118 protein-coding genes, 1 tRNA gene and 2 riboswitches (2 of these 121 only partly in view) are annotated in these 114,930 nt (G+C 44.9%); of the genes, 75 read left to right on the top strand and 44 right to left on the bottom strand.

The window, feature by feature from the left end; all coding sequences use genetic code 11:
• From G475_RS0123015 to G475_RS0123030, 4 genes are all read left to right on the top strand, one after another.
• Positions 1–376, top strand: partial view of a GntR family transcriptional regulator gene (locus G475_RS0123015; protein WP_026703262.1) — the 3' portion only. The gene continues 35 nt to the left of window position 1, outside the view; only the last 376 of its 411 coding nucleotides appear in the window; its start codon lies off the left edge, out of view; its stop codon occupies positions 374–376.
• A complete protein-coding gene (locus tag G475_RS0123020; protein ID WP_026703263.1) occupies positions 342–1,244 on the top strand; it encodes an ABC transporter ATP-binding protein in 903 nt (300 codons plus the stop codon). The genes G475_RS0123015 and G475_RS0123020 overlap by 35 nt, the downstream gene beginning before the upstream one ends.
• Positions 1,219–3,201 carry a sulfite exporter TauE/SafE family protein gene (locus G475_RS0123025; protein ID WP_026703264.1) on the top strand — a complete coding sequence of 661 codons (1,983 nt, stop codon included), beginning with the start codon at positions 1,219–1,221 and terminating at the stop codon, positions 3,199–3,201. The genes G475_RS0123020 and G475_RS0123025 overlap by 26 nt, the downstream gene beginning before the upstream one ends.
• Before the next feature lie 187 nt (positions 3,202–3,388).
• Complete coding sequence (locus tag G475_RS0123030) at positions 3,389–4,528, top strand: MFS transporter (protein ID WP_051302859.1); 1,140 nt, start codon at positions 3,389–3,391, stop codon at positions 4,526–4,528.
• 445 nt (positions 4,529–4,973) lie between these two features.
• On the opposite strand, the gene G475_RS0123040 is transcribed toward G475_RS0123030, so the two are convergent.
• A complete protein-coding gene (locus G475_RS0123040; protein ID WP_026703266.1) occupies positions 4,974–5,429 on the bottom strand; it encodes a hypothetical protein in 456 nt (151 codons plus the stop codon).
• Between the two features lie 48 nt (positions 5,430–5,477).
• Complete coding sequence (locus tag G475_RS0123045; RefSeq protein ID WP_026703267.1) at positions 5,478–6,083, bottom strand: RsiV family protein; 606 nt, start codon at positions 6,081–6,083, stop codon at positions 5,478–5,480.
• A 98-nt stretch (positions 6,084–6,181) separates the two neighbouring features.
• Here G475_RS0123045 and G475_RS0123050 point away from each other — a divergent pair, with 98 nt between their 5' ends.
• Positions 6,182–6,859: a CAP domain-containing protein gene (locus tag G475_RS0123050; protein WP_035712559.1), complete on the top strand. Its 678-nt coding sequence runs from the start codon at positions 6,182–6,184 to the stop codon at positions 6,857–6,859.
• Between the two features lie 37 nt (positions 6,860–6,896).
• On the opposite strand, the gene G475_RS0123055 is transcribed toward G475_RS0123050, so the two are convergent.
• Positions 6,897–7,619 (bottom strand): DUF421 domain-containing protein, encoded by a 723-nt coding sequence (locus tag G475_RS0123055; RefSeq protein WP_026703269.1) that lies wholly within the window; start codon positions 7,617–7,619, stop codon positions 6,897–6,899.
• A 179-nt stretch (positions 7,620–7,798) separates the two neighbouring features.
• Here G475_RS0123055 and G475_RS0123060 point away from each other — a divergent pair, with 179 nt between their 5' ends.
• The gene (locus G475_RS0123060) at positions 7,799–8,332 is read left to right on the top strand and encodes a hypothetical protein (protein ID WP_026703270.1); all 534 of its coding nucleotides are present in this window, start codon (positions 7,799–7,801) and stop codon (positions 8,330–8,332) included.
• Between the two features lie 67 nt (positions 8,333–8,399).
• On the opposite strand, the gene G475_RS0123065 is transcribed toward G475_RS0123060, so the two are convergent.
• Together G475_RS0123065 and G475_RS26155 are read right to left on the bottom strand one after the other, a co-directional pair.
• Positions 8,400–8,609 carry a hypothetical protein gene (locus G475_RS0123065; RefSeq protein WP_026703271.1) on the bottom strand — a complete coding sequence of 70 codons (210 nt, stop codon included), beginning with the start codon at positions 8,607–8,609 and terminating at the stop codon, positions 8,400–8,402.
• A gap of 142 nt (positions 8,610–8,751) precedes the next feature.
• Complete coding sequence (locus tag G475_RS26155; RefSeq protein WP_051302844.1) at positions 8,752–10,077, bottom strand: DUF2254 domain-containing protein; 1,326 nt, start codon at positions 10,075–10,077, stop codon at positions 8,752–8,754.
• 94 nt (positions 10,078–10,171) lie between these two features.
• Here G475_RS26155 and G475_RS0123075 point away from each other — a divergent pair, with 94 nt between their 5' ends.
• Positions 10,172–11,383, top strand: a complete 1,212-nt coding sequence (locus G475_RS0123075) for a DUF2515 domain-containing protein (protein WP_051302845.1) — start codon at positions 10,172–10,174, stop codon at positions 11,381–11,383.
• An 85-nt stretch (positions 11,384–11,468) separates the two neighbouring features.
• Here G475_RS0123075 and G475_RS0123080 read toward each other — a convergent pair whose 3' ends face one another.
• From G475_RS0123080 to metE, 4 genes are all read right to left on the bottom strand, one after another.
• The gene (locus tag G475_RS0123080) at positions 11,469–12,662 is read right to left on the bottom strand and encodes a CynX/NimT family MFS transporter (protein ID WP_051302860.1); all 1,194 of its coding nucleotides are present in this window, start codon (positions 12,660–12,662) and stop codon (positions 11,469–11,471) included.
• 91 nt (positions 12,663–12,753) lie between these two features.
• Entirely contained in the window at positions 12,754–13,791 is a 1,038-nt protein-coding gene (locus G475_RS0123085; RefSeq protein WP_026703274.1) for a ribonucleotide-diphosphate reductase subunit beta, read from the bottom strand.
• A 113-nt stretch (positions 13,792–13,904) separates the two neighbouring features.
• Entirely contained in the window at positions 13,905–16,205 is a 2,301-nt protein-coding gene (locus tag G475_RS0123090) for a ribonucleoside-diphosphate reductase subunit alpha (RefSeq protein WP_035712562.1), read from the bottom strand.
• Positions 16,206–16,214: 9 nt separating this feature from the next.
• Positions 16,215–18,494: a 5-methyltetrahydropteroyltriglutamate--homocysteine S-methyltransferase gene (gene metE, locus G475_RS0123095; RefSeq protein WP_026703276.1), complete on the bottom strand. Its 2,280-nt coding sequence runs from the start codon at positions 18,492–18,494 to the stop codon at positions 16,215–16,217.
• Positions 18,495–18,634: 140 nt separating this feature from the next.
• Positions 18,635–18,824: riboswitch (cobalamin riboswitch) on the bottom strand.
• Positions 18,825–18,938: 114 nt separating this feature from the next.
• On the opposite strand from metE, the gene G475_RS0123100 reads away from it, so the two are divergent.
• The 4 genes from G475_RS0123100 (at position 18,939) to G475_RS0123120 (ending at position 23,405) form a co-directional block, all read left to right on the top strand.
• Positions 18,939–19,520 (top strand): DNA-3-methyladenine glycosylase, encoded by a 582-nt coding sequence (locus tag G475_RS0123100; protein ID WP_035712568.1) that lies wholly within the window; start codon positions 18,939–18,941, stop codon positions 19,518–19,520.
• Between the two features lie 268 nt (positions 19,521–19,788).
• Positions 19,789–20,352 (top strand): alkyl hydroperoxide reductase subunit C, encoded by a 564-nt coding sequence (gene ahpC, locus G475_RS0123110; RefSeq protein ID WP_026703278.1) that lies wholly within the window; start codon positions 19,789–19,791, stop codon positions 20,350–20,352.
• Between the two features lie 122 nt (positions 20,353–20,474).
• Complete coding sequence (gene ahpF / locus G475_RS0123115) at positions 20,475–22,004, top strand: alkyl hydroperoxide reductase subunit F (protein ID WP_026703279.1); 1,530 nt, start codon at positions 20,475–20,477, stop codon at positions 22,002–22,004.
• 153 nt (positions 22,005–22,157) lie between these two features.
• On the top strand, positions 22,158–23,405 hold the full coding sequence (locus tag G475_RS0123120; protein ID WP_026703280.1) for a YeeE/YedE family protein: 1,248 nt from the start codon (positions 22,158–22,160) through the stop codon (positions 23,403–23,405).
• A gap of 352 nt (positions 23,406–23,757) precedes the next feature.
• Here the strand turns inward: G475_RS0123120 and G475_RS0123125 are convergent, their stop codons facing one another.
• On the bottom strand, positions 23,758–24,480 hold the full coding sequence (locus G475_RS0123125) for an NAD-dependent deacylase (RefSeq protein ID WP_026703281.1): 723 nt from the start codon (positions 24,478–24,480) through the stop codon (positions 23,758–23,760).
• A gap of 137 nt (positions 24,481–24,617) precedes the next feature.
• A tRNA-Leu gene (locus G475_RS0123130) sits at positions 24,618–24,706 on the bottom strand.
• A 273-nt stretch (positions 24,707–24,979) separates the two neighbouring features.
• On the opposite strand from G475_RS0123130, the gene G475_RS0123135 reads away from it, so the two are divergent.
• From G475_RS0123135 to G475_RS0123155, 5 genes are all read left to right on the top strand, one after another.
• Positions 24,980–26,350 (top strand): dipeptidase, encoded by a 1,371-nt coding sequence (locus G475_RS0123135; protein WP_026703282.1) that lies wholly within the window; start codon positions 24,980–24,982, stop codon positions 26,348–26,350.
• 110 nt (positions 26,351–26,460) lie between these two features.
• Positions 26,461–27,120 (top strand): two pore domain potassium channel family protein, encoded by a 660-nt coding sequence (locus tag G475_RS0123140; RefSeq protein ID WP_051302846.1) that lies wholly within the window; start codon positions 26,461–26,463, stop codon positions 27,118–27,120.
• A 49-nt stretch (positions 27,121–27,169) separates the two neighbouring features.
• Positions 27,170–27,397: a spore coat associated protein CotJA gene (locus G475_RS0123145; protein ID WP_026703284.1), complete on the top strand. Its 228-nt coding sequence runs from the start codon at positions 27,170–27,172 to the stop codon at positions 27,395–27,397.
• A complete protein-coding gene (locus G475_RS0123150; RefSeq protein WP_026703285.1) occupies positions 27,394–27,663 on the top strand; it encodes a spore coat protein CotJB in 270 nt (89 codons plus the stop codon). Before G475_RS0123145 ends, G475_RS0123150 begins: the two co-directional genes overlap by 4 nt.
• A gap of 15 nt (positions 27,664–27,678) precedes the next feature.
• Positions 27,679–28,248, top strand: a complete 570-nt coding sequence (locus G475_RS0123155; RefSeq protein WP_026703286.1) for a manganese catalase family protein — start codon at positions 27,679–27,681, stop codon at positions 28,246–28,248.
• 39 nt (positions 28,249–28,287) lie between these two features.
• On the opposite strand, the gene G475_RS0123160 is transcribed toward G475_RS0123155, so the two are convergent.
• Positions 28,288–29,442, bottom strand: coding sequence for a PQQ-dependent sugar dehydrogenase (locus G475_RS0123160; protein WP_233275837.1), 1,155 nt, complete (start codon positions 29,440–29,442; stop codon positions 28,288–28,290).
• A 128-nt stretch (positions 29,443–29,570) separates the two neighbouring features.
• On the opposite strand from G475_RS0123160, the gene recQ reads away from it, so the two are divergent.
• Both recQ and G475_RS27480 read left to right on the top strand, forming a co-directional pair.
• Positions 29,571–31,349 carry a DNA helicase RecQ gene (gene recQ / locus G475_RS0123165; protein ID WP_026703288.1) on the top strand — a complete coding sequence of 593 codons (1,779 nt, stop codon included), beginning with the start codon at positions 29,571–29,573 and terminating at the stop codon, positions 31,347–31,349.
• 110 nt (positions 31,350–31,459) lie between these two features.
• Positions 31,460–31,606, top strand: coding sequence for a hypothetical protein (locus G475_RS27480; RefSeq protein ID WP_156911874.1), 147 nt, complete (start codon positions 31,460–31,462; stop codon positions 31,604–31,606).
• Between the two features lie 197 nt (positions 31,607–31,803).
• Here G475_RS27480 and G475_RS0123180 read toward each other — a convergent pair whose 3' ends face one another.
• Positions 31,804–32,004, bottom strand: coding sequence for a cold-shock protein (locus tag G475_RS0123180; RefSeq protein ID WP_026703289.1), 201 nt, complete (start codon positions 32,002–32,004; stop codon positions 31,804–31,806).
• A gap of 464 nt (positions 32,005–32,468) precedes the next feature.
• Between G475_RS0123180 and G475_RS0123185 the strand changes: the two genes are divergently transcribed.
• A complete protein-coding gene (locus G475_RS0123185) occupies positions 32,469–32,879 on the top strand; it encodes an organic hydroperoxide resistance protein (protein WP_026703290.1) in 411 nt (136 codons plus the stop codon).
• Between the two features lie 193 nt (positions 32,880–33,072).
• On the opposite strand, the gene G475_RS0123190 is transcribed toward G475_RS0123185, so the two are convergent.
• From G475_RS0123190 to G475_RS0123215, 6 genes are all read right to left on the bottom strand, one after another.
• A complete protein-coding gene (locus tag G475_RS0123190; protein ID WP_026703291.1) occupies positions 33,073–34,263 on the bottom strand; it encodes a cation:proton antiporter in 1,191 nt (396 codons plus the stop codon).
• 150 nt (positions 34,264–34,413) lie between these two features.
• Positions 34,414–35,907, bottom strand: a complete 1,494-nt coding sequence (locus tag G475_RS0123195) for a tripartite tricarboxylate transporter permease (protein WP_026703292.1) — start codon at positions 35,905–35,907, stop codon at positions 34,414–34,416.
• Between the two features lie 15 nt (positions 35,908–35,922).
• Positions 35,923–36,381: a tripartite tricarboxylate transporter TctB family protein gene (locus tag G475_RS0123200; protein ID WP_026703293.1), complete on the bottom strand. Its 459-nt coding sequence runs from the start codon at positions 36,379–36,381 to the stop codon at positions 35,923–35,925.
• 84 nt (positions 36,382–36,465) lie between these two features.
• Entirely contained in the window at positions 36,466–37,497 is a 1,032-nt protein-coding gene (locus G475_RS0123205; protein ID WP_026703294.1) for a tripartite tricarboxylate transporter substrate binding protein, read from the bottom strand.
• A 253-nt stretch (positions 37,498–37,750) separates the two neighbouring features.
• Complete coding sequence (locus G475_RS0123210; protein ID WP_026703295.1) at positions 37,751–38,443, bottom strand: response regulator; 693 nt, start codon at positions 38,441–38,443, stop codon at positions 37,751–37,753.
• Between the two features lie 16 nt (positions 38,444–38,459).
• Entirely contained in the window at positions 38,460–40,034 is a 1,575-nt protein-coding gene (locus tag G475_RS0123215) for an ATP-binding protein (protein WP_026703296.1), read from the bottom strand.
• 145 nt (positions 40,035–40,179) lie between these two features.
• Here G475_RS0123215 and G475_RS0123220 point away from each other — a divergent pair, with 145 nt between their 5' ends.
• The gene (locus G475_RS0123220; RefSeq protein ID WP_026703297.1) at positions 40,180–42,351 is read left to right on the top strand and encodes a DNA topoisomerase III; all 2,172 of its coding nucleotides are present in this window, start codon (positions 40,180–40,182) and stop codon (positions 42,349–42,351) included.
• A 46-nt stretch (positions 42,352–42,397) separates the two neighbouring features.
• Here G475_RS0123220 and G475_RS0123225 read toward each other — a convergent pair whose 3' ends face one another.
• On the bottom strand, positions 42,398–42,619 hold the full coding sequence (locus G475_RS0123225) for a hypothetical protein (RefSeq protein WP_026703298.1): 222 nt from the start codon (positions 42,617–42,619) through the stop codon (positions 42,398–42,400).
• A 375-nt stretch (positions 42,620–42,994) separates the two neighbouring features.
• Between G475_RS0123225 and G475_RS26165 the strand changes: the two genes are divergently transcribed.
• From G475_RS26165 to G475_RS0123240, 3 genes are all read left to right on the top strand, one after another.
• Positions 42,995–44,401, top strand: coding sequence for a DEAD/DEAH box helicase (locus tag G475_RS26165; protein ID WP_051302847.1), 1,407 nt, complete (start codon positions 42,995–42,997; stop codon positions 44,399–44,401).
• Between the two features lie 116 nt (positions 44,402–44,517).
• On the top strand, positions 44,518–46,422 hold the full coding sequence (locus tag G475_RS0123235) for an ABC-F family ATP-binding cassette domain-containing protein (RefSeq protein WP_026703299.1): 1,905 nt from the start codon (positions 44,518–44,520) through the stop codon (positions 46,420–46,422).
• A gap of 78 nt (positions 46,423–46,500) precedes the next feature.
• The gene (locus G475_RS0123240; RefSeq protein WP_026703300.1) at positions 46,501–47,286 is read left to right on the top strand and encodes a TerC family protein; all 786 of its coding nucleotides are present in this window, start codon (positions 46,501–46,503) and stop codon (positions 47,284–47,286) included.
• A 54-nt stretch (positions 47,287–47,340) separates the two neighbouring features.
• On the opposite strand, the gene G475_RS0123245 is transcribed toward G475_RS0123240, so the two are convergent.
• Positions 47,341–47,982: a superoxide dismutase family protein gene (locus G475_RS0123245; protein WP_051302848.1), complete on the bottom strand. Its 642-nt coding sequence runs from the start codon at positions 47,980–47,982 to the stop codon at positions 47,341–47,343.
• Between the two features lie 152 nt (positions 47,983–48,134).
• On the opposite strand from G475_RS0123245, the gene G475_RS0123250 reads away from it, so the two are divergent.
• Both G475_RS0123250 and G475_RS0123255 read left to right on the top strand, forming a co-directional pair.
• On the top strand, positions 48,135–48,335 hold the full coding sequence (locus tag G475_RS0123250; RefSeq protein ID WP_026703302.1) for a hypothetical protein: 201 nt from the start codon (positions 48,135–48,137) through the stop codon (positions 48,333–48,335).
• A gap of 297 nt (positions 48,336–48,632) precedes the next feature.
• On the top strand, positions 48,633–49,193 hold the full coding sequence (locus G475_RS0123255) for a 3-dehydroquinate synthase II (RefSeq protein WP_084414254.1): 561 nt from the start codon (positions 48,633–48,635) through the stop codon (positions 49,191–49,193).
• Positions 49,194–49,255: 62 nt separating this feature from the next.
• On the opposite strand, the gene G475_RS0123260 is transcribed toward G475_RS0123255, so the two are convergent.
• Positions 49,256–49,684 (bottom strand): AhpC/TSA family protein, encoded by a 429-nt coding sequence (locus G475_RS0123260; RefSeq protein ID WP_026703304.1) that lies wholly within the window; start codon positions 49,682–49,684, stop codon positions 49,256–49,258.
• A 420-nt stretch (positions 49,685–50,104) separates the two neighbouring features.
• Between G475_RS0123260 and G475_RS0123270 the strand changes: the two genes are divergently transcribed.
• The 6 genes from G475_RS0123270 (at position 50,105) to G475_RS0123295 (ending at position 54,916) form a co-directional block, all read left to right on the top strand.
• Positions 50,105–51,967 carry a cation:proton antiporter gene (locus G475_RS0123270; RefSeq protein WP_026703305.1) on the top strand — a complete coding sequence of 621 codons (1,863 nt, stop codon included), beginning with the start codon at positions 50,105–50,107 and terminating at the stop codon, positions 51,965–51,967.
• Positions 51,968–52,122: 155 nt separating this feature from the next.
• A complete protein-coding gene (locus tag G475_RS0123275) occupies positions 52,123–52,473 on the top strand; it encodes a DUF2325 domain-containing protein (protein ID WP_026703306.1) in 351 nt (116 codons plus the stop codon).
• Positions 52,470–52,952 (top strand): hypothetical protein, encoded by a 483-nt coding sequence (locus G475_RS0123280; RefSeq protein ID WP_026703307.1) that lies wholly within the window; start codon positions 52,470–52,472, stop codon positions 52,950–52,952. Before G475_RS0123275 ends, G475_RS0123280 begins: the two co-directional genes overlap by 4 nt.
• Positions 52,953–53,164: 212 nt before the next feature.
• Positions 53,165–54,061 (top strand): diacylglycerol/lipid kinase family protein, encoded by an 897-nt coding sequence (locus tag G475_RS0123285; protein WP_035712575.1) that lies wholly within the window; start codon positions 53,165–53,167, stop codon positions 54,059–54,061.
• An 83-nt stretch (positions 54,062–54,144) separates the two neighbouring features.
• Positions 54,145–54,236, top strand: a riboswitch (cyclic di-GMP riboswitch).
• Positions 54,237–54,267: 31 nt separating this feature from the next.
• Positions 54,268–54,387 carry an anti-repressor SinI family protein gene (locus G475_RS27000; protein WP_233275838.1) on the top strand — a complete coding sequence of 40 codons (120 nt, stop codon included), beginning with the start codon at positions 54,268–54,270 and terminating at the stop codon, positions 54,385–54,387.
• A 202-nt stretch (positions 54,388–54,589) separates the two neighbouring features.
• Complete coding sequence (locus G475_RS0123295; protein ID WP_026703309.1) at positions 54,590–54,916, top strand: helix-turn-helix domain-containing protein; 327 nt, start codon at positions 54,590–54,592, stop codon at positions 54,914–54,916.
• A gap of 76 nt (positions 54,917–54,992) precedes the next feature.
• Here G475_RS0123295 and G475_RS27005 read toward each other — a convergent pair whose 3' ends face one another.
• Complete coding sequence (locus G475_RS27005; protein WP_084414249.1) at positions 54,993–55,130, bottom strand: anti-repressor SinI family protein; 138 nt, start codon at positions 55,128–55,130, stop codon at positions 54,993–54,995.
• Positions 55,120–55,491, bottom strand: a complete 372-nt coding sequence (locus tag G475_RS0123305) for a helix-turn-helix domain-containing protein (RefSeq protein ID WP_026703310.1) — start codon at positions 55,489–55,491, stop codon at positions 55,120–55,122. The genes G475_RS27005 and G475_RS0123305 overlap by 11 nt, the downstream gene beginning before the upstream one ends.
• Before the next feature lie 219 nt (positions 55,492–55,710).
• Here G475_RS0123305 and G475_RS0123310 point away from each other — a divergent pair, with 219 nt between their 5' ends.
• Positions 55,711–55,959 (top strand): hypothetical protein, encoded by a 249-nt coding sequence (locus G475_RS0123310; protein ID WP_026703311.1) that lies wholly within the window; start codon positions 55,711–55,713, stop codon positions 55,957–55,959.
• Between the two features lie 8 nt (positions 55,960–55,967).
• On the opposite strand, the gene G475_RS26170 is transcribed toward G475_RS0123310, so the two are convergent.
• Positions 55,968–56,876, bottom strand: coding sequence for a DMT family transporter (locus tag G475_RS26170; RefSeq protein WP_051302850.1), 909 nt, complete (start codon positions 56,874–56,876; stop codon positions 55,968–55,970).
• A 97-nt stretch (positions 56,877–56,973) separates the two neighbouring features.
• On the opposite strand from G475_RS26170, the gene G475_RS27485 reads away from it, so the two are divergent.
• The gene (locus tag G475_RS27485) at positions 56,974–57,135 is read left to right on the top strand and encodes a hypothetical protein (RefSeq protein WP_156911878.1); all 162 of its coding nucleotides are present in this window, start codon (positions 56,974–56,976) and stop codon (positions 57,133–57,135) included.
• 128 nt (positions 57,136–57,263) lie between these two features.
• Here the strand turns inward: G475_RS27485 and G475_RS0123325 are convergent, their stop codons facing one another.
• Positions 57,264–57,443, bottom strand: a complete 180-nt coding sequence (locus tag G475_RS0123325; protein WP_026703312.1) for an SE1832 family protein — start codon at positions 57,441–57,443, stop codon at positions 57,264–57,266.
• 210 nt (positions 57,444–57,653) lie between these two features.
• Here G475_RS0123325 and G475_RS0123330 point away from each other — a divergent pair, with 210 nt between their 5' ends.
• The 3 genes from G475_RS0123330 (at position 57,654) to G475_RS0123345 (ending at position 60,657) form a co-directional block, all read left to right on the top strand.
• Entirely contained in the window at positions 57,654–58,493 is an 840-nt protein-coding gene (locus G475_RS0123330; RefSeq protein ID WP_026703313.1) for an ABC transporter ATP-binding protein, read from the top strand.
• Positions 58,494–58,496: 3 nt separating this feature from the next.
• On the top strand, positions 58,497–59,285 hold the full coding sequence (locus tag G475_RS0123335; RefSeq protein ID WP_026703314.1) for a hypothetical protein: 789 nt from the start codon (positions 58,497–58,499) through the stop codon (positions 59,283–59,285).
• Positions 59,286–59,961: 676 nt separating this feature from the next.
• Positions 59,962–60,657, top strand: a complete 696-nt coding sequence (locus tag G475_RS0123345; protein ID WP_026703315.1) for an MBL fold metallo-hydrolase — start codon at positions 59,962–59,964, stop codon at positions 60,655–60,657.
• On the opposite strand, the gene G475_RS0123350 is transcribed toward G475_RS0123345, so the two are convergent.
• Together G475_RS0123350 and G475_RS0123355 are read right to left on the bottom strand one after the other, a co-directional pair.
• Positions 60,623–61,042 carry a DUF2157 domain-containing protein gene (locus tag G475_RS0123350; RefSeq protein WP_026703316.1) on the bottom strand — a complete coding sequence of 140 codons (420 nt, stop codon included), beginning with the start codon at positions 61,040–61,042 and terminating at the stop codon, positions 60,623–60,625. The genes G475_RS0123345 and G475_RS0123350 overlap by 35 nt on opposite strands.
• Positions 61,043–61,307: 265 nt before the next feature.
• Positions 61,308–62,825: an aldehyde dehydrogenase family protein gene (locus G475_RS0123355; protein ID WP_026703317.1), complete on the bottom strand. Its 1,518-nt coding sequence runs from the start codon at positions 62,823–62,825 to the stop codon at positions 61,308–61,310.
• A 160-nt stretch (positions 62,826–62,985) separates the two neighbouring features.
• Between G475_RS0123355 and mnmH the strand changes: the two genes are divergently transcribed.
• Positions 62,986–64,017: a tRNA 2-selenouridine(34) synthase MnmH gene (gene mnmH / locus G475_RS26175; RefSeq protein WP_051302851.1), complete on the top strand. Its 1,032-nt coding sequence runs from the start codon at positions 62,986–62,988 to the stop codon at positions 64,015–64,017.
• Between the two features lie 49 nt (positions 64,018–64,066).
• On the opposite strand, the gene G475_RS0123365 is transcribed toward mnmH, so the two are convergent.
• Complete coding sequence (locus tag G475_RS0123365; protein ID WP_035712576.1) at positions 64,067–64,984, bottom strand: peptidoglycan-binding protein; 918 nt, start codon at positions 64,982–64,984, stop codon at positions 64,067–64,069.
• 228 nt (positions 64,985–65,212) lie between these two features.
• Here G475_RS0123365 and G475_RS0123370 point away from each other — a divergent pair, with 228 nt between their 5' ends.
• The gene (locus G475_RS0123370) at positions 65,213–66,583 is read left to right on the top strand and encodes a hypothetical protein (RefSeq protein WP_026703319.1); all 1,371 of its coding nucleotides are present in this window, start codon (positions 65,213–65,215) and stop codon (positions 66,581–66,583) included.
• A gap of 150 nt (positions 66,584–66,733) precedes the next feature.
• Here the strand turns inward: G475_RS0123370 and ytvI are convergent, their stop codons facing one another.
• Positions 66,734–67,855, bottom strand: coding sequence for a sporulation integral membrane protein YtvI (gene ytvI, locus G475_RS0123375; RefSeq protein ID WP_026703320.1), 1,122 nt, complete (start codon positions 67,853–67,855; stop codon positions 66,734–66,736).
• Between the two features lie 183 nt (positions 67,856–68,038).
• Here ytvI and G475_RS0123380 point away from each other — a divergent pair, with 183 nt between their 5' ends.
• Both G475_RS0123380 and G475_RS0123385 read left to right on the top strand, forming a co-directional pair.
• The gene (locus G475_RS0123380; RefSeq protein ID WP_026703321.1) at positions 68,039–68,809 is read left to right on the top strand and encodes a 3-hydroxyacyl-CoA dehydrogenase; all 771 of its coding nucleotides are present in this window, start codon (positions 68,039–68,041) and stop codon (positions 68,807–68,809) included.
• A gap of 588 nt (positions 68,810–69,397) precedes the next feature.
• Positions 69,398–69,952, top strand: coding sequence for a cysteine hydrolase family protein (locus G475_RS0123385; protein WP_026703322.1), 555 nt, complete (start codon positions 69,398–69,400; stop codon positions 69,950–69,952).
• Here G475_RS0123385 and G475_RS0123390 read toward each other — a convergent pair.
• Positions 69,949–70,386, bottom strand: coding sequence for a DUF6884 domain-containing protein (locus G475_RS0123390; RefSeq protein WP_026703323.1), 438 nt, complete (start codon positions 70,384–70,386; stop codon positions 69,949–69,951). The two genes, G475_RS0123385 and G475_RS0123390, sit on opposite strands and share 4 nt — an antisense overlap.
• A 76-nt stretch (positions 70,387–70,462) precedes the next feature.
• On the opposite strand from G475_RS0123390, the gene manA reads away from it, so the two are divergent.
• Positions 70,463–71,422 (top strand): mannose-6-phosphate isomerase, class I, encoded by a 960-nt coding sequence (manA, locus tag G475_RS0123395; RefSeq protein WP_026703324.1) that lies wholly within the window; start codon positions 70,463–70,465, stop codon positions 71,420–71,422.
• Between the two features lie 6 nt (positions 71,423–71,428).
• On the opposite strand, the gene G475_RS0123400 is transcribed toward manA, so the two are convergent.
• The 6 genes from G475_RS0123400 to nikC form a co-directional block, all read right to left on the bottom strand.
• On the bottom strand, positions 71,429–72,364 hold the full coding sequence (locus tag G475_RS0123400; RefSeq protein ID WP_026703325.1) for a PD-(D/E)XK nuclease family protein: 936 nt from the start codon (positions 72,362–72,364) through the stop codon (positions 71,429–71,431).
• A 29-nt stretch (positions 72,365–72,393) separates the two neighbouring features.
• The gene (locus G475_RS26180; RefSeq protein ID WP_051302852.1) at positions 72,394–72,978 is read right to left on the bottom strand and encodes an EAL and HDOD domain-containing protein; all 585 of its coding nucleotides are present in this window, start codon (positions 72,976–72,978) and stop codon (positions 72,394–72,396) included.
• A gap of 127 nt (positions 72,979–73,105) precedes the next feature.
• Positions 73,106–74,116, bottom strand: a complete 1,011-nt coding sequence (locus G475_RS0123410; protein WP_026703326.1) for an ABC transporter ATP-binding protein — start codon at positions 74,114–74,116, stop codon at positions 73,106–73,108.
• Positions 74,088–75,122, bottom strand: a complete 1,035-nt coding sequence (locus G475_RS0123415) for an ABC transporter ATP-binding protein (protein WP_026703327.1) — start codon at positions 75,120–75,122, stop codon at positions 74,088–74,090. The genes G475_RS0123410 and G475_RS0123415 overlap by 29 nt, the downstream gene beginning before the upstream one ends.
• A 33-nt stretch (positions 75,123–75,155) precedes the next feature.
• The gene (locus tag G475_RS0123420; protein WP_026703328.1) at positions 75,156–76,076 is read right to left on the bottom strand and encodes an ABC transporter permease; all 921 of its coding nucleotides are present in this window, start codon (positions 76,074–76,076) and stop codon (positions 75,156–75,158) included.
• Positions 76,077–76,094: 18 nt separating this feature from the next.
• Positions 76,095–76,985 (bottom strand): nickel transporter permease, encoded by an 891-nt coding sequence (gene nikC, locus G475_RS0123425; protein ID WP_026703329.1) that lies wholly within the window; start codon positions 76,983–76,985, stop codon positions 76,095–76,097.
• A gap of 323 nt (positions 76,986–77,308) precedes the next feature.
• Between nikC and G475_RS0123430 the strand changes: the two genes are divergently transcribed.
• Entirely contained in the window at positions 77,309–78,946 is a 1,638-nt protein-coding gene (locus G475_RS0123430) for a glutathione ABC transporter substrate-binding protein (protein ID WP_026703330.1), read from the top strand.
• A 477-nt stretch (positions 78,947–79,423) separates the two neighbouring features.
• Positions 79,424–80,944: a BCCT family transporter gene (locus G475_RS0123435; protein ID WP_026703331.1), complete on the top strand. Its 1,521-nt coding sequence runs from the start codon at positions 79,424–79,426 to the stop codon at positions 80,942–80,944.
• Between the two features lie 656 nt (positions 80,945–81,600).
• Here G475_RS0123435 and mreBH read toward each other — a convergent pair.
• A complete protein-coding gene (gene mreBH, locus G475_RS0123445) occupies positions 81,601–82,608 on the bottom strand; it encodes a rod-share determining protein MreBH (protein WP_026703333.1) in 1,008 nt (335 codons plus the stop codon).
• A gap of 190 nt (positions 82,609–82,798) precedes the next feature.
• Complete coding sequence (locus G475_RS0123450; protein WP_026703334.1) at positions 82,799–83,794, bottom strand: lipoate--protein ligase; 996 nt, start codon at positions 83,792–83,794, stop codon at positions 82,799–82,801.
• Positions 83,795–84,058: 264 nt separating this feature from the next.
• Here G475_RS0123450 and G475_RS0123455 point away from each other — a divergent pair, with 264 nt between their 5' ends.
• The 15 genes from G475_RS0123455 to G475_RS0123530 all read left to right on the top strand — a co-directional run bounded on the left by G475_RS0123455 (position 84,059) and on the right by G475_RS0123530 (position 96,633).
• The gene (locus tag G475_RS0123455; RefSeq protein WP_051302853.1) at positions 84,059–84,766 is read left to right on the top strand and encodes a phosphoadenylyl-sulfate reductase; all 708 of its coding nucleotides are present in this window, start codon (positions 84,059–84,061) and stop codon (positions 84,764–84,766) included.
• A 27-nt stretch (positions 84,767–84,793) separates the two neighbouring features.
• Entirely contained in the window at positions 84,794–85,936 is a 1,143-nt protein-coding gene (gene sat, locus G475_RS0123460; protein WP_026703336.1) for a sulfate adenylyltransferase, read from the top strand.
• A 23-nt stretch (positions 85,937–85,959) separates the two neighbouring features.
• On the top strand, positions 85,960–86,565 hold the full coding sequence (gene cysC, locus G475_RS0123465) for an adenylyl-sulfate kinase (RefSeq protein ID WP_026703337.1): 606 nt from the start codon (positions 85,960–85,962) through the stop codon (positions 86,563–86,565).
• Positions 86,566–86,607: 42 nt separating this feature from the next.
• The gene (cobA, locus tag G475_RS0123470) at positions 86,608–88,050 is read left to right on the top strand and encodes a uroporphyrinogen-III C-methyltransferase (protein ID WP_026703338.1); all 1,443 of its coding nucleotides are present in this window, start codon (positions 86,608–86,610) and stop codon (positions 88,048–88,050) included.
• Between the two features lie 33 nt (positions 88,051–88,083).
• Positions 88,084–88,857 (top strand): sirohydrochlorin chelatase, encoded by a 774-nt coding sequence (locus tag G475_RS0123475; RefSeq protein WP_035712578.1) that lies wholly within the window; start codon positions 88,084–88,086, stop codon positions 88,855–88,857.
• Complete coding sequence (locus G475_RS0123480) at positions 88,850–89,311, top strand: precorrin-2 dehydrogenase/sirohydrochlorin ferrochelatase family protein (protein ID WP_026703340.1); 462 nt, start codon at positions 88,850–88,852, stop codon at positions 89,309–89,311. The genes G475_RS0123475 and G475_RS0123480 overlap by 8 nt, the downstream gene beginning before the upstream one ends.
• Before the next feature lie 75 nt (positions 89,312–89,386).
• On the top strand, positions 89,387–90,694 hold the full coding sequence (locus tag G475_RS0123485; RefSeq protein ID WP_026703341.1) for a Na+/H+ antiporter family protein: 1,308 nt from the start codon (positions 89,387–89,389) through the stop codon (positions 90,692–90,694).
• A 156-nt stretch (positions 90,695–90,850) separates the two neighbouring features.
• On the top strand, positions 90,851–92,146 hold the full coding sequence (locus G475_RS0123490; protein WP_026703342.1) for a lysine N(6)-hydroxylase/L-ornithine N(5)-oxygenase family protein: 1,296 nt from the start codon (positions 90,851–90,853) through the stop codon (positions 92,144–92,146).
• Positions 92,147–92,172: 26 nt separating this feature from the next.
• On the top strand, positions 92,173–92,562 hold the full coding sequence (locus G475_RS0123495) for a hypothetical protein (RefSeq protein ID WP_026703343.1): 390 nt from the start codon (positions 92,173–92,175) through the stop codon (positions 92,560–92,562).
• A 4-nt stretch (positions 92,563–92,566) separates the two neighbouring features.
• On the top strand, positions 92,567–93,172 hold the full coding sequence (gene rnhA / locus G475_RS0123500; protein ID WP_026703344.1) for a ribonuclease H: 606 nt from the start codon (positions 92,567–92,569) through the stop codon (positions 93,170–93,172).
• 80 nt (positions 93,173–93,252) lie between these two features.
• A complete protein-coding gene (locus tag G475_RS0123505) occupies positions 93,253–93,765 on the top strand; it encodes a type 1 glutamine amidotransferase domain-containing protein (protein WP_026703345.1) in 513 nt (170 codons plus the stop codon).
• Positions 93,766–94,166: 401 nt separating this feature from the next.
• Positions 94,167–94,700: a peptide-methionine (S)-S-oxide reductase MsrA gene (gene msrA / locus G475_RS27620; RefSeq protein ID WP_026703346.1), complete on the top strand. Its 534-nt coding sequence runs from the start codon at positions 94,167–94,169 to the stop codon at positions 94,698–94,700.
• Entirely contained in the window at positions 94,700–95,134 is a 435-nt protein-coding gene (msrB, locus tag G475_RS27625) for a peptide-methionine (R)-S-oxide reductase MsrB (protein ID WP_026703347.1), read from the top strand. Before msrA ends, msrB begins: the two co-directional genes overlap by 1 nt.
• Before the next feature lie 114 nt (positions 95,135–95,248).
• Positions 95,249–95,683 (top strand): ferritin-like domain-containing protein, encoded by a 435-nt coding sequence (locus G475_RS0123525; RefSeq protein ID WP_026703348.1) that lies wholly within the window; start codon positions 95,249–95,251, stop codon positions 95,681–95,683.
• Between the two features lie 68 nt (positions 95,684–95,751).
• Complete coding sequence (locus G475_RS0123530) at positions 95,752–96,633, top strand: alpha/beta hydrolase (protein ID WP_026703349.1); 882 nt, start codon at positions 95,752–95,754, stop codon at positions 96,631–96,633.
• Between the two features lie 14 nt (positions 96,634–96,647).
• Here the strand turns inward: G475_RS0123530 and G475_RS27015 are convergent, their stop codons facing one another.
• Entirely contained in the window at positions 96,648–96,818 is a 171-nt protein-coding gene (locus G475_RS27015) for an FbpB family small basic protein (protein WP_084414250.1), read from the bottom strand.
• Between the two features lie 277 nt (positions 96,819–97,095).
• Here G475_RS27015 and G475_RS0123540 point away from each other — a divergent pair, with 277 nt between their 5' ends.
• Entirely contained in the window at positions 97,096–97,524 is a 429-nt protein-coding gene (locus G475_RS0123540; RefSeq protein ID WP_026703350.1) for a hypothetical protein, read from the top strand.
• Between the two features lie 60 nt (positions 97,525–97,584).
• Here G475_RS0123540 and G475_RS28155 read toward each other — a convergent pair whose 3' ends face one another.
• The gene (locus G475_RS28155; RefSeq protein ID WP_156911880.1) at positions 97,585–97,905 is read right to left on the bottom strand and encodes an IS3 family transposase; all 321 of its coding nucleotides are present in this window, start codon (positions 97,903–97,905) and stop codon (positions 97,585–97,587) included.
• Between the two features lie 228 nt (positions 97,906–98,133).
• Between G475_RS28155 and G475_RS0123545 the strand changes: the two genes are divergently transcribed.
• From G475_RS0123545 to G475_RS0123570, 6 genes are all read left to right on the top strand, one after another.
• On the top strand, positions 98,134–99,204 hold the full coding sequence (locus G475_RS0123545; RefSeq protein WP_026703351.1) for a tripartite tricarboxylate transporter substrate binding protein: 1,071 nt from the start codon (positions 98,134–98,136) through the stop codon (positions 99,202–99,204).
• Positions 99,205–99,279: 75 nt separating this feature from the next.
• The gene (locus tag G475_RS0123550; RefSeq protein ID WP_026703352.1) at positions 99,280–99,717 is read left to right on the top strand and encodes a tripartite tricarboxylate transporter TctB family protein; all 438 of its coding nucleotides are present in this window, start codon (positions 99,280–99,282) and stop codon (positions 99,715–99,717) included.
• A gap of 14 nt (positions 99,718–99,731) precedes the next feature.
• Positions 99,732–101,240, top strand: coding sequence for a tripartite tricarboxylate transporter permease (locus G475_RS0123555; protein WP_026703353.1), 1,509 nt, complete (start codon positions 99,732–99,734; stop codon positions 101,238–101,240).
• 115 nt (positions 101,241–101,355) lie between these two features.
• Positions 101,356–102,036, top strand: a complete 681-nt coding sequence (locus G475_RS0123560) for a FadR/GntR family transcriptional regulator (protein WP_026703354.1) — start codon at positions 101,356–101,358, stop codon at positions 102,034–102,036.
• A 105-nt stretch (positions 102,037–102,141) separates the two neighbouring features.
• Positions 102,142–102,792 (top strand): aspartate/glutamate racemase family protein, encoded by a 651-nt coding sequence (locus tag G475_RS0123565; RefSeq protein WP_026703355.1) that lies wholly within the window; start codon positions 102,142–102,144, stop codon positions 102,790–102,792.
• A 142-nt stretch (positions 102,793–102,934) separates the two neighbouring features.
• Positions 102,935–103,855 (top strand): NAD(P)-dependent oxidoreductase, encoded by a 921-nt coding sequence (locus G475_RS0123570; protein WP_026703356.1) that lies wholly within the window; start codon positions 102,935–102,937, stop codon positions 103,853–103,855.
• 84 nt (positions 103,856–103,939) lie between these two features.
• Here G475_RS0123570 and G475_RS0123575 read toward each other — a convergent pair whose 3' ends face one another.
• Complete coding sequence (locus G475_RS0123575) at positions 103,940–104,245, bottom strand: hypothetical protein (protein ID WP_026703357.1); 306 nt, start codon at positions 104,243–104,245, stop codon at positions 103,940–103,942.
• A 226-nt stretch (positions 104,246–104,471) separates the two neighbouring features.
• Between G475_RS0123575 and G475_RS0123580 the strand changes: the two genes are divergently transcribed.
• From G475_RS0123580 to G475_RS0123600, 5 genes are all read left to right on the top strand, one after another.
• On the top strand, positions 104,472–105,272 hold the full coding sequence (locus G475_RS0123580; protein WP_026703358.1) for a VLRF1 family aeRF1-type release factor: 801 nt from the start codon (positions 104,472–104,474) through the stop codon (positions 105,270–105,272).
• 429 nt (positions 105,273–105,701) lie between these two features.
• Complete coding sequence (locus tag G475_RS0123585; RefSeq protein WP_026703359.1) at positions 105,702–106,088, top strand: OsmC family protein; 387 nt, start codon at positions 105,702–105,704, stop codon at positions 106,086–106,088.
• A gap of 60 nt (positions 106,089–106,148) precedes the next feature.
• Positions 106,149–107,510: an MATE family efflux transporter gene (locus tag G475_RS0123590; RefSeq protein WP_035712581.1), complete on the top strand. Its 1,362-nt coding sequence runs from the start codon at positions 106,149–106,151 to the stop codon at positions 107,508–107,510.
• Positions 107,511–107,515: 5 nt separating this feature from the next.
• Positions 107,516–107,704, top strand: coding sequence for a hypothetical protein (locus tag G475_RS0123595; RefSeq protein WP_026703361.1), 189 nt, complete (start codon positions 107,516–107,518; stop codon positions 107,702–107,704).
• A gap of 17 nt (positions 107,705–107,721) precedes the next feature.
• Positions 107,722–108,324 carry a histidine phosphatase family protein gene (locus tag G475_RS0123600; RefSeq protein ID WP_026703362.1) on the top strand — a complete coding sequence of 201 codons (603 nt, stop codon included), beginning with the start codon at positions 107,722–107,724 and terminating at the stop codon, positions 108,322–108,324.
• A gap of 41 nt (positions 108,325–108,365) precedes the next feature.
• Here the strand turns inward: G475_RS0123600 and G475_RS0123605 are convergent, their stop codons facing one another.
• Positions 108,366–109,898: an AbgT family transporter gene (locus tag G475_RS0123605; RefSeq protein ID WP_026703363.1), complete on the bottom strand. Its 1,533-nt coding sequence runs from the start codon at positions 109,896–109,898 to the stop codon at positions 108,366–108,368.
• A gap of 150 nt (positions 109,899–110,048) precedes the next feature.
• On the opposite strand from G475_RS0123605, the gene pdaA reads away from it, so the two are divergent.
• The gene (gene pdaA, locus G475_RS0123610; RefSeq protein WP_026703364.1) at positions 110,049–110,834 is read left to right on the top strand and encodes a delta-lactam-biosynthetic de-N-acetylase; all 786 of its coding nucleotides are present in this window, start codon (positions 110,049–110,051) and stop codon (positions 110,832–110,834) included.
• Positions 110,835–110,873: 39 nt separating this feature from the next.
• On the opposite strand, the gene G475_RS0123615 is transcribed toward pdaA, so the two are convergent.
• Positions 110,874–111,227 (bottom strand): hypothetical protein, encoded by a 354-nt coding sequence (locus tag G475_RS0123615; RefSeq protein ID WP_026703365.1) that lies wholly within the window; start codon positions 111,225–111,227, stop codon positions 110,874–110,876.
• Between the two features lie 146 nt (positions 111,228–111,373).
• Between G475_RS0123615 and G475_RS0123620 the strand changes: the two genes are divergently transcribed.
• The 4 genes from G475_RS0123620 to ald form a co-directional block, all read left to right on the top strand.
• Complete coding sequence (locus G475_RS0123620) at positions 111,374–112,240, top strand: DNA-3-methyladenine glycosylase family protein (RefSeq protein WP_026703366.1); 867 nt, start codon at positions 111,374–111,376, stop codon at positions 112,238–112,240.
• A gap of 72 nt (positions 112,241–112,312) precedes the next feature.
• Positions 112,313–112,519: a zinc ribbon domain-containing protein gene (locus G475_RS0123625; RefSeq protein WP_026703367.1), complete on the top strand. Its 207-nt coding sequence runs from the start codon at positions 112,313–112,315 to the stop codon at positions 112,517–112,519.
• A gap of 40 nt (positions 112,520–112,559) precedes the next feature.
• A complete protein-coding gene (locus G475_RS0123630) occupies positions 112,560–113,792 on the top strand; it encodes a PucR family transcriptional regulator (protein ID WP_026703368.1) in 1,233 nt (410 codons plus the stop codon).
• Positions 113,793–113,912: 120 nt separating this feature from the next.
• A protein-coding gene (ald, locus tag G475_RS0123635; RefSeq protein WP_026703369.1) for an alanine dehydrogenase crosses the window boundary here: on the top strand, positions 113,913–114,930 show its 5' portion. The gene runs 104 nt beyond the window's last position; the window shows 1,018 of its 1,122 coding nt (coding positions 1–1,018); it begins with the start codon at positions 113,913–113,915; the stop codon falls past the right edge of the window.

Genomic DNA, 114,930 nt, shown 5'->3' on the forward strand with positions numbered 1-114,930 from the left:
ATATGAACAGCTGATTGACAATATCAAAGAGCTGATTGTGACACGTGTGCTGCAGCCGGATGAGAAACTGCCGTCAGTGCGCCATGTGTCCAAGGAACTGACGATCAACCCGAATACGATTCAGAAAGCCTACCGCGAGCTGGAACGGCAGGGGTTTGTCTATTCGGCAAGCAGAAAGGGGTATTTTGTGGCACCCATTGACTGGATTTCAAATCAAGGGAAACTGGAGGAAATGAAAGAGCAGTTTCAGCCGCTGCTCAAAGAAGCGATTTATATGGGATTAACAAAAAAGGAATTAATACGCTGGTTTGAGGAAGCAGAGAAGGAAGGAGGAGAAGCCGGTGATTCAGGTCCGGAATCTGACCAAAACATTTGAAAAAGAAATCGCTGTAGAGAATTTGAATCTTACCGTTCAGCAGGGATCCATTTACGGGCTGCTTGGTTCCAACGGTGCAGGAAAGACCACGCTTCTGAAAATACTCGCCGGCATTTACCGTCCCGATCATGGCAGTGTACATATTAACGAACAGCCTATCTATGAAAATGTACCGCTTAAGCAGGATGTCGTATTCATTCCGGATAATCCATATTTTCTGCCGCAGGCCACGATTAAGCAGATGGCCGCTTATTACCGCTCTTTTTATCCGAACTGGAACGAACAGCGCTATGAAAAACTGCAGGAGGTATTCCAGATTGATCCAAAGCGGAAAATCCAGCGGCTCTCCAAGGGAATGAAACGACAGGTGGCATTCTGGCTGTCGCTTGCTACGATGCCGGAGGTTCTTATTCTAGACGAACCAATTGACGGCCTCGATCCGGTCATGCGCCAGAAAATCAAAAATCTGCTGTTTCAGGATATTGCCGAGAGGGAGCTGACAGTCATTATATCCTCCCACAATCTGCGGGAAATCGAAGATATCTGTGACCATGTCGGCATTATGCATGAAGGCACACTCCGTATTGAAAAAGAACTCGATGAATTAAAATCGGATACCCACAAAGTCCAGGCTGCTTTTGAATCAGAAGAAACAAAAGATAAGATGGCAGCCGGCTTGAATATTCTTCATGAAGAAAAACGGGGCAGTGTCTACCTCTTTATCGTCAGAGGAGATAGAAAAGAGATTGAACGAAAAGTCCGGCCGTACCAGCCGCTTGTTTTTGACATGCTGCCGCTGACGCTGGAGGAGATATTCATTTATGAGATGGGAGGCATCGGCTATGAAATCGAAAATGTCCTTCTTTAATCCAGGTATACAAAAACAGAATGCCAAGCAGCACGGCTGGATTGGTCTCATCTTTTTGATTGGTTGGCTGTTTGCACTTCCCCTGCAGATGATTCTCCTGGCTGAAGATGAAGAGCGGGTTTTAAACATTGAGCATATGTATGACATTACCCAGGGGCCTCAGACGTTGTTGATGGCAGGGGTGCCAGTACTTGCTGCTATCTTTTTATTCCGCTATCTGCAGGTGCCTGACGCAGCGGACATGATACACAGCCTGCCGGTGAAAAGAGAAAGCCTGCTGTTCAATCAGCTGGTGAGCGGAACCATCATGCTGGTTGTTCCTATTTTGATTACAGCACTTGCTGTGTCCCTTGTCAGCGGGGCTTATCCGGTCTACGGTGATTTAACCGGAACCGATATTTGGAACTGGGTGGGGATTGCCATCCTGATGAGCCTGTTTTTCTTTCTCTTCACTGTATTTGTTGGAATGATAACCGGGATATCTGTCGCCACCGGTATTTTAACGTTTATTCTATTAATGCTGCCGGTAGGACTCTTTTCTTTAATCAACAGTAATCTGGCCTTGTATTTGTACGGTTTTTCTTCTGCCTATCGAAATACAGAACAAGCTGCGCAATGGTCCCCGATTGTGGTCCTTACGGAGCTTGGAGAGAAAAGCATGAGCCTGGGGCAGGTGATTGGGTTTATTGCAGCGGTAGTTATCAGCGGGGCCGCGGCCCTGGTGCTGTACAAATACCGTCATATTGAAACTGCGTCCCAGGCGATTACATTTACAGCGCTGCAGCCGATTTTCAAATACGGTGTCACGTTTTGTGCGATGCTGACAGGCGGTTTGTATTATAATCAGTATGGCAGCATCGGCTGGGTGATTTTCGGCTATATCTTTGGGTCCATCGTCGGGTATCTCATCGCCGAAATGATATTGAAAAAAACCTGGCGGGTGTTCCGAGGAAAATTGTTTCTCGGTTACGCCGGTTATGCTGTCGTTATTGTGCTTCTCGGAATATTGGTTAACTATGACGCGTTTGGCTTTGAAAAAGCGGTGCCGGAGACAAATGAGATTGAAGGGGTATATTTTGGGCATAATGCTTATCAGTTAACCCAGGCTGATCAGAATGAGCAAAATCCATATAACCAATCCGAAGCGTACATTGAAAAGGTGCGGAATCTGCATGAAACGATTGTAGAAAAACAGCCGCAAGAATTGCCGGCCCAGTTTATGCAAAGAACTGACATTTTTGTCATTGCTTATGAACTCGAAAATGGCGGGCATATGATACGGGAATATCAACACCTTCCCTCTGATGAAATCAAAAGCGGACTGAAAGCCGTTCTTGAGCAGGAAGCTTATAAATCCCAGGAGTATGAGCTGGATAAACTGAATGAGAAAGTATCTTCTGTAGAGTTCGTGCCCAATATTCCAGGGGCGGTGCAGCCTGCTCTCCGCATAGAGGATCAGGAGGAAATAGAGGAACTTCAGGAAATTATGAAATACGAGATATCTTCCATAGGATATGAAAACATATTAAACCAAGGAATGGTTTGGGGGAATATTCAGTTTCATATTCCGGGGGATACAGAGGAGGAGACGAAGTCTTTTGACCTTCCCTATCATAAATCATTTGAAGAAGTCGATACGTGGCTGAAAAATAACGGGTATCTGGAACAGGCACGCCTGACCATAGAACAAGTAGATCGGATAGAAATAGCTCATGTCCCCCGTGCCACGGAACAAAACGCTTCTCCCGTACGTATTTTCAGGGAACAAGTGGAACAGGGCAATGCCGAAAGCGTAAATGTTAATAACGAGGAGGAGAAAAATCACATATTTAATCATTTCAGTGACTTCGGCAGGGGAGACTATGTGGTGAAGATTATGTTTGACGGGGATGAAGCGACGTTTGGTTCCCTGCAGGAAGAACAAGTACCTGAATCCATCCAGGCTCAATTTGACTAAGACATGAAGCCTGCCGGAGATCCGGCAGGCTTTTTTCAACAAAAATACTGAGAGAAAACCTTCCGTATTTGCTTACAGTTTCCGCCAGCTGTGGCAGACTCAACAGATAAAGAGACGAAACGGGAGGGGTTTGGCATTGAAACATAATCCTGCTGGAAATAGTCTGCTGATTTTGACAACCGTGGGGATGGTTGCGGCATTTATGGTATGGGGGGCGTTCTCTCCGCTGATTAATCAATTCGGCGAAATGTACAACCTGACTGCCACGGAAAAAAGTGTTATGGCGGCAGTCCCGGTTTTACTAGGGTCGGTTATGAGAGTGCCGCTCGGGATCCTGACAGAAAAATACGGCGGCCGCAAAGTATACACGCTTCTTCTTTTATTTCTCATCCTGCCGCTCGCCGCGGCCGGTTTTGCTGATTCTTACGTGACCCTGCTGGTCTGTGCCTTTTTTCTTGGAATGGCCGGAACCTCGTTTGCGGTGTCGATGACATTCGTTTCGAAGTGGACGCCTAAGGAAAAACAGGGGACGGCGTTGGGGATCAACGCGCTCGGGAATGCAGGAACAGCGGCAGCCAGTCTGGCCCTGCCGAGTATTGCATTGATGGCAGGAATGGAGTGGGTGTTCTGGTCTTTGATTATTCCCATTGCCGCCATGGCCGTCCTGCTTTGGTTTTTCACACCGGAAACTCCCAGCGCGGATACAAGCCGGACGGTTAAAGGAGAATTATCTGTTTTAGCGTTTAAACATACCTGGATGCTGTCTTTGTTTTATTTTGTCACCTTCGGGATTTTTGTGGCTTTCGGAGTTTACCTGCCTACGCTGTTGACCGATCTCTTCGGCCTGTCTGCAGTCGATGCCGGGATGAGAACGGCTGGTTTTATTGTACTGGCCACTTTTATTCGGCCGCTTGGCGGATATGCTGCGGACAAAATGGCTCCCGGAAGAATTTTGTCAGCTGTCTTTCTTGGCATTACCGCAGGAGGAGCCATGCTCACCATCGGCAGTGAAAATATTATCGTTATGACCTTTGCAAGCCTGCTTCTTGCTGCGGCTGCAGGGATTGGCAATGGTGCTGTTTTTAAACTGGTGCCAAGTCTGTTTCCGTCTTCCACAGGAACGGTGACAGGGATTGTAGGAGCGGCCGGCGGTCTGGGAGGATTTTTTCCTCCGATTATTTTAGGGGTAGTCAAAGATATGACGGGAGCTTACGCGATTGGATTTCTGCTGCTGGCTGCGATGAGCATCTGCTGCCTGGTGGTCAATAAAAAAGAATACGACAATGAGAAGAAAATCAGGCAGCTGAAAGAAGCGCAGGCCGGATAATAAAAGCGAATCCAGCATAGTCCCGGCTCAGGTATTTTCCTCTTACATGAAGATGCTTGGTGTGCCTTTCCAGCTGTATTTGGGATTGAATTGGTGATATTTGGGTTCCAGAGACAGGTATGCTTATAGGCGGATAGGAGAACCGGTACCTGTGGTGGAGGACATGAACCAACGGAACGAAGCTCTTATTGTCCTCCAAAAGAGCATTTGGACCGATGGGAAAAGAGATTAAAAGAAGGGTGGCGTCCAAAATCTCTTGGAGGCGCCTGGCCTAAAGAGAGAAAAACCCGATGGACTCCAACCCCCAATGGAGTCTATTAGGTCAAAATAATGACTCTATACGGTCCTCCATTTCCCGCGTCGACTGTCCGGGGCCAGAAATCGTTAAGCAGAAATCTCCAAAAAAAAGACTCAGCCTGGGCGGTTTCACCAAGGCTGAGTTTTCTTATGCTCTTGTAAATCCTTCTTTATCAAGAAAATCCGTTGCTTCAGGATAGGAATTAAAGGTGCCTTCTAAGTCCAGGCCGGCATAAACATTCCAGGACTCTCCTTCTTTCATGATTACTAAAATCTGATCATTAGGGTTCACCCATTCTTCCATCGTCATTTCTTCCGGATCCTCCTGCGGCGACATCGAATCAATCGCTGCCGTCACAATCTCCCGAAGCTCCGGGGCACTGTAATTGCGGATGTTGACCATCCCTTTTTCGTCGGTTTTCACCCCATGGATCTGTCCCGCGTAAACGAAGCCGTTCCCGTTTGGATGCAGGTGGTAGACGACGTTTTTTTTATCAATCACACTGTCTTCGTATTGGTAATTCACCCGGCCCAGTGAAACTTCCTTTTTCGTCAGTTCCGGGAACGCATCGAATATTTCCATTTTTTCTTCAAATGTAAGCATAGAACCTCCAACATGTACGAGTCATTGCCTTTTATTATACCACGTCCTTCAGCCATTTAGCATCACCCCGAGCGGAGAAGATTCCTCGACGATATCCTGCAGGGCGTAGCCAGAAATCAGAAACATCGGAAAACCTACATAGCCGGGAGTAATGTCATATTGATCGAAATAAATGACAAGGCTTTTATCGGCCAGGTAATATTTCTGCTCCGGCGTAATCCCGGAGAACCCGTTCAACAGAGGGATGTTTCGTTCGTCAATCTGCGCTTCAATCAGGCGGTTTATTCGTTCTTCGTAATCACTTCCCGGTTGGAACATGTCAGCCAATAAATCTACATTATCCCGGCCTGCATCTGCCGTGATGGAATCCATATACTCTACAGGATGGGCTAAACCTGGGCTGTTGGCAAAGAGGGAAAAGGTAAAGCTGATCATACAGCGCTGGTTGTTTTTGGTTTCAAAAGAGCCAATGATTTCTGTCCTCCCCGGCTCGTAATAGCCCAGATCTTTCACCTGGTCAAATAAGGAGCAGACTTTGCAGAATATGTCTCGGTTGATTGTTTCTGTGCCGGGATTTAAAAGCCACGGGAAGAAAATCGATTCCTCCATTAATCGATATGTCTGAATCGGAAGCGGATAACGGCATAATTCCATGTTTTATACTCCTCTCTGAAAACCAGCACGGTTAAAAATGAAAAGGCTGGTCCATAGTAATAGTAGTTCATTAATGATATGAGAAAAGGAGTGGAATCATGAAAGCTTTCTTACTGTCCGCCGCGGCTCTTCTGCTTTTGCTGCACAGCGGCTGTCAACAGCAGCAGGAGGATCAGGGCGCCGGGGACCAGAGCTATAATCACCTTGAGATTGTCGATAACGAGGAAGAAGAGCAGGAAGGGTTTCCATTTTCTTTGTTCCCAGAAGAAGGGACCCCTGAACAAGAGGAACCCGAAGTAGAAGAAGAACCCGAAAAAGAAGAGACTCCAAAAGGAGAAATAGAGGAGGAAAATCGAAACAAGGAACCGGAACAAACCCGGGAAACCGAAGTGCCGGATACGACCGATGTGAAAACGGAAGTCATTTCCCTGACGAATGAGGAAAGAAAAAAGCACGGACTTGATCCTCTGAAACAGGACGAAAAAGTGGCGGAAGTTGCCCAGGCCAAATCAGAAGATATGGCCGAAAACAATTATTTCGCTCATCAATCTCCAACCTACGGCACTCCGTTTGAGATGATGCAGGAATACGGCGTCCAGTTTAGAATGGCAGCAGAAAACATTGCTGCCGGCCAGGCTACTCCGGATAAGGCAGTAGAAGGCTGGATGAATAGTGAAGACCACCGCAAGAATATTTTAAATGAAGATCTCACACATATCGGAATAGGCTACGAAGAAAATGGAAGATACTGGACCCAAATGTTTATCGGGAAATAATGAGAAAAACCACCTGTATAACAAGACAGGTGGTTTTTTAATGATAAATCGGGGGTACTTGAACAGTGTCTTCGTTTTTTAAAGAAATATGAAGTTCGTGCTGCCGGTTGATGGAAGCAAAGAAGATGTCGTCAATGTCAGGGATTCCCTGAGCCGCCAGTTCATTTTCAAGCCATGATTCATCCACCTGCAGTTTTTGGAGGACAGGATGGTGAACCACCCCTTCAATAATAACAGGAAAGGCAACGGCAGGTGATTTTTTCATTAATTGAGCATCTTCAATGGTAACGCCTGTTTTTGCTGGTTTTTTCAGCACACTTAAGCTTCCATTTGCTTCTACAATCGCTGTTTCCACGTCGTCTACGTTAAAAATATCCTTTTCCCGCAACGCTTCCAGAATGTTATCCACAGAATAGCGGATTTTTTTTAAACTGCGGCGGAGGATGATCCCGTTTTGAATAACAATCGTAGGTTCGAAGGTGATGAACTTCCCGATGGTACGTTTTTTCATCTTCAGAACGGCGACGAGCCGCTGCAGGACTGCAATAAGAATAACGGCAACGGCGGTGTGAAGATGCTGAATATCCGGATCTGCAATATCCGCCCCCACAACGGAACCAAGTGTTAAGACAATTAAAAAATCGAAAATCGGCAGTTCTCCGATCGCCCGTTTCCCCATAAAAATGGCCATGATTAATAATAAGGGTAAGATGGTGATAATACGTCCTGCCACAAGGAATAGCTCCATTATTGTACTCACAATCCTCTTCTCCTTTTTTCTTAGTTTTCTACCACTCAAAGGTTTTATTCAGAACATCTTGTAATATAAATGTATTAAATATGTAACAATATTTTAATTTTATGTTTGAAAAAGCTTTTAGAAAGGAAAATCTTAAATAGAACAGAGGGGAAACATAGTATTGATAAGGAGGAATATTCATGCATAAAGAAAAACAAACATTCAAAAAAATATTGAAAAATTCTGTCATTTCAACAGCGGCTGTTGTTTTTGCCGCAGGGGGAGGAACGCCTGCCGTTGCAAAAGCTCTCCCGGCATCGGTTTCATTTTCAATGGAGGAAGCTATTACCCATTTTTACGGAAATGAAGCTTTTGATAATGTGGAGGAAACAGGGGAGCTGAATATAGGGTTAAACACGGTAGAAGGAGAAAAAGGATTCGATCAACATGAGCCTGAATTAACATATACGATTTCCGATCTGTTTCATCTGGAAGACACCTCTTATATTAACGAAGCGTCAGGGGATTTGGTACTGAGTGTCAGTGACGCTGAGGTTGTAAGTGTTGAAGAAAATACGAAAACGTCAGAAAAAACAGTGACAGCAAAAAATGAAGCGTCCCAACAGAAAGTCAGTCTTTACGGGCAATCAAAAGGGGCGGCAGTCGTTTATTTAAATGAAGTGGAGGGAGACACCGTTACCACGCTTGGAACGGTGGAGGTAGAAGTCAGATAAATACTGCCTCTCCTATTTACCTGCGATTTAAGCAAAGGCTCAGAGGCTGGGACAAAATCAATATAGGTCAGATAAAAATCCGAACGATTATCTCACATTCTCCATTAGAAATTGGCATCGTTCGGATTTTTTCATGCGGCATCTGCCCTCTTAAAACGAAGTCTACCGCTTTACGCTCGCCGCGGCTGGCCACTGCGCTTTCCATGGGGACGACTTCAGCTAACTTGGTAAAAAGAATCGCTTTACCAAGTGGAGCTTCCGCTCGTCTTCGTCCCATAGGAGTCTCCGTGGCAGGTCTCCGCTATGATAAGGAACTGCAGCGTTTTGGAGACATAGCCGTTTGCATGTCCTACGTTACTATCCATACTTCGTCTTTCGGGAGAAGTCATTTCGTTTTGTCTCAGACTCCTGTTTTTTCTCTATAATTCCTGAAAGTCTTGGCTGCGCCGGCAGACTCCGGCTAGGACATAAAGTTTATGATTAAGGTATCGTTTATCCAGCGTGAGCAGTTCGGAGGCCTCAATCCCTTCTAACACATATTCCGTGAATTCCCACACCGCCTGTTTTACGGTATCTGAATTTGTATGCGCAATCAGGGTGAACGCTTCAATGCCTGCGAATAAGACAGATATATCATGAAAGCCGTGCTGCCGAATTTGATGAAAACATGTATAAAGATACTCGGCAAAATCAGGTTTGTCCAGAATTAACCGTATGTTCTTGTCCTTATCGTGATGGTAGGCACGGGGAAGATGTTTCCGGCCAAGCCTGGCCAGGATTTTTCCCAGGTTGGTAATACATGTAATTGCCGTATTGGGATCATTAATCCCGGGAGAAAGAGCACGCAAAGCGATCTCCACCATCTTCACGAGGGCAAATTCTACCGTGTCATTGGAAGCTTTTTCAGGCCCCTGCGTGATATAGTTCCGGTACATTGCTTTATTGCACGAGGTGCTGCGTTCCCAGACAGAAAGAAAAGGAGCTCCCTGCTCCACGTACTCACTGACTTTGGCATTTACTCTGATAATGCAGTCATCCTTTTCCGCCTGCTTGATCATCCCTGTCACATCGATGTGCTGAATATAACCGGCCTGCTCTGCTTTGACAGGGGAGGGCTCGATTTGTTTTATTTCTTCTCCTTCCCAGTCATCCCAGGGATTTTCCGGAGCGATATCTTTTTCATCCGGCAGATCCTTCTCGATTTTTTCCATCGTTTCCCGTGTGATGTAATGCAGCAGACTGCTCACCTGGATCCAGCTTGAAACATGATGAATGAAAAAGACAAACATAAACACACAGATAATAGCAAAAAATACAGCAAACGAGGGAGAAATGTAATAGGTGACCGAATCGGATTCCTGTAAAAAAAGAAGAAGCAGAATAGAGTAAATGATTCCCGCTACGAAAAAGCCAAGAACACGCTGGGTTTTCGGGTCGCTGATGAAATTCTGCAGAGTTCTTGGAGAGAATTCGGATAAATACGTGGTTAACACCACTAAAATCGTAGAAAACGTAATCGTGGTCATGGTTAACAGGGCGGCGGAAATGGATCCTAATATGGTCCGGGCCAGATCGATGGGAATAAAAAGAGAAGAAGGGACCCAGCTGTATATATTTTCTTCTGACAGCATGTGGAGATCAAACTGTACACTGAGCAGAGCCAGAACAAAAGCCGCTATACCATAAAGACTGGGAACGTATAAAAAATTAGAACGGATCCTGTTAAACAGACTGCCCAATGACATGGAACACCACCTCCTTCTTCCTAGTTTCTACAAAGAATAGGTTCTTATGATAATGGAAACAAAAGGAAAATGAAAACACAGGAGGCTTCTGAAAATGGTGTATAAACATTTGCTTTATCACGCGGAGTCGAAAATCCAGAGTGCCGCCCGCCATATGCGTGCCAAAAGATATTCGTCTTATTTTACTTTGCCGGAAGAAGAGCTCCGTCCGATCTGCCGGAAGCTGGCTGAAACGCGGAGTGAAAAAAGCACTGCAGAGACGGGGAGCTCGGAAAAAGCCTTAATAGAGGAGATTAAGCGTAAAACAAATAAGGATAACCGGAATAACGTGACGCGGACCGAAGCCTACCGGCGTATGTATAAACGACACAGAGAACTACACTGGGCGCTTGTCGCGCATATGGTATCCAGAAACAGCGGCTGGTGTATGACTGATCTAAAGGGAGAATGGCTCCCCCGCCTGTTACATGAACAGAAAAGAAGGAATTTGTTTCAATTTTACGAAACAGCGAATGCTCTCATATTTCAGGATGCATTCCCACAGCTTCTTCTTTATGAAGAAAGTAAGAAACGGGGCGAAAACCTTTTTCACTTACTTTCTGTGTTTAAGGTCTCCCGATTTATGAAGCCTTTTTGGGATCATTTCTGGGAGACACGTCATTCGGTAATGTTGACCATTGCATTAATCATCAACGAGCAGCACTATATTGAAAAACGTGTCATTCAACATACACATTATCAGAAGACGGTATTGGAGACGATCCCATTTAAAGGACAGGAAATGATCCAGCTGACGCAGGTGGTTTTTCCTTATTATGAAAAACACCGGGGCCGTGCCAGCATTCGTTTGGCAGGTCTGATTTTGGAACACTTTGCGGATATTCAGGAAAGAATAGAAGCAGGGAAAAAAATGTACGCGGTTCTTTTCGGAATCGAACCAGTCTACCGCGGGGTGTCGGCGTTTATGGAAAAAGTGCCTCATACGGGATCGCGCCGGGATTACTGGAAATCTCTGTTTACAAGCTCAGGCCGCACCGGCTGTTCGTACGAACGGTTAATAGGGGAGAAAATAAAACAGGGCGTTCCCTTACTTTACAGTCCGGTGCTGGAGGAGGTCTGGGAAGATCAGGAACCTGCTTCGTTTTCCCGGGAAGACTGGTTTCACAATCTGGAGGGTTTACGCCATCTCACTTCGATCCCGGTGCCGTTTTCTTTTGATATGACGGGGGAATTTTGTTTTGGGTTAAATAAATTAGAAACGGCGGCTCTGCTGAAGGAAAAGCTGATGGAGCCCAGCACTAGATAAGAAAAAATGGGATATAGGCGAACTGCCTTGGAAGGGAGAAACGACTCCAAGACATGGGAGGGGAGGGAGCACTCCTCCCTGCTCTTCAGGAAAAAATATAACGGTCGCGACCGGCGCCGGCACCGGCCCACAGCATCATTACCGTGATCAGCAGAAAGATGAAAAGAGCCGGCGTCCAGCTGTGGAAGACGTCAAATAATAGGCCGATCGTAAACGGTCCGGCTGCTGCCAGGAGGTATCCGAAGGACTGTGCCATACCGGAAAGCCGCGAGGCCTGGGACGCTGTTTCCGCACGGAGACCGAGCAGGGTTAAAGAGAGACTGAGTGCAGCCCCCTGTGCCAGTCCAAATAAAAGGACAGAGGCCATCAATAAAAGAAAAGACCCATGAATGAATAATCCGGCGAATCCGATAAGATACAGGGCGCTGATTCCGGCCACGATTCCTTTTTGATTGGGGAGACGGGCCGCAAAAACGGGGATAAAGAAGGACAGCGGAAACCCAATAAACTGCATGACGGACAGCATCCAGCCTGCTGCGGACGGTTCAATCCCTCTGGCCTGCAGGATTTCTGGGAGCCAGGTAATCAGGCAGTAAAACAAAAATGATTGCAGCCCCATAAATAAGGTAACCTGCCAGGCCAGCTTGGAACGCCAGACAGAGCCGGCACCATCATTTTCTGAGGAAGAAGTAGAACCAGTGTTTCTGCGGAGCTGCGGAACCCAGAACAGCAGGGCCGGCAGACATAACAATCCCCAGGTGCCTAGCGATATGTTCCATTTCAATTCAAAACCGTTCGTGATGGGAAGACTTAAACCGGAAGCCGCACCTGCCAGCAGGACCATCGATGTGGTGTAAGTGCCTGTCATGATCCCTACGTGTTCCGGGAACCGTTCCTTCACGATACCGGGAAGCAGGACGTTGCAGATGGCAATCCCTCCTCCTGCTAAAGCGGTGCCGGCGTATACGGGAGGAATGAAACCGGTAGCCCGCAGAAGAATTCCTGCGCTCAAAAGGAGCAGGCCGGCGAATATCATAGCTTCTTTTCCGAAACGCCTGCTGGCGGCTGGAGCAGCCGGCGAAAGAGCAGCAAAAGCAAGCAGCGGAAGCGTCGTTAAAAGCCCGGCTGCCCCGTTGGAAATACCGGTATCTTCCCGGATAAGACCAATCAGGGGACCGACAGAGGTGATGGCCGGTCTCAAATTAAAAGCAATAAAAATAATACCGAACAACAGGAGAAGTTTTTTTGGAGTAATCCAGGAATCTTGGTTTGGTCTCATAGATATTTCATCCTTTGCGTCTAAAACATAAAAGAAAGAGGCCGGCAAATACACCGAACCTCTTAGCCATTATAGCAAATTCTGCCGGATTTTACAGAGAATCAAAATCATTGTCGGAATCAACCAGGTTATAATCGGTCACCGTCGTTTCAAAGAAATCCGCTTTCCCGGTGGTGTTATCGTTATAAACAGAAATCCATCGCATTGGATTTTTCTTATGGCCTTCAAACACATGTTCAAAGCCGAGTTCTTTTATTCGTTTGTTAGCCATGAATTTGATATAGCTTTCCAGTTCATTGGAATTAATGCCTTCAATTTTGTTGCCAATAATATAGCTGCCCCATTTGATCTCCAATTCGGCGGCTCTAATGAAGGTGTCCTGCACGAATTGGGCAAACTCTTCGGTATGGAGTTCCGGATTTTCTTCCAGTGTTTCTTTCAGGATGTTGCAGAATAACCGTACGTGAAGCTGTTCATCCCGGTTAATGAAGTTGATCATCTTTGCGGTGCCGAGCATTTTTTCATTCCGGGCAAGGTTGTAAAAAAACGCAAAGCCGGAATAGAAAAACAGCCCTTCAAGAATAACGTCATAAACGATCGCACGAACGAAATTTTCTTTCGTCGGATTGTCCGTGAATGCGGTGTAGCCGTCGGCGATGAATTTGTTGCGTTCGAGCAGGACTTCATCGGTTTTCCAGTATTCGAAGATTTCTTCCTGGGTCTGGCTGTCGGTGACACTGGAAAGGACATACGTGTAAGATTCGTTGTGCACGACTTCCTGAAAGGCGAGCACGGACATCAGCGCCGATAAACTGGAATCGGTGAGATAATCAGCAACTTTGGATGAAAAATCTGTCTGAACGCTGTCCAAAAAAGCAAGCAGGCCGATGATTTTGTTAAAAGCATCACGTTCATCTTCGGTTAACGTTTCGTACTGACTTTTATCGTTAACGAGCGGTACTTCGTCCGGAATCCAGAAATTTCGCAGCATATTTTTGTACATGGGATAGGCCCATTTTCTGGCGGTGTCATCCCAGTTCAAAATGTTAGAGCTTCTGCCGTTAATAATTCCGGTCGATTGGTTTGGGGCCTCTGTGTCATATAGTCTGCGCTTGTATAAAGTAGTCATTAGCGATGCTCCTTTGCCGACAAATTTTTTAAAGGCAGATATCCAGTTTCAGCATGGGGCGGGACCTGCAGTCAGCAGGTCTCCGGGTGTATTCAGCGGGCTTGCGCTTTTTCTTAACTGGAGCAGCTTTCGCAGTCTTCAACGACGGTGGACGTCGATCTTGTGTAATACGTTGTTTTCAAACCGGACTGCCAGGCTTGCATATGGAGGCCCAGCAGTTCTTTTGCTTTAATGCTGCGGTGGATATACAGATTGAAGCTGACAGCCTGATCGATATGCTTCTGCCGGGCGGCATTCTGTTTTATACTCCACGACTGATCCAAATTAAATGCTGATTTATAATACCAAATCGTTCTGGAACTGATATCCGGTGCTGTGACCGGGGAGCGGAAACCTTTTTTCTCTTCCACATGTTCCTGCCGGAATACCGGATCAATGCTTGCTGTGGATCCAGCAATCAACGACGTGGTCGCATTTGGGGCAACCGCGATCAAATAGCCGTTACGCAGGCCATCCTGCTGAACTGCTTCGGAAAGTTCCCGCCAGGCCTCATCGGACCAGAGAACAGAACCGTTTTCCTGCCGTGTTCCGTACGTGCGTTCCAGATAGCGTCCGGTATTCCATTCGCTTCCTTCAAATAGAGGATACGCTCCTTTTTCGACCGCAAGCTCATGAGAAGCTTTCAAGGTAAGATAGTTAATTTTTTCATACAATTGATCTGTCAGCTTCACGGCTTCTTCCGATTCCCAGCTTATGCCTTCCAGAGCAAGCAGGTGATGCCAGCCAAAGGTACCTAGTCCAATCGCACGATAACGCTGGTTAGTGTGGCGCGCCTGCAGAACATCAATGGTGTTTAAGTCAATGACATTGTCCAGCATCCGGACCTGGATGGGGACAAGTCTTTCTAATACCTCTTCCCGCACTGCTTTTGCCAGTGAAATGGAGGAGAGGTTGCAGACCACCATATCTCCCGGGGTTTTTTCTGTAATGATGGTGCCTTCCTCGGTCAGATATTCTTCTTTCACTGTGGTCGGACTCATGTTCTGCATGATCTCTGTGCAGAGGTTGGAACTGTAAATGATGCCGGCGTGTTTGTTCGGGTTATCACGGTTGACGGTATCCCGGTAGAACATATACGGCGTGCCGGTCTGCAGCTGAGATTTCATGATTCGTTTCATGATTTCAATGGCTGGCACCCGTTCTTTACTCAAATCCGGATGATCCATGCATTCCTGGTATTTTTCCCGGAATGACCCTGCGCCATCTTCTTCGTCGTAAAAGTCTTCCAGTGACCAGCCCATCACGGTTTTTACTTCATGAGGGTCAAACAGGTACCAGTCTTCACGGTTTTCTACTTTTTCCATAAATAAATCCGGAATGCAGGCGCCGGTGAATATATCATGAGTGCGCAGTCGTTCATCGCCGGTGTTCAACTTTGCATCGAGAAATTCAAATATGTCTTTATGCCAGACATCAAGATATACGGCAAACGCCCCCTGGCGCTGGCCCAGCTGATCCACCGAAACCGCGGTGTTATTAAGCTGCTTCATCCAGCCCATGATACCGCCGGCAACTCCCTTGTAGCCTTTGATATCCGAGCCGCGGCTGCGGAGTTTGCCGAAATAGATGCCGACACCGCCTCCGTTTTTGGAAAGGTTGGCGACATCAGTATTGGAATCGAAGATGCTGCGCAGGCTGTCTTCCACCGTATCAATGAAGCAGGAGCTGAGCTGGCCGGTATTTTTACCGGCGTTCGTAAGCGTTGGTGTGGCTACGGTCATATATAGATTGGACAACGCCCAGTAAGCTTCTTTGACAAGTTTCAGCCGTCTGGAGGCAGGTTCATTAATCATCAGCTTCATGGCAATTACCATAAATCTCTCCTGCGGCAGTTCAAAGACGTGGCTGTTTTTGTCCGTTGCAAGGTATTTATGGGCCAGGGTTAAAATGCCGACATAGGTGAACAGTTTATCCCGTTCCGGTTTAATTGCCTGCCCAAGTTCCATGATTTCTTCCTTGGAATAATCACGCAGCAGTGTTTGATCATAAACCCCCTTCGAACCGAGAACTTTCAGCAGGCCATAGAGAGAGCCATATTTTTGGTCTGTATCGTATGCCCGGTTTTTGGACGCTTCTTTGTAGAGTTTCCGGAGATAGATGGCTGCAGCCACATATGTCCAGTCCGGCTCGTTACGGTCGATCCGCTCGGAGGCATTCAAGGCCAGAAGATGGGTGATTTGTTCGGAAGAATAGGTGTCTTTGAATTCAATATTTGTTAGAACTTCTTCTTTGTAATCCTGTACGGATAAATTCGGAAAATCAGCGGTTACGTCATCTATGAAATGGCTGAGCCGTTCTTTATCAAACGTCAGCTCGCGATTTCCGTTATCTTTTGTAATAACTGTCACTTTCATTCCTCCTGCTTAACTCGTTGGAAGTTTACGGGACTCTCTGCTTTCTCTCGCTGCCTGTACCATATTTTTCAGAGAGTCTATAGTTTCTGGCGTGTTTCTTGTCTTCAGACCGCAGTCTGGATTAATCCAGAAAAGGTCAGCTGGCAGTACTTGAAGAGCCCGGTCAATCATATCTTTCATTTCTTCTACGGAAGGGATGCGCGGGCTGTGAATATCGTAGACACCCAGGCCGATTCCTTTGTCATAAACTGCTGTTTCAAATGATTCGATCAATTCTCCGTGACTGCGGGAGGTTTCAATGGAAATAACATCAGCATCCAAAGCCCGGATGGATTCGATCATATCCTGAAATTCGCTGTAGCACATGTGGGTATGAATCTGCGTCGACGGCTTCACGTTGGAGGTTGCCAGACGGAAAGCAAGCACAGACCAGTCAAGGTATTCGTTCCATTCCTCCCGTTTCAGCGGCAGACCTTCGCGTACAGCCGGCTCATCGACCTGAATCATATCAATGCCCGCTTCTTCCAGGGCTTGTACTTCTTGGCTGAGGGCGACGGCGATCTGAAAGGCGGTTTCCCTGCGGGGAATGTCATCCCGTTCGAAGGACCAGTTTAAAATGGTAACCGGACCGGTCAGCATCCCTTTTACCGGTTTGTCGGTCAGCGACTGGGCATAACGGGATTCCTCCACTGTCATCGGTTCCGCAAAGGTCACGTCATCGTAAATGACCGGCGGTTTCACGCAGCGCGAGCCGTAGGACTGCACCCAGCCGAAACTTGTGAAAGCAAATCCGTTCAATTTTTCTCCGAAAAACTCGACCATATCATTGCGTTCAAATTCGCCGTGAACCAATACATCCAGGCCGATATCTTCCTGGATATCGATCCATTCTTTGATTTTGCCGCGGACGAATTCTTGGTACGCTGCCGGGCTTTTTTCGCCTTTACGGAACTGCTGGCGCGCCACCCGTACTTCTTTCGTCTGCGGAAAGCTTCCAATGGTCGTTGTCGGCAGAAGCGGCAGCTCCCATTTTTCATCCTGATACTTCTGCCGTTCAGCAAACGGGAGGTCACGCTCCGACGGCAGGGCTTCCCGCTGTTTGGTCAAGTCGGCAGACTGCTGCCGGTACGTCTCGGCAAAGACTTGCAAAGCCTTCTGATTCTCATCCAAAGCTTGCTCAGCACTGCCGCCATTCATACGATCGGTCAAGGTTGTAATTTCTTTTAATTTCTCATCAGCAAAGGAAAGCGCTCCGTACAAGATGCCGTCAAGTTTCGTTTCCAGTGTTTTGGTCACGGGTACATGCAGCAGACTGCACGAAGGCTGAATCACTTTGTCGGCTTCGGGAGCAGCTTCGTCAATTTTTTTCAGGAGTGCTTCTTTTTCTTTAAGATCGGCCCGCCAAATGTTACGACCATCAATGACGCCAACGCCGAGTGTTTTGTCTTTTGGAAATCCGTGTTTTTCCAGGGCTGCTTTGTTTTTCTCCAAGCCGTGCACGAAATCAAGGCCGATGCCTTCCACCGGCAGGGCTGTGATGTCTTCGTAATATTCAATGCCTTCAAAGTATGTCTGCAGCATAATGGACATCTCCGGAATCTCGCGGGCAAAGGTGTCATATGTTTTCTGTACGAAACGGAGATCTTCTTTTGTCAGGGTAGGAACAAGAGAAGGCTCATCAATCTGTACCCAAGATGCTCCGGCTTCCTGCAACTGCTGCAGCACTTTCACATACAACGGCAGGAGCTCGTCCAGCTTTGTTTCAAACTCGCTGCTGTCATAACCCTTGGAGAGTTTTAAAAAGGTGAAAGGGCCGATGAGCACAGGTCTTGTATCTATATCCAATTCTTCTTTAGCTTCTTTATAATCATGCAAAGGTTTATTTTCTTTTAAAACAGGGGTGATGTCCCCGATTTCCGGCACAATGTAGTGATAGTTTGTATTAAACCACTTGGTCATTTCACATGCCGGTGCTTTGTCGGTGCCTCGTGCCATATTAAAGTAGGTGGTAAGAGAATCCGGCTCTCCCTGAAATCGTTCCGGAATAAACCCGAACATGAGGGCGGTATCGAGTATATGATCATAAAAGGAAAAGTCGCCGGCCGGGATAAAAGATACACCGGCGTCTCTCTGTTTTTGAAGATAACCGAGACGCAGCTCCTTCATTTCCTTTAAAAAATCGTCCTTCGAGATTTTCTCCCCCCAATAGCTTTCGAGAGCCCGTTTCCATTCGCGGTTTTCTCCGAGCCGCGGGTAACCAAGGTTACTATTCGTCCACGTTGTTCCCATATCGCTGCCTCCTTGATAAAATAAGATATAATGTGCATAAAAAAAGGTATTTTTACAAGGCGGCGGACGGGAGAAGCGCATGTAAAAATACCCTTATGGATATATATAACGTAAACACCTTCCTATCTCCCGTAGGTCGCGCGGTGCTGTTAAAACAGGCAGGTCTCCTGGCTTCAGTATCTTCGCTGTCATGGCCTTCCCGAATACTATTCAGTGGCAGTGCATGACGCTCCTCTGTCACAGTGGCGGGACCGCTCCGGAGTTTCACCGGCTTCCCTTTTAAACCCTGAAAACTGGAATTTTCAGGGTACCTGTTTCCGTCATATGTCATTGTTTGTAGAAAAACTATATCGCTTGTACTGCTGTTCTGTCAAGAGCCCTGAAGTGGCATATATAGTAGTTATGTTTTCTGTAATGCCCAATATATACGAGGTGAAGCATAAGATGAAGCATCCAGTATCCGAAAAATTTTTTTGTCAGCCTACATTGGAATTGGCTCGTCAATTACTAGGTTCTGTTTTAGTGAAAAAATCAGAACAAGGGACGGCTGCCGGTAGAATTGTGGAGACGGAGGCGTATTTGGGGAAGGAAGACCGGGCGGCCCACAGTTTTGGAAACAAAAGAACGAAACGGACGGAAGTCATGTTTCAACGTCCGGGCCATGTATATACGTTTGAGATGCATACGCATTGTCTTGTAAATGTTGTCAGCGCACCGGCAGGGGTACCGCAGGCGGTTCTAATCCGAGCACTTGAACCCGTGGACGGAATAGAGCTCATGCGGTCGCGGCGAAACAGGCAAAAAGACATCGAACTAACAAACGGCCCCGGGAAGTTAACGAAGGCACTAGGGATTACAATGATGGATTATGGCCGCCATTTTTCTGAAAAAACGTTGTACATCGCGGAGGGAAAAGAGCCATCAGAGATTTCTTCCGGTCCGCGGATAGGAATTGAGAACACTGGAGAAGCTAGAGACTATCCGTATAGGTTTTGGGAAAAAGGGAATCCATTTGTTTCGAGATAGTCCATTACAAACCGGTCATGGCGTTTCTTTATTATGTCTTCTATTCTCAATTAGCCATTCTTTATTAAGAATAGAAAAGAAAGCGGTTTCTTTTAGTTTGTTCACAATTTGTTAATAATTCCGCTGAATATAGTGATTTCCTCCATCGAATTTCTTGACAAACTGCTTCTGATTAATAATAATTATTATAAAGAAGATAACCTTTACGCTTTCATTTGAAAATGTAAAAGTGAAGAGTCTACTATTTTGCAGAAGGAGGACATACATTATGTCATTAATAGGTAAAGAAGTACAACCATTTCAGGCTACTGCATTTCGTCAAGGTGAATTTGTAGACGTAACTGAAGAAAATTTCAAAGGCCAATGGAGTGTTGTTTGTTTTTATCCAGCAGACTTCTCCTTTGTCTGCCCGACGGAATTGGAAGATTTACAACATCAATATGCTGAGCTGAAAAATCTTGGTACAGAAGTTTATTCTGTTTCCACAGATACACATTTTGTACATAAAGCGTGGCACGAAGCATCTGACGCTATTAACAAGATTGAGTATACGATGATTGGGGACCCCTCTCAACAAATTTCCCGTAACTTTGAGGTGCTCCGGGAGGAAGAAGGATTAGCCGACCGCGGTACATTTATTATTGATCCAGACGGCGTTATTCAAATGGTAGAAATTAACGCTGACGGCATCGGCCGTGACGCCAGTACATTAATCAGCAAAATCAAAGCTGCGCAATATGTACGTGAAAATCCGGATGAGGTCTGCCCTGCCAATTGGGATGAAACGGGAGAAACGTTAAAGCCAAGTCTTGATTTAGTAGGCAAAATATAAGAGAAGGACCGTTACCCAGTATAATACTTTAGAGGGGTTCGACGTTCAGAAGCGTCGAACTTCCTTTTTGTCAAGGTTAAGCGAAAGATTTAATGAATTTTAAAGTGGAAAAGAGGTTCAATATGCTCGATCAGGAAATTAAGTCACAACTCAAAGAGTATTTGCAGCTGCTGGAGAATGATATTGTGCTTAAAGTGAATTTCGGATCAGACGATGTTTCCAAAGAAGCGGAGGAACTGGTCAACGAAATTTCCGATATGTCAGATAAAATCACGGTGGAACAGGGAGATTTCCCGCGAGTTCCAACTTTCAGCGTCAATCGGCCTGGGGAAAGTTCAGGCATTAGTTTTTCCGGTGTTCCGCTTGGACATGAATTCACGTCCCTGGTCCTTGCTTTATTACAAGTAAGCGGCCGTCCTCCGAAAGAAGAAGAGGGTGTGCTCGATCAAATCAGACAATTGGAGGGTCCGCTGCATTTTGAGACCTATGTCAGCCTTTCCTGCCAAAACTGCCCTGATGTCGTACAGGCATTGAATGTAATGAGTGTCATTCATCCGGATATTACCCACACCATGATTGAAGGATCGGCCTTTAAAGAAGAAGTAGAGGGGAACGAAGTGATGGCTGTTCCATCTGTCTTTTTAAACGGCGAATCCTTTGTTAACGGCCGCCAGACACTAAAAAGCATTCTTGAAAAATTGGGAAATACCTCTGTAGATGTATCCGCCCTTAACGATAAACAGGCATTTGACGTGCTTATTGTCGGCGGCGGTCCTGCTGGTGCAAGTGCAGCCATTTATGCAGCAAGAAAAGGGATCCGGACAGGCATTGTAGCCGATCGCTTCGGCGGGCAGGTGCAGGATACAAAGGGAATTGAAAACTTTATCGCGACCAAATATACAGAAGGACCTCAGCTGACAGCAAGTCTTGAAGAGCATGTACGCGACTATGATGTGGATATTATGGATTCCACGCTTGCCAAGTCATTAGAGAAAAAAGACTTATTTGAATTGGAGCTGGAAAACGGCGCAACACTAAAAAGTAAAACAGTGGTTGTTTCTACCGGTGCCCGCTGGAAGAATATCGGTGTTCCCGGGGAAGCAGAATTTAAAAATAAAGGAGTCGCCTATTGTCCGCACTGTGACGGCCCCATTTTTGAAGGGAAAGACGTGGCTGTTATCGGCGGCGGGAATTCCGGAATTGAAGCTGCCATTGATTTAGCCGGTATTGTCAATCATGTTACAGTACTTGAATTTCTTCCTGAATTGAATGCAGACAGCGTGCTGCAGGAACGGGTGAACAGTCTGCCAAACGTGTCTGTTATCACCAATGCGCGCACCTCTGAAATCTATGGCAATAAGAAAGTGCAGGGTCTCCGCTATGTAGACCGCGAAACCGAAGAAGAGCAGAGCATCGAACTCGCCGGTGTTTTTGTCCAAATCGGTCTTGTTCCAAATACGGAATGGCTGGAAGACACGGTAGAAAGAAACAAATATGGAGAAATTGTCGTCGACAAACACGGCGCTGCCAATATTCCTGGTGTATTTGCGGCAGGAGACTGCACAGACATGCCTTATAAACAAATTATTACTTCCATGGGATCAGGCGCTGCTGCAGCTTTAGGTGCCTTTGACCACTTGATTCGGAATTAATAGGAAGAGGCCGGCGGAGGCAATCCGCTGGTCTTTTTTTAGATAAGGAAGCAGCACTCTATTTCAAGATAATACTTTACAAGCAGGGTTTTTGATTTTACAATCATAACGTATTATAATTCCTACTATCACGATAAGAAAGAGGTGAATAATATGGCTGTTAATGTTGAGGCAGTAACCAATCAGCATCAGGAAGAAAATAAAGGGGCTCCTTTAAATCAGGCCCAGACCCCGCTCGTTGCCGGCGGGTTCATCGCAGCGGCTGTCTTAATGGTCTTTTTAGCAGTGACACAGGATGTGGCCCAACCCTTATTATTCATGATTGGACTATTATTAGGTTATACGTTATTTCATGCACGTTTTGGCTTCACCTCCGCTTTTCGGCGTTTTGCATCGGTCGGAAACGGGCAGGCACTGCGCGCGCATATGATCATGCTTGCTGCAGCTGTCACGTTGTTTGCACCGGTTTTAGCAGGGGGTACGACTTTCTTTGGAGGAGAAGCGACTGGTAATATTGCCCCGATTGGTATCAGCCTCCTTGTCGGAGCCTTTTTGTTCGGGGTCGGCATGCAGCTTGGGGGGGGCTGTGCGTCGGGGACCCTTTACGCTGTAGGCGGCGGACGTTCGGTTATGTTCATTACGCTTCTCTTTTTCATTGTTGGCGCAACCATTGGGGCTTATCATTTGGACTTTTGGACGAATGACCTGCCCTCCTTTGGAGCGGTCTCCCTGGCTGACTCTACCGGCCTGGGCTATTTTGGAGCCTGGCTGGTATCGGTTCTATTTTTCGGATTGATTATCTGGTGGACTCTGCAGCGGGAGAAAAAGAAAAATCCGCCTAAAATGGCGGCACTCCCAACAACATCAGGTTGGAAGCGGATATTCCGGGGATCGTGGCCGTTAATCACAGCCGCTGTTGTGCTGGCTGTGCTCAATGCGTTGACCCTGTTAACCCGTGGAAGTGGCTGGGGTGTGACATCGGCCTTTACACTCTGGGGATCTAAAGCTGCAGCAGCCTTCGGAATGGATCCTTCCAGCTGGGGGTACTGGCAGGGGAATGCCGAAGCGCTGCAGACCACGATATTTGCAGATACGACAACCGTTTTGAATTTTGGTGTGATTCTCGGAGCGTTTGTGGCGTCGGCTGCCGGCGGATTGTTCCGTTTTTCCAATATGAATGCGAAAAATGTTTCTGCAGCCGTGATTGGCGGGCTGCTTATGGGATACGGCGCCCGTCTTGCGTTCGGCTGTAACATCGGTGCTTATTTCACCGGCATCGCCTCCTTCAGCCTGCACGGCTATCTATGGGGGATATTAGCAATGGCCGGCACCTTTGCCGCCTTGTTCCTGCGGCCGCTGTTCGGCCTATCCGTGCCAAAATCGAATGATTCATTCTGCTGACAGAAACAGCAGCCGAGGCTGTCCTCATAAGGACAGCCTCTTTTGTATGCTGACGGGGAGCGATACGCTTTTACAATCACTTTTGCGTTTTAAACGGTGAAATGACATGGTTACCGAAGTTGTATCTATGACATTCCATCTATTTAGCTACAAAGTGATGAATAAGAAGAGTTTATCCCTTACTTTTTACCCCCTTCTCCGGCAATGTCATGATGAAAACATCACTATCCCTTACAATTGCTGTCCGTCACTGCAAAAGAAAGGGATAGTGGTGGGGGATTTAGGTTTTATAGCGGGAATTCTGATGACAATGGTGTATTGTATACGATAGACTGACCTTGAGGAAGAGGGCTCAGTCTTTGAGATGGTGGTCGGCTTCTTTCAGGATGGAACCTATATTTTCTCCCTGCACAAGCAGATCAGCTTCTTTGTCCATATCGGTTTCTGTGCGATTTACAATTACCAGGCGGGCCCCCTGCTGTTTGGCATCGACTGGAAAGTAGGAGGCGGGTGCGACTGATAAGCTGGAGCCGAGTACAATAAACAAATCGGCCCGGGTTGATTCCTGCTGGGCGAAAGCGATTGCCTCTTCCGGCAGCATCTCTCCAAACAGCACGATATTTGGACGCAGGAATCCGCCGCAGACAGGACAGCTTGTTTCATTGTTGGTATAGCGGCTGCTGTCTGCAGAAGCACCACAAGAGTGGCAGTGTAGAGCAGCGATGGAACCGTGCAGCTCGGCTACGTGTCTGCTGCCTGCCTGCTGGTGCAGGCCATCGACATTCTGGGTAATAATGCTTTTTATGAACCCCTTTTGCTCCCAGTCTGCCAGGATATGATGCCCGTCGTTAGGCAGCACCCCGGCTAATGCTTCTATACGCGATTGGTAAAAGGCAAGAAATTCAGAGCGGTTATTTTCCATGGCTTCTACGCTTGCGAGCGCCGCCGGGTTCTGGTTTTTCCATAACCCCGTATTGGAACGGAAGTCTGGAAGTCCGCTCTCCGTGGACATTCCCGCCCCTGTCATGACAACAGGGTAATCCGAATGCTGCAAAAGATCCGCCAATTGGTTCATTCCATCACGTCTCCTTATTCTCGTATCTGCCTATATTATGAGAGAGACGTCTGCTGTTTTCAAACCTAAAAAACAGCAGCGTTGATAAAAATCAACGCTGCTTTATAAGTACTTGATATTCATTTAAGAAAGGGAGTTGGTGCGGTTGAGAGGATTCGAACCTCCATGGGCTGTAACGCCCACACGGACCTGAACCGTGCGCGTCTGCCAGTTCCGCCACAACCGCAAGACAAATTCTATTATATAAGAGGCGTGATAATAATGCAAGGGGTTTTTTTAAAAACATCAGAAAGTATATAATGTTAGCGTTTTTGATATCCAGCTCTAGCGCCCAGCCGCTCAGAGCGGGGACTTGCAGGTTGCAGGTTAGTTCGGTGCTGCCTCAGGACGAGGCGGTTTTAACCGAACCTCCTCTGCCCGGGGCGCTTGCGCTTTTTTATAACATGAAAAGAATTTGAGATGATATAATTTAGCCAGATGATGAAGGGGGGATTGCTGGATGGATTTTTCATATCTCACAAAGCATCAAAAGCGGTTTACCGAAGAATTAGTGGATTTTCTCCGGATTCCGAGTGTTTCCACGCTTCCGGAGTACAAAGAAAAAGTGGAACAGGCAGCGGAATGGACCGCTTCCCGGCTGCAGAAGGCCGGTCTCGAAAATATAAAAACAATGGAAACAAAAGGTCATCCGGTAGTTTATGGAGAATGGCTTCATGCCGGAGAGGCTCCGACAATTTTGTTTTACGGACATTATGATGTCCAGCCTGCAGAACCGCTCGACTTATGGAATTCTCCGCCGTTTGATCCGAAAATAGAAAACGGATGTGTATATGCGAGGGGAGCCACCGATATGAAGGCCAATGTGCTGCTCCCGATTATTGCCTGTGAAGCCTGGTTAAAGGAAAAAACATTTCTTCCTGTTAACGTGAAATTCCTGTTTGAAGGAGAAGAAGAGATTGGAAGCCCGTCTTTGGCTGATTTTATGGAGGAATATCAAGAGCTGTTGGGGTCTGATTTAGCAGTCAGTGCTGATTCCGGGCAGATGGAAGAAAACCAGCCTGCCACGATGGTCAGTCTGCGCGGACTTGCCGGCGTGCAGATTGATGTTCGCGGGGCAGAAGGCGACCTGCATTCCGGCCTGTTTGGCGGGGCTGTTCCCAATGCAGCGCAGGCGTTAGCTCATTTGATAGATACGATGAAAAACAGGGATGGCACGATCGCGGTGGAAGGATTTTATGACCATGTCGTGGAAAGGACGGAGCAGGAAAAAGAGGATATTAATGCCAATCATTCAAAACCCGAAGATTTTAAAAAAAACGCAGGCGTTCAAGCATTACATGGGGAACCGGGACGAACCCCGGGGGAGCAGACGCTGGTACGCCCCACGCTGGATGTGAACGGAATATGGGGCGGCTTTCAGGGGATGGGAGTGAAAACCGTTATTCCCGCAGAAGCCCACGCTAAGGTAACATGCCGTCTTGTGCCGGACCAGACCCCGGAGGATATTATCGAAAAACTCCGTCGCCATGTGGAAAAGCACACTCCGGAAGAAACAGAAGCCGCAGTCATCCCTCTCGATGGCAGAGCTTATCCATATATGCTGCCGTCGGACCACCCGGGGCTGCAGGCGGTGGAAAAGGCTGTCCAGCAGGTAGAAAATAAGCAGCCGGCTCAGTTAAGAATAGGAGGCTCTATCCCGATCACCGGTCTCCTGCAGAAACAATTAGGGGTTCACACGGTACAGCTTGGTTTCTCTGTCTTTGATGAAGGAATGCATGCTCCAAATGAATTTTACCGGCTGAGTCAGTTTGAGAAGGGCCAGAAGGTTTATATACAGCTATTGGAAGAACTTGCTGTAAATATGAAATAGTGAAACAAATAGAGCAGCCAGGGGGACGCCCTGGCTGCTCTGTTTATGTCGATGATTCATGATAAAATAGAAAAGTGACGAAATTCAGCTGAAGAAAGAAGTGCCCGCCTATGTCGACAGAAAACGATCGTTCTACTTTGGATATTACATATGAAATCATGATGGTACTGCTGGCTGCCCTTTCGGTAGGAACCTTGTGGTATGACACCGGGGTCGATAATTATCTAATTTGGGGAACGTGGGGCGTCTTTTTTGTCGACTTTTTGTATCGTTTTTTTACCACGGAGAATAAATGGCAGTTTATCAAATCCAACCCTTTTCTTGTGATAGCCGTCATTCCGTTGGATGCTGTGTTTCAATTCGCCCGTTTTGCCCGTATCCTTCATTTACTGCGTTTGAAAACAATAACCAAGTATTACACCATGCCGTTTATCCGTTTTTTAAAGCAGCAGCATTTAGGGGTGGTGGTCTCTCTGGCGTTTGTCTTTTTGTTTTTTACCATTATACCACTCTATTATCTCGAACCGGAGTTGACCAGCTACTGGGATGCTTTTTCAAGCAGTCTCTTGTCTTTGATATTTTTCGGACGCTCTGATTTTGAGCCGGTGACAGCATTGGGCCGGTTTTTGCTTGTACTGCTCAGCATTGTAGGGGTCATTTTGTACGGATTAGCCATCAGCACGGCATTTGATGTGATCTATCAATCTCGAAAAATGCAGAATTGGTTAAAAAAAGTCAGAGATAAAGGGAAAAAGAATTCTAACCACTAATCGTTCTGCATAAGATAGAGCAACCCGTATGAAAAAGGCAGGTATCAGCATGAATGAATTCACGCAGCGAAAGTATTATCGGCCGTATGTCAGCCCGTTTGATCCGTGCCCGCCTATCCGTGTAAAGTCATATGAAACTCCGCCCCAGTTGTACCTTGGTTTTCAGCCCTATAACCTTCCGCAGTTTAAGCCGCAGCAGGCGCTTTATTGCGGGACCTTATGGCCTGCACTGTTTTCGCCGTATGAAGGCAAGTATTGGGGGAGGGATGAAGAATGAGCCATCAAGTACAGCTCCCGAAAGAGTTTTATCCGCTGATGGAAGAATTGCAGGTGGTGGATTTCGTCCTGGTGGAGCTGACGCTGTATTTGGATACCCATCCTAATGATACAGCGGCTATTCAGCAGTTTAATGATGCTTCTTACTATCGAAGACAATTGGTCCCCAAAGTGGAGGAGTATTTAGGGCCGCTGCAGCAGTTTGGCAACAGCTACAGCTCGTATCCCTGGAACTGGAATCAGGCACCCTGGCCATGGCAGATTTAGCGGAGGAGGCTGTATATGTGGATTTATGAAAAAAAGCTCCAATATCCGGTGAAAGTAAGCACCTGTAACCCAATGCTGGCGAAATATTTAATAGAGCAGTACGGCGGAGCGGATGGTGAACTTTCCGCCGCTTTACGTTACTTAAACCAGCGGTATGCGATCCCTGATAAGGTGATCGGGCTGCTCACCGATATTGGTACCGAAGAATTTGCCCATCTGGAAATGATTGCAACGATGGTCTATAAACTGACCAAGGATGCCAAACCGGAGCAGATGGAAGAAGCGGGACTCGGTGATTTTTACGTAAATCACGATAACGCCCTTTATTATAACAATGCCTCCGGCGTTCCGTGGACCGCGTCCTATATTCAGGCGAAAGGGGATCCGATTGCTGATCTATATGAAGACATTGCGGCCGAAGAAAAAGCACGTGCTACATATCAATGGATCATTGATATGAGTGATGACCCGGATCTCAATGATGGTCTGAAATTCCTGCGCGAACGAGAGATAGTTCATTCCCAGCGCTTTAGAGAAGCAGTTGAAATGCTCAAAGAAGAACGGGACCGGCAGAGAATTTTCTAGTTGGAGCAGGGCGTCATGAGATAACCATGATGCCTTTTTTTATTCGACATGTTCTTCAAAATGTTCCAGTTTCAGCAGCTGGTCATCCTCCTCATCCGGGTTTCCGCGCCCGTCCCTGTTATTGGTGACGACGTACATCGAGTCTCCGGCAATCAATACGTCCCGAAGCCGGCCTTCTCCGCTGTAGACCACTTCCATGGTCTCCTCTTCCACATGAAAACGCATGAGCTGTGTGCCTCGAAGTCCGGTTACATAAAAATCATTGGTGCCGTCAAAGGCTGTGCCGGAAGGAGCCCATGTGTCATTCCCGGAGTGGCTCAACGGCGGGCGCATACCGTCTTGGCTTTCGTCTCCTGTAATGTCCGGCCATCCATAATTTTTTCCCGGTTTGATCTGGTTGATTTCATCATGAGCGGAGGAGCCGTGTTCGGAACTGAAGAGGACGCCTTCTTCGTTCCACGAAATGCCCTGTGGGTTGCGGTGTCCATAGGAATAAATATAGGAGTCAGCTATAGGATTGTCTTCGGGTATGTCTCCATCCAGTGTCATACGCAATATACTGCCCCCCAGGTTTTCCAGCTGCTGGGCCTGGTTTTCAGTACCGGCATCCCCGGCGGTTGCATAAAGTCTGTCATCAGGTCCTATTTTAAGACGTCCGCCGTTGTGAATACGGGCTCCTGGTATATCCTCTAACAGAATTTCCTCTTCGTGCCATGTACCGTTTTCGAGCGTAATGGAGACGATCCGGTTGGCGAGACTGTGATTTTGTTCATACGTGTGATAAATATAGGCTCTCTGCGAGTCACCGAAATCCGGGGCAAGCTGAAAGCCGAGCAGTCCGCCTTCTCCTTGGGCTGCTACGTCTTCGTTCAAGGACAACTGCTGGCGTTCTATCGAATCATTTTCATCTATATGAGCAATGGTACCGTTTCGCTCTGTCACATAAAATTCCCCTTCGTATGTTTGTATTGACCAGGGAACATCCAGATTGGAGGCGATAGTTTGGACGGACAAAGCAGCATCATCTCTGCGATTATTTGAGCTTGCTTGGGGATTCTCCGGTGCTTGATTTTCCTCTGGAGTACTTTCTTCCGCGTCTGGGTTGGTTTCTTGTTCTGGAAGCTCCTGCTGTGAACTGCACCCTGTAGAAATAAACAGAAAAAGAATGACGGAAGCCGCTTTTTTCAATGTCATACCTCCTCCTTCTCTATGAATCTTCTAGAATTCTATACTTCCCTCCTGTTTCAGTCTCTAATCATTTGGAAAGGTCTTTTCTGGAAAAGAGGAGAGGTATATAATATATAAAGAACAGGAGGACGGTTATGCTGGAAGCAGCTAAAGAACGTTTAAGGCAGCATTTTGGATACAATGAATTTATGGAAGGGCAGAAAGATATCATAGAACGCGTGATGAAACAGGAAAAAGTGCTGGGCATCATGCCGACAGGCGGTGGAAAATCCGTCTGTTATCAAATTCCTTCGGTACTGCTCCCTGGGATTACCATTGTTATTTCTCCTTTGATTTCGCTGATGAAAGACCAGGTGGATGAAGCAAAAGAAGCCGGGATTCCGGCGACTTATATTAACAGCTCTCTCCCTCAGGATGAAACAATAAAGAGGATGGAAGAACTCCGGCAGCATAAGTACTGTCTGTTGTATTTAGCACCGGAAAGACTGACTAACCAGCAATTTCTGAAAAAGCTGGCTGCGATCAATGTGTCTCTGACGGCGGTAGATGAAGCCCATTGTCTTTCCCAGTGGGGCCATGACTTCCGGCCAAGTTATTTAGGTATCCCTGATTTTCTGCAATCTCTTTCCAACGATACGGCAGTGTTAGCACTCACGGCTACCGCCACGCCACAGGTGGCTGGCGACATATGTGATGCACTTTCCATTCCAGAAAAACACGTGATTAAAACCGGATTTGCCAGAGAGAATTTGACGTTTTCTGTCGTGAAGGGGCAGGATCGTGATGCTTATCTCCTTGATTATATAAAAAAACGCCGGGCCCAGCCTGGAATTATTTATGCGAATACCCGTAAAGAAGTAGAACGGCTTCATGCCAAATTCAGCAGTGAAACCATCAGCACGGAAAAATATCACGGCGGGATGGAGGCCGAAGAAAGGGCGGCAGCCCAGGAACGTTTTGTTTATGATGAAGTTCCCGTAATGGTGGCGACCACAGCATTTGGCATGGGTATTAATAAATCCAACGTCCGTTATATTCTCCACGCCCAGATGCCGAGAAATATTGAATCTTACTATCAGGAAGCGGGAAGAGCAGGGAGGGATGGGGCTCCCAGTGACTGCATATTGTTATTTGCGCCTCAGGATATACATACTCACCAGTTTTTGATCGAACAATCCCGGCTGGAAGACAGTAGAAAAGAAAAAGAGTATCAAAAGCTGAGGCAAATGGTGAATTACTGTCATACGGAAAAATGTCTGCAGAATTACATTCTGTCTTATTTCGGAGACAACGCGGAAAAGCCATGCGGCAGGTGTCTGCACTGTACAGATAAACGAGTACAACAGGATGCCACCAAGGAAGCACAAATGGTGTTTTCCTGTATAAAGAGAATGCGGGAGCGGTATGGGAAAATCATGGTAGCCCAGGTCCTTGCTGGTTCTTCCAATCAAAAAATCCGGCAGTTCCAGCTGGATACGTTACCGACCTACGGGCTGATGAAAGATAAAACCCAGAAAGAAATCACTTCCTTTATTGATTTTTTATTGGCCCATCAGTACTTAACGTTATCAGAAGGGACCTACCCTCTTGTGAAATTAACCTACAGCGCGCTGGAGGTATTACAAGGAAAGGCCAAAGTAATGAAAAAGGAAACATTATCTGCCGCTCCGATTTCAAGGGAAGATCCCTTGTTCGAAGAAATGAGACAGCTTCGGCTGGCGCTTGCTAAAGAGCATCAAGTGGCTCCCTATATGGTGTTTTCGGATCAGACACTAAAAGAGTTATGCCGGTATTTGCCGGCAGATGAACAGGAAATGCTGGCTATTAAAGGAATTGGAGAACAAAAATTACAAACGTATGGCACAGCTTTTTTAGAAATACTAAAGAGTTGGCAAGTGTCTGGACAGCACTAAAAATAATGGGGAAGTGGAGATCTCCTGGCTGGAAAATAAATAAACGGCCTGTCCATTCCTTTTCAAAAACGACAAATAGGAATATAATGGAGAGAACAGGAGGGAAAGCAATGGCTATTTTACATTTGTTTCAGAACCTCAGAGTGATAGCGACAGGGATACTTTCTTTAACGGCGCTAAGTATTATGATGTTTCAGTCTGTAGAGATTGTCCAGGCCTTTATGTCTTTATTTACCGATTATTTTCATAAGGATTAAAAGAGGAATGGCGGCACATATAACAGCTGGCGGAACCTGAAAAACGGCTCCGCCAGCTTTTTTTGAAGGAAAAAGTTTAATGTTTCAGCGGATGCTGGCAGAAAAGCAGGTTTCTGGAAAAGCAGAATCATGTGCCGCTCTCAGCCCATTAAAAAAGAACTCTCACGTGGAGAGTTCTTTTAATATCTGTGTTGTCATTATTGTTTATTTACGTTAGCAGCTTGTGGGCCACGGTCGCCTTCGACGATTTCGAAGCTCACCTGTTGACCTTCTTCCAATGTTTTGAATCCTTCTTCCTGGATTGCAGAGAAATGAACAAATACATCATCTGCTCCTTCACGCTCAATAAATCCAAAGCCTTTTTCTGCGTTAAACCATTTAACTGTTCCTTGTTCCATGTGATCCTCCTGTGTGCGCCTTACGCACGAAATAAATTACTTATCTTGCTAAACGCTATGATCAATCGGAAACGTTCATTCCCTCTCAATCCTAGGTGACAAAATAGCAATTCCATATTACCATGCCTAAAAAACAAATGCAACACTTCCTGGGCAAATATTAAAAAATTTTTAAATCCCCCTTGGTTGAATGGCGTTCCCTGCTTCTTCCATGATAGAGGAAGTTGACTGTTCCCCAGTTTAAGGCAGCGGTAATCATACATCGTAACGCGGAATGCCGGGTCAGCTGGTTCAACCAGTATACTGCTAAAATGATATTAGAATACGATAGGTCGCCGTTTTATTTTTTTTAGAAAAAATATCGAAAGTGATGTTTAATTACGGCGATTTTAGAGAAATAAAAGTAGTGGGCAGCGAGACTACATTACGTACAGGTATACAATATAAAAGGAAAAGGTGATATTATGGCTATTTTCACAGCAAAAGCAACAGCACAGGGCGGAAGAGATGGACATGTGAAATCAGAAGACGGTCTAATTGATTTGAATCTGGTGACACCGGGCTCCGGTTCGGAAACGGGCTCCAACCCCGAACAGCTATTTGCAGCAGGGTATTCGGCCTGCTATGACGGGGCATTAAACCTTGTAGCAAAAAACCAGAATAAGGATATCGATTCTAAAGTAACGGGTGAAGTCAGCCTGCTGGAGGATAAAAACGATAATGGTTTTAAAATCGGGGTAGAACTAAATGTGGAAATCAATGGTGTATCCCAGGAAGAAGCAGAAGAATTAACCACAGCAGCCCATCAGGTCTGTCCCTATTCCAAGGCAACCCGCGGGAATATTGAAGTAAAAATCAATACCGAAGCAAAATAATACGAGAATTCGAATCTGGAATAAAATCATTAAGAAAGGAAAAGAAGCTGGGTTACTACCATGATAAGGTGAAAATTTCCGAACGATTGCTATAAATCGTTCGGAAATTTTCGTTTGTACTATGTTATCGTTCCGTGACCATATATCGTTTCCGATCCGTCTCCGGCAGGCCCCCGGCAGAAAGAGCCGTACGTTATTCCCGGCGAAGCTTTTGCTGCAGGGGATAAAACGTAAGGCTCTGCACGAGAAGACTCAGCATTATCATCATGAACGCCCAAGAGAGAAGGCCTGCATCGGACCCTCCGGATTCTCCCGTGATCCCCAGAAGAAGGGCAAGAGACATCGTTCCTTTGATCCCGCCCCATGTCATCAGAAAAATATCTGGATTGGTAAAGGTTTGGTTCCAGGAAGGGACCACTTTGACAATACAAAAGAGGACAGCCCCGCGAATGGCAATAGACAATAGAAATCCTGCTCCTACAAACCACAGACCGTCCACTTGCAAGAAATCAATACTCTCTATTCCTATCATAACAAAAATAATAGAAAGTAATACCGGTTCCGTGGTTCCCCAAAAACTGGTTAAATCTTTTCGAAGTGTTTTTTCTTTTTCATTGCTCGTCAGTTCTTTGGACAGGATAAGGCCGCTGACAACGGTGGCCAGCACACCGGAGACACCGATTCCTTCTCCAATGAAAAAACTACCGTAAGCCAGAAGCAGACTAAGCCAGACTTGGTAGATGTGATGGTCGATTTTATGAATACCTTTTGAGGTGATCCATCCGACCACCAGTCCTGCGGCGGCACCTCCGGCAGCCGTATAAATGAATTCCAAAGTAAACATGCCGAAATCAAGGGAACGGTTCTGAAAATAATACCCCGCCAATAAGCTGAAAACTACAATACTGGTCCCGTCATTTATTAAGGATTCTCCTTCAACCACTTCAGCCAGATGATGCCTGTCTCTGCTTTTTTTCAATATTGAAACGACGGTGACAGGATCTGTGGGGACAAGCAGCGCTGCAATTACCATAGCGCCTGCCAGGGAAATGTCCACCAAGGCCTGTCCCCCGACATAGAGGGCGACTCCAAGCAAAAGGGCAGAAAGAAAAACACCAATGGTACCAAGTGTGATAATGAAGGCTGCTTTTTTCCTCAGCTGCTGCAATGGAAACTGATAGGCTGAAATAAATAACAGAGCCGGCAGAATCCAATGAAAGATAAACTCTCTTGTCAGATCTACGTTTTCAAATACAGGGAAAAGTCCAAGGAGCATTCCTGCAGCGATAAGAAGAACCGGGGCGGGGAATTTTTTCTGGTTTTTATCCATCGTAAAAACAAAAAAGCCAATGCAGGCGATGATTAACAAAATCGGAGCGTTCATCACAGGTTCTCCTTTTTACTGGTATCTTTTCCTGCATACCCCTCTCGTAAAAATATAAAACAGAAAATCTGCAGGGCCGGGTGGGTGCTGGGCCCCCATCCACTCCTAAAAGAACAGAGCCCGGCAGGTTTCCCTGGACTCTGTTCTTTCTTAGACGGTATTCTTTTTTTTGCTGCGGATCCCCTGTAGTATAGGCACGATAAACGAAAGGAATCCCGCGATCAGCATCCCCAGCGCAATCGGCTGGGTAAAGAAGATACTAATGTCATTATTTGACATCGTCATGGCCTGCCGGAAGGATTCTTCCATCATGCCGCCGAGAATAAAGGCGAGAATAAAAGGAGCGGCCGGAAAAGACAATAGTCTCATCGCATATCCCACCGCACCGAACAGAAGCAGCAGATAGAGATCAAACGTGTTGAAGCTGATGGAATAGACGCCGATCATACTGAACATGATTACAAGAGAGATCAGCATCGGACGGGGAATAGCAAGTATTTTGGCAATGTAGGGGATAAGCGGCAGGTTCAAAATCAGCAAAAAGATGTTGCCAATATACATGCTGACGATGACCCCCCAGAATAATTCCGGCTGATCTGTCATTAACAGCGGCCCCGGCTGAATATCCATTACCAAAAGGGCCCCGAGTAGTACAGCGGTGGTACCGGAACCAGGAATCCCGAGACTGAGAAGCGGGACAAATGCGCCACTTGTAGCGGCGTTATTAGCCGTTTCTGGAGCGGCCACCCCTTTCACAGCACCCTTTCCAAACTCCTCTGGTTTTCTCGCGATTTTTTTCTCTGTAATGTAGCCGATAAAAGAGGCGATCGTTGCGCCGGCACCAGGGAGGATGCCCAAAACAAAACCCAGCAGAGATTGTCTGCCCATGGGACCGCCCATCTCTTTAACCTCTTTTTTAGTAAGCTTCAGGCTGCCAATGGAGCCTTTATTCTGCGAGGACTGGTGTCGATTGATGATTAAAGCACAGACTTCTGCGAGGGCAAATAAACCAAGGGCTACTACGAGAAAATCAATCCCTTCCAGCAGATTGGGGTTGCCAAACGTAAAACGGGTTGTTCCGGTTTGGCTGTCAATCCCAATGGTAACGGCCATTACTCCGACCACGGCTGATATAAGGGCCTTTAAGGTAGAACCGTCGGCTAAACTTGATATGGCAGTAAGCCCCAGCACCATTAAGGCAAAGTATTCCGGCGGGCCGAATACGATAGCCACACTAGATAGGACAGGGGCAAACAGCATCAGAAGAACAACGCTGACCGTTCCGCCAAAAAAAGAAGCAATCGCTGCAATCGCGAGAGCTTTTCCCGCTTCGCCGCGCTGGGCCATCGGGTATCCGTCAAAGGAAGTGGCAACCGTTCCAGAAATACCAGGGGCATTCAATAATATGGAAGAAGTCGAACCGCCGAATACGGCACCGTAATAAACGCCGGCCATTAATACCAGGGCCACCGGCGGGTCCATGGTGTAGGTCAATGGAATCATAATGGCAATCGCACTGATTGGCCCGAGTCCGGGCATCATCCCGATCAGGGTTCCTGCCATCACCCCTAAAAAAACAAATAGTATTCCCTGAAAACTGAAAGCGAGCTGGACGCCGCTGAGTATGCCTTCTAACGAACCCATGTTACCCCCTCCTTTCTATAAAGGAATAATTCCTGCCGGCAGGTTAATACCGAGCATCATTGTAAAAATACTGTAAAGAATAACTGGAAACAATACAGCAACCAGCATATTTTTGAGATGTTTCTTGTAACCGAGAAAATTAGAACAGAGATAGATAAATAAAAAAGAAACGAGAATGAATCCAGCCTGTTCCAAAAAGATAATATAACCAAGGGTTAACAGCAGAACTCCTCCGATTTTTATTACATCCTGTTTTGGGATTCGGCGTTTTTCCTTGTCTTCTTCCGTTTCCTGATCTTTTGTGAAGAATAGCAGCAGACTTAACAAAATAAGAAGCCATCCAAGTACTTTTGGCATCGTGTCCGCTCCGATAGGACCTGTGCCGAAGCTTTGCAGTTGATAGGAAAGGTACAAGTAAAAAACCGCCAACGCAATAAGAAATAGACTGACTTTACGGTGAATAGGCCGAAGCAATGGATGTCCCTCCTGTTCTGCGCAATATGAATGAGAAATACCGTGATCCTGCATAAAAAGACCACGGCTTCCTTTGCATTGATCTTATTCGCCCTGAATATTCAAGTCATTTAACAGCTTCTGCATTGATTCTTTTTCTTCATCCAAAAACTGTCTGTATTCTTCGCTGTCCATGTACATTTCGTTCCAGGCGAATTTTTCCCGCGTCTCTGCCCAGTGATTAGATTCATTTAGTTCCTGAAATTTTTCTTCATAGTAAGCAATCTCTGCATCGCTCATATCCGGCGGCCCGAAGAAACCTCTCCAGTTTACAAACGTTTCGTCAATTCCCTGTTCTTTTGCGGTAGGAAAGTCTTCAACAACGTCGCCTTCCATCCGTTCTTCAGCGGTTACACCAAGAACTCGTATTTCTCCAGCCCGGACCTGTTCGATCGTTTCCGTCACTCCGGAGGAATATACATCCGCATTTCCATTCAGCAGGTTTGTCATCGTACTGCCATCCTGGGCTGATACATATTTAATGGATTGAGGATCGACACCGGCTGCTTTTGCAATCTTTACAAACTGAATGTGATCCATGCTCCCCGGAGATGATTCACCAATGACCGTGATGTCCTCCGGGTTCTCTTTCATATCATCAAACAGTTCATTCAAGTCCTCCCAGGGAGCATCTTCGCGTACGGCGAAGGCTCCGTAATCAGAAATCATGTTCGCAATGGGGGTGAAATCTTCATGACCGTATTCGGACTGGCCGTTTAACGGAATCAACAGCAGCGGCGGAGACGCGACAAACAGGTGATGAGGATTGCCGGCCTTTTCTGCGATATAGGACCAGCCGACAGCACCGCCTCCTCCTTCTTTATTTACCACGCCAAACCCCTGATCGATGATGCTTTCTTCTTCAAATCCTTCAGCCGCCATACGGGCTGTAGTGTCCCATCCGCCGCCGGCTCCGGAAGGGGCGACAATTTCAAGAGATTGTTCCGGTTCCCAGTTTTCCTCCCCTGAGGAACCGGAAGCGTTTTCTTCTCCGCTCTCGTTAGAATTGCCGCCTCCACAGGCGGTAAGTGCAAGCGCTGCCATAAGACTTATAAATAACAGCCATAATTGTTTCATTGGAAGACCTCCTTTTTTTCACTGGATCTATCATAAAAGAAGAGTGAATATATGTAATCGTTTTCAAAATAAACCGTATTAAAATAAAAAAGAATATTTTGTGCATTTTGTTCACAAAAATGGGGGTCTCCATTGCAATCCATTGCTATACATAAAAAAACACCCCAATGTTAGTTTTTTACTCTAACGTTTGGGGTGCAGTACTGAATCGTTCGGAATTTATTATCTGTTGATGGTTTTGTTCCCAGTCTCCTTATTTCCTGAAATATTTTCGTTCCGGGCGGCCTACAATGCCATAAATGGGCTTCGCTTCTGCTTCTTTAATGGATATCAAGTATTCCAGGTAGCGTCTTGCGGTGGTGCGGGAAGCGCCTAAAAAGGAGCCCATTTCTTCTGCTGTCACCCCCGCTGATGTTTGCTCTAATTCATCTCGGACGGTTTGCAGGGTAAGGGGGTCAATCCCTTTAGGCAGATCTTCCAGCTCCTTTTCTTTGGCTGCAGCGGTTGTACCGGAAGGGCGAAAAGAGGTAAGCCTGTCGATATGATCCTGGGTCAATTCTGCTGATTCGGTCAGCTGCTGCCGGAACGAGATATATTTCTGCAGTGTTTGTTCCAGCCGTTCGAGGGAAACGGGTTTAACGATGTAATCGAAAACCCCGTACCGAAGCGATTTCTGCACATGTGCTGTATCAGAGGAGGCTGAAATGATAATAATATCCACAGAGGGATAATGTTCCCGGATATTGCCAAGAAGGCTGGTGCCAAGTTCATCCGGCATATAGATATCCAATAACAGGAGGTGAATGGGGTGCTTCTTGAGCATCTCCATTGTCTCTCGGGCGTTCAGGGCCCGGTGATCACATTGAAAGCCTTCTACCTGCTGAACCAATTCCTGATGAATGGAAGCGATGCGAAAATCATCTTCTGCGATTCCAGCATGAATCATGTTCTACCCCTCATTTCTATTTATTTTTTGGGATATAGATGGAGAAGACCGTTCCACCTTCCTCCCGATTATGAAATTCGATCATACCCCCAAGATCCTCAACCGTTTCTCTTATAATAGCAAGGCCATATCCGCGTTTGTGCTCCCCTGTTTTAGTGGAGAATCCTTTTTCCATCAGGTCCGGGAGATCGGCAGGAAGGCCGTTGCCGTTATCGGTGACCTCGAAAATAATGTCGTTTCCCAAATCCGTTACAAAAAAGGAAACAGAAGGTGCTGGATGCTGAAGGGAGGCATCCATGGCATTATCAATGACATTGCCAAGAATGGAAATCAGCTGGGTCTGGCTGATATGCTCCGGGAGCGGATCCAATTGACTCGCTTCATCAATGTTAAATTCAATTTTTCTTTCCGATGCCCGGCCCGCTTTTCCTGTCAAAATCGCCTGTACTGCCGAATCTTTTATTTGATGGAATAACACGGAAGTTTGTCTTTCCTGGTTGACCGTTTCTTCTTCAATCAGCTGGATGGCTTCCTCTATTTTTCCTAAATGCAGGTAACCAGCAAGGGCATAAAGTTTATTGGAGAATTCATGATTCTGGGAACGAAGATCGTCCGAGTATTTTTTTATATCAGAAAGGGTGTTCGCCATATCCATCATTTCTGTTTTGTCCCGGAAGGTGGAGACCACCCCGGCAATGGTGTCTTTGTGATATATCGGTTCCCGGTTTACAATAAATAATTTACCATTCATGGAAAATTCCTGGTTAAACTCGGGTTCGCCATGCTGCAGTACTCGTTCCATTACTGAATTAGGAAGGATATCGGTTACCAGGCTGCCTTCCACGTTTTCTTGAAAACCGAGCATGTCAATGGCGGAGTCATTTACCATGGTTATGGTACTTTTTGTATCAATCGCAATGATACCTTCACGTATAGCTTTCAGCGTAGCCTGCCTTACTTCATAAAGGTTGGCGATCTGGAAAGGTTCAAGTCCGTACATGTCTTTTTTTATACTTCGGGAAAGGAACACAGCACCAACCGTGCCAATGCCGATGGCAAACAGCGCGAGCAGGCCGAGAATACCAAGCCGCTGCACGACAGTTGCCCGTAAATCCTCTATTAAAAAACCGACGGAAATGATGCCGACAATATCACCGGCGTCGTTTCGCACCGGTGTTTTTCCACGCAGAGATGGACCAAGTGTTCCTTCCGCCTGAGAAATGTATGATTCGCCGTTTTCCAGGGCGCGGGCGTTGTCTCCTCCTACCATGTGTTCGCCTATTTTCCATTCATCGGGGTGAGCATAACGAATGCCGTTTTCGTCTCCGATCACCACAAATTCTGCGCCGGACTGCTCCCGGATTCGTTCCGCATAAGGCTGCAGTACACTGCTTGGGTTTTCTGACGCAAAAGCTTCGCGGACTACAGGAGACCCTGCGACATAGGTAGCCGTACTTAATGCTTTATCACCCAGGGTATCCTCGATATCCTGTGATTCCAGATAAGCAAAGAAACCGGATAAAACAACGGTAACAAAAGTGAGGAGAGTAAAAATAAGAATAATAATTTTCGTTTGAATGCTGACCTGCATATCTCTGTCCCTCTTCTCCAACGCCCGGAAGTTTGACATATATGTGAATTCTACCATAAGATGACTGCCTGGAAACGTCAACCCAGAATCCGAAGAGATATGGTACGATAGAGTCAGCGAAAACAGAGAGGAAGGATTGTCCCTAATGAGTAAAGCAGTCATTCTTGCCGAGAAACCTTCGGTAGGAAAGGATATCGCAAGAGTTTTAGGATGCAGGCAGGACAAGAATGGATACATGGAAGGTTCGAATTATATTATTACATGGGCGTTCGGTCACCTCATCACCCTGGCAGAGCCGGAAGTTTATGATCAGAAATATAAAACTTGGAGGCTGGAAGACCTGCCGATGCTTCCAGAGCAGCTGAAACTTTCAGTCATTAACAAATCAGGCAGGCAGTTCAATATCGTAAAAAAACAGTTATACCGCAACGATGTCAGCGAGGTTATCATCGCTACCGACGCCGGCCGGGAAGGAGAGCTCGTAGCCCGCTGGATCCTTGATAAAGCAAATGTGAAGAAAAAAATCAAACGTCTTTGGATATCTTCCGTGACAGATCAGGCCATTAAACAAGGGTTTAAGCGACTGTATGACGGCCGGAAATTCAATCCACTATACGCAGCTGCCCAGGCAAGAGCGGAGGCAGACTGGTATGTAGGGATGAACGCTACCAGAGCTCTAACGACGAAGTTTAATGCTTCGCTTTCCTGCGGACGGGTGCAGACACCAACCCTTGCGATGGTGGCTTCCCGGGAACAGGAAATAAAGCATTTCCAACCGGCCCCATTTTATCAGCTGTATGCGACGACGGAAAAAGGTCTGACGTTTTGGTGGCAGCATCCGAAATCAGGCGATAATCGGCAGTTTTCAAAGGAGAAAGCCGAACAACTCGAGGAAAAAATCAAAAACAGAAAGCTCGTTATTACTTCGGTGGCGACAAAAGAAAAACGACAGGATGCGCCGCTCTTGTATGATTTAACAGAACTGCAGCGGGAATGCAGTCAGCGCTTTGGCTTTTCGGCAAAGGAAACACTTAGTGTTCTGCAGCGGCTGTACGAAACCCATAAGGTTCTCACGTATCCAAGAACGGATTCACGATACTTGTCCTCCGACCTCAAAGGCACGATGAAGGAGAGGCTGAAAGCTGTTGATGTAAAGCCGTTTTCTTTGCACATTCTCAAGATAACAAAACAAAATTGGCAGCTTTCAAAACAAATGTTCAATGACAATAAAGTCTCCGATCACCATGCCCTCATTCCAACGGAGGAATCTCCGAGGTTGGCCGATATGTCCGATAAAGAAAAGAAAGTCTATGAAATGGTGGTGAACCGTTTTCTTGCCGCGTTTTTCCCTCCGGAGAAAAAGGAAGTGACAGAAGGAAAGGCAGAACTGGCAGATGAGCTGTTTACTGCAAAAGAAGAGGCAGTGAAAGAACCAGGATGGAAAGAAATATATGAAAAAGAAGAAAATCAGGGAAAGAGCGGTCGTCTGGCAGCTCTTCGTGAAAATGATGCGTTACCATTGAGGAAAACCGGACTCGAAAAAGGAGAAACAAAACCGCCGTCCGCCCTGACGGAAGCGGGTCTGTTATCGGCAATGGAAAATCCGGCCCGGTTTATGCAGGGCGAAGATAAACAGCTTGTCCAGACAATAAAAAACTCGGGTGGTATCGGGACCGTGGCAACGAGAGCAGATATTATTGATAAACTGCAGAACACGTTTTTATTAGAAAAACGAGGAAATACCTTTCATCTTACTTCTAAAGGGAAGCAGCTTCTTGACCTTGTACCAGAGGAACTGAAATCAGCAACCCTTACCGCCGAGTGGGAACAGCAGCTGGATGAAATAGAAAAGGGAAACAGGAACAAAGAAGAATTCATTCAACAAATGAAAAACTATGCGGCGGAAGTAGTAGAGGGGGTAAAACAAAGCAAGAAGGCATTTAAGCATGACAATATTACCGGCACCCCCTGCCCGGAGTGCGGCAGACTGCTGCTGGAAGTGAAAGGGAAACATGGGAAAATGAAAGTTTGTCAGGACCGCTCGTGCGGATATAAAAAGAACATTGCCAAATGGACGAATGCCCGCTGTCCAAACTGTAAGAAGAAAATGGAACTCCGCGGAGAAGGGGATGGAAAAATTTTCGTCTGCCGCTGCGGCTATAAGGAGAAGGAAACCGCCTTTATCGAACGAAGGAACAAGGAGAAACAGGATAAAGCTTCTAAACAAGACGTCAAAAAGTATCTTAATGATCAGGACGAGGGACTGGCAAATCCGGCTCTTGCAGAGGCGCTGCAAAACTGGAAAGGAAAGAAATAAGGAAACCGGGGGCTGCCCTGATAAAGGCAGCCCCCGGCATTTTACACTATAGAAACAGCTTATTTTCAAACGTGTGCAACCGGCTTGTTAAGGTCACAATACATTCTTGCCTGTAGTACTGCTGCACATTGTCAGCAAGTTCTTCTTCTGTACAGCAATAATGTATATTTGGACTGCCGGCATATAAATTTTCAATGGCTTCAGAGGTTCCTACTGTTATCTGCCGTTCTGCCGCATTGTAAAAATAAGCAAAGTTTTTTCCAGGCATACTACCCCTCCTTTGAATAAGCCATCAATATGATTGGCACAAGACGAAGTATGGATAATGTTTTGGGACAAGTATAGCTATAATATTTTTACAATTCAACAAATGAACCATTAAGTTCTCATTACATCGTTATCATAAAAATAATATAGAGGTTTTTATTAGAATGTGATACAATGAATGTATTATAAAACGAGACGGTGTTTTTGAATAAGGAATAGCATAAATCCAGCAAGGCTGTATCCCTTATAAGGAAACGGGGATGCAGTCTTTTTTGATATGGAAAAGCCAATACGTTTCGAGACGAATTGGGTAATATCAGAGATTTGCGTTAAAAATAGGGCTGAATCGTTAATAAAGAAAAGGAGAAGAGTATACGTGACTTTGTTTTCAGAATTACAGATGGATAAAGAGATCCTACAGGCAGTAAATGACATGGGATTTGAAGAAGCAACCCCGATTCAGGCGGAGGTGATTCCCAAGTTCAAGAAGGGCCGGGATATTATTGGCCAGGCCCAAACCGGAACAGGGAAGACAGCAGCATTTGGTATTCCGCTGATTGAGCAGATGAAACAGGAAGAAAAATATCCACAGGGCCTTGTACTGGCCCCGACCAGGGAGCTTGCCATTCAGGTCTCGGAAGAATTGAACCGCCTGGGCCGCTTTAAAGGCATACAGGCCCTTGCGATATACGGCGGTCAGGAAATAACAAGACAAATTAAGGCCTTAAAGCGGCGTCCCCAGATTATAGTGGCAACGCCAGGCCGGTTTATGGATCATATGAGAAGAAAAACGATTCGTCCGGAATATATGGAAAGTGTGGTGCTGGATGAAGCAGATGAAATGTTGAGTATGGGTTTTATTGAAGATATTGAAACTATTCTTGATTCCGTGTCCAAAGAGCGTCAAACCTTATTGTTTTCGGCCACGATGCCGGGACGTCTGCAGACGGTAACAGAAAAATTTATGAATGATCCAGACGTTGTGAAAGTCAAAAGCAAGGGAATTACGGTTTCTAATATAGATCAGCATTATATTGAAGTGCCGGAAAGAGAGAAATTCGATACATTGTGCCATCTGCTTGATATTACGCCGCCGGAGCTTGCGATCGTGTTTGGCCGCACGAAGCGGAGAGTGGACGAACTGTCCGAGGCATTAACCCAGAGGGGATATGCCGCTGCCGGTATACATGGCGACTTAAAGCAGGAACAGCGGGACAAAGTACTCCGGCAATTTAAAAAGGGAATTCTCGATATATTGGTGGCAACGGATGTAGCAGCGAGGGGGCTGGACGTTCAAAACGTCACCCACGTCTATAATTTTGATCTTCCGCAGGATCCGGAAAGCTATGTCCACCGTATCGGCCGGACAGGCCGGGCCGGAAAGGAAGGGGCGGCTATCAGTTTTTCCACCCCGAAAGAAATCAGCCACCTCCGTTTTATAGAGAAAACGATAAAAAAGCAGATGACCAAACAAGAAATCCCAACACTGGAAGAGGCCCTTCACGGACGGTACCAGCAGGCAGTGAATAAGCTGAAAGAGGCTGCATCGGAAGAGGTTCCAAGAGAAGTGGAAAATGCTGCGAAAACATTGCTGAGCGGTTACGACCCTGTTACTCTGGTCGCAGCTGCTGTTAAACTAAATACAAAAGAACCCGAACATGCAGCTATCCAACTTACAGAAGAGGCCTCTCTGCGCCCAAAAAACAAGACAGGTAAACGGAATTCCAGACAGCGTCAGGATCGGAGAGGAAAAAGAAAACACAGACCTAGAAGCCGCTCTTAGGAAAAGAGCGGCTTTTCCTTTATGATCCATGTAGACGTATGTCCTTCGGAAAACCGGCTTGATCATGTTATGATAAAAAGAGTGTGAAATCTCCTCGTTAAAGGGGGAAATATAAAATGAGCATATTACGAGCAGAGGATTTATACCAATCATTTGGAGAGAAAACGTTATTTGACCATATTTCGTTTGTGGTGGAGGACCGGGACCGGATCGGATTGATCGGTGTGAATGGAACCGGGAAGTCGTCACTCCTGAAGATATTGGCAGGGATCGATACACCGGAACGGGGGGAATTGTTTCATTCTAATTCTCTTCAGGTAGAATATCTTCCTCAGGAACCGGATTTGGAGGAAGAGCTAACGGTCCTGGATCAGATTTATTACGGCGAGGCCGGGGTCATGAAAACGATGCGCCGTTATGAAAAAGCACTGGCAGAACTCGAGCAGAATAATGAAAGCAAAGAAGCACAGGATCATCTGATGAACGCGCAGCAGCAAATGGATGAACTGCAGGCATGGGAAGCAAATACAACGGCAAAGCAGGTGTTAACCCGTCTTGGCATTACATCATTTATGAAAAAGGTCAAGGAGTTATCTGGCGGACAGAAAAAAAGGGTCGCGATCGCAAAGGCTTTAATACAACCGGCGGACCTGTTGATTATGGATGAACCGACAAACCACCTCGATAACGAATCGATTGAATGGCTGGAAAGTTATCTTTCCTCCTATCATGGGGCATTAATGCTTGTCACCCACGACCGCTATTTTTTAAACCGTGTCACCAACAGGATCTATGAATTGGATAAGGGAAAGCTGTACGTGTATGAAGGCAACTATGAACTGTTTTTAGAAAAAAAGGCGGAGCGGGAAGCGCTGGAAGAACAGAATGAAATCAAGCGGCAGAATATTCTCCGCTCTGAACTTTCCTGGTTGAAAAAGCAGCCGAGAGCCCGGGGAACCAAACAGAAAGCACGTGTCGACCGGGTGGAACAGCTCAAAAACCAGTCAGGACCCGCGAAAAAACAGGACGTCGATTTTGCGATAGGTTCGACCCGCCTCGGAAAAAAAGTGATAGAAGCAGAAGGCCTTACGAAAACTTATGGCTCCTTCACATTATTTAGTTCTTTTGATTACTTAATGACTCCCGGGGAGCGTCTTGGTATTGTTGGACCGAACGGAAGTGGAAAAACGACGCTGTTAAATGTTCTTGCCGGAAGAACAGAAGCGGATGATGGCTGGATCGAAAGAGGACCTACTGTTAGGATCGGCTACTATTCCCAGGAACATGAAGATTTGGATGAGAATAAACGTGTGATTGAATATATCAGGGAGACAGCGGAAGTAGTACAAACTGTGGAAGGAAAAGAAATTACAGCAGAACAAATGCTGGAACGGTTTCTTTTTCCGCGTTCGCTGCAGTGGAATTATATTTCCCGGCTTTCCGGCGGAGAACGCAGAAGGCTGTATTTATTGAGTGTATTAATGCAGGAACCAAACGTCCTGTTTTTGGATGAGCCAACCAATGATCTGGACACCGAAACATTAAGCGTGCTGGAGGATTATCTCGATCAATTTCCAGGTGTAGTGGTGACGGTTTCGCACGACCGCTACTTTTTAGACCGGGTGGTGGATGCTTTACTGGTATTTAAAGAAGATGGCACCCTGGAAAAGTATCAGGGGAATTATTCAGAGCTCATGGAGGAACGAAAACAAAGTGCTGCCGCCCCGTCTCCCGCGTCTTCGTCCAAATCGAATGCCCCCGCCTCCCGGGACTCGTCTTCCCGTAAGAAAATGTCCTATAAGGAAAAGCAGGAATGGGAAGGGATCGAAGAAAAAATAGACCATCTGGAACAAGAAAAAGCTGCCGTGGAACAGGAAATAGAAAAAGCAGGAAGCGATTTTGAAAAAGCTCAGGAATGGATGGAACGACAGAAAGAATTGGAAGAGGAATTAGAGCAGGCAATGGAACGGTGGACCGAGCTGTCTCTTCTTGCCGAAGAACTTGAACAGACGAAGAGTTGAAGGATTGGAGAGCTGGATGCATAATAAATGGACATGAAGGGGGAATCTAAGGAAAGCCCCTGATAAAGGAAGATCGCTATGGAAGCAGGACTATTACTGGAATACGGCTGGGTGCTTCTGGTTCTTATATTACTGGAAGGCATCCTCGCGGCAGATAACGCCTTGGTTCTTGCCATTATGGTGAAGAACCTGCCGGAAGAGCAGCGAAAAAAGGCACTTTTCTATGGCCTGGCCGGCGCGTTTGTGTTCCGATTCGCTTCATTATTTGTCATATCCTTTTTAGTGGATGTCTGGCAGGTGCAGGCGATAGGAGCATTGTATCTGTTATTTATGGCCGGCAATCATATTGTGCGGAAAGTATGGCTGCAAAATGATAAATCCCCGGAAGAAAAAGCAGAGGAGAAGAAGGCAGGAACTGCAGGCTTTTGGGGAACCGTGCTGAAAGTCGAAGTCGCTGATATCGCTTTTGCGGTTGATTCGATTTTAGCCGCCGTTGCCCTCGCTGTCACTCTGCCTGATAGCCCGATTGGAAATATCGGAGGCCTGGACGGCGGAAAATTTATCGTCATTCTCACTGGAGGCTTAATTGGTGTTATTATCATGCGGTTTGCTGCAACTTTGTTTGTGAAGCTGTTGAAAAAACGGCCGGGGCTGGAAATTGCCGCCTTCCTTATTGTCGGCTGGGTTGGGATTAAATTGGCTGTCTATACGTTGTCCCATCCAGCTTTACATGTGCTTCCGGAAGAATTCGCGGAATCGACTCCCTGGAAGATCACCTTTTATTTGGTTTTGGTCTTGATTGCTTTAGGCGGTTGGTTTTTATCCAGCAAGAAGGAAGAAGCAGAGAGCGATGGACTGGTATAAGCATGTAAATGAAAACAACTCTCTTCCTTAAGTGGCAGAGAGTTGTTTTTGCTATTATTGATTGGAAGCTTCGATCACACCGCATGAAATACGAGAGCCGGAATCCCCGGTTTGTAAGGTTTCTTCGTCCGGACCGGGTTGATCACTGTTTTTAGAAGTGTAGCGGTCCGGGATATTGGCAAAATTATCAGGGCCGGAATGAACGATGACGGCAAGATCTTCATTCGCCAACTGATGAGGCTGGATTTGATCAAGTGCTGACACTAAATAAGCGGAACCGTCTTCCATTCCGTATAACGAAGGCATGTCCCCGGCATGAGAACCGTGGGTGGTGTTCTCCGGATTAAAATGCCCCCCTGCTGTTGTGAACGGCCCATCTTCTGCGTTAGGTTCACAGAGGCCTGTTTCATGAATATGAAAACCATGAAACCCGCCTGGGACCCCTTGTTCAAAAAACGCTTCCATGATAACAGACTTATCTTTTTCATAAAACTGGACATTACCGATAATGGAGCCGTCTGTGTTCTGCATGCTTGCTTCGGCAATGCCATTTTTCGATATCTCCGATGCATTGGACAGTACCTCACGGGCATCTTCTTCCGGCAGGCCTTCTTCATTGGTTTCATTCGGATTGTTACAGCCGAATAACAGTCCTATGACAGCTAGAAACGTTATCGCTGCGGAATATTTTTTCATAATTCTATTCCCTCCTTTCCTGACCATTTTTACCAGGATACGCGTATTTTATAATCCTCTTCTGATTTTCTTGAAAAAACAGGGTGAAGAAAGGCGGGTGTTGCGTTATACTGTAGTCAGAACGTTATCCTGGACATAATAGGTGATATTCCGTGGTAAATGTATTAAAAGTGATTACGAGTATTTGGTTCATTATTTTAATGTTCCAGATCTTATCTGCGTTCGGAACCACGATCGCCGAAATACCGGAAGCTTTATTTTTGTTTGTGATGGTGTTGTTTGCCGCTGTGGTTGTCCGTGAATTTAAAAAAGGAATTGTACGGGAATTGGAACAAGATTCCTCCGGCCACTAAATGCAGTGCTCCTGATCTAACAGTAGTACTGTTTTTTATTGTAATTCAGAAAGTTTAGAAGTATAGCGTTTTCGAGATCGTCAGCTCCCGGCCGCTCGGAGGCCCACGGGTCAGTTCGACATTGTTCCAGGAAGTGACTTCGGGCAGCAGACTGCCCAGCGCAGTAGAAAAATCGCCGCCTGCAAGCCCCCACGTCCTGTAGGGAACCGGTGGCGCCAGCACGTCTTGCGCGCCTTTGAACCTATCGAGGCTTCCCAGGGCTTGCGCATTTCTGATAAAAAAGAAAGGAAGATCAAGGTGCCAGAAGAACACCATTTAAATAAAGAATTGCGATTTGCTGTAGTGGAAAATATTACACCAGTGGGAAAAGGGACGCGGGTATGTATCGATACGGCGGATATTCTTACCCCGACAGAAGGAGTGCTCGCGGGAAACACCGGACATGGTTATCTGCTGATCCTGTCAGAAAACCGCTCCTCCGCGGCTTACCCCCCGCGGACATTCCGGATTAATGCAGGCGGACTGCATCAATATTTGTTTCAACAGGATCATACCCGTTATTTGGAAGAAATAAGAGGAGGAGAAACGCTTACTATATATAACGGAACGGAGCCGAAAGAAGTGCCGGTCGGCCGGGTGAAAATGGAAAAACGGGAGTTAGTGCGGGTGGAGACGAACTGGCACGGAGAGAGGATTTCCGCCACTGTTCAACACGCAGACAGCGTCACTTTTTTAAAGGAGGACGCCACTGCTGTTTCTATCACGGAATTGGAAGCTGGAGACCGTATCTGTTGTTATCCGGACCAGCCTGGACGTCATCTTGGTGAGAAAATAACGGAAGATATTACGGAATGGTAAAGGGAGCCGGCTTTAAAGCACAGCCCCCTGCTATCAGTAAATCTTCTGCTGTTCCGGCTCTTTTATGAGGGGATATACGTAGAGACGGCCTGTTTAATATCTTCGATGGAAGCATGATTTTCCGGAGTGTTATCAAGATGCTTCCATTTCAGTTGTTTGTTTTCGTCGAAAAGCCAGCTGCCCCCTTGCATATAAATGTCTGATTTCTTCATAGACGTTGTGACAACTTTTTTCTTTTCGGCGTTTTTGGGGAGAAAATCTTTTACACGTCCGGCAGCCACACCTAATACCGCTTTAGCAAGCAGTTTCAAACGATTCATCCTTTGATGCCCGAACCCTTGAAACGCTTCTTTGCCGGGATCTGCATATAAAGGGAACGGATACGGGCCATACGCTTGTTCAAAAGAAGATAATAAAGAAACAGCGGCTGGGAATACGGGGACAATTTTCACGCCTTTCTCTACCTGCAGGAAGTCGGCATGCTCACGCAACTGCGCAAGGAATTCTCTGCAGAATGGTCAGCCGGGATGCCTGAGAAAGACGACAAGGGCCGGAGTTCCGCCTATAATATTCTCAAGATGGCAATCGGAACCTTCTGTTGTTTTTAAGATATAGTCTGTTTTCACAACCTGTACCTCCTAAAAAACTCCTGCTTCCATTATAAAGTTTTTAAAAATCAAAGCCAATCGATTGAAAACAACCCTGATGATGTTGTATTGTTTTGTTTCGGGCATCATCTTCATAACAAGTGAATACCTTAGATCAGCTTTCTAAATGGAAGCTGTGAAGTATCAGCATACCGCTATCTATTCATATCGGATGCACAGGAACAGCGCTTAGAAGGAGTGGAGACGTATCAGCAGTATAAGCGTTGTGTTCATGTCACACTGAAAGAGAGAAAGGAACCTGATATGTTTGATTCAATTTTATCCCATCTTATGCTGATTGGTGTGTTAGGTATAGGATCGCAGTGGTTTGCATGGCGTTTCCGCATGCCGGCGATCGTAGTCATGTCGGTAGCCGGCCTCCTTATCGGACCAATTTTTGGAATCATGACACCGAGTGAAGATTTTGGAGCGTTATTTAATCCAATTATATCGGTGGCCGTAGCTATCATTTTATTTGAAGGAAGCTTGAATTTGGATTACCGGGAGATAAAGGGGCTGGGAAAGTCTGTCTACCGGATTATTACGCTTGGAGCATTTCTGGCGTGGATTCTGGGATCATTAACGGCATTTTTCGTGGCCGGTTTATCCGCAGCGGTGTCATTTATTATTGGCGGTCTGTTTATCGTAACAGGTCCGACGGTAATTCTGCCGCTTCTTCGTCAGGCAAAGCTAAAGGCGAGGCCTGCTGCGATTTTAAAATGGGAAGGCGTTGTCGTGGATCCTCTGGGAGCGCTGCTGGCGGTATTTGCTTTTGAAATTATACAATTTTTAACAATTGACACCGTAACGGCAGAAGCTATGCTGTTGTTCTTTTTAGCTTCTCTGTTTGCGATAGCGGTCGGCTGGGCTTGCGGCCGCGGTATTGGCTGGATGTTTGAAACCGGATTTGTACCGGAATTTTTAAAATCCCCAATTGTTTTCACCGTGGTTATTGCCTGTTTTGCTGCTGCAGATGAGGTGATGCATGAAACCGGTCTATTGGCAGTGACAGCGATGGGGATGACACTGGCAAATATGCATATCGCTTCTCTAAGCGATATGAGGCATTTTAAGGAAAATATATCAGTATTGTTAATTTCCGGCATATTTATTATGATTACGGCGTCACTGGACAGGGCTACCCTGTTGCAGGTCTTTGATCCGAGAATTATGGCATATGTCATTTTAATGCTGCTGATCGTACGTCCTTTGTCCATCTGGCTGTCTACGATTAATACAGAGCTCTCCTTTAAAGAAAAAGCCCTTGTCGGCTGGATCGCCCCCCGGGGAATTGTGGCTCTGACCGTAGCGGGTTATTTTGCCAACGTTTTAGAAGAAGCAGGTTATCCCGGAGCGTCAATTGTAACTCCGTTAACGTTTGCGCTTGTGTTTTCTACAGTTTGTGCTCACGGATTTACGATTGGACCGCTTGCCAGAAAACTCGGACTCTCTCTTGAAGGAAAACCGGGTGTTATCATTGTAGGGGGGAGTTCGTTCACGACCTCGCTTGCACGGACGTTAAAGGAAATGAATATTCCCGTGCTTATTACAGATACTTCCTTTGAACAGCTGTTTAACGCCCGTAAAGCAGGAATTCCTTATTATAGAGGCGAAATTTTATCTGAACAGACAGAGTATTATCTGGATATGACTCCCTACGAGAAGTTAATCGCTGCAACAGACAGAGATTCCTACAATTCGCTGGTCTGTACAACGTTTGTACCTGAAATCGGCCGCAACGATCTATTTCAACTGAGCTGGCATGATCCGGATAGGGAGCACCCGGATGATTTGGTTGTCCGTATCGGCGGAAGAATTCTGTTTGAAAAAGGAGCGACGTATGCAGAATTAAACCGCAGAATAGACGAGGGGTATCATTTTGTCCAGACCAAGCTGACCAAACAGTACAACTATAAAAAATATCTGGAGGAAATGGAAGAGGACGCCCTTCCGATTGTCAGCTTTAAGCCCACAGGAAAGTTTGACTTTTTTACCAGTGAGGCCCCTCTAAAGCCGGAAGCCGGCGATACCATCATCAGCTTGGCCCCGCCGGTAAGAATGGAAAATAAAATAAAATCGTCGCTGGAAAATCGGAAAGATGAAGACGAAAACCTCCCCGTTCAATAAAAAAGTTCTTTCACAGCGCCACCCGAATCAAGCAAACGGAGCCAGGGAAAACCTTCCCCGCTCCGTTTTTCTTATTGACAAAGCGGAGAGAATTCAATACACTACAATTAAGTTTTATTGAGAATGATTATCATTATTGTTGGAGGTGCTTTCTTGTGGATTCGTTAATGATCGTAGGGGCGGACAAACTTGGATCAATTCCGAAACGACTGCAAGAATTAGGATTTCAGGATATATCTCATGTAAGCGGACGAAAAGTTAAGATAGTTCATAAGAAAATTCCAGATAAAGTGGATCTTGTTTTAGTACTTACTGATTTTATCAATCACAACATAACCGATAAATTAAAACAAAAGGCCAAAGAACGAAATATTCCAGTATGCTACGCAAAGAGATCCTGGTGCTCCATATATAAAGCTTTAACAAATTGTGAGCAGGTGTGTGAAAGTTGTCCCATGGTAAGGGAGGATACAGGAGCAACTACAGTCAGGGAGGAATCGTTTTGAACAATGAATCAGAATACATTCAGCAGCAGCCGTATCCCGGCACCCTGGAATTACAGTCCTTTTTAAACGACCTGTTACGACAGCTGTCTACAGGGAAGATTGACCAAGGTTCTGTCTTACTCAGAACGGTAAAAAAGAAATGGAAACAGATAAATGTTCATGAATTTAGCAGCGTTTATCTGTATGTGTCCACGATGATTACGATTATGGATGAAGCACTAAAGCTCCTGCCTGCTTTTCCTTTACAGGGACGTATTTATACCCGCTATGTAGAAAATATTTTTATGGCAGGAACAGAAACCAATATGGGCCAGACAGCTCAGGCATGGATATTTTTTTCCGGTTCCAATGAAAGAAAGCAGCACATAATGTTTAAAGCGATTGAGTATTTGGAAACCATTCATCCCAACAATTCCTGGACACTAACCGCAGCAGACATTACAACTGGCGAGAGGTTTTGCAGAACAAAATACGAATAACGAAAGAGACACTGTCTGTTACGGGCAGTGTCCTTTTTAGAATCTACCAGTGGACCGATGCACAAGCCTGCTTTCCACCAAAAAAACGGCAGGTCGTCTTTTATCGCTGATAAGCTTCGTGTTTCTGAAATGCTGTCTGTGTATAGGTTTACAAACACAAGAGATAAGGTTACATTGAGAACAGTCTACATTTTAGAGAAGGATGGACCATCATGTATGAAAAGGGCTTACTGCTCGTAAATGGGAATGCAGGCCAGGCATTTATTCAAAAAAATATAGAAGCAGCAGCAGGAATATTAGCCAATCACATCGAACAACTTGTTATAAAACAAACCCAGTACAAAGGTCATACGGAAAAACTCACAAAGGAATGGGGGGACGCCTATCATATCATAATGATCATGGGAGGGGATGGAACGGTTCATGAATGTATTAACGGGGCAGCTGCGCTGAAGAACCCTCCACCGCTCTGTATTTTTCCGGGGGGAACCTGCAATGATTTTTCCCGGGCCCTCTCTATTCCGCAGAACATAAAACGGGCAGCAGATGCCTTAATGAATGGGAAAACAAGATACATTGATATCGGCCGCATGAATGAACGCTATTTTTCGAATTTCTATGGTATTGGGTTAATAGCTGACACCTCAAAGAATATCAATGGAGAATGGAAAAACATGCTCGGAAAAGTCAGTTATTTTATCAGTGCTCTTCAGACCCTGGCGGACACGGAATCATTTACTTTTGAGCTGAGTATAGATGGGAAGAAATTGACAGATGAAGCCGTGATGGTTCTTATCGTGAATGGCAATTTTATTGGGGCCAGCCAGCTTCCTTTTCAGGATATTTCCCTCGACGATGGACAATTTAATATTTTTATTGTCAGTGAAGGGGGAGCTTCTCTCCTGCGGGAGTATTTAACAGCGAAAAACCCGTTGGTCTGGGATCCCGCTCAAACAGATGTGAAGCATTACCAGGGAAAAACGATCGAGCTTCATACTGCTGAACCAATGAAAGCCGATACGGACGGAGAGATATATATGGAAACTCCGGTAACGATTGAAAATCTTCCGGCCCGGCTTCCGTTTTTAGTACCGGATATACGTGTGTAATAAATCAGGAGGCTGATGGCCATGTAAAGGGAAATGGAGAAGACGGGGAAGACGAGGCAGGTGCTACACATTTAAAAACAACCTCCAGAAAAGGGCAACTCTGTTGAAAAGCAGCGACGCAAAATCACAGGCCTAACGTCTGGCAGAAGCAGACAACGGCGGCTGGATTGCCTGGGGCACCAAAAGGCGACAGGAGGTTGAACCAATTGCTAGTACCAGCAAAATTGGATCAAGAGTGGGTGGTCCTTATCAAAGAGGCAAAAGCGGCAGGACTAACGATCGAAGAAGTCAAAACGTTTATTAAACAACAGCACATTGAATCATAGAGAAAAAAGCCATCTTTTTTAAGTGGCTTTTTTTCCTTTATAAAAAGGTATATAATAAAGAAAGTGTTTTCTAAAAAATCTAACACTCTTTTTGATGAAAATTCCAATTATTTCAAACTTTTTTATTGTTCAATATAACAAACTTATATTCGTTATATGTTATAATGGAGTCACATTGTCATTGAAAAAAGGAGTTCACGCGATGATTGGCGACCGAGTAAAAAAATACCGCAAGGAAAACAATATTTCATTAACGGAACTAGCGGAAAAAGCAGGGGTGGCTAAATCCTATTTAAGCGCCATCGAAAGGAATATCCAAACAAACCCATCTGTCCAGTTTCTGGAGAAAGTATCCGCTGTATTAAATATATCTGTTGATGCCTTACTGAAGGATGAAAAAGAGATAGAAGAAAAAGACCTGGACGATGAATGGCTTTCCATCGTACAAGAGGCGATGGACTCCGGTGTCACAAAAGAACAATTTAAAGAGTTTCTGGAGTTCAATAAATGGCGCTCAAAAAATCAATAAACGTTGGAAAACACTTTATCTTTCCCGCGGCGGACTATAAAGTGTTTTTTGTTACGCGAAGGAAGTATGCTGAACTTCAGTTCTCATCGTCGCTGCGCTGGTCTGATAAAAAAACCAGGACTTCTTCTGGAGATAATCCAATCTGTTTTGCTTCCCCCATCAGTTTAATCCAGTCTTCATCCAAATATAAATGCTTATTTTCATTACTGTTCACTTTCCATTCCCCCGTTTTTCCTTTTCTGTTTTGCCCAATTTTTATATCTGATATATTCTTGAAAATCTTTAAACTGTTCTTTACTGACTCCCTCACGAATCGCTTCCTGTATTAATCCCACCCATTCTTCATCTAACGGCTGATCCTCCTCATAAAACCCCGTCATCGACTCTTCAATTAATTCTTCTACTGTAATATCCATCACAACAGCAATTTTCTTTAAAACTTCAATGGAAGGGTTCTGTTTTACATTTCTTTCAATATAACTTAAATAAGACTTTGAAATATCAACTTGTTTGGATAATTCAGAAAGGGAGAGTCCTTTTTTTCGGCGGTAGGATCTTATTTTTTGACCTATCATTTGTCCCTCTCCCTTTTTCCTCGTTTTGTTCATTATATAAAACAAAAAAGATTTTTAAAAAAATGAAAATAGGAGAAAAAAAGAGATAATGCGTTATAAAGAACAAAAATAGTGCGTTATATAGAAAATACCACTAATTTCAGCCCTTTTCAATGCTGTTTATTCATTATATATTTCAATTACATTCTATAAAACGAACAGAAAGTGGAGGGGATAAGGATGGTAAGGCGACAGGGAGGCAGGTATTATACACATATATTTGGACATTCGATTATCCTCGTTTATTTACGAAATAATATATGCGAATTGTATATTGACAGAAAATTTGTCGGGTTATGCCCTTTTGACTATGTGAAAAGCCGGATTACCAGACTGGAAAAGAAGGGAGCAAAAAGAAACATTGAATATAACGGTGCGAATTTATGGCAGGAAGCCAAAAAAGGTACCATCATTAACGTGAGCATATAACTCCCTCCTTATTTTCTTTTGTGGAAGGCGGTCTGGCTGATGAAAATACCAATCAGAATGAAAGCCGCACCACCCAGCATAAACGTTGTCAGTGTTTCCTGGAGTAAAAGATAACCAAATATCACACCAAACACAGGGACAAGCAGGGTAGATATAGCGGCGGTAATCGTATGAATCACACGAAGCAGAAAATACCAAATAGAAAAGCAGACCGCTGAGGCTGCAATTCCAGTGAACAGAACAGAAAAAATACTTTCAGCTGTCCATGTCACCGGGTCTCCTCTTTCCATCAAAAAGGCCAAAACACCAAGACCGATTGTCCCAATAAGCATTTGATAAGCCGTCACTTCGAAAGAGTCTGTCCCCGCCAGCTTCAATCGAAAGTAGATATTCGCTGCAGCCCAGGCCAATGAGCCAAGAAGTATAAAAGCAATACCGGTTAGATGATCCAGAGATGGGTGCTGGTAAACATCGGCTCCGACAATTAGGGAAAGGCCGCACAGCCCAAATAGCAGTCCGATCACATTTTGTTTTGTTAGTGTCTCGTTTAAAAAGATGGCTGCGAGAATACTGGACCATATTGGCATCGTATATAAGATAATAGAAGTTTTTCCAGCTTCTACAAACAGCATCGCATAGGTAATAAGACCAAAGACGGCAAACGTCTGTAAGAATCCAAGAAGGCAGACCTGTTTCCATGGAACACTGGATAAGGGGGTCTTTTTTTTACGAAACAACCAAAGGCCCGTGAGAAGAACAGCCCCTCCTGTAAGAAAACGCAGAAAAGAAAATGTGAAAGGTCCCATGTACTGCAATCCTATTTTCATTAAAGGCCAGGAATACCCCCAGCTTACTGTAAGAAACAAAATAAGGGAGAGAATAATGGTATTTTTTTTATTCCACTGGTTAGATCTCAACTACAATCAACCTTCCAAAATGAATTACTGATATTGACAGAAGTTAGTTGTTTTTTAGAGAATAGACGTAGTAATTTATCATGAAGGAGAGTCACCTGTGTTTCAGCGTATGCTAGTCATCTCATTAATACTGCTTGCTGTATTCTTTATCGGTTATTACCTTTGGGATACATCCCCTGCCTACACCACAGGATTCACCATGCCGGAAGGGGCTGTCGAGGAAGACAGCCCCTTCTCCTTGGTAAAGTTTTACTTTTGAATTAATGGCAGGGTGCTTCAACAACCCCTGGCTGAAAGAAATACTGGTCTGAAGCGAAGACAGGGGAGATGCCAGTCAACTTCGACGGAAAATTCGGATGAGAGTTGGGCGGTGCCCAGCTTTCTTTTTTAGGAGCTGCTGTGAAGCGCTTGATTTAGTTCTTTGATTTCATCTTCAATAATCTCCAGTTCCCTGATGGCACCAGAGGCATTGCCCCCCACTGCTTCCAGTTTATCCAGATCTCCCTGAATACGGATATAATCCATTTTAAGATGCTGAATTCTCTCTTCAATTTCCTTTCGATTCATGTTCTTCTCCTCCGTTTACCTATTCATCTTTTCCTTTCTATATCACAATATCTGCAAGATACCACAATGGGTTAAAGAGCTCAAATGATAAGATTTTTCAATGAAGTATTGAAATGTCAGGAGGAACCATTTATAATTTTTAATGAAAATGATTATCAATATTATGAATGCTTTCACCTTGCTTATCGAAAAGCGAAAGGGGTATTAGATATGTCTAAGCTGTCTGCCGAACATATAGCCGTCGCTTACAACGATCATACCATTATTGAAGATATGAACATAGAGGTGCCGGACGGATTAATCACATCAATAATAGGTCCGAACGGTTGCGGAAAATCAACTCTTTTGAAATCAATGTCCCGTATTATGAAACCTGCACGGGGTGCTGTTTATCTAAACGGACGCAATATTCACGAGATGAAGACAAAAGATGTAGCAAAGGAAATGGCTATTCTTGCTCAATCGCCTGATATCCCGCAGACACTTACTGTATCACAGCTTGTTTCTTTTGGGCGCTATCCGCACCGGCGCGGAACAGGCAGAATGTCCGCAGTAGATAAAGAAGCAATAGAAAAGGCCATCGTGGATACAGGGATGGCAGGTTACAAAGACCGCTCCCTGGATGCACTCTCCGGAGGGCAGCGGCAGAGGGCCTGGATCGCGATGGCTCTGGCACAGGACACCGACGTGATGCTTTTGGATGAGCCGACAACCTACCTCGACATGGCCCATCAACTGGAAGTCCTGGAATTACTTCAGTCATTAAATACTCAGGAAGAACGTACTATTGTAATGGTCCTGCACGATCTGAATCATGCAGCACGTTTTTCGGAACATCTGATTGCGATGAGAGACGGGGCAGTCCAGCATATCGGCAGTCCTTCGGAAGTCGTCAGCAAACCGGTACTGCGCAAAGTCTTTGGAATAGATGCTCACGTTGTGGCGGATCCCCGGACAGGAAAACCGCTTTGCATGACGTATGATCTCGTAGACAGACAACTGGAATCTGTGCCGGAAACGAACATGAATCCAGCACTTGCGAGGGTTTAATCTATGGATGCGGTGCTGTCAAACCATTTAGACTCCAAAGTATTTGAATTGTTTGCGGTTAGAACCAATCCTCCTGCTGTCTATGAAACAGCGTTTCGTCCGTCTTCCTGGTTAACGGTCCAGGGATTGTCTGCCTTTATGAATAAATACGGCAGAGATATCTATGCGCCGGAAGATGATATGACGGCAACCTTCTGGGCCAATCGGTACAGCCGTTTTTTTGCATTTATTCATTGGGCGTTAGCAAAGGGATATGACATCGATATATCACTTGAACCTATGATGGTATATCATACCAAACGTACCGATCACCATGAACCCGCCTTTGAATTTGAGTGCAGCTGCTGGAAAATAGAAGAGCCGCTTGATAATTATACCCGTCAGGCTAAACTGCTGGCGTTTTACCAGGATCATGTCGTTCCTTTATTTCGGGCAGTAGCAGCATATGCTGGTATACGCCCGCGGGAATTATGGGGGCAGGTTTATCATGCTGTTCCATATTTTATGGACTTGTCGAAAGTAACAGAAGATGCCGGAATGCAGAAACGAATGAGGGAAGACTGGCATTATCTTACCACGGAAACCAGTCCGGAAGATTTTAGGGAAAAAAAGCATCCATTGCAGTATAAGTGTATGGCCGTGCCTAACCCGGCAGATGATAAACCAATGTACACCAAGCCAACCTGCTGCTTGGCGTATAAAGCATTCAGTCGTTACTGTTATCGTTGTCCCCGTATGAAAGCCGAAGATAGAGCAAACTGTTATCAGAAATATAAGGAAGAACAGAAATAAGAATGGATCAAGGGTTTTTACCATGATTCATTCTTATTTTTTTAGAATTCCGTCTGTCAGGCAATGGAAGAAAAACACCTTGGAAAAAGGCTGGTGCTAAAGGGTGCTTCGCATCCTTGATAATACCTCTAAACAACTGCTATTTTCAGTGATGTTTGAATAGTGTGAAAAAAGGGTATAGATCAAAATACCTCATTCCAGGGAAATACTACTCGAACGTAAAGGAGGGAAGGGCATGGTGGCAGAGTTGGTTGCAATCGCCGGGTTATCCTTTGGTTTAATTTTTACAAGTGTTGTGATGGCATTAGCTATGCTGAAACAAGCTTCCACCAAAGACAGATAAGAAGAAGGCGGGTTTAAATCTGAAAAGATCTGGACCCCGAGTGGGAAGAGAAGAAAGTTTAGAGGTTTGGCTTTTTCGAGCTCCAGTGCCCTGCCGCTCGGAGGCCCGCAGAAGGGCTTCCGGGATGCAGATCATTTCGGTGCTGCCTTAGGATGAGGCGGTTTTAACCGAACCTCCTTTTACCTATACCAATGACGTTGTCACAGGACGTGACGCATGTAGTCGTACATCCATAGGAACTTCTGTTAAGTTCGCGAACGCCCTGTTCCGGGCGCGGAACCTATCGCGGCTTCCCAGGGCGCTTGCATTTTTTTTATTGAAGGGGGTGCAGAGATGAAAATAAAACATATAGCACCACATATCTATAAAATAGAAGCCTGGGTGGGGTTAAAAATTAGTACCTGGCTGGTGAAAACGGAATTCGGCTCTATTTTAATCGACAGTGGGATGGGGTTTATGACAGGTGCAACTATAAAACTGGCAAAAGCATACGGTCCTCTGCAGATGATCCTGCTAACCCATGGTCATATAGATCACACAGGAGGACTGGCTTCCCTTTTAAAAAAAGAGAGGGTGCCGGTGTATGCTCATGAATTAGAAATTCCATATATGGAAGGGGATCTGGCATACCCTGGACGCAGAAAGCCCCAACGTTTAGTAGACAAAGGGGTGGTCAAGCCTCTTCCTAAAGACAGGGAAGGACAGCTACATAGCATGATGGGGCTGATCCCTTACTATACACCAGGTCATTCCCCGGGCCATACGGTCTATTATCATCCGGAGGATCAACTATTACTATGCGGTGATTTATTCACTTCAAAAAACGGAAGGCTGAAACCGCCAATCAAAGCGTTTACGGCAGATATGGCCGAGGCGGTCGAAAGCGGTAAAATTGTAGAAGAACTAAGCCCCGCGGCGGCGTCTGTCTGTCATGGCGGGGAAGTGCCTGACCCGGGACGGCAATATAAAAAATACAAAGCAACGTTTGGCTCTCTCAGGGCAGCAGTAAACGGAAGTAAAGAACGATAAATAAATAAAACAGAAGCAGTAAGATGGAAAAGATCATAATCGCCCACATATAGGGGAGTTTCACATATTTAGATTGTTTTTTTATGGTGATCACAGAAATAGTAAAAGATAAAAATAATGCGCCCAGCAGAAAAAATACGAACCATTCTGCCACTTGCTCCCAGGGAAGGAAATAAACAACCGGCATCAGTGCTAACCCAAGACAAATCACAGCAAAAGCATAAAGAGAGGATCGAAATAGGTATTGATCCGTTTTCGATTCTTTCAGTTGTCTTTTTCTTTCCATGCGGCTGAGCGCATCCATTGGATCTGCAAGACGGTTTCCACTTTTGAACCATTTTTGCCACAACGTTTTTGGATGGAAATCTCGAAAATGAAAAGGCATCACAGGTCGCTCCTAATATGGTCGATAACGTTTTCTGTCAGTGTAACATAGAACTACCGCCAACCGTAGCATACCATTCTATGAAAAACCGCGAGAAACAATCCAATTTTTGGAACTTAGGCAGTTGAGAAAGGAGAGCGAAGCTGTCCCCTAAGGTTTTTTCAACTGTATGTTTTCCGTGGGCCGCGGCTGGTTGCTCACCTCCCCAGAGAGCAAGACCTCTCCGGTCTCACCCGCTGTTTTCAGGAAGGCTGTTGACAGCGATTTAAAATTTACTCAAACGCATATAGGCCTGAATAAAAGATTTCCAGTTGCGCTGACGACCCCAGAAGCTGGTAATCAATTCTTTCAATAAATGATATTTTCCGGCATTTGGATACCAGATGATTTCCTGTTCATCTGTTCCTCTATCAGCCATTACGGCGGTTTCGATAGAAAAGTTTCGAAGTCCTTCCTTTCCATGATATTTTCCAATTCCGCTGTTTTTCACCCCGCCAAAAGGCAATTGGAAATTGGCAGCACTGGTCATGACATCATTAATGTTCATATTACCTGTCCTGATTTGACTGGTAATCCGTTCTGCCTTTCCAATATCAGTTGTAAATACACTTCCTCCAAGGCCGTAAGAGGTTGCATTTGCCAGCTGGACAGCTTCTTCCTCAGTATCAAAGGAAAGAATCGGCATGACCGGCCCAAACGTTTCTTCCTTCATTACACTCATATCAGAATGGACATTGGTCAGCAGCACAGGCTCAATAAACATATTGGCCGTGTCCCAGTCTCCCGGCGCTTTTCCAGCTTCCAGAACAGCTCCCTGGTCAAGGGCTTCCTGCACTTGGTTTTTTACATGGTTATATTGGGCTGTTGTCGTCACGGCACCAATATCCGCATCTTCTGACTGCCCCTGCTGTAGTTTCGCCGTCTCACGTTTTACTTCCGTCAAAAACTGATGATATATGCCGGATTGAACGTATACTCTTTCAATCGAGAGACAGACCTGGCCGCTATGATGAAAAGCTCCCCATACAGCTGCTTTAGCTGCCCGTGAAAGGCGGGCATCGTTAAAAATAATCATGGCGTCTTTGCCGCCAAGTTCGAGTGTGGTGGGGATTAAATCATTGGCTGCCTGCTGTTGTATCTTTTTTCCTGTCGATACAGAACCGGTGAAATGAATATAATCCGGTTTTCCAGCAGTCAGGGCTTCGCCGAGTTCTTTTCCTCCCATTACGACCTGAACGACATGTTCAGGAAATAGAGCCATGAGGCGGCGGAGCAGTTCCCCTACCATAGGAGTAACTTCAGAAGGCTTTAAAATAACGGTGTTTCCTGCAGCTAATGCTTCTGCCAATGGAGCAGCAGCGAGTTGAAATGGAAAGTTCCACGGTGAAAGAAGAAGTACGGTTCCCCGCGGTTTTCTGTTGATGTAAGAGGATTTCCCCATGAATTGAATAGGGGTTTTTACTTTTTCGTTGATTAGTATCGAGGGGGCTTCTTTTTCGACATGCCTTATCGCATCAGCGGCCGCCATTACTTCTGTGGTGAGGGCGTCGGTTTTCGTTTTTCCAGTAGACATGGAAATAATATCGGCAATTTCCTCCTGCAGTTCTACAATAATATGGCGGAGACGCTTTAAATAAGAAAGCCTTCTTTCCAAAGAATACCCTGCCCATGTCTGCCAGGCCTTGTGACTATTTTGATAAAGAGCATCTACATCCCCTGGAGGTGTTTCTTCAAACGCACCAATCGGAGAAGCGTCCGCTGGTGTGACGGCTTTTAACGTCATGTAAGTATAACTCCTTTCCACTGAATATTCTTCATTTCTATAGAAATACGTTCCTTTTATGACAGAATGTTAAACGTAGATTCACCTGCCGGAAAGCCCTTCCCCCTTGTGTGTGAACAGAAAGAAGCATAAACTTGTCTTATAAGGGAGTGAACAAAGAATGGATAACAACAAACAATTTGTAGATGTCAGATCTCCTTCAGAATTTGAAGAATACGCTCTCCCTGGGGCAGTGAACATTCCTTTATTTTCAGATGAGGAAAGGGCCCATGTTGGTACTACGTATACACAGCTTGGAAAAGAAGCGGCAGTAAAAGAAGGATTAGATATCGTCGGCCCCAAATTAAATGAGTATTATGAAAAAATGAAAGAGGTCGAAAAGCAGGCACAGGGAAAAGAGATTGTTGTCTATTGTTGGAGAGGCGGAATGAGAAGCCGGTCTTTTGTCTCCACAATGCAGATGCTTGGCATTTCCTGTGCGCAGTTGGAAGATGGCATCCGTTCGTATCGTAAAAAGGTTATGCGGGCCCTGGAAGAGGAGCAACAGCAGAAGAGAGAATATGTTGTCCTTACAGGCGGTACAGGAACAGCTAAAACCGAAATTTTACAACGACTTCAACAGGAGAATTATCCTGTGGTTGACTTAGAAGGATTGGCCAATCACCGTGGTTCCGCATTTGGCCATATCGGGTTGAAAAGAAAAAGCCAAAAACAGTTTGAACTGGATTTATGGAGAAGACTTCAGGAATTGCAGGGGAGCCCATATGTCATCATAGAAGGAGAGAGCAGGAGAATCGGCAATGTGAACCTTCCTGATTTTATTATGGACGGAAAAGCCAGGGGAATACGATTAAACGTCCAGCTGCCTGTAGAAAAACGGATTTCTGTTATTATGGAAACGTATGAGCCAACAGTGTACCATAATGAAATCAGGGATGCTGTAGACCGTATTGCGAACAAACTGCCTGCTGAGATCAAAGAGGACGTTTACAGCTGTCTGCACGAGTATAATTACGAAGAAGTTATTAGGTATCTGCTTCAATATTATTATGATCCCCGCTATGAAAAAGCGTTTGAACAGTACGACAGGGAAGCTGTTAAAATAGATTCCGCCTCCACGGAGGAGAACTATGTAAAAGTTAAACAGTATGTCATAAACCATTTGGAAGAGACAGGATTGCCGGTAATGTAATCATAGAAAAGGAGCTGTATCCTTTGATACAGCTCCCATTGTTTAACACTTATTCAAGGATTGTCACTTCCAGATTGCGGCGGCCGAAGCTGTGTGCTTCGCTTTTGTTTGGCATATGGACGTCAATTTTATTTCCATGAATGGAGCCGCCGGTGTCAGCTGCGGTATAAGTTCCATATCCTTCGATATGAACTTTGGAGCCCAATGGAATCACATTAGGATCAACGGCAATGACTTTTGCGTCTGGATTCGCATTCAGATCCACGCCAGTGGAAGTAACTCCGGAACAACCGCTGCAATCCGCTGTGTAGGCAGTAGCATTAACCTGCAGGGTGCGGCCTTCCGCTTCAGAACTGCTGTTGGATTCAGCCGCCACTTCTTCTTGATGATCTTCGGACTTTTGAGTTGTCTGCTGTGTATCTTCCTGGGTTTGCGTTTCGCTGCTGTTATTTCTAAGCTCAGAAGTCAGTGCTCCAAATGTCTGCGGGCCTGCAAGACCGTCTACAAGAATGTTCTGGGACTGCTGAAACTCGACTACGGCATCATGGGTATTGGATTCAAAGTTTCCGTCTATATCATTTTCATAGAATCCAAGATTACTGAGGTTTTCCTGCAGGTATTCCACTGCTTCCCCTTCATCTCCTTCGGAGAGAATTTCAAGGGAACCTATGGTGATTGGTCCTGCAATTCCATCCTCATCCAACTCGTGTTTATCCTGGTATTCTTTGATAGCTGCCGTCGTCTCTTCGTCAAAAGTTCCGTTTACATCTTCCTCATCAAGGAAGCCTCTTTCCTGCAGCAGTTCCTGCAGATCTTCCACCTGACTGTTTTCCTGTCCTTCTCTTAAGTCTGTATCGGCTGTTTCTTGGGCATCTGCTCCGGAAGGGGAGGCGAAAATCACAATGCCTGCCGCTAGAGCGGTCGCCCCTAAGGTTTTCCATGTATGGTGTGACGGTTTTATATTCAAAATATATAAACCTCCTTTTACCAAAAATTTAAGTTGTCGCTTTGACGATTCACATCGTATCAAGCTTAACGATGGGAAATCAATGGAAAATGGGCCTTTTAAACAAAATGAAATATGAATGTAAACAGGGAAATCTTTCTATAATCTGCTTGTACGTTTTTAATATACCTGCAACATAGAAAACGTCTGAAACCATTGTCGTTGAGGGGAAAAACAGGGGGTAGAACCATGTCGTATTCCATCCAGCGCCGACGATATTTGTTGTATAGTCTTGTATTAGGGTTATATCTCATCCATGTTTTCCTGCACTGGGAGGTTCTGCTTTACATAACAGGGATTCTGGCTATTCCGGCTTTACTGCTTGCTTTTAGGACCGCCACCCGGCTGTTTCAAATTTTAGGTGCTGTTTTTATAGGGGCCGGTATTATTTTGTTTTTATACAGTGGTCTTTCTATACGAGAAGTGCCTTTATTTCTTACGGCTAATATGGAGCTGTTATCGTTTTTAGCTGTGCTTCCATGGATGAACAGTGTTGTCAGGGCGGGCAGATTTGACCGCCGCATCAATCAGCTGCTTCGGGCCAATGTTTCTGATTTGGGGAAACTGTATACCCGGGGGATGATAACCACTTATATACTCGTATCTTTTATTAATTTATCAGCTCTTCCATTATCACAACATGTCCTTCTGGAAAATATAGCAAAGGTAAAAAAAACCGTACAGGAATCATTTATCAGCCGGACGACACTTCGGGCTTTTACACTGGCTCTCGCCTGGAGTCCGATGGAAATAATGGTGGCCATCACGATTGATTCTACCGGAATTGGGTATCTTACCTATCTGCCATGGTTGTTATTATGTTCACTCCTCATGCTTGTTCTTGATGCGTGGAAGGGGAGAAAAGGATTTCAATCGTATCCTTATGAACCGGCAGGGGGAGGGCTGAACCGCCGCCTGCCTGCCCGTTCTCTTGTTCTTCAGATTATCCAGCTTTTTACGGCTTTAGCTGTTTTTTTAGGTATTGTCGTCGTGATCGGGAACAGGAGCGGCCTGAATTTTATTCTTACGGTAACGTTTGTTATAGTGCCCTTTTCGTGTGTATGGGCTGCTGTGATCGGCAGGTGGAGGTCGTTTCGAGTGGTAGGCTGGGAGATGTGGAAAAGAAGAACGAATGGTATGCAGAACTTTGTCGTTTTATTTTTGTCATTAGGATTTTTTTCCAGCAGTTTAAATGAGACACCATTTTTAGAAATGATACGATACCCATTTGTGGCTGCGTCGGATTATCCGCTCATTATTTTACTTTTAATTCAGTATACTTATCTTGGGTTATCCATGGCAGGGGTTCATCCGATTGCTACGGTGGGGGTTCTTATAGAAGTGCTGCCGCCCTTGTATCATGTAATGAATCCGATGAGTATAGGGATGGTGCTGATTACGGGAGCTCTTGCCACAGGAGCAGTTGGGACATATGGCATTACGGTTACAATGACGGCCCAGAATACACGGCAGAACCCTTATAAAATCACGGGGCGGAATATGCCCTTTGCGATTCTCTATGGAAGCGTCGGCACACTAATCGGTTATTTATTATTATAAGAAAGGTGCAAGCGTCCTGAATATGGAAGTTTGGCTGAGGACACCACATCCTGTGAACCTCCTAGCGCCTGGGCGCTGGAGCTGGATCTTGCAAACGCCAAAATTTATACAGTCCTATATGCTAAAAAAGAAGAATAGCCCGGTGCTGGGCTATTCTTCTTTAAATCCGTGTACGATAAACTGTTTCAGGTCATAGAAGACGCCAATGTCAATTAAAATAACAATCAGCACTAAGAGAACCGGTCCGAATAGGAGGCCGACAGCCCCGAATAATTGAAGGCCGGCAAATAAGGAGACAAGAACGGCAATGGGGTTGAGGTTCATGCTTGAGGATAAAACTTTTGGTTCGATCGTTTGGCGCACTACCATTGTAATACCGTACAATATCGCCAAACTGATGCTCAGGCCGATATTCCCTGTCAAAAGCAGGTATAAGGACCAGGGAAGCAGAATGGTTCCGGTCCCAAGATAAGGAAGAAATTCAGCGATACCAACAATAATGGCCAGCGTAATTTTTCCATCCACCCGCAGCAGGGACAACCCGATAAAAACGATAATCCCAGTAATCATCATAAGAATAAGCTGGGCCCGGATATATCCAAATACCCGCCCCCACATGGCGTAGTAAAAGGCGCGGAATTTTTTATTGACTTGATCGGGGATATATTGCCGGCACCATTGGCTCATTTTTTCCCAATCTTTCCCTATAAAATAAATCGCGAGCAATATAAATAAGAAAGCAACAAGAAAGGTAGGAACCTGAAGAACAATCTGGGTAAGACCGTCTGCAATGCGCTGGGCAAATTGGCCGATGGCTGTGCCTATTTGGCTCCCTATTTCGGAAATACCGTCATTGAAGGAAAACCCTTCCCCTTCACTGAGGTTATCAGCTACCCCGCTTATTTCCCGCCAAATGGGGAGGAGGGTTTGATTTATAAACTGCTGAATATGCGTGAAAGCTTGTTCCATCCAGCTTGGTGCATAGTCTGCAAAACGTTGAATTCCATCAATCACTAAAAATGTTAATCCGGTAATGATGCCGCCGATAATGGATAATCCAATGATCAGGGCGGATAATGCCGCAATTCCTCTCGGAAATTTTGCCTTATGGTGAAGGAAGGCAGACAAGGGTTTCAGCATCCAGGCAAAGAGTGCAGCCAGCCAAAACGGATAGGTTAGCTTAAAGACAGTGATTACGATCCAAACGAGAGCTGTAATGGCAGCGACCACGATAAGTAATCTGGCAATCATCCAGGCTGTTTCTTTTTTCACACGTACCCTCCTTGCCGTTCTTCTGTATTCTCTCTCCATTTTACCTTTAAGTAACGCTGTATTGCCAGTATTTATAAATAAAGGATTTGTTTCTGCGGCAAAAATGGGTTTAATAACGACGGAAGTGGAAATAGAGGAGAGTAGAAGCTATATCATTCATTATTGGCAGAAAGAGGGTTGAACATGCAGGTGAAGGATAAGGTTTGGCTGATTACAGGAGCGGCTTCCGGAATGGGCGGAGCCTGCGCTAAAATGATTACTGAAAACGGCGGGAAGGTAATTATTGCTGATATTAATGTAAAAAAAGGGAGAAAGTTTGCCGAGCAGCTGGGAGATAATGCCATATTTATTAAAACAGATGTGACTTCTGAAGAGGACGCTGCGCACACCGTAGCAGACGCCATGGCTCATTTTGGGAAACTGGACGGCTTGATTAACTGCGCAGCCCTTGGCGTCGCAGAGAAAATTTTAAATAAAAAAAGTACTCACTCGTTGGAACATTTCTCAAGAGTGGTCCAGATCAATTTAATAGGCACCTTTAATATGCTGAAGCAAGCTGCAGATCAACTTCGCAGCAATGAGCCAAATACCGATGGGGAATGCGGCGTTATTATAAATACGGCTTCCATTGCCGGTTTTGAAGGGCAGGTGGGACAGGCTGCTTACAGTGCCTCAAAAGCTGGGATTTCCGGTTTGACCCTCCCGGCTGCAAGAGAGCTTTCCCGATACGGAATCAGGGTGGTAACCATTGCTCCCGGGTTGTTTGAAACCCCATTATATGAATCGCTTCCTGAAAGTGCAAAAGCGGAACTCGGGGAAATGACACCCTTTCCCCAGCGTCTCGGCCATCCCTCTGAATATGCAGCACTGGCACGGCAGATTATTGAAAATCCGATGCTGAATGGAGAAACGATACGCCTCGACGGGGCCCTGAGACTGCCCCCTAATCTATAATAAAGATATTATACACGGGAGGGAAACACCTTCTGCCGTGCAGACCTTGCAGCAGAAACCTCTAAAAAAGGACGGGGGGCTTGGGTGTTTTCCCCTGTTCGTAACCAGAAGAGAAGATGCTGCAGGGCTTGGATGCTCCGGTTAGTTTGGAGGATCAAACAACAGTTGTGGAGGACACGAACTAGTGGAGAGAACGAAGCTCTTAGTGTCCTCCAACTTAACTTATGCCCCAATAACTAGGGCGAAAAGAAGAAAGAGTGATCTCCAAACGCTTTTGGCGGCCGCGAAAACCTGAAAAAAGGAGGCGAAGCGTCCTCCATCCCTAAGTGGAAACTACTAGAACAAAATAATTCCGCGTTTCTGTCCTTCAGTTTCCAAGCGTCTTCCGCCAGAACGGCATATTGGGCTCTCAGCTTTTGAAAAATTCAACAGAAAATTCCGGACTGCTGCGAATGTGCTGTAACAGTAACCAAAGAAAGACGATCTTGACCGGGTTCCCACTATCCGTTTTTCTAATGGTGGAAAGCTCCTTCACGCTCTCTATTTACATATGTCAAGACAGTAGTAAAATAAAAGAGAGGAGGGACAATGATGAAAGCACTTATTATAATTGATTACACGAATGATTTTGTGTCAGATAACGGGCCGTTGACCTGCGGAGAACCTGGACAAAAACTGGAAAATAAGATCGTGCAATGGATAGAAGAAGAAAGGGAGAATGGCAGTGAGATTATTTTTGCCGTCGATTATCATAAACCGGATCATACCACGCATCCGGAACATGATTTATTTCCCTCGCACAACATCGAAGGGACACCGGGTAGGAAATTATATGGTAAGGTAAACGATGTATTTACCGGGATACGGTCGGAGACCAATGTCACGTGGATGGATAAAACAAGATACAGCGCATTTGCCGGCACCCCTTTGGATATTTTTTTGAGGGAGAAGGGGATAGGAGAGATTGTTTTGACCGGAGTTTGTACTGATATCTGTGTCCTGCATACAGCCGTAGACGCATATAATAAAGGGTATCATCTGACAATCCCCCGGCAGGCTGTGGCAAGCTTTGATGCAGGAGGTCATGAGTGGGCCCTTTCCCATTTTAAAAACACATTGGGTGCAAACATTGTGGGACGTTAAAGGTGATTCAGCCTTTGCAGCATTTCGCCAATCCCCCGGCATCCTTTTAAAGGAGTCTTCCATTCATAGTGATGAAGATTGGGGATCACCCGTCTTATCACTGTCTCATGCTTTTTTCCTGTTAAAAGGATGATGGTTTTGATTTGATAGAATCCTTTTTCGTTCCACTGACGAGTAAGGCTGTCATCGCTGATAATCTGTTCTTTAGGAAAATGAAAGCCGGTATCATAATTTTCAGGAACGATATCGTTGGGGTGCAGGAAGCCATGTTTTGCTGAGAGAATGGTCCATCCATACCCATTTCTACGGGCATACTCCCGGCATTTTTTATGGAGCACCCCTTGATAGGCATCCTTTGCATAAACAGGCCCGCTCCCGGGAAAGACGTCCCAAATTTTCTTTTTTCCACACGGAATAATACAGAGATTCTTCATTTAAGATCTGCCTCTTTTCTTTCTCTCTCTATGATATAATAGAAAATCGAAATAGAGAAAGTCTGGAGTGGTTGTTATGTACAAGGAGCCTATTTTTCTGGAGCCTGTATTTAAAGAAAGAATCTGGGGCGGAACAGCCCTGAGAGAAGAATTCGGCTATTCGATTCCTTCGGAACACACGGGAGAATGCTGGGGTATTTCGGCCCATTCGAACGGCCCCGGCAAGGTAAAAAACGGACCGCTGGAGGGAAAGGATCTGCAGACGGTATGGAAAGAGAACCGTGAACTATTTGGAAATGAGACAGGGGAGGAGTTTCCTCTATTGGTGAAAATATTGGATGCAGCGGCGGATTTGTCCGTCCAGGTTCATCCCAATGATGAACAGGCACGCAAGCTTGAAACAGAAGAAGCGTACGGTAAAACAGAATGCTGGTATGTCGTGCGGGCAGACCCGGACGCCAAATTGATCCTCGGGCATCACGCTCTTTCCAAGAAGGAATTGGAGAAGAAAATGAAAAATTCAGAATGGAGCAGTCTGTTAAGAGAAGTTCCTGTTCAGGAGGGGGATTTTTTCTACGTCCCAAGCGGCACCATTCATGCTATCGGAAAAGGAGCTCTTATTCTGGAAACCCAGCAAAGTTCTGATACCACCTACCGGGTTTATGACTATGACCGTAAAGATCAGGAGGGGAACCAGCGGGAGCTTCATTTGGAAAAATCATTGGAAGCAGCCGTTACCCCCCATGAAGAACCAGAAGGCTCCCGCCGGGTTTTAAAAAAGGATAACAACGGAATGATAGAACAACTGGTGTCTTCTCCTTTTTTTCAGGTATACCGCATGAAGGCAGCAGAACGACTGGATGTCGATATCACCGCCCCTTATGTTCTGGCAAGTGTTTTAAATGGAGCCGGAACGGTAGAGACGGAAGAAAAGACGGCGGCGATTAAAAAAGGAGATCATTTCATCGTGCCGGCAACGGTCAAACAGTGGACCGTACAAGGAGAAGTTGAATTGATTATAAGCACCCGCCAATAGTTCTGCTTAGGAAAAACAGAGTTCATAGAAATTACAGAAGCTGCAGGCGCGTTGATCGGAGGTTTGGGGAAACTGCTCCAGCGGAAGGGGCTGATTTTCGGAGGGAACTTCAAGATAATCCGTCATCCATTCCACACTTGTTCCGATCAGCTCCTGTACTTTTTCCAGTGTTACGGGATCGAGCTGATGCTCGGCTGCCTCTCCTTCCAGTAAGTATTCATTTCTGATGATAATATCATCTATGCTCTCCACTTCATAATTTTCGAGAAGATATAAGGCATACAGCGCGAGCTGGTATGGATCTTCCTCGGATTTTTTCCCTGTTTTCCAATCGGTGATAACCCATTTATTTCTGTCAAGGTCTTTATAAAGCAAGTCCAATACCACAAAAACTTTCAGCTGACCGATCTGTAAAATCCTGAATTTTTCAGACTCCAGAAATTCAATCTGTTCGTTATACGCCATTTCCTGCATGGTCCGGCTGTTTAAAAAATGCTTCAAGGCCAGGTGCATCCGCTGGGTAATTTTTTCCACTTTGGACGCAGGGAGGCGGGGATTATTTCCATAGTATATTTCATGAAACATGGTTCTCTTTTTCGGCTGCTGCTTCCAGTGGTCAAAATGCCTGGTGGAATCAATAAATCCCTGGTTCAAGGAACGGCGTACCTGTTCCCGAAGGTTCTCTTCTCCGGGAATATAGCCGGTATTTAAATAATTATCTATTACCTGTTCTATGATGTCGTGAACGACCGAACCAAAAAACATTTCCAGATTGGTAAGGTTTTTCAAACGGTAAGCCTGTTTACTTAACTCAGGAGCATCACGCAGCCAGCCGTTATGGGAGGTGTAATACTGATGGGCATATTGTCTGGCGCAGTGCATTAATGTTTTATGGCGGGAAAGAGACCAGGAAAATTCAGGATAGGTTTTTATTTCAAACATTGTATCACCTTCTTTCGGTGGTTCAAAAACTATGTGACAACAACCGGGCGCCCGAAATAATAGCCTTGAAAAAGCGTACATCCCATGGAAGCAGACTGCTTGAATTCAACGGGAGTTTCCAATTTTTCAGCGAGCAGCTCAAAATTCAAGCCCCGGCGGGCCTCTATTATTTTTTGAATATCAGCAGAAGTGCTCTGTCTCCAATCCACTTTCACAATATCTGCATGGGGAAGCAAGGCTGCATTTTCCCTCGATAATACAAAATCATCCAATGCAATGCGGTAGCCTTTTTCTTTTAATTCTTTCACGATGTCCACCATTTCCGGAGAACCTTCAATGTCTTCCAAAATTTCTACTATCACTTTCTCTGCAGGCAGTAATAGAGGGACACGCTGAAGGAGGGAATTTCTTGTGAAATTAATAAAGGCACTATTATAATCTGTAATAATGTCAAGGCCAACGTCCAAAAAACTATTGAATGCCACATCGGAAGTAGCTTGATCCGGGTCATCCAACAGGAAATTCTGAAAAGGCGTTTTCCGGTACAACAGCTCGTATCCAAATACTTTTCCGTTTGCTCTAACAATTGGTTGTCTTGCTACAGAAGTTGTCATTGTATCCTCCGGCACAAGAATGACATCATCCTTACTAGACTCATTATATCAAAATCATGGCAGGAAAAGAAAAACTATTGTCAAAAGAGAAGGCTTCCCTATGACAATAGTTTGATTGCTGACGGTTCTAATAATTTGGTTGTTTTCTGCCGGATTCAATGTCTTCGATATAGTGGCATGCCGCTTGATGGGTACCGGTCATGGTTTCCGTTTTTCTTAATTTCGGAACTTCGTTTTTACATTTTTCTGTGGCAAACGGGCAGCGTGTATGAAACCGGCACCCGGAAGGAGGATCAATTGGAGAAGGAACATCTCCTTTTAACACAATCCGTTCTTGTTTACGGTCAGGGTCCGGTACTGGTATCGCAGACAATAAGGATTTTGTATAGGGATGCTTCGGATTGTCAAATATTTCTTGTTTTTCTCCAATCTCTACAATATTTCCTAAATACATGACGGCAACGCGGTCCGAGATATGACGGACCACTCCTAAATCATGGGCAATAAACAAATAGGTGAGGTGATATTCCCGCTGCAGCTGTTTGAGCAGGTTCAATATCTGGGCCTGGATGGAAACATCCAGCGCAGAAACGGATTCATCGCAGATAATGAATTTGGGATCGACTGCCAGGGCCCGAGCAATCCCTACCCGCTGACGCTGTCCGCCGCTGAATTCATGCGGAAATCGATCCAACTGATGAGGACCCAGTCCGACGATATCCAATAGCTCCAGGATTTTATCCAATCTTTCCGATTTAGGCAGTACATGTTGAATAGCCATTGCTTCTTCAAGAACCTGCCGTACAGTCTGGCGGGGATTAATGGAAGCATAAGGGTCCTGAAAAATAATCTGCAGATCTTTTCGTTTTTCCCGCATCTGCCGTTTGTTTAACTGAAGAAGGTTTTCTCCGTCAAAGTTAATTTCTCCAGAAGTGGGATCATCCAGGCGCAGGACGGCCCGGCCGGTTGTAGATTTTCCACACCCGGATTCCCCGACAATACTGAGGGTCTCCCCTTCATTTACATGGAAGGTGATATCATCGACGGCTTTCACTTGATTGACAGTCCGGCCGAATACACCGCCTTTAATAGGAAAATATTGTTTCAGATTATTTACTTCGAGCAGTTTTGTAGTCATCGGCGACATTCACCTCCGGATTTCCATCCCATTTATCACTGTATATCCAGCACCTGACTTTATTGTTATCCTCTGTTTCTATCAGGTCAGGCAGTTCGTTAATACAAATCTCGCTGGCAAACGGACATCTGGGTGCAAAACGGCACCCCGCCGGCATTTCATCTGGTTTGGGAACATTTCCTTTAATGACGTTTAATTCTTCCTGGTCTTTATCATGTCTAGGCAGGGATTGCATCAGTCCCACTGTATATGGATGCTTTGGAGCGTTGAACAACGTATACACATCAGCATATTCTACGATTTTACCAGCATACATTACAGCTACATAGTCACAGGTTTCGGCAACTACTCCCAAATCATGAGTGATCAGAACAACGGACATGCCAAGTTCCTGCTGAAGGTTTTTCATTAGTTCCAGTATCTGCGCCTGAATGGTTACGTCTAACGCGGTAGTGGGCTCATCCGCAATTAACAGCTCGGGACTACAGGCCAGCGCAATCGCAATCATGACCCGCTGCCGCATGCCTCCAGACAGTTCATGAGGGTATTGCTTCACCCTCTCTTTAGGAGAAGGGATCCCAACAAGCTCGAGCATTTCCACCGCCTTCGCTCGTCCTTCTTTTTTGGAGAGTCCCTGATGGACCTGGAACACTTCTGATATTTGTTCTCCAATGGTGTAAACAGGGTTGAGCGAGGTCATTGGTTCCTGAAAGATCATAGAAATCTGATTTCCGCGGATTTTCCGCATTTCCCGCTCGGACTTTTGCAGAAGGTCTTCTCCGTTCATGGCGATAGATCCGTGTTTGATTTGGCCGGGACTTTTTATCAGGCGCATAATCGACAAGGAGGTAATACTTTTTCCGGAACCGGATTCTCCGACAATCCCCACGGTTTTTCCTTTAGGGATAGTGAGGGATACCCCGTCTACCGCCTTTATTTCATTTCCTTCTACAAAAAAGGAAGTTCTCAAGTCAGAAATTTTAAGAGCATTGGCGTCATTGCTCATCTAACATTCCGCCTTTCTTTCTAAACAATTCCATCAATTTAAGTCAATCCGTTTATTCAGGAAGCGGTAGGAAATATCGACGAGTAAATTAACGAGAATGAATACTACCGCCACAACTAATACAGAGCCTTGAACAGCCGGAAAATCACGGGCCTGTATCGACTCTACAATAAATCGTCCCAATCCGTTAATGGAAAACACAGTTTCTGTTAATACAGCTCCTGTCAACAGGGTTCCAAACTCAAGACCGATAACAGTCACGACAGGAATCATCGCATTTTTCAACGCATGTTTATAGATGACAATCCGTTCTTTGACCCCTTTGGCCCGGGCTGTGCGAATATAATCCTGACCGATAACCTCCAGCATGCTGGAGCGGGTCATGCGGGCGATAATCGCAGCGCCGGCGGTACCAAGTGCTATTACCGGTAATACAAGCTGTTCGGGAGATCCCCATCCGGAAACAGGAAAAATTTCAAGATCAATGGCAAAATACTGCATCAGCATTAATCCCAGCCAGAAGTTCGGCATGGACAATCCGAATAACGCAATGATCATCATTACGGCATCTACCCATGTATAATGGCGGACGGCTGAAATAATACCGGCAATTAACCCAATAAATACACTGAGAATCATACTGTAAAACGAAAGTTCAAGCGTCACCCAGAACCGGGATGCCACTTCCGATGTTACTTCTTGACCGCTTCGAATAGAGGTGCCGAGGTCCCCCTGCAGAGCATTGATTATAAAGTTAAAATATTGCATGGGAAGAGGATCATTCAGCCCCAGTCTTTCCCGGATCTGTTGTATGGTTTGTTCACTTGCAGCCTCCCCGGCAATAACCTGGGCGGGGTCTCCGGGCACAAGATGCATCATTAAAAAGACTAATATTGTTACTCCTATTAAAACTGGAATCGTCTGCAGAATTCGTCGGACTGTAAATACAAACAACAGATTCTCTCCTTTCGTTTATGATTTCATTTTTGGATCAAGGGCGTCACGCAGGCCGTCTCCAAAAATATTAAAAGCCAAAACGACGACAACGATAGCTATACCGGGGAAAAAAGCAACATGGCCTGCATCAAAAATATAATTTCGGCCGTCACTCAGCATCGCTCCCCATTCCGGCATCGGCGGCTGTGCTCCCAGCCCCAGGAAGGAAAGTCCGGCAGCTGTCAGAATAGCGGTGGCTATCCGAAGGGTAGCCTGTACAATAATAGGAGAGAATACGTTTGGGAGCACATGACGGAAAATAATACGGAAATCACTTGCCCCAAGGGCCCGTACGGCATCAATATACTCCAGTTCTTTTACAGCCAGGGTGGAACCTCTGACAATTCTCGCAAAAGCTGGTACCGAAAATACACCAACTGCCAGAATGACATTGTTCAAACTGGGTCCTAAGATGGTGACTACCCCAAGTGCCAGAAGAATCCCGGGAAATGCAAGAAGAACGTCCATGCACCGCATTAACACGGTATCGATTTTTCCTCCGAAGTAACCGGAAACAATTCCAATGACAACCCCGGCAACCGCAGCAATAAAAACAGAGAAAAACCCAATATAGAGGGTGATAGACATTCCATGTATAACACGGCTGAATATATCCCTCCCGAGATGATCCGTCCCAAACCAATGTTCGGCAGATGGACCTTCCAGCTTGTTTACAAGGTTTTGTTCTCCGGCACTGAAAGGAACAAGATGAGGACCGATGATAGAAACTAGTATAAAAAATAAAATGAGAAAACCGCCCAGCATTGCGGCTTTATTTTTTTTAAGCCTTTTTAAAATGTTCTTAACATTTTCAATGTGGGGATTGGAGGGTTTGGTTACTGGATAATTTACAGTTGTTTCTGGCAAAATTTATACTCCTTTCCAATATTTATTAAACGTTAAACATCCTATCTATCAACATATTACAAAAATGAATTATATCACGATTGAGCGATATTACAATGATAAATATATTATAATGGAATAGTAGTAAAGGACTAGTGAATCGTTGTTCACCTCCTGTGTGATTGGAAAACCGACAATAACACAATGCTTGCTAACTCCCTTTAAAGCGGAAAAGAATCTTAAAAAATTTGACAAATATATTTCAGAAATTACTTGAATAATAATATTTCATAAGTTATATTAATAATTGTTTTCATGGAAAAAAAGTAAAAGGGGTTGTAGCAATGAAATTATCGCTGAATATTTTCAGAACATTCTTTCTTGCTGTTCTATTCAGCCTGGCGCTAACTGCGTGTGCCAGTGAACCGGATGAAAACAGTGAGGATGCAGCAGAAGATAGTGAAAATTCAGACACGGCTGAAGAAGGAGAAGGTAATAATGGGGGAGGATCATCAGAAGATCTGGTTATTGCCACAGCATCTGATGCAACCGGCATGGATCCGCATGGTTCCAATGACGTTCCTTCGAGTAACGTACAAACCAATATTTTTGAAACCCTGGTAACGCAGGACGAAAATATGGAAATCCAGCCCAACCTGGCAACAGAGTGGGAACAGATCGATGACACCACCTGGCAGTTCACGCTCCGTGAAGACGTCACCTTCCATGACGGAGCCGAGTTTAATGCGGAAGCCGTAAAAGCTACATTTGACCGTATTCGTGATGAAGATGTTGGATCTCCGCGTGCTTTTCTTTATGAAATGGTGACAGAGGTCAACGTTGTTGATGATTATACGGTAGAATTTGTAACGGAATTTCCTTTTGCACCGCTGCCGGCCCACCTGGCACACAGCGGTGGAGGCATTATTAGCCCAGATGTCATTGAAGAAGACTATGCAATGATGGAAGAAGGGGAAGACCCGGGGTCTTATATCGATGAAAACCCGGCCGGAACCGGTATGTTTAAGCTGCAGGAATGGGATTCAGGTAATGAAGTTGTATTGGAGAAAAATGAAGACTACTGGGGAGAAACTCCGGATATCGAAACGGTTACGTTCCAGGTAACGCCGGAGGATCTGACACGGGTCGCAGAACTGGATACGGGTGCGGCCGATATTATTTTCCCTGTCAGTCCGAGTGATACCTCCCGTGTAGATAATATGGAAAATGCAAGCATGTATGTACAGGACAGCTTAAGTCTGGAATATATCAGCTTTAATACACAGAAAGAGCCGTTTGATGATAAACGGGTGCGTCAGGCCATCTCCATGGCTGTCGATAAAGACCAGATTGTGGACGGTATCATGGAAGGCGCTGCAACCAAAGCGGTGGCTCCGATTGGAGAAAACGTCTTTGGCTTCAGTGATGAAGTGGAAGGGCTGCCGTATGATCCGGAACAGGCTCAGGAGCTGCTGGCAGAAGCAGGTTATGAAGACGGCTTTTCGACAACATTATGGACCAATGACGACCGTGAACGCCAGGATATTGCAGAGGTTGTGCAGCAGCAGCTGCAGCAGATCGGTGTGGAAGTTGAGATTGAAGTACTTGAATGGGGCGCGTATCTGGACAGCACAGCAGAAGGAGAACATGATATGTTCATTCTTGGCTGGAGCACGGTAACAGGCGACGCCGACTACGGCATGTATCCACTGTTCCATTCTGACAATCATGGCGAACCGGGCAACCGCTCCTTTTATGAAAACGAAGAAGTAGATTCTCTGCTTGAAGAAGCACGCCGTGAAGGGGATGAAGAGAAGCGGGCCGCTCTCTATGAAGATGTCATGGAAATTCTCGTAGAAGATGCGCCGATGATTTATTCCCATCACGATGACTACCTCGTGGGAGTCAGCGATGACGTGGAAGGATTCTGGAAACACCCGAACGGTCTCTATCAGCTTCAAGATGTAAGTATTTCCGAATAATAGACTTAACTGTATGGAAGAAGGGGCTGTGCCAAAAGGTACAGCCCCTTTCCTTTGATAAAGAAAATGGAACCGAGGCAGAAGCGGAAGGCGGCGACTCCGGGCCAGCAGGATGTTGGTCATGCAGGCGCTGCCACATGATGTGGCAGTTTTAGCCTGTTTCCTTTTCAAGCAGCAGTCGAAGATCCCATCAAACGGTGTTTGAGCCCGCAGGAAGCGGGTCAGATCGGCGTTGGCACAGGACGTGCCGAACTTAGCCGATCTTCCTCCATTGATGCAGCGGAGGCGTGCCCGCGGCAAGCGTCCGCCTGCAGCGGATGCCTCAGCATGTAACGTTGAGTACTACTCTTTTCATATTCCCCTTCCTATTTACATATCCTACTGGAACATGTTAAGGTAACTCCTTGTGTGTCCTCGCAATAAAACGAGATGAGATGCAGGATAGAATAAGTACACATTGAAAAAGGGGAGAATACTATCTCAGTACAACAACAAAATAAGTCAAACGTAGATTGGACGGTCTTAGGTATCAGCGGAGGTCTCCTGTCATTATTTGTGATCGTATCCTTTATTAATCTGGAGGCCGTTACATCTTTTGTGAATACAACATTCGGCTGGTCTGTCACATACTTTGGCGCCTTCTGGCAGCTGCTGATGCTGGCGACCTTTGCCGTTTCGATATGGCTCGCTTTATCTAAATACGGAAAGATAAAATTAGGAAATATGACAGCGCCGGAAATTAGTACGTTTAAATGGATATCCATGATTATGGCAACGCTGCTTGCCGGGGGAGGAGTATTCTGGGCAGCGGCGGAACCAATGTACCATTTCATGGACACGCCGCCCCTGTTTCAAAATGGAGGAAGCAGCAAAGAAGCTGCACCTGCTCTGGCCCAGAGCTTTATGCACTGGGGATTTCTTGCCTGGGCGATCCTTGGGACATTAAGTGCTGTGGTTTTAATGTATGGTCATTACAATAAAGGGCTGCCTTTAAAACCAAAAACGCTGCTCTATCCCATGTTTGGAGAAAAAATAAACAATAATATCTTTGGCAGAATAATTGACGCGTTTTCCATTATTTCTGTGGCAGCAGGAACGATTGGGCCTATTGGCTTTTTAGGGCTGCAGGCCAGTTATGGTCTTCAGGCTGTCTTTGGGGTCCCGGATGTATTTGCAACCCAGCTGGCCATTATCATTGGAGTCGTTATTATTTCCACGATTTCCGCAGTAACAGGACTATATAAAGGTATTCAATGGCTAAGTAAATTTAATGTCCGGCTGGCACTGGTTCTTATGGCAGTCTTATTAATCGTCGGGCCAGGAGGCTTTGTTATTGATCAGTATATCGTATCGTTTGGTACTTATCTGGATCAATTCCTATCCATGGGCACCTATCGGGGCAATAACGACTGGCTTGGTCTCTGGACCGTATTTTTCTGGGGCTGGTTTATTGGATATGGACCGATGATGGCAATGCTGGTAAGCCGTATTTCCAGAGGACGGACGGTACGGGAAATAATGATCGCTGTCTCCATTATTGCTCCGGTTGTAACCACATTCTGGTTTACGGTGGTAGGCGGTTCCGGCATCTTTTTTGAAATTCAGAATCCAGGTTCTGTCTCTGATGCTTTGATGGATACCGGCATGCATGCAGCGATGATCGCGATCACCGAACAATTCCCACTGGCCGGTGTTATTACTCCACTGTTTCTGCTGCTTACCATATTATTTGTGGTCACTACCACAGATTCCATGGCATTTACGATATCTATGGGAGTCACAGGGGAAGAAAATCCCCAGAGCAGTATTCGTGTATTCTGGGCAGTACTGATGGGGTGTGTTGCCGCGATTCTGCTCTACATTGGAGAGGGAAGTGTGGAAGCATTGCAGAACTTCATTGTGGTCACAGCCGTACCAGTATCCCTTCTGCTTCTCCCCATGATATGGCTGGCCCCCCGGGTCGTCCGGAAAATGGCAGACGCACAGAATATAAAATAAAAGAAAAGAAAGGAGCTGTCTCAAAAGGTACAGCTCCTTTTCTATGTTCAAGAAAAACCACTTTGGGCAGGAGCGGAAGGCGACTCCGGGCCAACAGGAGGTTGGTCATGCAGGCGCTGCCACATGATGTGGCGGTTTTAGCCTGTTTCCTTTTCAAGCAGCAGCCGAAGATCCCATCAAACGGAGGCTCCCATGATAGGAGTCAGATCGGTGTTGGCACAGGACGTGCCGCACTTAGCCGATCTTCCTTCAGGGATGTAGCTGAGGTGCTGCCCGGCGGCAAAGAAGACACGGCGATCCGAAGGGAGCCGATGTCGCGCTTGTGCTCTGGAGTAAAAGCGTCCGCCTGCAGCGGATGCCCATGTACTTACGAAAGCCCCTGCCTTCTTCGTATACAGAAGAGGCGGACATTTATTCCGTTATTTCTTCGATTTTCCCCATTTTGAAAGGATAATTGGACATTTGTTCCGTTATTTCCCCCTTTTAATGTAAAAGAAGCGGTCCAAAGTCCAGATAGCGGAATAAATGTCCGAAAAAGCCTCCCGAGCCCGCTCACTCTGCCATTTAACGGAATATATGTCCGCGAGGTGCCTCTTCTGTAAAATCCCGATTGATAGCAGAGGCGGAAGACGACGGCTTCTGCCCCGAGCCGCTCTTTAAACCGAGGCTTCCTGCAGTTTGTGAATAATATTCAGGGATTTACCTGTCCCCATTGCCACTGCTTCTAATGGATTGGGAGCGAGGTGGACCGGCACGATAATTCGTTCACTGAGCCATTCCTGCAATCCAGTTAACAGGGACCCTCCCCCCGTCAGGATGATCCCCTGGTCCACAATATCTCCGCTTAATTCAGGAGGGCAGGTTTCAAGTGTTTCCCGGATCGTTTCCAGAATGTGGTCCAGAGATTCAGCGATGGCATGATGAATTTCACTGGAGTGCAGCACGATCGGCTTTGGAAGGCCGGAAACAAGATCACGTCCTCGAATTTCCATTGATTTTTCCTCATGTTCCGGGGACGCATTTCCTATATTAATTTTAATCTCTTCAGCCGTTCGTTCCCCGATTAACAAGTTATAGGTTTTACGTACATATTGAATGATATCCTCATCCAGGTTATCGCCGCCCCGGCGTATGGATTGAGACGAAACTACTCCGCCGTAGGAAATAATCCCGACTTCGGAGGTGCCTCCGCCGATGTCGACGATAACGTTAGCTATGGGCTCGTCCACCGGGAGATCGGCACCAATCGCTGCGGCTACCGGCTCTTCTATTAAATGTACCGATTTAGCCCCGCAGCTCATGACGGCGTCACGGATGGCACGGCGTTCTACAGAAGTTGAGCCGCACGGAGTGCAGACAATAACTTTCGGCTTGCGCATGGAAAAACCGGCTTCTTTGTTAATCCGTTTCATAATATGTTTCAACATAGTGGATGTTATATCATAATCAGCAATGACACCCAGTTTCAAAGGGCGCATCGCAACGATCTGTCCGGGTGTTTTTCCAACCATTTCTTTGGCTTCCGAACCTACCGCCAGCACCTCGTTGCTGTCAGAATTAATAGCTACTACGGAGGGTTCATTTAATACAATTCCTTTTTCTTTTGTATAAACAAGGATATTCGCTGTTCCCAGGTCGATTCCAATTTCTGCGTTTGTCAGCATGTCTTTCACCCTTCTTGAGGTTATTTTTCTCTCTTTCCCATTATAGAAGGAGAGAAAAACCTAGGGTAAGGGCCGAATAGATTAGAATAGGAAAAGAAGCAGAGCCGGTGAAGCTCTTATCGTAGGATGAAAGCCACTTCGATCTTTTGCCGTGGTCCCATCGCTTCAGCTCCACTCTGCCTCTTTCCCGTTAATAGAGAAGAGACAAGAAATCCTCCTGCTCTATTGGGCCGAAATACTCTCGCAGATCAAAGGGAGCCAGTGTCGATTTTAAGGCATTGGTCTCATATTTTGTCCCTTCCAGGGTGCGTTCGATATCGGCTACTTCCGCTGTACCGAAAAAATCGCCGTAAATTTTGCATTTTTGAATGACGCCTTTTTTTACATTGAAACGTACGTCTATAAGACCTGCATCAAACTTCTTTGAACGGTGAATATCAAAAGCCGGTGATCTGCCGTAATTCCAGTTCCAATTGTTGTAACGCTCATCCGCGATACGGCGGACTTCTTCCCAATCCGCTTTGGTAAGGGAATAAGTCGGTATTTCCGGGGTGTTTTGAAAGATAAACCGGAGGAGCAGATTTTTAAAAGCATCCACGGTTAAAGGTTCTTCTAAATAGTCATTTATATTTCCTACTCTGCTTTTGATGGATTTAATCCCTTTGGATTTAATTTTTTCATCTTTTACATTTAAAGCAGAGACGATATTTTCTGTTTTGGAGTCAAGCATTAATGTCCCATGGCTGAACATTCTGCTCTTGGAGGAAAACTGCGCGTTTCCGGAAATTTTTTTGCCGCCGGCCTGCAGGTCATTCCTTCCAGACATTTCTGCCGGCACCCCCATGCTGTTTAAAGCATCAACCACGGGCTGGGTGAATTTTTTGAAGTTATGAAAACTATCCCCGTCATCTCTTGTCAAAAAGCTGAAGTTTAAATTACCGAGGTCATGATAGACAGCGCCCCCTCCGGACAGCCGTCTTACGACGTGAATCCCGTTGTTCTCTACATAATCAACATTGATTTCCTCTATTGTATTTTGATTTTTACCGATAATGATGGAGGGCTCGTTCACATAAAACAGCAAATATGTGTCTTCTTTGTCCAGATCCATGTGATAGAGGGCAAATTCCTCCATAGCAAGATTCAGTCTCGGATCGGTAATCCCTTCATTGTCAATAAATTTCATTTTCTTTATCCTCCTGCAAACGAAATATAGGTTTATTATTACATAAGGGAGAAAGCTTAGCCAATGTTTGGGCCCCTCTTTTTGTCCGCTCGAGAAAGTAACAGCGGCGCCCCGTTCTGTAAAGATTCTTTCGAATGCATTGACTTTTTTTGTGTTCCTCTCTAAAATAACGATAAACAAGTAAACTTATAATGTCGATAAGCATACTATGGATTAATAAAAAAGAACTGCTGATCCGAGCCTCACAATGAGATAGGGGGAGAAATTGTGCTCACATACGAAACACTGGGTCAAGAGGAGATAGAGGAAGCAAATCAAATATTAGAAGGAAAAAGTGCCCGTGATGTGATACGCTGGAGTTATGACAATTATGGAGATGATCTTGTTTATGCCTGCAGTTTTGGTGCAGAAGGCATTGTTCTTATTGATCTGATAAGTAAAGTGAAGCCGGATGCTACTATCGTGTTTCTTGATACGGATTTTCATTTCAGGGAAACCTACGAGCTGATAGATCGTGTGAAGGAGAAGTACCCATCGCTGAATATCAAGATGCTCCGGCCAAAATGGACACCAGAGGAGCAGGCAGAGCAGGAAGGCGGGAGGCTCTGGGAAACCAATCCGGACCGCTGCTGCCAAATCCGGAAGCTGGAACCGCTGGAACAGGAGTTGAATAAATACCATGCATGGATGTCGGGGTTAAGAAGAGAACAGTCCCCCTCCAGGAAAAATACACAGTTTGTGAACAAGGATAACCGCTTCTCTTCTGTGAAGATCTGCCCGCTTATTCATTGGACCTGGGATGATGTGTGGATGTATATCGAAGCATTTAATCTGCCCTACAATGAATTGCATGATCAGAACTATCCAAGCATCGGCTGTATTCAGTGCACAGCTGCTGTTCTGGAGGGGGATGATTTAAGGAGCGGACGCTGGAGCGGCCAAGGCAAAACAGAATGCGGACTCCATAAATAAAGATTTATAGAAAGGAATGTTGTAAACATGACGGCTAGTATCCCTAATGGAGGTACATTAATTAACAGAAAAGATTTCACAAAAGACACGACAGGTATCGAAGCAGAGATCGAACTGGATGATATTGCCGTTTCGGATCTTGAATTAATCGCCAATGGTGCTTTCAGTCCGCTGACCGGTTTTTTGAATAAACGGGAATACGATTCTGTGGTGGAAACGATGCGTTTAACGGACGGCACCGTGTGGAGTATTCCGATTACACTGCCGGTCAATGAAAAGAAAGCGGAAGAACTTCAGTCCGTCCAAGAAGCCCGGCTCGTTTATCAGGGGACGGCCTACGGTGTGATTGAAGTGGAGGAGATCTTTACGCCAAATAAAGAAAATGAAGCGGAAAAAGTATACCGCACTACAGATTCCGAGCATGCCGGAGTGCATAACCTCTACACCCGTCCGGATCACTACGTGGCAGGGGGCATTACCCTTGTAAAAGAAATCCCCCACGAACAATTTAATGCTTACTACATTGAACCGTCCGAAACCCGGAAGGTTTTTGCTGATAAAGGATGGGAGACTGTCGTCGGTTTTCAGACGAGAAATCCGGTGCACCGCGCCCACGAATACATTCAGAAGACGGCACTTGAAACCGTTGATGGATTATTCTTAAACCCGCTGGTTGGCGCAACGAAACCGGGCGATATTCCGGCTGATGTCCGAATGGAAAGTTATGAAGTGCTATTAAAAGATTATTACCCCGCGCAGCGTACGTATTTAGCTGTATTTCCGGCAGCAATGAGATACGCCGGTCCAAGAGAAGCAGTATTTCATGCGATGGTCCGCAAAAATTATGGCTGCACCCATTTTATTGTCGGCAGAGACCATGCTGGTGTGGGTGATTATTACGGGACGTACGATGCGCAGTATATTTTCCGTGAATTTACAGCAGAAGAGCTCGGCATCAAACCGCTGTTCTTTGAACACAGCTTTTACTGCACGAAGTGTGAAAATATGGCGTCCGCAAAAACATGTCCGCACGGAAAAGAAGATCATGTCATTCTATCCGGGACAAAGGTGAGGGAAATGCTGAAAAACGGAGAAAAGCCTCCGCGTGAATTCAGCCGCCCCGAAGTTGTGGATGTGTTGATAAAAGGTATGCAGGAAACGGTATCCTGATCGAACAAGGAGGAGCAGAAAAAATGGCATCTACGGAAACAAAAAATATAGTATGGCATGACGCTTCCGTCCACCGGGAGGAAAGAAATAACAAAAATGGACATGAGAGTTTTGTACTTTGGTTCACCGGACTGTCCGGTTCCGGGAAATCTACTCTTGCTAATGCAGTATCAAGAAAATTATTTGAAGACAATAAACAGACATATGTACTGGATGGGGACAATGTACGACACGGCCTGAACAAGGATCTTGGGTTTTCCCCGGAAGCAAGAAAGGAAAATATCCGCCGCATCGGCGAAGTGGCGAAGCTGTTCGTGGACAGCGGACAGATTGTCAGTACAGCGTTCATTTCCCCATATAAAGAAGACAGACAGCAGGTAAGGGATCTGCTGGGAGAAAATGAATTTATCGAAATTCATGTAGATTGCAGCCTGGAGACTTGTGAAGAACGGGATCCAAAAGGGTTATACCAAAAAGCGAGAACTGGCGAGATTCCCTCATTTACAGGGATTAGTTCTCCGTATGAAGAACCGGAAAAACCAGAAGTATTAATTAACACAGAAGATTATTCGATCGAAGAAGCGGTGGATATTATCGTTGAAAAGCTGAAGGAAAAGGGCCTGGTTTAATTAAAAACACAGCAGGAACGACAGCGTCGGGAGGAGAAATAGATGGAACCAGGGAAAGTATATCTTATAGGTGCAGGTCCCGGCGACCCTGGACTTCTCACCGTAAAAGGAAAAAAACACCTGCAGGAAGCGGATGTCATATTGTACGACCGCCTGGTCCATCCTTTGTTACTCGAATACGTCAAGGAGGACGCAGAGCGTATTTATTGCGGAAAGCTTCCTGACCGGCACTATCTTAGGCAGGAAGCCATTCAGCAGCTGATGATTGAGAAGGCAGAAGCAGGACTTCGGGTTGTCAGATTAAAAGGAGGAGACCCGGGAATGTTCGGCAGAGCCGGGGAAGAGGCGGAAGCCCTTAAAGCTGCCGGCATTCCTTATGAACTGGTGCCGGGCATTACTGCCGGCATGGCAGCTCCTCTATATGCAGGAATACCGGTTACCCACCGTGATTATTCCGGGAGTTTTGCTGCTGTGACCGGGCATACAAAAACAGCCGATGGCAGTCCGGCGGTGGATTGGAAAGCATTGGCTGAAGGTATCGATACCATTGCTTTTTATATGGGAGTAAAAAATCTCGGCACGATAGCAGAACAACTGATCCGGCATGGCAGGCCTGCGGATACACCTGCTGCCATTATAGAGTGGGGCACTACCGGAAAACAGCGGGTGGTGGAGGCTCCTCTTGACGCGATTAAGGCCAGGGCCGATCTGGAAAATATCCAAAATCCTGCGATTACGCTTGTAGGCGAGACCGCTCTGCTGCACCAAAAGCTGAACTGGGTCGACCAAAAACCTTTATTTGGACAATTTATTTGGGTCGTTAAAACTTCACCGGGCGGAGGAGAGACTGCTGAACATCTAAGGGCCGGAGGTGCAGAAGTAATAGAAGCGCCGGCGTACAGCATCGATACAGGGGAATCGAAACCTTTGCCTGATGTAAAGCAATATCCCGGGATTTATTTTACCTGTGCGGAAAGTATCCCGGTATTTTTTGAAAAATTGAGGCAGGCAGACATAGATGTCCGTCACCTCCCGGAAAAAATAATGGGCAGAACTGACCGAGCTGTAAAAGCATTAAAAAAGCATGGTATTTTGGCTGAAAAAGGGGTTCCGGAAGCAGTGGAAGACTTTCTGCTTGTCTGCCCGGATCATGAAAGCCCGCCTTCCCTGGTATATGCTGATTCTTGGACCAGTCATAAACTTCGCAGCAGTGATAATACGAGGAAAACGTTATCCAGGCTTATTCAGGAGCACCTGATCAATACCATTGTGTTCCCTTCCTCCAAAGCCGTTGACATCTTCTGGAAGGAATTGGACATCCTTGGGATTTCTCCTGTAGAATGGGGAGCTGATAAATCAATTGTGTGTTATGGTCCTCACACGGAAAAAGCGGCAGAAGCAGCTGGACTTACTGTAGAAAAAACCTTAAGTAAACCGGATGCAGAAACATTGGTTGAAAGTTTTTCTGGAACGACGCAGGTATAATGAGAACACCCTTTTTTCGAAAGGATGGAGAAGATGAAACAGGGAGTACTCTATGTTGGGCATGGGACAAGAGTCCCGGAAGGAAGCCGGCAGTTAAAAGCGTTTGTGGAAGAAGCAAAAAAAGAGATTCCCTGTCCCATTCAGGAAACGTGCTTTCTGGAGCTGTCTGAACCTAATATCCTGGAAGGGGCAAAAAGATGTGTCGAACAGGGAGCCGATACGATTGCTGTAGTGCCGGTTCTGCTACTCTCCGCTGGTCACATTAAAGAAGATATACCAGAAGAGCTCAGCAAGGTACAGACGTTGTATCCTCATCTTACCATTCAATATGGCGCTCCATTCGGACATCATCCCCAAATGATCAGGGTATTGATCGAACGGTTGGAAGCCAGGGGCTGGCGTAAGGGAGAAGATGCAGAAATCCTGCTTGTTGGCAGAGGGAGCAGTGATGAAGCTGCCATCAGGGATTTTCATACGATTGCTCAGGACCTTCACCGGGAAACGGGCGTGGAACGGGTAAAAACAGCATTTCTTGCTGCAGCAGAACCTTCCTTTGATGAAGGCCTGCGTGATATCGCCCGAAGCAGGGCCGGGCATGTTTACATCGTTCCGTATCTGCTCTTCACCGGGCTGTTGATGCAGGAAATGCAGGAAAAGATAGAAAAAGTCAGTCAATCCAGCTTCGCAGCTCTCCATTTATGCGATTATCTCGGTTATGATAAACAATTGATGAAGGTACTTCAACAAAAAACGGAAGAGACGCTGGAAGAGCTTCCCTTTTTTGAGAGGAGCGGGAAAAATGTTTAATTTCCCGCTTTTTTTGGATCTTAAAGATAAGCCGGTGGTGGTGATTGGAGGCGGAAAGGTTGCCTGCCGAAAAATTAAGAAATTAGTATTGGCTTATGCTGATATCGTAGTGGTGGCCCCGAAGATACATGAAGATTTAAAATATTTGTATGACAACGGAGAGATTCACTGGATTAAAGATGTCTGCCGGTCTGATTATTTATCAACAGCGTTTTTGATTGTTTCCGCTTCGGGAGATCAATCAGCCCAGCATATTATCCGCGATTCCGTTCATCCTCATCAGCTTGTAAATGGGGCAGATGATCCTGATCTTGGAAACGTCGCTTTCCCTGCTGCTTTTGAGGAAGATCAGTACCATATAGCTGTGTCCACGAAAGGACATTCCCCGGGAGCGGCTAAAAGGATGAAACAACAGCTGCAGGATTGGATAAAAAGAAACAAAACACAAAAATAAGGATTGCATCCGAGAAATATGACCCTTATACTTTATTTTGGCAGAGAGCTAAAATAATAAAGGGGTCTTTTTATTATGATTACCGTCCTTATTTCAGTTTTTGTTATGATTTTATTAAGTCTTTTTAGAGTAAACGTGGTATTAGCGATTCTTTTTGCAGGAATAACAGCAGGCCTGATGGCAGGACTGAATTTCAGTGATTCTTTAGAGATGGTCATTGAAGGGATGGGGGGACAGGCGGAAACCGCCCTCAGTTATATTCTGCTGGGTGTATTTGCTGTAATGATTGGTTATTCAGGCATTACCGGTGTACTTGTTTCTTTTCTGCTGCGTGTTCTGCGGGGGAAAAGGGGTTTTTTAGTGATGACTATTGCCGCAGCGGCCTGTCTCTCACAGAATCTTATTCCAGTTCACATCGCTTTTATCCCAATTTTAATACCGCCGATGTTAAAGCTGTTTGACGAAATGAAGATCGACCGAAGGGCTGTCGCCTCCGCATTGACGTTTGGTTTAAAGGCTCCGTATGTAATGATTCCCGCTGGGTTTGGATTTTTGTTTCATAAAGCCATTTCTGAAGAGATGACGGCCAGCGGAATGGATATGCCTATACAGGAGATCTGGAAGGCCATGTTTATTCCCGGGACAGGGATGATAGCAGGATTGCTGATTGCAGTTTTTATTACGTACCGGAAAGCAAGAGAACCGATCAATAAGCCGGATAAGACTGTAGATCCAGCTGGTTCGGAAGAGACCGACACTGCTCGGTTTGGAATGAAACAATTTTTGACTGTCGCAGCAATAACAGCTGCCTTAGTCGTACAGATTGCGATGGATTCTCTTATTTATGGGGCACTCATCGGTATTATACTAATGTTTGCTTTTCAAGTGGTTCCTTTTCGACATGGGGATGATATGGTCAATGATGGCGTCAAACTCATGGGAATGATAGCCTTTGTTATGCTGATGTCTTCCGGTTTTGCTAATGTTCTTAAAGAAACCGGGGCGGTGGAGGAGTTAGTGAACAGCGCAACAGGAATATCCAGCGAAGCTAATGTCATTACGTCAGCGGTGATGCTTCTCGTGGGTCTGATTGTTACGATGGGAATTGGAACCTCCTTTGGAACAGTGCCTATATTAGCCGCCCTGTTTGTGCCGTTTTGTTTAACTGTTGGTTATTCTCCGCTTGCTACCACTGCTTTAATAGGAACAGCAGGGGCGATGGGGGACGCGGGGTCCCCGGCTTCTGACAGTACACTTGGCCCGACGTCGGGATTAAATGCAGATGGAAGGCATCATCATATTTGGGATACATGTGTTCCTACATTCCTTCATTACAATATTCCCCTGTTTCTTTTCGGTTTAATAGCCGCAGCTGTGTTATAAAAAACGGGAAGCTGTAGAGGAGGATAATTCTTGAGGGCGGGCGGCATGGCCGTCCGCTTCCGCTATATACTAAGGAAATAGTGGAAAACGCCCCTGTTATGTAGGTATAAAAAAGGGTATAGTAACACCTAATCATTGATAAGGAAGGAAGGTACTATGACGGCCGCAAAAGTCTATGATGTCATCGGCGCAGGCATCGGCCCGTTTAATCTAGGACTGGCCGCGCTGCTTGACCCGGTTGCTGATGTAAAAAGTTTATTCTTCGAACAGCGCCCTTCATTTGAATGGCATCCCGGTATGCTGCTTGAAGGAACCGTATTAAATTCCACTTTTTTGGCCGACCTGGTTACATTTGCGGATCCTACAAGCAATTATACACTGCTTCATTATTTACATAAGAAAAACAGACTGTACCAGTTTTATTTTTATGAAGACTTACACATCCCGCGCAGGGAATATAACGAATATGCCAAATGGGTGGCTGCTCAGCTGTCTTCTTGCCATTTTGGTTACCGCGTGGAAAACGTAACAGAAAGAGATGAATGCTATGCGGTGTTTATCCGTAACATCGAAACGGGAGAAGCCTCTACCTATTTCGCCCGGCACGTGGTAGTGGGCACGGGAAGTATTCCAATGTTCCCGCCCCCGATTGAAAAGAAAATAGACGAAAATATTTATCACAGCAGTTCCTATGTGATGAGAAAAGGAGAACTGAAAGATACGGATAATATTACCGTTGTGGGATCCGGGCAGAGCGCTGCTGAAATATTCTATGATCTTCTTCAGGATCAAAAACATTACAAATATAGATTATCCTGGCTTACCCGTTCTCCGGAATTCTTTCAGTCAGAAGCCGCAAAGCTTGGCAGGGAAGTATTTTCTCCGGATTATGTTTCTTATTTCCGAACGCTGGATTTTGAGACAAGACTTCAGGCTCTTCCTGATCTTGATAAAAGCAGAAAAGGAATCGAACAAAGTACATTAATGAAAATCTATGAACTTCTCTATCACCGCTCGATCGAAAGAGTCGATCCTAATGTTATATTACAGCCGATGACAGAAGTGACGGATATAGAGCAAAGTCCAACAGGTTATAAGCTTTTCTGCCGTCAATGGCAGAAAAACGAAGAATTCATGCACCATTCTGATAAAGTGATATTTGCGACCGGCTATAAGCCAAATGTGCCGGATTGGCTGAATGCGTTTGGAGACAAAATAGAGTGGGAAGATCACAAGAGATTCAAAGTGGATGATGCGTACCGTCTCGTTTTCAAGGATAACCGCAGTCATCATTTGTATATGTTGACTAATTTGGATCATTCCCACGGAACAGCTGCCACGAACCTGGCTCTTTCGGTGATGAGAAATCAGACGATCATTAACGACATATGCGGCCGGGAGGTCTACCCCCTGGCAGCGGATACTATTTTTCAACGTTTTTATCGTAAATAACTATCCTTTGGAAAAGGGGAACCGTTATGTCTGTTCTGTCTTTTCTTTTTATCATTTTCATCCCGGCGGCTGTTTCCTTTATCACGATGACCGTGGTGCTCTGTATGCAGTGGATGCTTGAAAAAGAGGTGAATGACAAGCAGCCTTCCTCTATATTTCACTTATTTAATGTTCTATTTATTATGATGATGTTTGGAACAAGTTCGATCGTGTTTCATGGCTTTCTTCTGGAAGGGGTGAACGAAAAAGGGTGGGGGACGGTTTCACTGTACGCTTATGTTTATCCGCTTCCGATTATTCTTTTTGGGTATGTGGCTGCTTCCAGGTTCTTTCGTTCTTATGTGCAGCCGTACCGAGTATTGAAAAAGAGTAACGTCGTTTATATAAACCGAAAATCAAAATCCCAAAGAAGGTGAAAATGTGCCGGCAAAGAAGAAATATTATGTCGTCTGGAAGGGAAGACGCCCCGGCATTTATGAGAGCTGGGCAGAATGTGAGAAACAAGTGAAAGGATACGCAGGTGCTTCCTTTAAATCGTTTAAATCGAAAGAAGAAGCCCGTCAGGCCTTTGAAAGCGGGAAAACTTCTGCTTCCGAGTTTTCTTCCAAAAAAAAGACGGCCTACATAGAAGATAGTGTTTCTGTGGATGTGGGTTCTCATGGTAACCCGGGATTTGTCGAATATAAGGGCGTCTATACAAAAAATGGAGAGATCCTCTTTTCTCATCCGGGTATTGCCATGGGGACAAATAATTTGGGGGAGTTTCTGGCCATCGTGCATGCTCTTCAATATTTACAGGCTAGAAACAGTGATATGCCGGTGTACTCTGACTCCGATACAGCAATGCTGTGGGTAAAAAAGAAAAAAGCAAACTCCAGCCTCAAACGAACACCGGAAACCGAAGAAATATGGCAGCTGGTGGAGAAAGCAGAAGAGTGGCTGAGGCATAACAACTGGTCGAACCCGCTGCTAAAGTGGAATACAAAAGCGTGGGGAGAAATCAAAGCTGATTATGGAAGGAAATAACATCTTTCATGTTTAGGAGAACTCCGGACTGGGTATAACACTCATGTGTACAGGATAAGAAGCAATAAGGAGGTTCTGGCATGAGTAAGAAGGTTGCAGTAGTAATGACCAACATGTTTGAAGACTCGGAATATACCAGCCCCAAAGAAGCGTTTGAGAAAGAAGGGCACACCCTTACGGTTATAGAAAAAGAAAAAGGAAAAACAGTGGAAGGGAAAAACAAGGAAGCTTCGGAGACCGTGGATGCCTCTATTGATGATGTGAGCCCTGCTGATTTTGATGCCTTGTTCGTTCCGGGAGGCTTTTCCCCGGATATGCTTCGTGCGGATGAACGGTTTGTGACATTTGCCAAACATTTCATGGATGAGAATAAACCTGTTTTTGCAATATGCCATGGTCCGCAGCTGTTAATCACAGCAAAAGCGTTGGAAGACCGTAATGTGACAGGATTCACTTCGATTCAGACAGATCTGGAGTACGCTAAAGCAAACGTATACGATCAGGAAGTGGTGGTGTGTCACAATCTTGTAACAAGCAGAACGCCGGATGACCTCCCGGCTTTCAATCGGGAAGCGTTAAAACAGCTGCAATAAAGGAGATATATTGGAGGGGCTGCCTTTTTTGGACAGCCTTTCTTTTTTTTCCTGCCCCATTCAGGGAAGTATAAGACATTACCTGGTGCAATATGTCTATTATAAACATATGGAAGACACAGGAGAGGAAAAGAGAAGATAAAATGTCTAATACTAAAATATATAGGACAAAACACAAAAAGGAAGCCTGCAAAATGGCTCTTATTTTCGTTTAGGAAACATTTTCAAATTGATCCTGTCTCCAACACGCTGATTGTCAAACGAAAGCAACGTGCTGTAGTACTTCCTGAATTAACCAGTATCAAAAGAAAACCGGCCCTATAAGCTGAGCATATCCGGCGCATCATAAATAGGGAAAATGATACAATGAATTCAGCTGCTTTACCGGAAGGAGTGGAAAAATGAGTACAGAAACAAGAGTTGCTACGTTCGCAGGAGGATGTTTCTGGTGTATGGTCGGCCCATTTCAAGAACTGGAAGGAGTAAAATCCGTGGTATCCGGCTATACCGGAGGACATACAAAAAACCCAACGTATGAAGAAGTTTGTTCAGATACGACCGGGCATGTGGAAGCAATTCAGGTCGAGTATGATCCGAAGACCGTGCCGTATGACCAATTGCTGCAGGTGTTTTGGAAACAGATTGACCCCACCGATGCCGGCGGTCAATTTAACGACCGCGGAGAATCCTATCAGACCGCTGTCTTCTATCATGATGACGAACAAAAACAGAGGGCAGTACACGCCAGGGCAGAATTGGATAAGGACGGCCCATTTTCAGAACCAATCGTAACGCCGGTTCTTCCTGCTGCCACATTCTACCCGGCGGAAGAGTATCACCAGGATTACCATAAAAAAAATAAATTCCACTACCAATTATATAAAAAAGGCTCAGGACGCGAAGGATTTATACAAACGTATTGGGGGGATCAATAATGGCCGAAAACAAGGAAGAATTGAAAAAAAGACTAACGCCGATTCAGTTTGAAGTGACACAGAAAAACGGAACAGAACGCCCCTTTCAAAATGAATACTGGGATTTGATGGAGGAAGGCTTATATATAGATATTGTATCCGGGGAACCCCTTTTCTCGTCAAAGGAAAAATTTGAATCAAACTGCGGATGGCCGAGTTTCACAAAACCATTGAAAGAAGAAAAAGTAACAGAACATCTCGATACCACGATGGGAATGCGGCGTACAGAAGTTCGGAGTAAAAACGCGGATTCTCATCTCGGCCACGTGTTTCCTGATGGTCCGCCTCCAGAAGGCATGCGCTACTGTATTAATTCTGCAGCCCTGAAATTTATCCCAAAGGATAAGCTGGAGGAAGAAGGTTACGGAGAGTTTCGGTCGCTTTTTGAAGATTAACGTCTTTCAAATCTATGTTTATTTTTTATAGGGTAAGGGTAAAACTGTAAGTGAAAAGCAGATGTCAACGATTAAAAATGCGACAATTATTGCAGCGCAAAGGAGGCAAGGACGATGGATAATAAAACAAAAGAGCTCATTGATGGACTAAATGAAGATCTCGCAAATGAATACGCCGCCATTATTATGTATAACAACTATGCTGCTGTGGTGTCCGGGATGTACCGTCAGGTGTTAAAGCCTTTTTTTGAAGGAGAAGTGACGGACGAACAAAGGCACGCCCTTTATCTTGCGGAAAAAATAAAAACACTGGGTGGAGAACCCACCACGAAACCAGCGGATGTGAAGCAGACAGATGATGTAAAAACGATGCTTGAAGCTGCCAGAGATTCAGAAGAAGAAACAATATCGCGCTATAAAACACGGGCGAAGCAGGCAGATGATCTCGGCCTGATTGAACTGCAGATTAAGCTCGAAGATTTTATTGCGGATGAAACAGGACACATGGAGGAATTACAGCGGCTGCTTTCTGATCCTAGAATGCAATAAAAGGCGGGTTCCAAAAGGCTGTCCCCAAAAGGGCAGTCTTTTCTTATAAAGAGTGAAAGGAAAGAAACATGGAAGATTCATTTAACATTGCAAACTATCGAAAGACGTATCAACTGCCGGAAGAAAAAGTGATACATACAGCAGAATTTATTCCTTACAAAGGGTTTCACTTGTTTTTCCAAATGTTCAAACAACCGAATGAAGCAGAGTTGGTTTTATTTCTCCACGGCTTTTTTGATCATGCCGGCACCCACAGTGAGTGGATCCACTATTTAACGGATCAGGGATATCATGTAGCCGCTTTTGATCTCCCCGGGCACGGAAAATCAGGAGGCCCTTCCATAAAAAGGGAGTCGTTTCAGGAGTATAAGGAGGCTCTTTCCACCGTTCTTACTCACTTGAAAAAGACAGAAAGGGCGATCATCCATGGAATTGGACATAGCACCGGCGGGGCAGTACTTGCAGATTATTTATTATCTTACGACGACACAGTATTGCAAAAAGTAGCCCTTGTGTCTCCACTGATCCGTTCCAACCAGTGGTGGCTCTCCAAAATGGCGGCACCGATTATAGCGGTTTTTCAAAAAGAACTGCCGCGGACGTTCCGGGTTCACACCGGGGAGGCTTCTTTTATGGAAAGCATTAAACAGGATCCCTTGGAAGGGAGAACAATACCGGTTTCATGGATTTATGCTATGTTTCAATGGGAAAAAGAATTAATGGAAAAAACGCCTTCTTTCAAACCGGTACAGATATTACAGGGGACCGAAGATCAAACGCTGGAATGGAAACATAATATGGAGGCTTATCATACCTTATTTCCTTATTCCAACAGGATTTTAATCGATAACGGCCGACATCATCTCTTAAATGAACGAAAAGCACAGCGGGAAATGATTTATCGGCTTATCGTCAATTTTTTAAAAAATAAAGAAAACACAGCCCTGTAAGAGGCTGTGTTTTCCTAGTTATTCGCTGCACGGGGCTTTGTTTTCTGTTCTTCCACGTACACTTCTTTCGCTTTTTTCTCATCCAGCTTTTTTTCTATCTCGTTTATAGCGGATGGATCACTTAAAAGCTCCTGTTTATTCTCGGCAATCAAATCTTCCATCGTCGAGCGCATAGGTTTCCTCATACTCCACCATCCTTTTTTGTATTCTCATCTCTCCATTTACCATTATAACGAATTTGTAAACATATTGAATGACAAAAATGTTACTATTTTTTGAATACTTTTAATTTGCATAATTTAAATAGAAAGGAAAATTTGAATTCTTTCTTATACCGTTTATAATGGGAAGAAGACTGGTGAAGATTCGGCATTAAAATTCGAGGAATATTTCGCTTCCATTGGTGGTAATGAAATACTAAACGTTAGAATGCCAGAGCTATACGGAAAGGGGAATGAGATCATGCAAGAGACACAACATCAAAAATCTTGTCGGGGAGTAAAAATTGGATTAATGGCAGGCGGAGCCGTGGCAGCTGCCGGATTGGCTGTGAACCGCCGAAGCAGGAATGCGATTGTTAATGGAACCAAGCGGACAGCTTCTGCAATAAATGAAGCCAGTTCCTTTTTGACGGAAAATCGAGAAGAAATTATTACCAAGGTAAAATCAGCTTCTACCGAATTCTCACATTTGCTGCAGTCGGCTTCAAGCGATATTCAGGATATTTCCGAGCGTGCCAGCCATCTAAAGCAGACAACCTTATCTGCGAAATCAACAGCCGAACGAACAGCCAGAGACATTAAAAGGTTACAACAGGAACAAACGGAGAAAAAGCAGTTAGAACAAGCGGATAACGTAGAAAAACTTCCCAACCGGGACCATTCCTTATAAGTAAAAAAACCAGCCCTTTTTCTAAAGTGTACCCTTTGTAAAGGATATTTTAAGAAAAGATTAGGCAGCGCTCAAAAGATGATTCCTGTATAAAGCAGGATTCATCTTTTTTAGATTCCATTGTCCTTTTTCATGATTGTAGTATGTCATATAATTCATTACTTCTCGTTTGTCTTTACCCGATGTTTTACAAGAGGACGGTGGGAGACGCGGGCCTTGCGGCAGGAAGATCAGTAGGGAGCGCCGGATTATCCGAGTGACAGGGGGCTGTATGAGCGAAGAGGTTAACGCTGAGCTCATTCCGGGCGGCTGATCGATACCATTGGCGTCAAGAAGCTGGTATCGAAGGGCTATTTTATGAACTTCTATAAAAAGAAACATATCAGCGGACTCTGAATAATTTAATGAAAACACAGAAAATTACTAAAAAATTATTGATAGATTAATACATATGATGTATATTCTAAACATCAACACAATTTTGGTGAATTGAAAGAAAAAGAGTGTTGAAGTGACTCGATATAATACTTTGAAAGGAGGGAAGTAATACAAAATTAAATTATTGAAGGGCATCGAAAATATTGTTCAAAATTACGAAGGAGGATTAAGATGCTAGAGGTTAAATTTTTGAAAAAAGGATCTGCAGCCTTGTTTTTGTTGGCACTTATATTTGTTATAGCTGCCTGTGGAAATCAACCTAGTAGTGAAGAAACTGGAGATACTGGCGGAGAAAATACTAGTAATGAAGAAGCTGGTGAGGCTGAAGGCAGTAATGATGGATCGGATTATCCAACTGAACAGATTGAAGTTTTAATAGGGTTTGATCCAGGTGGAGGAAGTGATCAGTTAGCTCAGGTGACACAACCTCACCTCAAAAATCATCTCGATGGTTCCTTTGTTAATGAATACAAACCAGGCGCTTCGGGAGGAGTGGCTTGGACGGAATTAGCCAACAATATAGAAAGTGATGGATACACAATTTCTATTACAAATTCACCGCAGGTTTTAACGAATTATATGGTCAATCCAGAACTTCAATATAGTCTTTCTGATTTTGATCCTATTGCAAATGTTGTGACAGATCCAGCGATAATTGTGGTATCGGGTGATAGTGAATTTTCTAGTTACGAGGATTTCGCTAATTATTTAGAAGAAAACCCTGAAGGGCTTAATGTATCACACTCAGGTGTAGGAGGAGATGATTTCTTCTCGCTGCTTAGATGGAGCAGAGCAAGTAACCTGGATGTTGAGATGATTCCTTTTGATGGGGATGGACCATCCTGGCAAGCAGCTGCTGGAGGAGACGTTGATGCCAGCTTCAACAATCTTGGTGTTGTTTATTCACAAATTCAAGAAGGTAATTTGAAAGCGCTTGCCGTAGCGAGTGATGAGAGAAGTGATATGTTACCGGATGTCCCGACTTTAAAAGAACTTGATGTAGATGTGGTGGCAGGATCTTCGCGTGGGTATTCTGCACCAAAAGGTATACCTGAAGAGGCAAAGAAAGAATTATATGACGCATTTGAACAGCTGCGTGAAGACGAGGAATTTAAGACTGCGCTAGAAGAAGCAGGACTGCCTATGAACATAATGACAGGAGAAGAATATGCTGAATTTTTAGAACAAGAAGAAGAATCATCTTCAGAAATTTGGGAAGAAGTAAAAGGTGAATACGAGTAGCTTTATATAAACCTAAGTGGGAAGAGGGTAATCTTCTTCCCTTTATCAATTAAACTCAGAAAGAGGTTTTGCGGAATGTCAATTTTGATAAAACATACTTTGGTAAGTGGTTTAATTTTAACTTTAACTATTATGTTCTATATTGAATCACTAAAGTTTCCAGAATCAGCTGCCAGGTTACCTCAGATTACGATTGTGATCATAGCCTTACTGGCAATTGCTATGTTTATTGAAGCATATAAAAAACGCAACGATCAGGAGAAGGAAGAGGAAGAGAAAATAAATATTCAGCGGTTACTCGTTTTCGGAACATCAATTGCCGCTTACATATTTCTAATAAACATTATTGGCTATTTGATTATTACTCCAATTTTTTGTTTCCTAATATTAATGTATTTTAAAGCTACAAATCTAATATTAGCTATTATTCTTTCTTTAGGATTTACAGCTTTTATTCATGGAGTATTTATTATGTTTTTAAATATACCTGTCCCAATGGGAATTCTTTCATAGAGAGGGGGATATAAATGAATGAACTTATGGTCGGTTTAACTAACGTTTTATCTCTTTCGACTTTACTAGCTTTAGCTGGAGGTATGATTTTAGGATTATTTGTCGGTTCAATGCCGGGTTTGTCAGCATCCATGGCGGTTGCTATTCTTCTTCCTGTTACTTTTGAGATGGATCCGGCGACTGGTATCTCTATGTTGGCATCTTTGTACATGGGGGGACAGTATGGCGGGTCGATCCTGGCTATTTTAGTTCGAACACCTGGTACGCCTGCAGCGGCCGCAACTGTGCTGGATGGATATAAAATGACAGAAAGGGGCCAGGCTGGAAAAGCTTTGGGTACTTCTCTTGTATCATCCCTCATTGGCGGGGTAATAAGTGGTATTGTTCTTTTGACGGTTGCACCAGTGTTAGGGCAGCTGGCTCTTTCTATCGGAGCGGTGGAGTTATTTGCAATTGCTGTATTAGGACTAACAATTATCGCTTCTCTATCTGCCGGTTCCGTAATAAAAGGTCTTTTGTCAGGTTCGATTGGCTTGTTAATCTCCTTTGTCGGCATGGATCCGATTACAGGAACTCCACGGTTTGCCTTTGGCAATATGTATTTATTTGATGGAATATCTTTCGTTATTGCTCTGATCGGACTATTTTCGATCCCACAAGCGTTAAAATTGGTGGAGAGAAATAAGGAGATCGTTAAAGCAAGTGAATTTAAGGATAAAATGTTGCCGACCTGGAAAGAATTTAAGTCAATAAAGAATACAATAGCTGGGTCAAGTGTAATTGGAGTTTTGACTGGGCTGATTCCGGGGGCAGGCGGAGATACTGCCAGTTGGTTCAGCTACAATGAAACGAAGAGGTTTTCAAAACATAAAGAAAAGTTTGGTACAGGTTATTTGAAAGGTTTAGCCTCTCCAGAGGCGGCAAATAATGCTGTAGTCGGAGGGGCGCTCATTCCTACAATCACTTTAGGGATTCCTGGAAGTTCAACGACAGCTGTGCTGCTCGGGGGGCTGATGATTCATGGGATTATGCCTGGACCGACATTAATGACTGAGCATGCTGATGTAACATATACTTTACTATGGGCGGTGTTATTTTCCAGCGTATTCTTATTTGTTTTGGGTCTTTTGTACACGAAGATTGCGGTAAGTGTAACAAAGATACCAGGAAAAGTGTTAGCGCCTGTGATTGTACTGTTGTGTGTGATTGGTACTTTCGCAGTTAATAACAGTATGTTTGATGTCTACGTTATGTTTATATTTGGTATCGCCGGATATTTTATTGATAAATTAAATATACCGGTTGCCCCCTTAATAGTGGGAATGATTCTTGGAGCAATGTTAGATACAAGTTTAAATCAAGCGTTAAAGATAGGAGATGGAAGCTGGTTGATCTTTCTTAAAAATCCTGTTTCCGCAGTATTATTAATTATCGCTTTGATTTCAATCTTGCAATCAACACCAATATTTAGTAAATTCATGCGTTTATTCATTAGAAATAACAACCAATCTTTGAATCAGTAATTCAGGTAGGTAGACTAGTCTACGGGGCATCGGTCAGCCCGGTTATTAGCTAAGTGTTTGACATAAAATTCATATGATGTATAATTCAAACAACAACACATTTATGGTGGTGACTATGTCTAAAATTCAATATCAAAAGCTTCTAAATGAAATAACAAGAAAAATTGAAGATAAAGAATGGACAGAGGGATCTAAGATGCCCACAATAACAAAATTAGCTTCCCAATATAATATAGGTAATTCTACAGTCCGTGAGGTTTTTCGGACTTTAGAAACAAAAGGGTACGTCAGTATACAACAAGGGAGAGGTACATTTGTGAGTTATGATGGAACGTTACAATTTACAAACATTAGTCGTTCCTCATTCATAAAACTGCATAAATTAACAGAATTTCGCTCGATAATAGAACCTTCGTTTGCTGCTATGGCAGCAAAGCAGGCTTATATGGAAGAGATTGATAAGATTGTAGAATCAGCGAGAATAATGGCTGAATTGGCGGAGAATAACGAGATAACGAACGAGGAAGATTTACGCTTTCATAGGTTGATTGTTCAAGCAACGCATAATGAATATTCTATTAAAGTGTATGAAAATTTACAGGAAGAGTTAAGACAAATGCGTGCTTTAACGAAAAAACCAGGAATGATTGAAAAAGCTGTCCACTATCATCAGATGATTTCTCAATCAATTGCTAATCGTGATCCTTATAGTGCAGAAATGTACATGAAATCGCATATGGAGACTAATAGTGAGTTAGCAATTTATCAGCTAACCGATAACCCAAGTGATTATTAAACATTAACCTTAGAAAAGATTTTTTGCTTTGGAACCTAAGGATTGTATGTGTTTTGGTTGGAAATTCGTTTAAAGAGTCTTTAAGGAAAATGAGGAGGAATCAAAGTGAAAATAGGTGTTATTCATGCAACATGTAATGCTGTACCATCGCTTAATAATGCTTTTAAGGAATTGGCTCCGGATGCAACTGTTGTAAATCTCGTAAATGAAAATCTGCAGCACTATTCCAACGAAATTGGTGGAATTGATGACAGAACACATCGGGACTATGCCAATCTTGCATTCATGGCACAGGGAGCGGGTGTAGATGCAATTATTGTTGCATGCACGGTTCTAACTCCGATTCTTGATGTGGTGAAACCGTTTATAACTGTTCCTATCATGGCGGTTGACCGGCCTATGCTGGAAAATGCGGCAGGAAATTATGACAAAATAGGCGTGGTTGTAACAAATGAGCCATCCGGCCCGTTAACACGTTCTCAATTGGAGAACATTGCAAAAGATAACGGTAAAGAAATTAAAATGGAGACAAAATCTATTCCGGAAGCCATGGCGGAGTTGAAAGCGGGAAATGAAGCTGAACATAACCGTCTTAACGCTCTTGCGGCGCAGGAATTGAAAGACAGCGGGTGTGAGGTGATTGTTTTTTCTCAGATAACACAGACAACCGCAGAAAAGGAAACAGGGATACTTGGGATTCCGACCTTGACAAGTCCAAAAGAAGCTGTAAAAGCAGTAATAAAACTAGTTAAATAGCCATCCATACAATATATGGTATAAACATAATTTATTGCATTGAAAGGTCGTCAGTAGGTTGGTCAGGGAAAAATAGTATCTAGTGTCATGGATGATGGAAATGAAACAGACACACTTAAAACAATAAACGGAGGAGATAAGTATGAAGGTAAGTTTTATCGGCTTAGGCGTAATGGGTATGGGCATGGCGTTAAACCTTTCTAAAGGGAAACAGGGAGGGAAATTCGATTATCTTGTCTGTGATATAAATCCTAGGTCCCTGGATCCGTTCAAAGAAAAAGGGCTTCAGACCACAACCAATACTGAAGATACATCAGACAGTGATTATATTTTTCTCTGCTTGCAGAATTCCGACATTGTAAAAAAAGTGCTGTTGGGTGAAAATGGATTGCTCAGCAAGATGAAACCGGGACAGACAATTGTGGACTGCAGCACAATCAGTTATTTAGCAGTAAGAGAAATCTATGAAAATTGTGACGAAGCAGGAATTGAATACCTTGACTGCCCGATTTCTGGACAGCATGCAAAGAGCATGGAAGGAACTCTTAGTATCATGTGCGGAGGTAAAGAGGAAGTATTCAATGATGTAAAATCGATGCTGGAAATGATGGGAACTCAGATTCTATACATGGGAGAAGCAGGAGCTGGTCAATTGACGAAAATGATTAATAACTGTGCAATGAATATTTGCATTGCCAGCTTTAGTGAGTTAATGCCAGTTGGTGTAAAGCTCGGCTTGGAGCCGGAAAAATTAGGAGACATTTTGATGACAGCTACTGGTGCCAGTAACGCCTCTAAGACATTAATTCCTAAGCTTTTAAAAGGAGAGTTTGAACACGGATTTTCATTAGATAAAGCATACAAGGATATGGAGAGCATGATTGAAGTATTGTCAAAATATGAAATTCCCCTGCCAACATTCAATGGAACAATGCAGACCTATCAACTGGCATTACAGGAAGGGCATCGCGATAAGTATAAACAAGCGATGGTTTGTTTCTATGAAGACATGTTGGGTGTTAAGGTTCGGGAAAAAGAGCTGCAATTGAACGAAGACCAGTAATTACGAAATATAACTTGATATTTAAGTTGCAACTTAATCTTTACTCCTTTTTTTACTATCTAAATAATAACAGGACGGAAGATATTAAATAACTTCTGTCATTATGAAATAAGCAAACAGGTCTGCAGGTGACCAATAAAATATGAAAATAAAATGTCTAGAGAGAGGGCGGTTAATAATGTCATGAAAAAGAGAAATTAATAAACACTGGGCTGTCAACCGATTAAGAAAGGATGAAATTTCTTCATCTTTTTTTATGCGCGCATCTGTTCCAGCTCCCGCTTTGTAGGCTGTAACCGGAGAAGCGCTAACCCTTAGAGATACTGCTTTCACATAGGGATTTTGCCTGCAGCTTCTGATATCATCCTCGCTGAATAATCGTTTACTCATGGCCTCTCTTCTCCGTTCTACCTGAATTTGCCTGTCATTATACAGAAAAGTACCCTCTAGGATAGACTTTTTTAAAGTGTTCACTCTATAGGGTACAGTTTATCAATGGGTGGTTTTTTTAGGGCTTTTGCATGGCAGTTTAAATTTCTAGTTTATCTTAAAGAAGTAAAGGTAATATTAACGATAAGAACGACAGTTACGTTAATCAGCAAGGAGGCTGGATAGCATGACATTGGCTGAAGAATTACAGAATTTTAAACATCAACAAGATGAAACAGGAATTTTAACAATTTATTTAAATACAGATTTTGGAGAAGGAAGCCAGCATAGCGGCGAATGGAAAATCCGTCTGAAAAACGGCCTGAAAAAATTAAAAGAGTATGTAGAGACAAGCGGAACAAAAGAAGAACAGAAAGCGTATAAAAAGCTGGCCGATAAAGCAAATCAACATATTTACGATCAACAGATGAATCTGCAAAAAAGCTTTATTTTCATGGCCTCCGCCGATGGTGAGTTTTTAGTGGAAAAAATCCTTCAGGTTCCCGTAGAAACGGAATTTCACTGGGAATCCTATCCTGTATTGAACCAGCTGGAACAAATGCAGGAATCCTATCCAGCTGTAGGGCTCTTAATGGTACAAAAGAGCGATGTGGTTCTCATTGATGCGGCATTGGGAGAAATCCGGGACGAAAAGCATTTCAGCTGGGAAATAGAATCAGAAGACTGGAAGCAGTATAAGGGAAATGCTTCCTCGGATCGAATTCCTTCGGGTTCTACCCAGGTGGATGAAGTCCAGCAGCGTTTCGAAGAAAACAGGCACCGCTGGTATAAAAACCTTGCCCCTGTAATCGATAAAGAAGCAAAAAAAAGAAATCTGGGAGGCATCTATTTAGTAGGGAATAAAGAGTCGGTCCGGGACGTCGAAGAGCAGCTGCATACGACCATCATCGACATTATTCCTAAAAATTTGATATCCAAACCCTCTCACGAAGTGTTAAATACAGTATATGGGGAAGAGGTTCGTTAAAAAACCGGGCAGGGCGCCCGGTTTTTTTACGCTTAGAACGTTCACATCATGTAGAAAATAAAGAAAGAAAAAGGTTCACGCTGTTGCCCCTTCCAATTTACATGTCAGCAGCCGCTAACTAAGAGGTCTATGTGTTTATAGTTCTCCAAATCAGCTATTGAAACCTTTAGCAGGAAGAAAAGCTGAAGTAGTTTCCTCCAATATGCTCCTGGTGGACATGAATAGAAAAAAGGAGAAACTTGCTGTCCTTCCACCTTTCCATGAATCCCATCAGCCCAAAATTCGATGGTACTGGCATCCAGTCAATCAAAATTGAGGCAAAATTGAAGTAAATCAGAAAGGGATTTGTTACGCTTGAAAAGACATGCATGGGAAAGAAATGATACACTCAATATTTGAGGTACACGAAAGAAACAGAGGTGGATAGTGATGGAATTTGTCATGCAGGAACATGGATTTTCTACGGAAACAGAATTTGGATCCCTTCAAATATGCGGAGAAGAAGAATATGGATACCGCCCTTATCAACTGCTCGTATCTTCCATCGCAGTGTGCAGCGGGGGGGTTTTACGGAAAATCATGGAGAAGCGGCGGCAGACCGTTCATGATATTCGTATTCAAGCCGAGGTAACAAGAAGCGGAAAAGGAGCAAATGAAGTTCAGAAGATTCACCTTCATTTCCTGGTAGCCGCTGATCATATTAATGAATCAAAGATGGAAAAAAATATGGAATGGACCCGTAAAAACTGCTCCATGGTGCAGTCGGTTAAAGATAGTATTGAGGTTAAGGAGACATTTGAAATAAAGCACCAATAAATTCTGGTATCAGACAGGCTGGAGAAAAAGGAACCGGCTTTGAACAGGAGAGCGAGGACGATGGCAGCAGATAACAAACAGTTTGATTTTACAGAAGGCAGCATCATGCGAAAAATGATTTTATTTGCTTCCCCTATTTTTATAGGAAATCTTCTGCAAAGCTCCTACCAGATCATTGACAGTTTATGGGTCGGTAATTTGATGGGGGCGGGAGCTCTGGGGGCAGTATCGATTTCCTCAACAATTATTTTCACTATTTTATCGTTTATTATCGGTATTAACAGTGCAACGTTGACGGTGTTATCCCAGCGGAAAGGGGCAGCCGATGAAGAAGGCCTGAAGCAGTCCTTGAATGCGTTTGTGTTTGTTCTCGGTATTTTGTCCATTTTTTTAGGAGTTGCTGGATTTCTGCTGGCTCCTTATATTTTAACCTGGATGGGGACGCCGGAGAGTATCCATTCCATGGCTGTGAATTACCTGCGAATTAATTTTACAGGAATTGTTTTTCTATTTGGATATAATTTTATTGGAACGGTGCTTCGGGCTGTTGGAGACAGTAAGACACCATTACGTTTCATTTTGGTGGCTGTTTTATTAAATGTCGTGCTTGATCCATTATTCATTGCTGGATTCGGCCTTGGCATGGAAGGAGCTGCTGTTGCTACTGTATTAGCCCAGGGAAGTGCCTTTTTATTTGGCATTATTTATTCCATTATGAAAAGGGGCCTCCCTTTCACGATGCCGACCCCTCCTCCTATGAAGGAGTTCCGGCGGATTTTTAAATTAGGACTGCCTTCCGGCATCTCGATGATGGCTATTTCAGGCGGGGTGCTTGCTATTATGACTGTGGTAACCTCATTTGGTGAAACGGTCGTTTCCGGCTATGGAGCGGCGCAGAGAATAGACAGTTTGATTATGATTCCCTCGACGACTCTAGGATCTGCTATTACGAGCATGTCCGGTCAGAACATCGGGGCACACCGATGGGATAGAGTAAATGATATTGCAAAAAGCGGACTAATTCTTATATTCAGCGTAGCGTTAACCATCAGTACTATTGTCTTTGTCAGTGCCGACCTATTGATGGGGATGTTTGTGGACGACGAAGAAACAATAGCTTTTGGAGCAGAGTATTTACGGATAGTTGCCTTCTTTTATCCGTTTCTAGGCATTAATTTTGTGTTAAACGGTATTGTCCGTTCTTCCGGCGCCGTTCTGCAGGTGCTGGTCCTGAATATTATCTCTTTCTGGGCGCTGCGGTTCCCGCTGGCCTGGCTGTTCTCCTCTATTTTCGGCGAAACAGGAATTGGTATTGGAGTAGGGTGCAGCTTTATATTAAGTTCTGTGGCAGCAGCCCTCTACTTTAAACTGGGAAATTGGCGGAAGATTGACATTTTCAGTAATGAAAAGGAGAGAGGATAGAAAAAATGGGGACACCAGTGCACGATAAAAAAAGACAGCTTGACTATCTCCAACAACGCATGAGCCTTCTGCAGGAAATGCTGGCCCGGATGGAAGTGGAAGAGGATCTTGATAAAACCGATATCGATCGAATTGAAACAATGATGGACAACACCATTACAAAAATAAAACAATTTAAACAAGATTGGAATTGAAGGGAAGAAAACCAGGCATGGCAATATATTTAATAAGACATGGGGAATCGGAAGGAAACAGGACTGCGAAAGTGCAGGGATGTGAGGATTTTGAATTGTCAACGAAAGGAAAACGCCAGGTCTTGCGGTTAGGGGAGCATTTCGCTGATCTCCCTATTGATCATTTTTACAGCAGTGATTTAACCCGGGCCAGAGAAACCGCAGCGGCCATTGAAAAGTATCAGCACTTGAAAGCTATCCCTTCCAAGGATTTCCGGGAAATTTATCTAGGACCGCTTGAAGGAAAAACGAGGGACCAGATTTATGAATTGTATCCTCACGTACGGCATAAAACAATTCTCCGCTCCGGTCTGGAAGGAACCGAAACGGATGAAGAGATTACAATCAGATGTGAAAAGCTTTACCATCTTGTGAGAAGTATCAAAGAAGACGAAACAGCAGCAATTGTATCGCACGGTGGATTCCTTTCGATTTTTCTAATGTATCTGCTTGCCGGAGAAAACTGGAACGCTCTGCACCGACCGTTTCGAATCGATAATACAGGAGTCAGTAAAATAAGCTGGAAAGATGATAAACTCCTCATTCATTACATTAACCAATATCATCATCTAAAAAAATGAGTAACATAAAAAAGCGCTGGGCTTGGTAACCCAGCGCCGGCTTATTGATCATAATGAATCGGTGAACCAGGTCCAAGCTCAATGCCCAACAGCATCCAGACAACCAACAGGATCGTCCAGACGATTAAAAAACCGATCGAATACGGGAGCATGACAGAAATTAAGGAGCCAATCCCTATTTTTTTGTCGTACTTCTGGGCAAAAGCGATAATAATCGCAAAATAAGTCATCAACGGGGTGATAATATTGGTCGCAGAATCTGCCACTCTGTAAGCCATCTGTGTTAGTTCCGGAGAGTATCCCTGCCCCATCAACATAGGCACAAATACTGGCGCAATTATGGCCCATTTGGCTGACGCACTGCCGATAAACAAATTAATCAACCCAGTCAGCAGTATAAAACAAATGATTAAAGGTATTCCGTTAAAGTTAATCCTTTCCAGAAATTCTGCACCGGCTGCCCCTAATATTCTTCCTATATTGGTTTCTTCAAAGTACGCAACAAACTGACCAGCAGTAAAAGCCAGAACCACAAACATTCCCATGGAAGCCATGGTTTCCGAGAGTTGATTGGCGACATCTTTATCATTTTTGATCGATTTTGTCACGATGCCGTATACCAATCCCGGGACGAAGAACATAATAAGGATAGTGACCACTAATGAACTCATAAAAGGAGATTGGACGATGTCCCCGTCTTCGCCTCGCAGCGGAGCGTTTCCCGGAACGATGAGCAGGGAAAGCAGGATTGCCGTAATTAAGACCGATATACCTGCCCATTTCATTCCTTTTTTTTCGTATGCCGTGATTTCAGTCAATTCTTCCCGGTATTCCCCGGTATAGCTTCCAAGCCGCGGCTCCACTATTTTATCACTGATAAACATACCAACAATTGTTAATATAAAGGTTGATACGATAATAAAATAATAATTCATGGCATTATTCATGCCCTCAGCATAAGACGAGTCTATCGTGGAAGCTGCCTCCATTGTTAATTCACCGAGCATCGGATCGGTTGCGGATAACAGCAGGTTGGCACTGAACCCGGCGGAAACTCCGGCAAAGGCAGCTGCAAGCCCCGCCAGGGGATGGCGTCCAAGGGCGGCGAATAGCATGGCTCCCAGTGGAGGCAGGACCACATATCCGGCATCCGAGGCTACGCTCGACATAATGCCGGCAAAAACGAGTCCAGCCGTGAGAAGTTTGGTTGGTACGGACAGGACGAAACTCCGTAATAATACGCTGATCAGACCGGTCCGTTCTGCCATGCCGATACCAATCATTGTAGCAAGCACAACACCGAGTGGTGCAAAGTTGATAAAGTTATCCACCATGCTGGTGAATAAATATTCCACACCGCTGCCGGAAAGCAGGTTCTTAACGGTCAGCGTCCCTTCCTCTGCAGAAGGATCTTCCACCTGAATATTCATCGCGGAAAGAAGGGCCGAAGCTGCAATGACAAGAACAGCTAAAATTGCAAATAAGGTGATCGGATGCGGCAGCTTGTTGCCAATGCGTTCTACTACATCGAGAGAACGCTGAAGAAATCCTTTTTTGTGAAGTTGATCGTTCATGTATAAATTCCTTTCTAATAGTATATCAGTATATCATTATAAATTCCGTTACATAAATTGAAAATCCACAATTTTTACTAAATCTGGGGCTGGGAAGCAAGAATAATTTTCAAAAAACAGCAGATGATAAAGAAAAAACGGGGGATAGTGATGCGGAGGCTGCTGGCTGCCATAATACCTATTTTTGTCTTTTTTTATGGAATAGAAATGATTCATGGAGAAGAAGTATTTAAATGGAATTTTAAGCCGGCGGAAAACAACGAGCCGGCTGATGCAGAGCCGAAATACAAGGAATTACTCGAGAAATATGATGGATTTTATATTGGGGATCCGAAACAGAAAAATCTGTACCTTACCTTTGATAATGGATATGAAAACGGATATACTGAAGATATATTGGACGTTTTAAAAGAAAAAGAAGTCCCTGCGGCCTTTTTTGTGACAGGCCATTATCTGGAGTCCGCTTCTAATATGGTCAAACGTATGGAACAGGAAGGACACATTGTCGGTAACCATTCCTGGAACCATCCAAGCCTGCCAACGCTGAATGATAAAAGAATGGAATCCGAACTGGGACGTGTTAAAGAAAAATATCAGGACCTGACTGGAAATGAAAATATGCGCTATTTGCGGCCGCCGCAAGGTACGTTCAGTGAAAGCTCTCTCGCTAAAACGAGAGACATGGGCTACATTAACGTATTCTGGTCGTTTGCTTATGTAGACTGGGAAACGGATCGTCAGCACGGCACCGATTATGCCTACAACAGTATCATGAATAGAGTACATCCCGGGGCGGTGCTGCTTCTTCATTCCGTCTCTGAAGATAATGCGAAAGCTCTGGGAAAAGTAATCGATGAATGCAGAGAGCAGGGATACACCTTTAAAAGCCTGGATAATTTAGTGCTCTCTACCGAAACAGTAAAGGAAAATCAATAAAAGGACGCGGTCCCTGGTACAGGAACCGCGTCCTTTGTATTAGTCTGCGAGTTCTCCAATTTCAGATGCTACTGTTTCTAACGTCGGGACATCGTTTACATCAAATACAATCCATTGTTTACTTTTTACGACCAGAACGCCGGTTTCCTCTCCCTTTCTATTGTGAATCGGAAACGATAACTGGCTCTGCATCGTGGGATGATCAGAATCTGTGCAGGCAAATTCATGTAACACCGTATGTTCTCCTTCATGAAAGTAAATCCCAGCCCAATTGATATAATCCACCTCACGGCATAAGGAGTGTACCGCATGAGAGATGGAAGATGAAAGGGTATGTTTCTGATAAACGGTTCCCAAAATACGGATCGATGCTAAATCTGTAGCAATAGACACTAGTATGATTCCTCCTTTACCTTTAACCAGAATAATTTTATTTTACCAAATAGCTCATTCGTTCCGGACTAGTAAGTTTAGGAAATCAATTCCCTCATGGTATAATTAATGAGATGACACAGAAAAGCGGAAATGGGGGCTGATTTATGTGGCAGAAGGTGCTTACTCTTTCCCCGGAATATAATTATCCGGTGATGCTCAAACGGTTGACAGCAGATCCGATCCATTACATAAATACGGAGACGTCAGAAGTGAAAATCCCGGTTAGCGATGGAGATAAAAAAGAGGGGATCCTTCTCCGTTTTTACGACTCGGCAGACGGGGTGGAACTAGAGATATCCGGCAGGTACGTTTCGGAACAAAACGCCCTGCAGACAGCGGCGAATATATTTTTATGGGACCGGCCGCTTGAAAACATCAGACAGCATTTTCTATCTACCGACCTGAAGCCATTATTCGAGGAATTTGCCGGAACACCGCTCGTAGGTGAATTTGAAACGTACGGCAGTTTGATGAAAACAATTATCCATCAACAGTTGAATATGTCGTTTGCCTATACCCTCTCTTCTCGTTTTGTCCATACCTTTGGAGAACGGGTCGGTGATGTCTGGTTTTACCCGAAACCGGAGTATACGGCGGAACTTGCTCCCGAGAAACTTCAGGAACTCCAGTTCAGCCGGAGGAAAGCAGAGTATGTCATTGATACTTCCAAACAAATTGTAGAAAAAAGGCTGGATCTTGCAGACTTGAAGGAAAAGACAAATGAAGAAATTATAAAAACATTAACAGCAATCCGGGGTATCGGGCCCTGGACGGCGGAGTGTTTCCTATTGTTCGGTCTGGGCAGGGAAAACCTTCTTCCAGCCGGAGATATCGGTATTCAAAACGGCTTGAAAAAATTGTGGAACCGGGATGCGAAGCCTTCCGTTGAAGAGGTTAGAGAAATGGGACAGCAGTGGAGTCCCTATGCAAGCTATGCAGCATTATACATATGGCTGAGTACAGAATTTTAGACATGCTACATAACGGGGATGGCGTCGTAAGAAAAAGTAAACTTAGATAATAATGGAAAGGAGAAATCGTAAATGGAAGAGACAGGCTGTATGAAATGCGGACATATGGAAGCGGGGACAAAAGAAATCGCTGCTTCCGGAACAGGATTCAGCAAAATATTTGATGTTCAGCACAATCATTTCACCGTCGTTTACTGCAAGAATTGCGGCTATGCAGAATTATACAATACGGAAGTGTCCGGAACGTCCAGTGTAATTGATTTTTTTCTTGGAGGCTGATCTTTAGGTCCACGGCAAAATGGAGAGAGGAGGGAAGGGATTGAGCCAAGAAGCGTCCCGGCTGTTTGAACGCAGTTTTAGCAGTTTAGAAGAATTCGCTGACTTTATCAGTGAAAAACTGCAGGCTCCGGTAACCATTGAGGACAGTAACCACAGGCTCCTCGCCTACAGCACCCATGAAGAACATACTGATTCTGCGAGGGTATCTACGATTATCGGAAGGCGTGTGCCCGAGCAGGTCATTAACAAATTGTGGCGGGAAGGTATTATTCCTTCTCTTCACAAACAGAATACGTCGGTGAAAATCCCCGAAATCGCTGAAATAGGACTGGGAAGCAGAATGGCGGTTGCTATCAAAAAGAAGCAGGAGATATTAGGATATATCTGGGTGCTTGAAGGAGAACGGGCTCTTAGGGAGGACGATGCAGCAGTACTGGAAGTCGCATCGGAAAAAGCAGCCACTCAGCTGCAGCAGGTTCAGACCAGGAACAAAGAAGAAGAACGCGGCCGGCAGGAATATTTCTGGAGATTACTGACAGGTGATGTTCAGAAGGAAGAAGACATTGAAAGGCAGATGAGGGAATGGTTTCCTGTCAGCCCTCGTACGGCTGCTGTCATCGTTCTGGAAGCGGAAGAGCCTATCAGTGAATCCATGTACAAAAAAATAACGTATTTAGTTACGACCTCCCAGAAGGTAAAATGCTACTTTCAAACAAGAGTCCAGCAATTGATTGTAATGCTGGCTGAACCGGTATATCCTCCTGATCGGGAGGGGATACGATGGTTTCTGGAGGATTTTATCGTACTGCTGAAAGAACGGTTCCAGATTGAACAGATGGAAGCAGGGACAGGAAGGCTGTATTCCTCCTTGGCCAGTATAAAAAACAGTTATGAGGAAGCGATGGAGGTCATCCATGTCAATAAAAAACTTCCAGCAGAAAGAAAGCCGTTTGTGTTTTATCACGAATTGGGTTTTTACCGATACGCGGAAGCATTGATCGAACAGAAAAACAAACAAAACATGCTGCATCCGGAACTGGAAGCATTAAAACAATATGATTTCCGCCACAATACCGAATTGTTCCAGAGTCTGGCTGTATTTCTCCGCCATGATGGAAATATGAAAAAGGCATCGGAGTCCCTCCATATTCATGTCAATACTATGGCCTACCGCATTAAACGGGTGGAAGAAATTATAAAGAAAGATTTAAAAGATGCATACGAGAAGTTATCCTTGTTACTGGAAATCAGCCTGGATGAAATGAATAAATAGAAAGCACCATTTGTGAAATTTCACAAATCGGTGCTTTTTCATTTTGGAAGCCTCACGATGCGTACTCCTGACTTTTTCGTCTATAATAAAAGAAAGAAATTTAAACGGAGGTGAAGCGTCTTGATTATTGGTATCCCGAAAGAGATTAAAAATAATGAAAACCGTGTAGCTATGACCCCGGCCGGTGTTCATTCCTTTGTGGAAGCTGGTCATCAGGTCCTCGTAGAAGCGTCTGCTGGTGAAGGCAGCGGGTTCACGGATAGAGAATATGAAGAAGCCGGTGCCGTATTACAAGAAAAGGCGGAGAAAGTATGGAATGAGGCGGAGCTTGTGATGAAAGTCAAGGAGCCGCAGGAGTCAGAGTATCGATTTTTTAGAAAAGATCTTCTCCTTTTCACCTATTTACATTTGGCGGCAGAGCCCCAGCTTGTGAAGGCACTCGTTGAGTCAAAAATGACCTCTGCAGCCTATGAGACGGTGGAGGTCAACGGGACACTTCCGCTATTAACTCCGATGAGCGAGGTCGCGGGAAGAATGTCCGCCCAGATCGGAGCTCAGTTTTTGGAAAAATCAAAGGGTGGAAAGGGTATTTTATTATCAGGTGTCCCTGGGGTGAAACGAGGAAAAGTAACAGTTATTGGAGGCGGAGTTGTAGGGACCAATGCCGCCGTGATTGCCCATGGTCTGGGTGCAGACGTAACGATAGTCGACTTAAACCCGCAGCGGCTGCGTGAAATTGATGATTTGTATCATGGAAGCATACGTACCATGATGTCAAATCCAATGAATATTGCAGAAGAGGTAAAACATTCCGACCTCGTCATTGGAGCTGTTCTCATTCCGGGAGCAAGGGCGCCAAAACTGGTAACCGAAGAGATGATTCAATCCATGTCACCGGGCTCTGTCGTAGTAGATGTAGCAATTGATCAGGGAGGCATCATTGAAACGGCAGACACGATCACTACACATGATAATCCAACCTACACGAAACATGAGGTCCTGCACTATGCGGTTGCCAACATGCCAGGGGCGGTTCCTCGGACTTCTACCATTGCGCTTACGAATGTTACGCTTCCTTATGCACTGCAGATTGCCGAAAAAGGAATCAAACAGGCCGTTACAGATAACAGTGCTTTGG

Origin of the sequence: Salibacterium aidingense DSM 18341 (assembly GCF_000429685.1) — a bacterium.
GTDB classification, from domain to species: domain Bacteria; phylum Bacillota; class Bacilli; order Bacillales; family Marinococcaceae; genus Salibacterium; species Salibacterium aidingense.

Bases quoted from the DNA above. Each gene is read 5' to 3' on its own strand.
- G475_RS0123025 (WP_026703264.1), top strand. From the start codon at position 1,219: ATGAAATCGAAAATGTCCTTCTTTAATCCAGGTATACAAAAACAGAAT.
- G475_RS0123030 (WP_051302859.1), top strand. From the start codon at position 3,389: ATGGTTGCGGCATTTATGGTATGGGGGGCGTTCTCTCCGCTGATTAAT.
- G475_RS0123040 (WP_026703266.1), bottom strand. From the start codon at position 5,429: ATGCTTACATTTGAAGAAAAAATGGAAATATTCGATGCGTTCCCGGAA.
- G475_RS0123045 (WP_026703267.1), bottom strand. From the start codon at position 6,083: ATGGAATTATGCCGTTATCCGCTTCCGATTCAGACATATCGATTAATG.
- G475_RS0123050 (WP_035712559.1), top strand. From the start codon at position 6,182: ATGAAAGCTTTCTTACTGTCCGCCGCGGCTCTTCTGCTTTTGCTGCAC.
- G475_RS0123060 (WP_026703270.1), top strand. From the start codon at position 7,799: ATGCATAAAGAAAAACAAACATTCAAAAAAATATTGAAAAATTCTGTC.
- G475_RS0123065 (WP_026703271.1), bottom strand. From the start codon at position 8,609: ATGGGACGAAGACGAGCGGAAGCTCCACTTGGTAAAGCGATTCTTTTT.
- G475_RS26155 (WP_051302844.1), bottom strand. From the start codon at position 10,077: ATGTCATTGGGCAGTCTGTTTAACAGGATCCGTTCTAATTTTTTATAC.
- G475_RS0123075 (WP_051302845.1), top strand. From the start codon at position 10,172: ATGGTGTATAAACATTTGCTTTATCACGCGGAGTCGAAAATCCAGAGT.
- G475_RS0123080 (WP_051302860.1), bottom strand. From the start codon at position 12,662: ATGAGACCAAACCAAGATTCCTGGATTACTCCAAAAAAACTTCTCCTG.
- G475_RS0123085 (WP_026703274.1), bottom strand. From the start codon at position 13,791: ATGACTACTTTATACAAGCGCAGACTATATGACACAGAGGCCCCAAAC.
- G475_RS0123090 (WP_035712562.1), bottom strand. From the start codon at position 16,205: ATGAAAGTGACAGTTATTACAAAAGATAACGGAAATCGCGAGCTGACG.
- metE (WP_026703276.1), bottom strand. From the start codon at position 18,494: ATGGGAACAACGTGGACGAATAGTAACCTTGGTTACCCGCGGCTCGGA.
- G475_RS0123100 (WP_035712568.1), top strand. From the start codon at position 18,939: ATGAAGCATCCAGTATCCGAAAAATTTTTTTGTCAGCCTACATTGGAA.
- ahpC (WP_026703278.1), top strand. From the start codon at position 19,789: ATGTCATTAATAGGTAAAGAAGTACAACCATTTCAGGCTACTGCATTT.
- ahpF (WP_026703279.1), top strand. From the start codon at position 20,475: ATGCTCGATCAGGAAATTAAGTCACAACTCAAAGAGTATTTGCAGCTG.
- G475_RS0123120 (WP_026703280.1), top strand. From the start codon at position 22,158: ATGGCTGTTAATGTTGAGGCAGTAACCAATCAGCATCAGGAAGAAAAT.
- G475_RS0123125 (WP_026703281.1), bottom strand. From the start codon at position 24,480: ATGAACCAATTGGCGGATCTTTTGCAGCATTCGGATTACCCTGTTGTC.
- G475_RS0123135 (WP_026703282.1), top strand. From the start codon at position 24,980: ATGGATTTTTCATATCTCACAAAGCATCAAAAGCGGTTTACCGAAGAA.
- G475_RS0123140 (WP_051302846.1), top strand. From the start codon at position 26,461: ATGTCGACAGAAAACGATCGTTCTACTTTGGATATTACATATGAAATC.
- G475_RS0123145 (WP_026703284.1), top strand. From the start codon at position 27,170: ATGAATGAATTCACGCAGCGAAAGTATTATCGGCCGTATGTCAGCCCG.
- G475_RS0123150 (WP_026703285.1), top strand. From the start codon at position 27,394: ATGAGCCATCAAGTACAGCTCCCGAAAGAGTTTTATCCGCTGATGGAA.
- G475_RS0123155 (WP_026703286.1), top strand. From the start codon at position 27,679: ATGTGGATTTATGAAAAAAAGCTCCAATATCCGGTGAAAGTAAGCACC.
- G475_RS0123160 (WP_233275837.1), bottom strand. From the start codon at position 29,442: ATGACATTGAAAAAAGCGGCTTCCGTCATTCTTTTTCTGTTTATTTCT.
- recQ (WP_026703288.1), top strand. From the start codon at position 29,571: ATGCTGGAAGCAGCTAAAGAACGTTTAAGGCAGCATTTTGGATACAAT.
- G475_RS27480 (WP_156911874.1), top strand. From the start codon at position 31,460: ATGGCTATTTTACATTTGTTTCAGAACCTCAGAGTGATAGCGACAGGG.
- G475_RS0123180 (WP_026703289.1), bottom strand. From the start codon at position 32,004: ATGGAACAAGGAACAGTTAAATGGTTTAACGCAGAAAAAGGCTTTGGA.
- G475_RS0123185 (WP_026703290.1), top strand. From the start codon at position 32,469: ATGGCTATTTTCACAGCAAAAGCAACAGCACAGGGCGGAAGAGATGGA.
- G475_RS0123190 (WP_026703291.1), bottom strand. From the start codon at position 34,263: ATGAACGCTCCGATTTTGTTAATCATCGCCTGCATTGGCTTTTTTGTT.
- G475_RS0123195 (WP_026703292.1), bottom strand. From the start codon at position 35,907: ATGGGTTCGTTAGAAGGCATACTCAGCGGCGTCCAGCTCGCTTTCAGT.
- G475_RS0123205 (WP_026703294.1), bottom strand. From the start codon at position 37,497: ATGAAACAATTATGGCTGTTATTTATAAGTCTTATGGCAGCGCTTGCA.
- G475_RS0123210 (WP_026703295.1), bottom strand. From the start codon at position 38,443: ATGATTCATGCTGGAATCGCAGAAGATGATTTTCGCATCGCTTCCATT.
- G475_RS0123215 (WP_026703296.1), bottom strand. From the start codon at position 40,034: ATGCAGGTCAGCATTCAAACGAAAATTATTATTCTTATTTTTACTCTC.
- G475_RS0123220 (WP_026703297.1), top strand. From the start codon at position 40,180: ATGAGTAAAGCAGTCATTCTTGCCGAGAAACCTTCGGTAGGAAAGGAT.
- G475_RS0123225 (WP_026703298.1), bottom strand. From the start codon at position 42,619: ATGCCTGGAAAAAACTTTGCTTATTTTTACAATGCGGCAGAACGGCAG.
- G475_RS0123235 (WP_026703299.1), top strand. From the start codon at position 44,518: ATGAGCATATTACGAGCAGAGGATTTATACCAATCATTTGGAGAGAAA.
- G475_RS0123240 (WP_026703300.1), top strand. From the start codon at position 46,501: ATGGAAGCAGGACTATTACTGGAATACGGCTGGGTGCTTCTGGTTCTT.
- G475_RS0123245 (WP_051302848.1), bottom strand. From the start codon at position 47,982: ATGAAAAAATATTCCGCAGCGATAACGTTTCTAGCTGTCATAGGACTG.
- G475_RS0123270 (WP_026703305.1), top strand. From the start codon at position 50,105: ATGTTTGATTCAATTTTATCCCATCTTATGCTGATTGGTGTGTTAGGT.
- G475_RS0123285 (WP_035712575.1), top strand. From the start codon at position 53,165: ATGTATGAAAAGGGCTTACTGCTCGTAAATGGGAATGCAGGCCAGGCA.
- G475_RS0123295 (WP_026703309.1), top strand. From the start codon at position 54,590: ATGATTGGCGACCGAGTAAAAAAATACCGCAAGGAAAACAATATTTCA.
- G475_RS0123305 (WP_026703310.1), bottom strand. From the start codon at position 55,491: ATGATAGGTCAAAAAATAAGATCCTACCGCCGAAAAAAAGGACTCTCC.
- G475_RS0123310 (WP_026703311.1), top strand. From the start codon at position 55,711: ATGGTAAGGCGACAGGGAGGCAGGTATTATACACATATATTTGGACAT.
- G475_RS0123325 (WP_026703312.1), bottom strand. From the start codon at position 57,443: ATGAATCGAAAGGAAATTGAAGAGAGAATTCAGCATCTTAAAATGGAT.
- G475_RS0123330 (WP_026703313.1), top strand. From the start codon at position 57,654: ATGTCTAAGCTGTCTGCCGAACATATAGCCGTCGCTTACAACGATCAT.
- G475_RS0123335 (WP_026703314.1), top strand. From the start codon at position 58,497: ATGGATGCGGTGCTGTCAAACCATTTAGACTCCAAAGTATTTGAATTG.
- G475_RS0123345 (WP_026703315.1), top strand. From the start codon at position 59,962: ATGAAAATAAAACATATAGCACCACATATCTATAAAATAGAAGCCTGG.
- G475_RS0123350 (WP_026703316.1), bottom strand. From the start codon at position 61,042: ATGCCTTTTCATTTTCGAGATTTCCATCCAAAAACGTTGTGGCAAAAA.
- G475_RS0123355 (WP_026703317.1), bottom strand. From the start codon at position 62,825: ATGACGTTAAAAGCCGTCACACCAGCGGACGCTTCTCCGATTGGTGCG.
- mnmH (WP_051302851.1), top strand. From the start codon at position 62,986: ATGGATAACAACAAACAATTTGTAGATGTCAGATCTCCTTCAGAATTT.
- G475_RS0123370 (WP_026703319.1), top strand. From the start codon at position 65,213: ATGTCGTATTCCATCCAGCGCCGACGATATTTGTTGTATAGTCTTGTA.
- G475_RS0123380 (WP_026703321.1), top strand. From the start codon at position 68,039: ATGCAGGTGAAGGATAAGGTTTGGCTGATTACAGGAGCGGCTTCCGGA.
- G475_RS0123385 (WP_026703322.1), top strand. From the start codon at position 69,398: ATGATGAAAGCACTTATTATAATTGATTACACGAATGATTTTGTGTCA.
- G475_RS0123390 (WP_026703323.1), bottom strand. From the start codon at position 70,386: ATGAAGAATCTCTGTATTATTCCGTGTGGAAAAAAGAAAATTTGGGAC.
- manA (WP_026703324.1), top strand. From the start codon at position 70,463: ATGTACAAGGAGCCTATTTTTCTGGAGCCTGTATTTAAAGAAAGAATC.
- G475_RS0123400 (WP_026703325.1), bottom strand. From the start codon at position 72,364: ATGTTTGAAATAAAAACCTATCCTGAATTTTCCTGGTCTCTTTCCCGC.
- G475_RS26180 (WP_051302852.1), bottom strand. From the start codon at position 72,978: ATGACAACTTCTGTAGCAAGACAACCAATTGTTAGAGCAAACGGAAAA.
- G475_RS0123410 (WP_026703326.1), bottom strand. From the start codon at position 74,116: ATGACTACAAAACTGCTCGAAGTAAATAATCTGAAACAATATTTTCCT.
- G475_RS0123415 (WP_026703327.1), bottom strand. From the start codon at position 75,122: ATGAGCAATGACGCCAATGCTCTTAAAATTTCTGACTTGAGAACTTCC.
- G475_RS0123430 (WP_026703330.1), top strand. From the start codon at position 77,309: ATGAAATTATCGCTGAATATTTTCAGAACATTCTTTCTTGCTGTTCTA.
- mreBH (WP_026703333.1), bottom strand. From the start codon at position 82,608: ATGCTGACAAACGCAGAAATTGGAATCGACCTGGGAACAGCGAATATC.
- G475_RS0123450 (WP_026703334.1), bottom strand. From the start codon at position 83,794: ATGAAATTTATTGACAATGAAGGGATTACCGATCCGAGACTGAATCTT.
- sat (WP_026703336.1), top strand. From the start codon at position 84,794: ATGACGGCTAGTATCCCTAATGGAGGTACATTAATTAACAGAAAAGAT.
- cysC (WP_026703337.1), top strand. From the start codon at position 85,960: ATGGCATCTACGGAAACAAAAAATATAGTATGGCATGACGCTTCCGTC.
- cobA (WP_026703338.1), top strand. From the start codon at position 86,608: ATGGAACCAGGGAAAGTATATCTTATAGGTGCAGGTCCCGGCGACCCT.
- G475_RS0123475 (WP_035712578.1), top strand. From the start codon at position 88,084: ATGAAACAGGGAGTACTCTATGTTGGGCATGGGACAAGAGTCCCGGAA.
- G475_RS0123480 (WP_026703340.1), top strand. From the start codon at position 88,850: ATGTTTAATTTCCCGCTTTTTTTGGATCTTAAAGATAAGCCGGTGGTG.
- G475_RS0123485 (WP_026703341.1), top strand. From the start codon at position 89,387: ATGATTACCGTCCTTATTTCAGTTTTTGTTATGATTTTATTAAGTCTT.
- G475_RS0123490 (WP_026703342.1), top strand. From the start codon at position 90,851: ATGACGGCCGCAAAAGTCTATGATGTCATCGGCGCAGGCATCGGCCCG.
- G475_RS0123495 (WP_026703343.1), top strand. From the start codon at position 92,173: ATGTCTGTTCTGTCTTTTCTTTTTATCATTTTCATCCCGGCGGCTGTT.
- G475_RS0123505 (WP_026703345.1), top strand. From the start codon at position 93,253: ATGAGTAAGAAGGTTGCAGTAGTAATGACCAACATGTTTGAAGACTCG.
- msrA (WP_026703346.1), top strand. From the start codon at position 94,167: ATGAGTACAGAAACAAGAGTTGCTACGTTCGCAGGAGGATGTTTCTGG.
- msrB (WP_026703347.1), top strand. From the start codon at position 94,700: ATGGCCGAAAACAAGGAAGAATTGAAAAAAAGACTAACGCCGATTCAG.
- G475_RS0123525 (WP_026703348.1), top strand. From the start codon at position 95,249: ATGGATAATAAAACAAAAGAGCTCATTGATGGACTAAATGAAGATCTC.
- G475_RS0123530 (WP_026703349.1), top strand. From the start codon at position 95,752: ATGGAAGATTCATTTAACATTGCAAACTATCGAAAGACGTATCAACTG.
- G475_RS27015 (WP_084414250.1), bottom strand. From the start codon at position 96,818: ATGAGGAAACCTATGCGCTCGACGATGGAAGATTTGATTGCCGAGAAT.
- G475_RS0123540 (WP_026703350.1), top strand. From the start codon at position 97,096: ATGCAAGAGACACAACATCAAAAATCTTGTCGGGGAGTAAAAATTGGA.
- G475_RS28155 (WP_156911880.1), bottom strand. From the start codon at position 97,905: ATGTTTCTTTTTATAGAAGTTCATAAAATAGCCCTTCGATACCAGCTT.
- G475_RS0123545 (WP_026703351.1), top strand. From the start codon at position 98,134: ATGCTAGAGGTTAAATTTTTGAAAAAAGGATCTGCAGCCTTGTTTTTG.
- G475_RS0123550 (WP_026703352.1), top strand. From the start codon at position 99,280: ATGTCAATTTTGATAAAACATACTTTGGTAAGTGGTTTAATTTTAACT.
- G475_RS0123555 (WP_026703353.1), top strand. From the start codon at position 99,732: ATGAATGAACTTATGGTCGGTTTAACTAACGTTTTATCTCTTTCGACT.
- G475_RS0123560 (WP_026703354.1), top strand. From the start codon at position 101,356: ATGTCTAAAATTCAATATCAAAAGCTTCTAAATGAAATAACAAGAAAA.
- G475_RS0123570 (WP_026703356.1), top strand. From the start codon at position 102,935: ATGAAGGTAAGTTTTATCGGCTTAGGCGTAATGGGTATGGGCATGGCG.
- G475_RS0123575 (WP_026703357.1), bottom strand. From the start codon at position 104,245: ATGAGTAAACGATTATTCAGCGAGGATGATATCAGAAGCTGCAGGCAA.
- G475_RS0123580 (WP_026703358.1), top strand. From the start codon at position 104,472: ATGACATTGGCTGAAGAATTACAGAATTTTAAACATCAACAAGATGAA.
- G475_RS0123585 (WP_026703359.1), top strand. From the start codon at position 105,702: ATGGAATTTGTCATGCAGGAACATGGATTTTCTACGGAAACAGAATTT.
- G475_RS0123590 (WP_035712581.1), top strand. From the start codon at position 106,149: ATGGCAGCAGATAACAAACAGTTTGATTTTACAGAAGGCAGCATCATG.
- G475_RS0123595 (WP_026703361.1), top strand. From the start codon at position 107,516: ATGGGGACACCAGTGCACGATAAAAAAAGACAGCTTGACTATCTCCAA.
- G475_RS0123600 (WP_026703362.1), top strand. From the start codon at position 107,722: ATGGCAATATATTTAATAAGACATGGGGAATCGGAAGGAAACAGGACT.
- G475_RS0123605 (WP_026703363.1), bottom strand. From the start codon at position 109,898: ATGAACGATCAACTTCACAAAAAAGGATTTCTTCAGCGTTCTCTCGAT.
- pdaA (WP_026703364.1), top strand. From the start codon at position 110,049: ATGCGGAGGCTGCTGGCTGCCATAATACCTATTTTTGTCTTTTTTTAT.
- G475_RS0123620 (WP_026703366.1), top strand. From the start codon at position 111,374: ATGTGGCAGAAGGTGCTTACTCTTTCCCCGGAATATAATTATCCGGTG.
- G475_RS0123625 (WP_026703367.1), top strand. From the start codon at position 112,313: ATGGAAGAGACAGGCTGTATGAAATGCGGACATATGGAAGCGGGGACA.